The sequence below is a fragment of the Georgenia satyanarayanai genome (assembly GCF_009193135.1).
Classification (GTDB): Bacteria; Actinomycetota; Actinomycetes; order Actinomycetales; family Actinomycetaceae; genus Oceanitalea; species Oceanitalea satyanarayanai.
Genome location: NZ_VUKC01000002.1, coordinates 277070 through 392048 on the forward strand (window position 1 = coordinate 277070; position 114979 = coordinate 392048).

The 114979-nt window shown below is 71.9% G+C and carries 103 protein-coding genes, 3 tRNA genes and 1 riboswitch (1 of these 107 only partly in view); of the genes, 56 read left to right on the plus strand and 50 right to left on the minus strand.

Translation table 11 applies throughout. The annotated features are described in order from the left end of the window. Nucleotides 1-5, minus strand: partial view of a single-stranded DNA-binding protein gene (locus GD632_RS03890; RefSeq protein ID WP_152188918.1) — the beginning only. 544 nt of this gene lie to the left of the window's left edge; only the first 5 of its 549 coding nucleotides appear in the window; it begins with the start codon at nt 3-5; the stop codon falls past the left edge of the window. A 38-nt stretch (nt 6-43) separates the two neighbouring features. Next, nucleotides 44-334: a 30S ribosomal protein S6 gene (gene rpsF / locus GD632_RS03895; RefSeq protein ID WP_152188920.1), complete on the minus strand. Its 291-nt coding sequence runs from the start codon at nt 332-334 to the stop codon at nt 44-46. Nucleotides 335-517: 183 nt separating this feature from the next. Between rpsF and GD632_RS03900 the strand changes: the two genes are divergently transcribed. Next, nucleotides 518-1549, plus strand: coding sequence for a threonine aldolase family protein (locus GD632_RS03900; RefSeq protein ID WP_226924526.1), 1032 nt, complete (start codon nt 518-520; stop codon nt 1547-1549). A gap of 68 nt (nt 1550-1617) precedes the next feature. Here the strand turns inward: GD632_RS03900 and GD632_RS03905 are convergent, their stop codons facing one another. From GD632_RS03905 to GD632_RS03915, 3 genes are all read right to left on the minus strand, one after another. Beyond that, nucleotides 1618-3867, minus strand: a complete 2250-nt coding sequence (locus GD632_RS03905) for a transglycosylase domain-containing protein (protein WP_152188925.1) — start codon at nt 3865-3867, stop codon at nt 1618-1620. A gap of 194 nt (nt 3868-4061) precedes the next feature. Further along, entirely contained in the window at nt 4062-5141 is a 1080-nt protein-coding gene (locus GD632_RS03910) for an inositol-3-phosphate synthase (protein WP_152188927.1), read from the minus strand. Continuing rightward, on the minus strand, nt 5138-5758 hold the full coding sequence (locus GD632_RS03915; protein ID WP_152188930.1) for a PadR family transcriptional regulator: 621 nt from the start codon (nt 5756-5758) through the stop codon (nt 5138-5140). Before GD632_RS03915 ends, GD632_RS03910 begins: the two co-directional genes overlap by 4 nt. Before the next feature lie 114 nt (nt 5759-5872). Here GD632_RS03915 and GD632_RS03920 point away from each other — a divergent pair, with 114 nt between their 5' ends. Further along, nucleotides 5873-7192, plus strand: coding sequence for an MFS transporter (locus GD632_RS03920; protein WP_193311328.1), 1320 nt, complete (start codon nt 5873-5875; stop codon nt 7190-7192). Between the two features lie 44 nt (nt 7193-7236). Further along, the gene (locus GD632_RS03925) at nt 7237-7740 is read left to right on the plus strand and encodes a beta-class carbonic anhydrase (protein ID WP_152188932.1); all 504 of its coding nucleotides are present in this window, start codon (nt 7237-7239) and stop codon (nt 7738-7740) included. Nucleotides 7741-7783: 43 nt separating this feature from the next. On the opposite strand, the gene GD632_RS03930 is transcribed toward GD632_RS03925, so the two are convergent. Then, the gene (locus GD632_RS03930) at nt 7784-9235 is read right to left on the minus strand and encodes a CCA tRNA nucleotidyltransferase (RefSeq protein WP_226924528.1); all 1452 of its coding nucleotides are present in this window, start codon (nt 9233-9235) and stop codon (nt 7784-7786) included. A gap of 138 nt (nt 9236-9373) precedes the next feature. On the opposite strand from GD632_RS03930, the gene GD632_RS03935 reads away from it, so the two are divergent. The 7 genes from GD632_RS03935 to GD632_RS03965 all read left to right on the plus strand — a co-directional run bounded on the left by GD632_RS03935 (nt 9374) and on the right by GD632_RS03965 (nt 19894). Continuing rightward, entirely contained in the window at nt 9374-9895 is a 522-nt protein-coding gene (locus GD632_RS03935; protein ID WP_152188937.1) for an NUDIX hydrolase, read from the plus strand. Further along, nucleotides 9892-12084: a DUF6049 family protein gene (locus GD632_RS03940; protein WP_152188939.1), complete on the plus strand. Its 2193-nt coding sequence runs from the start codon at nt 9892-9894 to the stop codon at nt 12082-12084. Before GD632_RS03935 ends, GD632_RS03940 begins: the two co-directional genes overlap by 4 nt. Beyond that, the gene (murJ, locus tag GD632_RS03945; protein ID WP_152188941.1) at nt 12081-16082 is read left to right on the plus strand and encodes a murein biosynthesis integral membrane protein MurJ; all 4002 of its coding nucleotides are present in this window, start codon (nt 12081-12083) and stop codon (nt 16080-16082) included. The genes GD632_RS03940 and murJ overlap by 4 nt, the downstream gene beginning before the upstream one ends. Nucleotides 16083-16148: 66 nt before the next feature. Beyond that, nucleotides 16149-17153: a thioredoxin-disulfide reductase gene (gene trxB, locus GD632_RS03950; protein WP_152188943.1), complete on the plus strand. Its 1005-nt coding sequence runs from the start codon at nt 16149-16151 to the stop codon at nt 17151-17153. A gap of 26 nt (nt 17154-17179) precedes the next feature. Beyond that, nucleotides 17180-17488: a thioredoxin gene (trxA, locus tag GD632_RS03955; protein ID WP_319633100.1), complete on the plus strand. Its 309-nt coding sequence runs from the start codon at nt 17180-17182 to the stop codon at nt 17486-17488. A gap of 76 nt (nt 17489-17564) precedes the next feature. Further along, entirely contained in the window at nt 17565-18899 is a 1335-nt protein-coding gene (locus GD632_RS03960; protein ID WP_152188945.1) for an aminotransferase-like domain-containing protein, read from the plus strand. Between the two features lie 17 nt (nt 18900-18916). Beyond that, entirely contained in the window at nt 18917-19894 is a 978-nt protein-coding gene (locus GD632_RS03965; protein WP_193311329.1) for a D-alanine--D-alanine ligase family protein, read from the plus strand. A gap of 42 nt (nt 19895-19936) precedes the next feature. On the opposite strand, the gene GD632_RS03970 is transcribed toward GD632_RS03965, so the two are convergent. From GD632_RS03970 to rpmH, 8 genes are all read right to left on the minus strand, one after another. After that, a complete protein-coding gene (locus GD632_RS03970; protein WP_152188948.1) occupies nt 19937-21163 on the minus strand; it encodes a ParB/RepB/Spo0J family partition protein in 1227 nt (408 codons plus the stop codon). Continuing rightward, nucleotides 21156-22196, minus strand: a complete 1041-nt coding sequence (locus GD632_RS03975; protein WP_226924530.1) for a ParA family protein — start codon at nt 22194-22196, stop codon at nt 21156-21158. Before GD632_RS03975 ends, GD632_RS03970 begins: the two co-directional genes overlap by 8 nt. A gap of 1933 nt (nt 22197-24129) precedes the next feature. Next, on the minus strand, nt 24130-24774 hold the full coding sequence (gene rsmG / locus GD632_RS03980; protein WP_152188950.1) for a 16S rRNA (guanine(527)-N(7))-methyltransferase RsmG: 645 nt from the start codon (nt 24772-24774) through the stop codon (nt 24130-24132). Nucleotides 24775-24787: 13 nt separating this feature from the next. Further along, nucleotides 24788-25270: a Jag family protein gene (locus GD632_RS03985; protein ID WP_193311349.1), complete on the minus strand. Its 483-nt coding sequence runs from the start codon at nt 25268-25270 to the stop codon at nt 24788-24790. Nucleotides 25271-25406: 136 nt separating this feature from the next. Next, nucleotides 25407-26612, minus strand: coding sequence for a membrane protein insertase YidC (gene yidC, locus GD632_RS03990; RefSeq protein ID WP_152188955.1), 1206 nt, complete (start codon nt 26610-26612; stop codon nt 25407-25409). 12 nt (nt 26613-26624) lie between these two features. Then, nucleotides 26625-26960: a membrane protein insertion efficiency factor YidD gene (yidD, locus tag GD632_RS03995; RefSeq protein ID WP_152188957.1), complete on the minus strand. Its 336-nt coding sequence runs from the start codon at nt 26958-26960 to the stop codon at nt 26625-26627. After that, entirely contained in the window at nt 26957-27313 is a 357-nt protein-coding gene (gene rnpA, locus GD632_RS04000) for a ribonuclease P protein component (RefSeq protein WP_152188959.1), read from the minus strand. Before rnpA ends, yidD begins: the two co-directional genes overlap by 4 nt. 3 nt (nt 27314-27316) lie before the next feature. Further along, nucleotides 27317-27454, minus strand: coding sequence for a 50S ribosomal protein L34 (rpmH, locus tag GD632_RS04005; RefSeq protein WP_110853377.1), 138 nt, complete (start codon nt 27452-27454; stop codon nt 27317-27319). 280 nt (nt 27455-27734) lie between these two features. Here rpmH and dnaA point away from each other — a divergent pair, with 280 nt between their 5' ends. The 11 genes from dnaA (at nt 27735) to GD632_RS04055 (ending at nt 39410) form a co-directional block, all read left to right on the plus strand. After that, nucleotides 27735-29156: a chromosomal replication initiator protein DnaA gene (dnaA, locus tag GD632_RS04010; protein WP_152188961.1), complete on the plus strand. Its 1422-nt coding sequence runs from the start codon at nt 27735-27737 to the stop codon at nt 29154-29156. Nucleotides 29157-29577: 421 nt separating this feature from the next. Next, complete coding sequence (dnaN, locus tag GD632_RS04015) at nt 29578-30705, plus strand: DNA polymerase III subunit beta (protein WP_152188963.1); 1128 nt, start codon at nt 29578-29580, stop codon at nt 30703-30705. A gap of 47 nt (nt 30706-30752) precedes the next feature. Beyond that, complete coding sequence (gnd, locus tag GD632_RS04020) at nt 30753-31649, plus strand: phosphogluconate dehydrogenase (NAD(+)-dependent, decarboxylating) (protein ID WP_152188966.1); 897 nt, start codon at nt 30753-30755, stop codon at nt 31647-31649. 2 nt (nt 31650-31651) lie between these two features. Further along, a complete protein-coding gene (recF, locus tag GD632_RS04025; protein WP_152188968.1) occupies nt 31652-32812 on the plus strand; it encodes a DNA replication/repair protein RecF in 1161 nt (386 codons plus the stop codon). Further along, nucleotides 32805-33356, plus strand: coding sequence for a DUF721 domain-containing protein (locus tag GD632_RS04030; RefSeq protein WP_152188970.1), 552 nt, complete (start codon nt 32805-32807; stop codon nt 33354-33356). The genes recF and GD632_RS04030 overlap by 8 nt, the downstream gene beginning before the upstream one ends. Before the next feature lie 231 nt (nt 33357-33587). After that, the gene (gyrB, locus tag GD632_RS04035) at nt 33588-35612 is read left to right on the plus strand and encodes a DNA topoisomerase (ATP-hydrolyzing) subunit B (RefSeq protein ID WP_152189338.1); all 2025 of its coding nucleotides are present in this window, start codon (nt 33588-33590) and stop codon (nt 35610-35612) included. A gap of 92 nt (nt 35613-35704) precedes the next feature. Beyond that, nucleotides 35705-38194: a DNA gyrase subunit A gene (gyrA, locus tag GD632_RS04040; RefSeq protein ID WP_152189341.1), complete on the plus strand. Its 2490-nt coding sequence runs from the start codon at nt 35705-35707 to the stop codon at nt 38192-38194. Further along, entirely contained in the window at nt 38191-38928 is a 738-nt protein-coding gene (locus tag GD632_RS04045) for a DUF3566 domain-containing protein (protein WP_226924532.1), read from the plus strand. Before gyrA ends, GD632_RS04045 begins: the two co-directional genes overlap by 4 nt. 103 nt (nt 38929-39031) lie before the next feature. Then, nucleotides 39032-39105: transfer RNA gene (locus GD632_RS04050), tRNA-Ile, on the plus strand. Nucleotides 39106-39134: 29 nt separating this feature from the next. Beyond that, nucleotides 39135-39296 (plus strand): DLW-39 family protein, encoded by a 162-nt coding sequence (locus tag GD632_RS15890; RefSeq protein WP_193311330.1) that lies wholly within the window; start codon nt 39135-39137, stop codon nt 39294-39296. A gap of 41 nt (nt 39297-39337) precedes the next feature. Beyond that, a tRNA-Ala gene (locus GD632_RS04055) sits at nt 39338-39410 on the plus strand. Nucleotides 39411-39460: 50 nt separating this feature from the next. Here the strand turns inward: GD632_RS04055 and GD632_RS04060 are convergent. After that, nucleotides 39461-40195 (minus strand): hypothetical protein, encoded by a 735-nt coding sequence (locus GD632_RS04060; RefSeq protein ID WP_152188973.1) that lies wholly within the window; start codon nt 40193-40195, stop codon nt 39461-39463. 196 nt (nt 40196-40391) lie between these two features. Here GD632_RS04060 and GD632_RS04065 point away from each other — a divergent pair, with 196 nt between their 5' ends. Together GD632_RS04065 and GD632_RS04070 are read left to right on the plus strand one after the other, a co-directional pair. Beyond that, entirely contained in the window at nt 40392-40913 is a 522-nt protein-coding gene (locus GD632_RS04065) for a peptidylprolyl isomerase (protein ID WP_152188976.1), read from the plus strand. 4 nt (nt 40914-40917) lie between these two features. Next, on the plus strand, nt 40918-41763 hold the full coding sequence (locus GD632_RS04070) for a rhomboid family intramembrane serine protease (protein WP_152188978.1): 846 nt from the start codon (nt 40918-40920) through the stop codon (nt 41761-41763). Between the two features lie 164 nt (nt 41764-41927). Here the strand turns inward: GD632_RS04070 and GD632_RS04075 are convergent, their stop codons facing one another. Next, nucleotides 41928-42176 carry a cell division protein CrgA gene (locus GD632_RS04075; protein ID WP_152188981.1) on the minus strand — a complete coding sequence of 83 codons (249 nt, stop codon included), beginning with the start codon at nt 42174-42176 and terminating at the stop codon, nt 41928-41930. A 146-nt stretch (nt 42177-42322) separates the two neighbouring features. Here GD632_RS04075 and GD632_RS04080 point away from each other — a divergent pair, with 146 nt between their 5' ends. From GD632_RS04080 to GD632_RS04090, 4 genes are read left to right on the plus strand one after another with little or no spacing between them, the layout of a single operon-like run. Then, nucleotides 42323-43048: a DUF881 domain-containing protein gene (locus GD632_RS04080; RefSeq protein ID WP_226924536.1), complete on the plus strand. Its 726-nt coding sequence runs from the start codon at nt 42323-42325 to the stop codon at nt 43046-43048. A gap of 43 nt (nt 43049-43091) precedes the next feature. Continuing rightward, nucleotides 43092-43886 (plus strand): class E sortase, encoded by a 795-nt coding sequence (locus GD632_RS04085; protein WP_152188985.1) that lies wholly within the window; start codon nt 43092-43094, stop codon nt 43884-43886. Continuing rightward, the gene (locus GD632_RS15895) at nt 43886-44050 is read left to right on the plus strand and encodes a hypothetical protein (RefSeq protein ID WP_193311331.1); all 165 of its coding nucleotides are present in this window, start codon (nt 43886-43888) and stop codon (nt 44048-44050) included. Before GD632_RS04085 ends, GD632_RS15895 begins: the two co-directional genes overlap by 1 nt. After that, on the plus strand, nt 44047-44667 hold the full coding sequence (locus GD632_RS04090) for an aminodeoxychorismate/anthranilate synthase component II (protein ID WP_152188987.1): 621 nt from the start codon (nt 44047-44049) through the stop codon (nt 44665-44667). The genes GD632_RS15895 and GD632_RS04090 overlap by 4 nt, the downstream gene beginning before the upstream one ends. Before the next feature lie 103 nt (nt 44668-44770). On the opposite strand, the gene pknB is transcribed toward GD632_RS04090, so the two are convergent. The 7 genes from pknB to GD632_RS04125 are packed head-to-tail and all read right to left on the minus strand — an operon-like array spanning nt 44771 to nt 53106. Continuing rightward, nucleotides 44771-46648 carry a Stk1 family PASTA domain-containing Ser/Thr kinase gene (gene pknB, locus GD632_RS04095; protein WP_152188989.1) on the minus strand — a complete coding sequence of 626 codons (1878 nt, stop codon included), beginning with the start codon at nt 46646-46648 and terminating at the stop codon, nt 44771-44773. A 2-nt stretch (nt 46649-46650) separates the two neighbouring features. Then, entirely contained in the window at nt 46651-47730 is a 1080-nt protein-coding gene (locus tag GD632_RS04100; RefSeq protein WP_152188991.1) for a serine/threonine-protein kinase, read from the minus strand. 2 nt (nt 47731-47732) lie between these two features. Continuing rightward, nucleotides 47733-49190, minus strand: coding sequence for a peptidoglycan D,D-transpeptidase FtsI family protein (locus GD632_RS04105; RefSeq protein ID WP_152188993.1), 1458 nt, complete (start codon nt 49188-49190; stop codon nt 47733-47735). Continuing rightward, nucleotides 49187-50623, minus strand: a complete 1437-nt coding sequence (locus GD632_RS04110) for an FtsW/RodA/SpoVE family cell cycle protein (RefSeq protein WP_152188995.1) — start codon at nt 50621-50623, stop codon at nt 49187-49189. Before GD632_RS04110 ends, GD632_RS04105 begins: the two co-directional genes overlap by 4 nt. Beyond that, entirely contained in the window at nt 50623-51909 is a 1287-nt protein-coding gene (locus GD632_RS04115; protein ID WP_152188997.1) for a PP2C family protein-serine/threonine phosphatase, read from the minus strand. Before GD632_RS04115 ends, GD632_RS04110 begins: the two co-directional genes overlap by 1 nt. A gap of 4 nt (nt 51910-51913) precedes the next feature. Further along, nucleotides 51914-52390, minus strand: coding sequence for an FHA domain-containing protein FhaB/FipA (locus GD632_RS04120; protein WP_152188999.1), 477 nt, complete (start codon nt 52388-52390; stop codon nt 51914-51916). Between the two features lie 2 nt (nt 52391-52392). Next, on the minus strand, nt 52393-53106 hold the full coding sequence (locus GD632_RS04125; RefSeq protein ID WP_152189002.1) for an FhaA domain-containing protein: 714 nt from the start codon (nt 53104-53106) through the stop codon (nt 52393-52395). A 172-nt stretch (nt 53107-53278) separates the two neighbouring features. On the opposite strand from GD632_RS04125, the gene GD632_RS04130 reads away from it, so the two are divergent. Beyond that, a tRNA-Leu gene (locus GD632_RS04130) sits at nt 53279-53362 on the plus strand. 176 nt (nt 53363-53538) lie between these two features. On the opposite strand, the gene GD632_RS04135 is transcribed toward GD632_RS04130, so the two are convergent. Further along, a complete protein-coding gene (locus tag GD632_RS04135) occupies nt 53539-54648 on the minus strand; it encodes a calcium/sodium antiporter (RefSeq protein ID WP_152189345.1) in 1110 nt (369 codons plus the stop codon). A gap of 476 nt (nt 54649-55124) precedes the next feature. On the opposite strand from GD632_RS04135, the gene GD632_RS04140 reads away from it, so the two are divergent. The 4 genes from GD632_RS04140 to GD632_RS16170 all read left to right on the plus strand — a co-directional run bounded on the left by GD632_RS04140 (nt 55125) and on the right by GD632_RS16170 (nt 58997). Next, a complete protein-coding gene (locus tag GD632_RS04140; RefSeq protein ID WP_152189004.1) occupies nt 55125-56339 on the plus strand; it encodes a hypothetical protein in 1215 nt (404 codons plus the stop codon). A 37-nt stretch (nt 56340-56376) separates the two neighbouring features. Beyond that, entirely contained in the window at nt 56377-56847 is a 471-nt protein-coding gene (locus GD632_RS04145) for a PPOX class F420-dependent oxidoreductase (RefSeq protein WP_152189006.1), read from the plus strand. Nucleotides 56848-57183: 336 nt separating this feature from the next. Continuing rightward, nucleotides 57184-58866 (plus strand): sodium:solute symporter family protein, encoded by a 1683-nt coding sequence (locus tag GD632_RS04150; RefSeq protein ID WP_152189008.1) that lies wholly within the window; start codon nt 57184-57186, stop codon nt 58864-58866. An 11-nt stretch (nt 58867-58877) separates the two neighbouring features. Then, entirely contained in the window at nt 58878-58997 is a 120-nt protein-coding gene (locus tag GD632_RS16170; protein ID WP_226924538.1) for a putative transporter small subunit, read from the plus strand. Here GD632_RS16170 and GD632_RS04155 read toward each other — a convergent pair. Genes GD632_RS04155 through GD632_RS04165 form a run of 3 tightly spaced genes read right to left on the minus strand, consistent with a single transcriptional unit; the run spans nt 58990 to nt 61862 of the window. Further along, nucleotides 58990-60492 carry a peptide MFS transporter gene (locus GD632_RS04155; RefSeq protein ID WP_226924539.1) on the minus strand — a complete coding sequence of 501 codons (1503 nt, stop codon included), beginning with the start codon at nt 60490-60492 and terminating at the stop codon, nt 58990-58992. The two genes, GD632_RS16170 and GD632_RS04155, sit on opposite strands and share 8 nt — an antisense overlap. A 41-nt stretch (nt 60493-60533) precedes the next feature. Beyond that, nucleotides 60534-61202 carry a signal peptidase I gene (locus GD632_RS04160; RefSeq protein WP_152189013.1) on the minus strand — a complete coding sequence of 223 codons (669 nt, stop codon included), beginning with the start codon at nt 61200-61202 and terminating at the stop codon, nt 60534-60536. Nucleotides 61203-61229: 27 nt separating this feature from the next. Continuing rightward, on the minus strand, nt 61230-61862 hold the full coding sequence (locus GD632_RS04165) for a hypothetical protein (RefSeq protein WP_152189015.1): 633 nt from the start codon (nt 61860-61862) through the stop codon (nt 61230-61232). Between the two features lie 347 nt (nt 61863-62209). On the opposite strand from GD632_RS04165, the gene GD632_RS04170 reads away from it, so the two are divergent. Both GD632_RS04170 and GD632_RS04175 read left to right on the plus strand, forming a co-directional pair. Then, entirely contained in the window at nt 62210-63196 is a 987-nt protein-coding gene (locus GD632_RS04170; RefSeq protein WP_152189017.1) for an ABC transporter ATP-binding protein, read from the plus strand. After that, entirely contained in the window at nt 63193-64182 is a 990-nt protein-coding gene (locus GD632_RS04175) for an ABC transporter permease subunit (RefSeq protein WP_152189019.1), read from the plus strand. Before GD632_RS04170 ends, GD632_RS04175 begins: the two co-directional genes overlap by 4 nt. Nucleotides 64183-64192: 10 nt before the next feature. On the opposite strand, the gene GD632_RS04180 is transcribed toward GD632_RS04175, so the two are convergent. From GD632_RS04180 to GD632_RS04210, 7 genes are all read right to left on the minus strand, one after another. Next, a complete protein-coding gene (locus tag GD632_RS04180; protein ID WP_152189021.1) occupies nt 64193-65179 on the minus strand; it encodes an ArsA family ATPase in 987 nt (328 codons plus the stop codon). Beyond that, the gene (locus GD632_RS04185) at nt 65170-65445 is read right to left on the minus strand and encodes a cory-CC-star protein (RefSeq protein ID WP_152189023.1); all 276 of its coding nucleotides are present in this window, start codon (nt 65443-65445) and stop codon (nt 65170-65172) included. The genes GD632_RS04180 and GD632_RS04185 overlap by 10 nt, the downstream gene beginning before the upstream one ends. Next, the gene (locus GD632_RS04190; RefSeq protein WP_152189025.1) at nt 65442-67139 is read right to left on the minus strand and encodes a carbon starvation CstA family protein; all 1698 of its coding nucleotides are present in this window, start codon (nt 67137-67139) and stop codon (nt 65442-65444) included. Before GD632_RS04190 ends, GD632_RS04185 begins: the two co-directional genes overlap by 4 nt. Before the next feature lie 119 nt (nt 67140-67258). Further along, nucleotides 67259-68980 carry a BCCT family transporter gene (locus GD632_RS04195; protein ID WP_226924541.1) on the minus strand — a complete coding sequence of 574 codons (1722 nt, stop codon included), beginning with the start codon at nt 68978-68980 and terminating at the stop codon, nt 67259-67261. Nucleotides 68981-69055: 75 nt separating this feature from the next. Further along, a complete protein-coding gene (locus tag GD632_RS04200) occupies nt 69056-69523 on the minus strand; it encodes a hypothetical protein (RefSeq protein ID WP_152189027.1) in 468 nt (155 codons plus the stop codon). Nucleotides 69524-69607: 84 nt separating this feature from the next. After that, nucleotides 69608-70363 carry a 5'-methylthioadenosine/S-adenosylhomocysteine nucleosidase gene (gene mtnN / locus GD632_RS04205; RefSeq protein ID WP_152189029.1) on the minus strand — a complete coding sequence of 252 codons (756 nt, stop codon included), beginning with the start codon at nt 70361-70363 and terminating at the stop codon, nt 69608-69610. Next, entirely contained in the window at nt 70360-70809 is a 450-nt protein-coding gene (locus GD632_RS04210) for an S-ribosylhomocysteine lyase (protein WP_193311351.1), read from the minus strand. Before GD632_RS04210 ends, mtnN begins: the two co-directional genes overlap by 4 nt. A gap of 446 nt (nt 70810-71255) precedes the next feature. On the opposite strand from GD632_RS04210, the gene nrdH reads away from it, so the two are divergent. From nrdH to GD632_RS04255, 9 genes are all read left to right on the plus strand, one after another. Next, nucleotides 71256-71501, plus strand: a complete 246-nt coding sequence (nrdH, locus tag GD632_RS04215) for a glutaredoxin-like protein NrdH (protein WP_152189033.1) — start codon at nt 71256-71258, stop codon at nt 71499-71501. 95 nt (nt 71502-71596) lie between these two features. Then, entirely contained in the window at nt 71597-72013 is a 417-nt protein-coding gene (gene nrdI / locus GD632_RS04220) for a class Ib ribonucleoside-diphosphate reductase assembly flavoprotein NrdI (RefSeq protein ID WP_152189035.1), read from the plus strand. Then, complete coding sequence (gene nrdE, locus GD632_RS04225; RefSeq protein ID WP_152189038.1) at nt 72010-74133, plus strand: class 1b ribonucleoside-diphosphate reductase subunit alpha; 2124 nt, start codon at nt 72010-72012, stop codon at nt 74131-74133. Before nrdI ends, nrdE begins: the two co-directional genes overlap by 4 nt. Before the next feature lie 52 nt (nt 74134-74185). Continuing rightward, nucleotides 74186-75157: a class 1b ribonucleoside-diphosphate reductase subunit beta gene (gene nrdF / locus GD632_RS04230; protein ID WP_152189040.1), complete on the plus strand. Its 972-nt coding sequence runs from the start codon at nt 74186-74188 to the stop codon at nt 75155-75157. A gap of 147 nt (nt 75158-75304) precedes the next feature. Next, nucleotides 75305-76144 carry an SDR family oxidoreductase gene (locus GD632_RS04235; RefSeq protein WP_152189042.1) on the plus strand — a complete coding sequence of 280 codons (840 nt, stop codon included), beginning with the start codon at nt 75305-75307 and terminating at the stop codon, nt 76142-76144. A gap of 27 nt (nt 76145-76171) precedes the next feature. Continuing rightward, a complete protein-coding gene (locus GD632_RS04240; RefSeq protein ID WP_152189044.1) occupies nt 76172-76750 on the plus strand; it encodes a P-loop NTPase family protein in 579 nt (192 codons plus the stop codon). A 122-nt stretch (nt 76751-76872) separates the two neighbouring features. Beyond that, on the plus strand, nt 76873-77790 hold the full coding sequence (locus tag GD632_RS04245) for an ABC transporter ATP-binding protein (protein ID WP_152189046.1): 918 nt from the start codon (nt 76873-76875) through the stop codon (nt 77788-77790). Further along, nucleotides 77787-78623: an ABC transporter permease gene (locus GD632_RS04250; RefSeq protein WP_152189048.1), complete on the plus strand. Its 837-nt coding sequence runs from the start codon at nt 77787-77789 to the stop codon at nt 78621-78623. Before GD632_RS04245 ends, GD632_RS04250 begins: the two co-directional genes overlap by 4 nt. 47 nt (nt 78624-78670) lie before the next feature. Then, nucleotides 78671-79561 (plus strand): macrolide 2'-phosphotransferase, encoded by an 891-nt coding sequence (locus GD632_RS04255; RefSeq protein ID WP_152189051.1) that lies wholly within the window; start codon nt 78671-78673, stop codon nt 79559-79561. A 1-nt stretch (nt 79562) separates the two neighbouring features. Here GD632_RS04255 and GD632_RS04260 read toward each other — a convergent pair whose 3' ends face one another. The 5 genes from GD632_RS04260 to GD632_RS04280 form a co-directional block, all read right to left on the minus strand. Next, a complete protein-coding gene (locus tag GD632_RS04260) occupies nt 79563-80906 on the minus strand; it encodes an MFS transporter (protein WP_152189053.1) in 1344 nt (447 codons plus the stop codon). Nucleotides 80907-80982: 76 nt separating this feature from the next. Continuing rightward, nucleotides 80983-81432: a hypothetical protein gene (locus tag GD632_RS04265; RefSeq protein ID WP_152189055.1), complete on the minus strand. Its 450-nt coding sequence runs from the start codon at nt 81430-81432 to the stop codon at nt 80983-80985. A 40-nt stretch (nt 81433-81472) separates the two neighbouring features. After that, a complete protein-coding gene (locus GD632_RS04270) occupies nt 81473-82540 on the minus strand; it encodes an LLM class F420-dependent oxidoreductase (protein WP_152189057.1) in 1068 nt (355 codons plus the stop codon). Next, the gene (locus tag GD632_RS04275) at nt 82537-83469 is read right to left on the minus strand and encodes an LLM class F420-dependent oxidoreductase (protein ID WP_152189059.1); all 933 of its coding nucleotides are present in this window, start codon (nt 83467-83469) and stop codon (nt 82537-82539) included. The genes GD632_RS04270 and GD632_RS04275 overlap by 4 nt, the downstream gene beginning before the upstream one ends. Nucleotides 83470-83734: 265 nt before the next feature. Then, nucleotides 83735-85069 (minus strand): extracellular solute-binding protein, encoded by a 1335-nt coding sequence (locus tag GD632_RS04280; RefSeq protein ID WP_152189061.1) that lies wholly within the window; start codon nt 85067-85069, stop codon nt 83735-83737. A gap of 399 nt (nt 85070-85468) precedes the next feature. Between GD632_RS04280 and GD632_RS04285 the strand changes: the two genes are divergently transcribed. The 9 genes from GD632_RS04285 to GD632_RS04325 all read left to right on the plus strand — a co-directional run bounded on the left by GD632_RS04285 (nt 85469) and on the right by GD632_RS04325 (nt 96630). Then, a complete protein-coding gene (locus GD632_RS04285; RefSeq protein WP_152189063.1) occupies nt 85469-87082 on the plus strand; it encodes an exo-beta-N-acetylmuramidase NamZ family protein in 1614 nt (537 codons plus the stop codon). A 174-nt stretch (nt 87083-87256) separates the two neighbouring features. Continuing rightward, the gene (locus GD632_RS04290; protein ID WP_152189066.1) at nt 87257-90139 is read left to right on the plus strand and encodes an FAD-binding and (Fe-S)-binding domain-containing protein; all 2883 of its coding nucleotides are present in this window, start codon (nt 87257-87259) and stop codon (nt 90137-90139) included. Between the two features lie 81 nt (nt 90140-90220). Continuing rightward, nucleotides 90221-91537, plus strand: coding sequence for a copper amine oxidase (locus GD632_RS15900; protein ID WP_193311333.1), 1317 nt, complete (start codon nt 90221-90223; stop codon nt 91535-91537). Between the two features lie 67 nt (nt 91538-91604). Then, nucleotides 91605-92204, plus strand: a complete 600-nt coding sequence (sigK, locus tag GD632_RS04300; RefSeq protein WP_152189069.1) for an ECF RNA polymerase sigma factor SigK — start codon at nt 91605-91607, stop codon at nt 92202-92204. Then, nucleotides 92197-92931, plus strand: a complete 735-nt coding sequence (locus GD632_RS04305; protein WP_152189071.1) for an anti-sigma factor — start codon at nt 92197-92199, stop codon at nt 92929-92931. Before sigK ends, GD632_RS04305 begins: the two co-directional genes overlap by 8 nt. Nucleotides 92932-93005: 74 nt before the next feature. Beyond that, nucleotides 93006-93839: a siderophore-interacting protein gene (locus GD632_RS04310; protein ID WP_152189073.1), complete on the plus strand. Its 834-nt coding sequence runs from the start codon at nt 93006-93008 to the stop codon at nt 93837-93839. A 267-nt stretch (nt 93840-94106) separates the two neighbouring features. After that, nucleotides 94107-94661 (plus strand): M15 family metallopeptidase, encoded by a 555-nt coding sequence (locus tag GD632_RS04315; protein WP_226924543.1) that lies wholly within the window; start codon nt 94107-94109, stop codon nt 94659-94661. 107 nt (nt 94662-94768) lie between these two features. Continuing rightward, nucleotides 94769-95491 carry a response regulator transcription factor gene (locus GD632_RS04320; RefSeq protein ID WP_152189077.1) on the plus strand — a complete coding sequence of 241 codons (723 nt, stop codon included), beginning with the start codon at nt 94769-94771 and terminating at the stop codon, nt 95489-95491. Beyond that, nucleotides 95488-96630 carry a HAMP domain-containing sensor histidine kinase gene (locus GD632_RS04325; RefSeq protein WP_152189080.1) on the plus strand — a complete coding sequence of 381 codons (1143 nt, stop codon included), beginning with the start codon at nt 95488-95490 and terminating at the stop codon, nt 96628-96630. The genes GD632_RS04320 and GD632_RS04325 overlap by 4 nt, the downstream gene beginning before the upstream one ends. 50 nt (nt 96631-96680) lie before the next feature. Here GD632_RS04325 and GD632_RS04330 read toward each other — a convergent pair whose 3' ends face one another. From GD632_RS04330 to murQ, 9 genes are all read right to left on the minus strand, one after another. Next, complete coding sequence (locus GD632_RS04330) at nt 96681-99038, minus strand: heavy metal translocating P-type ATPase (RefSeq protein WP_405002517.1); 2358 nt, start codon at nt 99036-99038, stop codon at nt 96681-96683. 526 nt (nt 99039-99564) lie between these two features. Next, nucleotides 99565-100098, minus strand: coding sequence for a DUF305 domain-containing protein (locus GD632_RS04340; protein WP_193311352.1), 534 nt, complete (start codon nt 100096-100098; stop codon nt 99565-99567). Between the two features lie 189 nt (nt 100099-100287). Further along, the gene (locus GD632_RS04345; protein WP_226924550.1) at nt 100288-100914 is read right to left on the minus strand and encodes a DUF305 domain-containing protein; all 627 of its coding nucleotides are present in this window, start codon (nt 100912-100914) and stop codon (nt 100288-100290) included. Nucleotides 100915-101226: 312 nt separating this feature from the next. Next, complete coding sequence (locus GD632_RS04350) at nt 101227-101919, minus strand: C40 family peptidase (RefSeq protein ID WP_226924552.1); 693 nt, start codon at nt 101917-101919, stop codon at nt 101227-101229. A gap of 144 nt (nt 101920-102063) precedes the next feature. Next, a riboswitch (cyclic di-AMP (ydaO/yuaA leader) is annotated at nt 102064-102237 on the minus strand. A gap of 630 nt (nt 102238-102867) precedes the next feature. Next, the gene (locus GD632_RS04355) at nt 102868-103830 is read right to left on the minus strand and encodes an N-acetylglucosamine kinase (protein ID WP_152189087.1); all 963 of its coding nucleotides are present in this window, start codon (nt 103828-103830) and stop codon (nt 102868-102870) included. Nucleotides 103831-103834: 4 nt separating this feature from the next. After that, nucleotides 103835-104740, minus strand: a complete 906-nt coding sequence (locus GD632_RS04360) for a carbohydrate ABC transporter permease (RefSeq protein WP_226924554.1) — start codon at nt 104738-104740, stop codon at nt 103835-103837. Then, nucleotides 104737-105711 (minus strand): carbohydrate ABC transporter permease, encoded by a 975-nt coding sequence (locus GD632_RS04365; protein ID WP_226924555.1) that lies wholly within the window; start codon nt 105709-105711, stop codon nt 104737-104739. The genes GD632_RS04360 and GD632_RS04365 overlap by 4 nt, the downstream gene beginning before the upstream one ends. Then, nucleotides 105708-107027 carry an ABC transporter substrate-binding protein gene (locus tag GD632_RS04370; RefSeq protein WP_152189089.1) on the minus strand — a complete coding sequence of 440 codons (1320 nt, stop codon included), beginning with the start codon at nt 107025-107027 and terminating at the stop codon, nt 105708-105710. The genes GD632_RS04365 and GD632_RS04370 overlap by 4 nt, the downstream gene beginning before the upstream one ends. After that, complete coding sequence (gene murQ, locus GD632_RS04375) at nt 107027-107983, minus strand: N-acetylmuramic acid 6-phosphate etherase (protein ID WP_152189091.1); 957 nt, start codon at nt 107981-107983, stop codon at nt 107027-107029. The genes GD632_RS04370 and murQ overlap by 1 nt, the downstream gene beginning before the upstream one ends. 146 nt (nt 107984-108129) lie before the next feature. Here murQ and GD632_RS04380 point away from each other — a divergent pair, with 146 nt between their 5' ends. From GD632_RS04380 to GD632_RS04390, 3 genes are read left to right on the plus strand one after another with little or no spacing between them, the layout of a single operon-like run. Beyond that, a complete protein-coding gene (locus tag GD632_RS04380) occupies nt 108130-109005 on the plus strand; it encodes a MurR/RpiR family transcriptional regulator (protein ID WP_152189093.1) in 876 nt (291 codons plus the stop codon). Between the two features lie 25 nt (nt 109006-109030). Continuing rightward, nucleotides 109031-109861: an endo alpha-1,4 polygalactosaminidase gene (locus GD632_RS04385; protein WP_152189095.1), complete on the plus strand. Its 831-nt coding sequence runs from the start codon at nt 109031-109033 to the stop codon at nt 109859-109861. Between the two features lie 23 nt (nt 109862-109884). Then, nucleotides 109885-110880, plus strand: a complete 996-nt coding sequence (locus GD632_RS04390) for a Gfo/Idh/MocA family protein (RefSeq protein WP_152189099.1) — start codon at nt 109885-109887, stop codon at nt 110878-110880. A gap of 127 nt (nt 110881-111007) precedes the next feature. On the opposite strand, the gene GD632_RS04395 is transcribed toward GD632_RS04390, so the two are convergent. Beyond that, on the minus strand, nt 111008-111607 hold the full coding sequence (locus GD632_RS04395; protein ID WP_152189101.1) for a GNAT family N-acetyltransferase: 600 nt from the start codon (nt 111605-111607) through the stop codon (nt 111008-111010). 153 nt (nt 111608-111760) lie between these two features. On the opposite strand from GD632_RS04395, the gene GD632_RS04400 reads away from it, so the two are divergent. Then, nucleotides 111761-112891 carry an NAD(P)-binding domain-containing protein gene (locus GD632_RS04400; protein WP_152189104.1) on the plus strand — a complete coding sequence of 377 codons (1131 nt, stop codon included), beginning with the start codon at nt 111761-111763 and terminating at the stop codon, nt 112889-112891. An 86-nt stretch (nt 112892-112977) separates the two neighbouring features. Here GD632_RS04400 and GD632_RS04405 read toward each other — a convergent pair whose 3' ends face one another. Continuing rightward, on the minus strand, nt 112978-114897 hold the full coding sequence (locus tag GD632_RS04405) for a SpoIID/LytB domain-containing protein (protein ID WP_193311334.1): 1920 nt from the start codon (nt 114895-114897) through the stop codon (nt 112978-112980). Nucleotides 114898-114979: the final 82 nt, after the last annotated feature.

Below are 114979 nucleotides of genomic sequence, written 5' to 3' on the forward strand. Positions count from 1 at the left end.
GCCATGTCGGTCTCCTCTAGGGGTCAGGGGGTGGTCGGGAGGCTCAGTGAGCGTCCGGACGGATGAGCTTGGTGCGCAGGACGGACTCGTTGAGCCCGAGCTGGCGGTCGAGCTCCTGGGCGAGCTCCGGCGTCGTCGTCATGTCGACGACGGCGTAGATGCCCTCGGAACGCTTGTTGATGTCGTAGGCAAGACGACGCTTACCCCAGATGTCGACCTTGTCGACCTGGCCCCCACCGGTCGTGATGACCGAGAGCAGCTTGTCGAGCGACGGGGCGACGGTGCGCTCGTCGACCTCCGGGTCGAGGATGATCATCAGCTCGTACTGGCGCATGCTTATACCCACCTCCTCTGGACTTGGCGGTCACGGACGGTCCGTGACAGGAGGGTGATGCGATTCGCGGCTGCGGACGGGTACGCAGGTACGCACCGGCCGCGGCCAACGCACCACTCTAGCGCACCGTGACACGCCCCCGGAGCGTCATCCACATCACGTCCCGGGCGCACAATGGCGCCCATGACCACCCGCGGCTTCACCTCCGACAACGCCTCCGGCGCCCACCCCGCCGTCCTCGCGGCCCTCGCGGCGGCCGCCGAGGGGCACGCGCCGTCCTACGGCGCCGACCCCGTCACCGCGGAGCTCGACGCCCGCACCCGTGAGGTCTTCGGCCCGGACGCGACGATCATGCCGGTCTTCAACGGGACGGGGGCCAACGTCGTCGCGCTCGGGGCGGTGCTCCAGAAGTGGGACGCCGTCCTCACCTCGGCGCTCGCCCACCTCGCCACCGACGAGTCGACCGCTCCCCAGCTCGTCGCGGGAGCAGCCGTCCGCACCCTGCCCGCGGCGGCGGGGAAGGTCGCCGTCGCCGACGTCGCGGCGGTCCTCGCCGCCGACGACGGCAGCGTCCACCACGCCCGCCCGGCCGCGCTGTCCCTCACCCAGAGCACCGAGCTCGGCACGGTCTACCGGCCCGACGAGCTCACCGACCTCGTCGCGACCGCCCACGGCCACGGCGCAGCCGTCCACGTCGACGGCGCCCGGCTGGCCAACGCGGCCGCCCGGCTGGACACCTCGCTCGCCGCGCTCACCACGGCGGCCGGGGTGGACGTCGTGTCCTTCGGGGCGACCAAGAACGGGGCGCTCTTCGGTGACGCGATCGTCGTCCTGGACCCGGCTCTCGTGGAGCCGGTCGCGCGGCTGCGCAAGGCCTCCACCCAGCTCGCCTCGAAGATGCGCTTCGTCTCCGCCCAGCTCCTCGCCCTGCTCACCGACGAGCTGTGGCGCACGACGGCCCGGCACGCGAACGACGCCGCGGACCACCTCGCCGCGCTCCTGCGCTCCGAGCTCGGCATCGAGCCGATCCACCCGGTGGAGGCCAACGCCGTCTTCGTGCCGGTCCCCCCGGCCGCCGTCGCGGCGGTCACCGCGCAGCTGCCGGTCCTCGCGTGGGACCGCCCGGCGGGCGTGCTGCGGGCGGTGTGCTCCTTCGACACGACCGAGGAGGACGTCCGCACGCTCGTCGGCGGCCTCGCCCGCATCCTCGGCTGACCTCCGAGCCGGGAGACGCCGAGAGCACAGCTCCGGCAGGAGCTGTGCTCTCGGACGTACGGGCCGGCTCAGCCGCCCGGTGGGCGCTGGCCGCCCTCGCCACCCGGACGGCCGGGCACGCTGCCGGTGTCCCCGTCACCGCCCGCGGGTGGGCGGGTGCCGGTGGGTGAGGGCGACGGGGTGGGCTCGGGGGTCGTCGGCTCCGGCTCCGGCTCGGGCTCCTCGGTCGTCGGCTCCGGCTCGGGCTCCGGCTCCTCGGTCGTCGGCTCCTCGGTGGGCTCCTCGGTCGTGGGCTCCTCCGTCGGCTCCTCCGTCGTCGGCTCCGGCTCCGGCGCCGGTGCCGGCGCGGGGGCCGGCGGCGGCGGCACGTAGGTCGGCTCCGGCGGGGCCGGGCGCTCGGGGAACTCCTCGACCGGCTCGTCCTCGAGGGCGGCGGACATGAAGTCGCGCCACATCGTCGTCGGGTACGTCGAGCCGGTGATCGACGCGTACTCCCCGAAGGGCGTGAGAGACTCCTCGGTGCCGTCCTCGCCCACCTGGTACATCGCCACGACGGTGGCCAGCTGCGGGACGTAGCCGGCGAACCACGCCGAGCGCCCGTCGTTCGAGGTGCCCGTCTTGCCGGCCGCGGGCCGGCCGAGGTCGTTCGCCCGCACGCCGGTGCCCTCCTCGACGACGGAGGTCATCGCGTAGGTCGCCTCCGCCATGACGTCCGGCTCGAAGACCTCCGAGCCATTGGAGTGCCCCGCGTAGATGACGTTGCCGTCCGCGTCGGTCACCTCGGCGACGATGTACGGGTTGTGCCGCACTCCCTGCGCGGCGAAGGTCGCGTAGGCACGGGCGACGTCGATCGGGTGCGGCGACGCCGGGCCGAGGACGTTGGACGGGACGGCCTCGAGGCCGGCGGTGTCCTCCGGCAGACCCGCGGCGACGGCGGCCTCCACCGAGCGCTCCGGCCCGATCTCCATGTTGAGCTGTGCGTACGTCGTGTTGACCGACTGCTCGGTGGCCTCGACGAGGTCGATGTAGCCGCGGTTGAAGTCGTCGTAGTTGTTGACCGGACGGTCGAAACCCTCGATCTCCATCGGGGTGTAGCTCGGGTAGGTCTGGCTCAGCGGGATCCCGTCCTCCAGCGCCGCGACGAGCGTGAAGGGCTTGAAGGTCGATCCCGCCTGGGCGACGTCCTGGGTGGCCGCGTTGCGCGGCTGGGACACGAAGTCCGGCCCGCCGTAGAGCGCGACGATCTCACCGGACCCCGGGTCGATCGACACGAGGGCCACCCGGTTGTCCTCCGGGCGGTCCTCCGGCAGTGCGTCGACGACCTCGACCGCCGCCTCCTGGGCCTGCGGGTCGATCGTCGTCGTCACCCGCAGCCCGAGGGTGTCGATCTCCTCGTCGGTGAGCCCGGCCTTCGCCACCAGCTCGCGGCGCGTCATGTCGAGGAGGTAGCCGTTGGGTCCGGCGTAGGTGTCGGAGCGGACGTGCTCGACGGTCTCGGGGAAGGTCTGCTCGTCGGCCTCCTCCTGCGTGATCCAGCCGTCGCGGACCATGAACTCCAGGGTGCGTGCCCACCGCTGCTCGGCACGCTCCGGGTCGACGGCCGGGTCCCACGCGCTCGGCGCCGGGATGACCCCGGCGAGCATGGCGGACTCGGAGAGGGTGAGCTCGGCGGCCGGCTTGTCGAAGTAGGCCTGCGCCGCGGTCTCGATGCCGTAGGCGTTGCGGCCGAAGTAGATGGTGTTGAGGTAGTCGCCGAGGATCTCGTCCTTGGACAGCTCGCGGTCGATCTTCAGCGCGAGGATCGCCTCGCGGAACTTGCCGACGTAGCTCGTCGTCGTGCCGATGTAGTAGCGCTCGACGTACTGCTGGGTCAGCGTCGACCCGCCCTGGGTGGGGTTCCCGCGCAGGTTGTTGACCAGGGCGCGCCCGATGGCGATCGGGTCGATGCCCACGTTCTCGTAGAAGCGCCGGTCCTCGGAGGCGACGACGGCGTGGCCCACGTGGGCGGGCAGCGTGCTCGGGTCGATGATCTCGCGGTTGAACTCCGCGAAGCTGCCCATCTGCGTCTCGTCGTCGGCGAAGTAGACGTGCGTGCCCTGGGCCTGGGCGAAGTCACCCGGCTCGGGGATGTCGGTCGACACGTACGCGGCGGCGAAGACGCCGACGACGACGGCGATCCCGGTCACCACCGTGCCCAGCACCACCCGCCAGCTCGGCAGCCAGCGCCGGATCGGTCCCTTGCCCGAGCGTGGGTAGTCGAATCGCCGCTTGCGACCCTTCGCCGTGCTCCGGCGTCCCGGCTCCTGTGTGGCCGCCACGCGTCTCCTCCTCGGCTGCGATGTGCGGACAGGCCTGCCCGACGACCCCCAAGTATGCGGTACCGACCCTGCCGCACCGCGGGACGGGGCGCCCGTCGGGGGCAGCCTTCACACGATCCGCCCAGCCTCTCCGCAGCACGCGGAGACGACGAGGACGCACCTCCCGTCCGGAGGTGCGTCCTCGTCGCGGCGCGTCAGCGCTCGAGCTGGCCCGCGATGAAGGCCTCGACGTCGGCGCGTGCGGTGTCGTCGTTCCGCTGCTCCGGCGGCGACTTCATGAAGTAGCTCGACGCGGACAGGAGGGGCCCGCCGATGCCCCGGTCCAGGGCGATCTTCGCGGCGCGGATCGCGTCGATGATGATGCCTGCGGAGTTCGGGGAGTCCCAGACCTCGAGCTTGTACTCGAGGTTGAGCGGCACCTCGCCGAAGGCCTTGCCCTCGAGGCGCACGTAGGCCCACTTGCGGTCGTCGAGCCACTGGACGTAGTCGCTGGGACCGATGTGGACGTTGCGGGCGCTGAGCTCGCCGGTCATGTTCGAGGTGACGGCCTGCGTCTTGGAGATCTTCTTCGACTCGAGACGGTCGCGCTCGAGCATGTTCTTGAAGTCCATGTTGCCGCCGACGTTGAGCTGGTAGGTACGCTCCAGGCGCACGCCACGGTCCTCGAAGAGCTTGGCGAGCACGCGGTGGGTGATCGTGGCGCCCACCTGGGACTTGATGTCGTCACCGACGATCGGCACGCCCGCGGCGGTGAACTTCTCGGCCCACTCCGTGGTCCCGGCGATGAAGACGGGCAGGGCGTTGACGAAGGCGACACCCGCGTCGATGGCGCACTGGGCGTAGAACCGGGCGGCCTCCTCCGAGCCCACCGGCAGGTAGCAGACGAGGACGTCGACCTGGGCGTCCTTGAGCGCCGCGACGACGTCGACGGGCTCGGCGTCGGACTCATCGACCATCTCCTGGTAGTACTTGCCCAGGCCGTCGAGGGTGTGGCCGCGCTGGACGGTGACGCCGGTGGCCGGGACGTCGCAGAGCTTGACGGTGTTGTTCTCGCTCGCGTTGATCGCCTCGGCGAGGTCGAGGCCGACCTTCTTCGCGTCGACGTCGAAGGCGGCGACGAACTCGACGTCACGCACGTGGTAGTCCCCGAAGGTCACGTGCATGAGGCCCGGGACGGTGGTCTCCGGGGTGGCGTCGGCGTAGAAGCGCACGCCCTGGACCAGGGAGGACGCACAGTTGCCGACGCCGACGATGGCGACGCGGATGGAACTCATTCTTGCTCCTTGTGGGTGGGAGGTGCGGGCGGACCCGCGGGTCCGGGTGTTCTCATGTCGAGGGCACCGGGGGTGCCCCGTTCGGTGTCGATGAGGTTCTCCAGCCACTCGACCTCGCGCTCGACCTGCTCCAGGCCGTGGCGGGCGAGCTCGGCGGTGTAGGCGTCCATCCGCTCCCGGGTGCGCTGGCTCGACTCGCGCAGGAGGGACAGCCGCTCGACCATCCGCGTGTGCCGGCCCTCGAGGATCCGCAGGCGGGTACGCGCGTCGGTGGTGGCGAAGAGGGTGAAGCGGACGTCGAAGGCCTCGTCCTCCCAGGCGGCGGGGTCCGCCGTCGCGAGGGTCGCGGCCAGGCGTTCGCGGCCGGCGTCGGTGAGCTCGTAGACGATGCGGCCGCGGCGCCCGGCGAGCGGGTGCGGCAGGGAGCCGGTGGGCGCCTCGGCGATGAGCCCGGCCTCGGTGAGCCGGCGCAGCGCGGGGTAGAGCGACCCGTAGGAGAGCGTGCGGAACGCGCCGAGCTGGGCGCTCAGCTGTCGGCGCAGCTCGTAGCCGTGCATCGGTGAGGAGCCGAGCTGGCCGAGGATGGCGAGCTCGAGAACCTCCGCACGGGTGCTCATGCGCGCTCGTCCCTGTCGACCGGTCGCCGCGATGTATCGCTGCGATATAACTCGCCGAGAGTAGCGCATCGGTGGGAGGGCGAGGGCCGGTGGGGCGAGGGATAGCCTGCACCGGTGAGCATCCCCGCCGACCTGCGCACCCTCGCCGTCCACCCCGGCTTCCGGAAGCTCTTCACCGTCCGTCTCGTGTCGCAGTGCGGTGACGGCATGTTCCAGGTCGGCCTCGCCACCCTGTTCTTCTTCAACCCGGCCACCATGGCCACCGCCTCCGGGGTCGCGGCGGCCTTCGCCGTCCTGCTCCTGCCGTTCACGGTGGTCGGCCCGTTCGCCGGGCCCCTCCTCGACAGGTGGAGCCGGCGCCAGGTGCTCCTCGTGGGCAACGCGGTGCGGGTCGTGCTCGCCCTGATCCTCGCCGTGCTCATCGGCACGGTGGGCGTGTCCGTCCTCGTCTACGTCCTTGCCCTCGTCACCCTCGGCGTCAACCGCTTCCTCCTCGCGGCCCTCTCCGCCGGCCTGCCGCGCGTCGTCCCGCGCGAGCAGCTGCTCATGGCCAACACCCTCACCCCCACGCTGGGCGCCGTCTCCGCCGTCGCGGGGGGTGCCATCGGTTTCGTCACCGGGCTGCTCGTCCCCGCCGCCGCGAAGGACTCCGCCGCCCTCGTCTCCGCGGCGCTCCTCTTCGCCGCCGCCTCCGCCCTGGCCCTGCGGCTGCGCCGCGGCGAGCTCGGCCCCACGGTCCGGCCCCGCACGGGTGTCGCCGTCGCCGTGCGGCGGACCGTCTCGGACCTCGTCGACGGCGCGCGCTACCTCGTCCGCCGCGGCACCCCGGGTCTGGGCCTGGGCGTCATGGCGGTCCACCGCTTCCTCTACGGCGTCAACTTCATGGCGCTCATCCTCATCTCCCGCAACCTCCTGTCCGACCCGGCGGACGCCCGCGCCGGACTGGCCACCTTTGCGCTCCTCGGTGGCATCTCCTTCGCCGGCAACGGCCTGGCGATCGTCCTCACGCCGCTCGCGCACGAGCGGATGCCCCCCTCGCGGTGGATCGTCCTGTGCCTCGCGATCGGCGGCGTGAGCCAGGCGCTGCTCGCCACGACGCCGCAGCTCGTCGTCGTCGCCGTCTCCGCGGTGCTGCTCGGCCTCAGCGTCCAGGGCGCGAAGATCGCGGTGGACACGATCGTCCACCGCGACACCCACGACGACTACCGGGGCCGCGCCTTCTCGCTCTACGACGTCCTGTACAACGCGGCCTTCGTCGCGGCCGCCGCGCTCGGCGCGTGGGCGCTGCCGGACACCGGCTGGTCACGCGTCGTCTTCGCCGCGCTCGCGGTCGTCTACCTCGCCGTCTCCCTCGGCTACGGCGCCGGCACGCACCGGCTCGCCGACACGCCGCGTCCCGTCCACGCCGGCGAGCGCGACGGGTCCGCACCCTGAGCCGAGGGGCGGTGACGCGGGACAGCGGAGTAGCGTCGTCGCCCATGAGCTCCGCTGAACCCTTTGCCGACCTGCTCGCCGCGAACGCGCGCTACGCCGAGGACTTCTCCCTCGCGGGCTTCGACGGCGTCGCCCGGGCGGGCGTCGCCGTCGTCACCTGCATGGACTCCCGGATCGACCCGATCGGGATGATCGGCCTCCAGCCGGGCGACGCGAAGATCCTGCGCAACCCCGGTGGCCGGGTCACCGACCAGGTGCTCGTCGCCCTGGTGCTGGGGACGAACCTCCTGGGCGTGAACCGGGTCCTCGTCGTCCACCACACCCGCTGCGCGATGGCCTCCCGCTCCGAGGAGGAGCTGCAGGCCGAGATCGGCCGCCTCCAGGGCCAGGACGCCACGTGGATGTCCCTCGGCGTCATCACCGACCAGGTCCAGTCGATCCGCGCGGAGGTCGCCAAGGTGCGCTCCCACCCGCTGATCCCGGACACCGTGGCCGCCGGCGGCTTCCTCTACGACGTCGACACCGGCCTCCTCCAGCCCGTCGAGTGACCGCCCCGTCCACGTCTCCGCCGACAGCACTCGGGGGCGGGGGTCAGGGCCGGTTGGCCGCCCACCAGGCCTCGAGGGCCTCGCGGGCGGCGTCCTCCCCGAGCGGCCCGCGCTCCATGCGCAGGTCGAGGAGGAAGCGGTAGGCGCGGCCCACCACGGGGCCCGGCGGCACGCCGAGGACCGCCATGATCTGCTCCCCGTCGAGGTCGGGGCGGATCTTGGCGAGCTCCTCCTCCTCGGCGAGCGCCGCGATGCGCTCCTCGAGGTCGTCGTAGGCCGCCGCCAGGCGCAGGGCCTTGCGCCGGTTGCGGGTGGTGCAGTCGGCGCGGGTGAGGCGGTGGAGGCGCTCGAGGAGCGGGCCGGCGTCGGTGACGTAACGGCGCACCGCGGAGTCCGTCCACTGGCTCTCCCCGTACCCGTGGAAGCGCAGGTGGAGCTCGACGAGCCGGGAGACGTCCTTGATCGTCTGCTTGTCGAAGCGCAGCGCCTTGAGCCGCTTGGCCGTCATGCGGGCACCGACGAGCTCGTGGTGGTGGAAGCTCACCCCACCACCGGGCTCGAAGCGCCGCGTCGCCGGCTTGCCGATGTCGTGGAGCACCGCCGCGAGGCGCAGCACGAGGTCGGGGGCGGGCACGGCGCCGTCGGGGCCGGTCTCCAGCTCGACCGCCTGGTCGAGGACGACGAGCGTGTGCTCGTAGACGTCCTTGTGGCGGCGGTGCTCGTCGACGGTGCGCTGGAGCTCGTCGAGCTCGGGCAGCACGACGGCGGCGACGCCCGTGTAGACCATGAGCTCCAGGCCGCGGCGGGGCCGCTCGGACAGGAGCATCCGCTGGAGCTCGGCGCTGATGCGCTCGGGGGAGACGATCGCGAGGCGGTCCGCCATCGCTGCCATCGCCGCCATCGTCCCGGCCTCGACCTCGAACCCGAGCTGAGCGGTGAAGCGCACGGCCCGCATGATGCGCAGCGGGTCGTCGTCGAAGGACTGCTCGGGGTCGACCGGGGTGCGCAGCACCCCGGCCTCGAGGTCCTCCAGGCCGCCGTGCGGGTCGACGAAGGTGAGGCTGGGCAGGCGCACCGCCATCGCGTTGACGGTGAAGTCGCGGCGGGTGAGGTCGCCCTCGAGGGTGTCGCCGTACACGACGACGGGCTTGCGGGAGTCGGTCTCGTAGGCCTCGGTCCGGTAGGTCGTCACCTCGACGACGACGTCCCCCTTGCGGGCCCCGATCGTCCCGAACTCCCTGCCCACGTCCCAGTGGGTGTCCGCCCAGCGCGCGAGGAGACGCTCGGTCTCGTCGGGGTGTGCGGACGTCGCGAAGTCGAGGTCGTGGCTGACCGAGCCGAGAAAGGCGTCACGGACGGGCCCGCCGACGAGCGCGAGCTCGTGCCCGGCGTCGGCGAAGACGGTGCCCAGGTCGAGCACGGCGGGGGGCAGCGCGGTCAGCGCGGCGGCGGCCGTGCGGGCGAGCGAGGACGTCGAGTCGTTGGCGGGCGGCACTTGCCACAGCCTGCCACGTCGACGACGCCCGGGGCCACGCCGCCGCGGCGGGCGTCCGTCACGTCCCGGCCCCACCGATGTGGCGCCCACGTACGCGGGACGGCAGCATCCCCCAGGTCAGTTGATTATGGTGACCTCATGTCCGCCGTCCCTTCGCCGCGTCGGCGCGTCCCTGCGCCACCGCACCCGCGCGCCGTGCCGCCCCGGTCGACGCTGCTGCCGGTGGTGGACGAGACGTCGGCCGGCGGCCTCGTCGTGCGGGTGGAGGACCGGCAGGCGTTCACCGCCGTCATCGCGCGCCGCAACCGCGGGGGACGCCTCGAGTGGTGCCTCCCCAAGGGGCATCTCGAGGGCGAGGAGACCCCGGAGGAGGCGGCCGTCCGCGAGATCGCGGAGGAGACCGGCATCACCGGGCGCGTGCTGCGCCACCTCGCGACCATCGACTACTGGTTCTCCGGCGACGACCGGCGTGTGCACAAGGTCGTCCACCACTACCTCCTCGAGGCCACAGGTGGGGAGCTGACCATCGAGAACGACCCCGACTGCGAGGCGGAGGACGTCGCGTGGGTCAGTCTCGCCGAGGTCGCCTCGCGCCTCGCGTACCCGAACGAGCGGCGCGTGGTCGCCACCGCGAGGGACGTGCTGGCCGGACGCGCATGAACATCACTCGGACACCGTCCGGGGCCGGCCCGCGAGCCGTCGTCCTCCTCGTGCTCGCGGCGCTCCTCTGCCTCGTGCCCGCCCCGCTGGCCACCGCGACCACGACCCCCGGGCCGGACGACACCCCCGTCCCCGCGACGGAGGACCCGACCGCCGGTGTCACCACCGCCGAGGTGACCGTCTCCCTCACCGACATCGCCCCGGCAGTCCTCACCCCCGGTGAGGACCTCGTCGTGCGCGGCACCGTCACGAACGGCACGAGCACGGAGATCACCGTGCCGGAGCTGCGTCTGCGCGCCCAGCAGAGCGCCCCGATCAGCCGGTCCCTGCTCGAGCGGTGGCTCGACCCGGCGTCCCTGTCGGCCACGACGCTCCTCCACGCCGAACGGCTGGAGGACCCGGTCGCGGCCGGCGCGACGGTCGACTTCACCCTCACCGTCCCGGCGGACGCCGTCCCCTTCGCGCCGAGCTACAGCGGCTGGGGACCCCGCGGCATCGAGGTGACCGCCCACGACGCCGACGCCCCCGTCCTCGTCGACGTCCCCTCCGCTCGCAGCTTCCTCCTGTGGTGGCCGGACATCGAGGTCGAGACGATGCCGCTGGCCGTCCTGGCCGCCGCCGCCCCCACCGCTCCGGAGCGCGCCGCCGCGCAGGAGACCGGCACCCGCCTGGACGCGGTGGCCGCCGAGCGCCTCGAGCCGCTCCTCGCGGCGCTGGACCGCCCGGCCGTCGACCTCGCCGTCGACCCCTCCCTCCTCGTCGACGTGCCCGCCGTCGTCGACCTCACCGCCGGCGAGCCGGCCGACGAGGAGCCCACCGAGGAGCCCTCGGCCCCCACGACCGCCCCCAAGACGGCCCTGCGCGGCGCCCTCGGCGACTTCGCCGAGGCCCCCGGCCGTGCCGTCCACGCCCTCCTGTGGGCGGACGCCGACGCCGCGGCCCTCACCCACGCCCGCCGCACCGACCTCCTCGCCGACGTCGCGGCCGCCCGCGACACCGCGCTCGAGGACGCCGGACTCACCGTCGGCACGGGCCTGGCCTGGCCCGCCGCCGAGACGCCCGACGCCGACACCGTGACGGCGCTCTCCGCGGCCGGTGCCACCGCCGCCGTCCTGCCGAGCAGCGGCCTCGCGCTGACCTCCCAGCTCACCTACACCCCGTCCGCGCGCGCCGACGTCGCCGTCGACGGCGCGACGCTCCCCGCCGTCCTCACCGACGAGCGGCTCTCCGCGCTGCTCTCCGGGACGCTGCTGCCGGTCGACCCGGACCAAGCCCCGGTGGAGCTCGATCCCGTCACCGCGCGTCAGTACCTCCTCGCCGAGACGGCGGTCGTCACCCGCGAGCGCCCGGCGGACCGTCGCGACCTCCTTCTCACCGTGCCCCGCGACTTCTCCGGCGATCCCGGGCTCCTCGCCGACCAGCTCACCGTCCTCGCCCAGGCCCCCTGGCTGGAGCGGGTGGGGCTGGCGGAGATGCTCGAGCACGAGGCGCCGGAGATCGAGCGCGAGAACCTGCCCGAGCGGGTCGTCGAGGACGGCGAGGTCGACGCCGGCGAGCTCGACCGCGTGTCCGAGGTGCTCGAGCGGACCGCCGCCTTCGCCGGGGTCCTCGACGAGCCGGAGGCGCTCGTCGACCCCGTCCGCACCTCCCTGCTCGGGGTGACGTCGGCGGCGTGGCGGGAGCTGCCCGCCGCTCGGGCCGGTCTCGTCGACGCCGCCGAGGAGGCCTCCGCCGCCCGCCGCGGCCTCGTCGCCGCCCGCCCCGGCAGCACCCTCAACCTCATCAACGAGGAGGCGCACATCCCGGTCGCCGTGACGAACGCGATGTCACGCCCGGCGAGCGTCGTCGTCCGCCTCAACCCGCGCGACCCGCGGCTCGTCGCCGACGACGAGGTCACCCTCGAGATCCCCGCCGAGCAGTCGGCGACGGCGCAGGTGCCGGTCCACGCCGTCGGCAGCGGCGACGTCGTCGTCGACGTCGTCCTCGCGGCACCCGACGGCACCCCGATCGACGAGCCCACCGAGATCCGGGTGCGGGTGCGCGCCGACTGGGAGACCGTGGGCACCGCCGTCGTGGCCGGCCTCCTCGTCGTCATGCTCGTCGCCGGGCTCGTGCGGACGGTGCGCCGGGCGCGCCGCCGCGCCCGGCTCGGCGAACCCACCACCCTCCCGGAGGAGACCACCACGTGAGCGAGGAACGTCGCGGCCTGGCCGGGTCGGCAGCGGTCATGTTCACCGGCACGCTCGTCTCGCGGGTGCTCGGGCTGCTGCGCAACATCGCCCTCATCGGCGCCATCGGCCTCACCGGCGCCGCGAACTCCTTCTCCGTCGCGAACAAGCTCCCCAACGTCGTCTACATGCTCGTCGCGGGCGGCGTCCTCAACGCGATCCTCGTCCCGCAGATCGTCCGCGCGATGAAGCAGCGCGACGGCGGCGACGAGTACGTCAACCGGCTCCTCACCATGGCGGGGGCGGCGCTGCTCGCCCTCACCGTCGCACTCACTGCCGGGGCGGGCGTCCTCGTCACCGTCTACGCCTCCGAGCTCGACCCCGCGTGGTTCGACATCGCCGTCGCCTTCGCGCTGTGGTGCGTGCCCCAGCTGTTCTTCTACGGCATGTACACGCTGCTGGGCCAGGTGCTCAACGCGCGCGGCAACTTCGGCCCGTACATGTGGGCGCCGGCCCTCAACAACGTCATCGCGCTCGTCGGCCTCCTCGCCTACATCGTCGTCTTCGGCGGCCGCGCCACCGGCGCCCACGAGGACCCGACGGCGTGGAGCGGCCTGCGCATCGGCGTCATCGGCGGGACCGCGACGCTCGGCGTCGCCCTCCAGGCCCTGATCCTCATCGTGCCGCTGTACCGCTCGGGCTTCCGCTTCCGCCCGAGGTGGGGGCTGCGGGGCTCGGGCCTGGGACGCGCGAGCAAGGTGGCGACGTGGGCCTTCGCGAGCCTTCTCGTCGCCCAGCTCGGCTTCATCGCGATCTCCAACGTCGCGGCCGCCGCGGCCGACCGGGGCGAGGGCTTCGCCCCGGGCAACGCCGCCTGGGACAACGCCAACTTCCTCTACCTGCTGCCGCAGTCCCTCATCACCGTCTCGCTCGTGACGGCGCTGTTCACCCGCGTCTCGGGGTACGCCGCCTCGGGCGACACCGCCAAGGTGCGCGACGACCTGTCCCTCGGGCTGCGGACCATCGCGGTGTTCACGGTCTTCGCCGGCGGGGCCCTCGCCGTCCTCGCCCTCCCGCTCGTCCAGGCCGCCTACCCGACGACGACGATCCCCGAGGCCCAGGGCATCGCGCGGGTCGTCGTGGCGCTCCTCGGCGGGATCGCCGCGCTCGGCGCGTTCACGATGATCCAGCGGGTGTACTACGCCTTCGAGGACACGAAGTCGCTGTTCAAGCTGCAGGTGCCGCTGACCGCGCTCGTCATCGTCGGCTGCCTCGTGTCGATGCTCCTGCCCCCGGAGTGGTGGCTGGTGGGGGCCGCGGTCGCGACGGCGGCGTCCAACGTCGTCGGCTCCGTCGTCGCCTACCTCGCGCTGCGCCTCAAGCTGCCGAGCCTCGACGGCGGACGGGTGCTGCGCAGCCACCTGCGGATCGTCCTCGCCGCCGCACCTCCGCTCCTCGCCGGCTGGTTGCTCCTCCACCTCATCGGGCCGGTCTCGACGGCGCAGGCCGACATCGCGCGGGCGGTCCAGTCGCTGCTCAAGGTGACGCTCGTCGGTGGCCTCATGGGCGCGGGGTACCTCCTCCTCCTGCGCCTGCTCAAGGTCTCCGAGCTCGACGTCATCCTCGACCCCGCCCTGCGGGTGCTGCGGCCGCTGGCCGCCCGGGTGCCGGGGCTGCGCCGCTGGGCAGGGGAGGGCGCGACACCCGCCAGTACGATGGGGCGCGACGACAGGGGCCCGGGACCGGGACCGGACAGAGGGAGCAGGACGCTGGACGACGACGGACCGGGCACCGCCCCGACGCTGGACCCCGGCACGCTGCTGTCCGGGCGCTACCTCCTCGACCACGAGCTCACGCCCGTCCTGCCCGCCACCGCGCTGTGGCACGGCCGCGACGAGATCCTCGAGCGGGAGGTCCGCGCCCTCGTGCTGCCCTCGACCACCGGCGCCTCCGCCGAGACGCTCGACGCCGCCCGTCGTGCCGCTCTCGTCGACGACCCCCGCCTCGAGCGCGTGCTCGACGTCGGCGCCCACGAGGGCCACGCGTTCGTCGTCACCGACGTCGCCGGCGGGCCCTCGCTCGCGGAGCTCGCGACGAGCGGCCCGATGGCCCCCGAGCAGGCCCGCGCCGTCGTCGGCGAGGTCGCCAGCGCCCTGGAGGCGGCCCGCCGCCACGGGGTCCACCACCTCGTCCTGCTGCCCTCCGCGGTCCACGTGACCGCCGACGGCCAGGTCCGGCTCGGTGGTCTCGGTGTCGCCGCCGCCTACCTCGGTGTCGACCACGACCCGCTCGCCGCCGCCCGCGTCGACACCCTCGGCCTGGTCCGGCTGCTCTACCTCGCGCTCACCGGCACCTGGCCCGAGCCCGACGACGGACCCGAGCTGGCCCGTCAGGTGCCGCCCGCGGCGACCGTGGGCGGTGTCCTGGTGGCACCGCGCAGCCTGCGCGACGACGTCCCCGCGGACCTCGACGCGCTGTGCACCCGGACCTTCGGCGGTGAGGGGCCGCGCACCCCGAGCGAGCTGATCCGCGAGCTGGCCCCGTGGCGTGACATCAACGTCGAGGCGCTCACCAGCGACCACCCGGTGTGGCCGCTGGCCGGATCCCTCGGTGCGGGCGTCGGGGCCGCCGCGGCCGCCGCGCCGGCCGTGCCCGTGCCCATGTCCGCCGCGGGGCTGCGGCCCGAGGCGGCCGCGGAACCCGAGCCGGCGACGGAGGAGCCCGAGCCCACCCCGGCCGACGAGACGCCCGCCCCGGAGCCGGTCGCCGCGGAGCCCGCCGGCCCGGCCACCCCCACCGACCCGACCGCTGCCGGGGGTGCTGCCGCGCCGGCGCCCCCCTCCTTCGACGAGGTCGTCGCCGCCACCCCCGACCAGGCCCCCCAGTCGCTGGACACCACGGACTGGCAGCCCCGCCCCGTGCCGGCCGGGGCCGCCGCTCCCACGGACTTCACCGCCGTCGTCGCCCCCGAGGACGCCGACGCCACGGCCCCCCACTCCGCCCGCCACCCCCGCGGCTCGGTCGTCACCGCCGCCATCGGCGCCGGCGTGGGCGGGGCGGCCGCAACCGTCGCGGACAGCACCCGCAGGGGCGTGGACGCCGTCCGCCGGCGGCTGGCCGCCGGCGCCGGCAAGGTCTCCGCCGCCGCGGCCGCCCGCGCCGCCGAGCGCGACGCCCGCGCCGAGGAGGAGCTCGCCCAGACCCGTGAGGCGGACGTGCGCGCCGCCCTCGAGCACGGCCGCGTCCCGGCCGACCCGCAGCCCGTCGAGCAGCGTCCGCACCCCGTCCCCGCGGCGCCGCAGCCGGAGCAGGACCGCTCGTGGGAGTCGGTCGTCGCGGAGGAGCCCGAGCGTGAGCCCGGCGCGCCCGTCCCGTTCCGCGACCGACGTCTCGACCCGACGCCGATCGTCCTCGCCGTCGCGCTCGTCGCCCTCCTCGTCGGCGGGATCATCGCCTTCCGCACCCTCACCGCGGAGCCGGAGGGCTACATCGCCCCGCCCACGGCCACCCAGGCCCCGGTGAGCCCGGAGGCGACCGAGCCGGCCGCCGAGCCCGAGACCACCCCCGCACCGGAGGAGACGACCCCGCCGCAGCCGCCCGCCGTCGCCTCCCTCGCCCCTCTCGACCCCGAGGGCGACGGCGCGGAGAACCCTGAGCTGACCCCGCAGGCGCTCGACGGCGACGACTCGACCTACTGGCGGTCGCGCTCCTACGTCGACCCCCAGTACGGGATGAAGTCCGGCATCGGCCTCCATGTCGAGCTCGAGGAGGCCACGCTCGTCTCCTCGGTGACCATGGACCTCATGGGCGAGGGCGGCAACGTCGAGATCCGTGCGACGAGCCCGGACGAGCCCACCGAGGGTGATGTCCTCGCCTCCGGCGAGATGGGCCCGGACACGACCTTCACCTTCGACGAGCCGGTCGAGACCGACAGCATCGTCCTGTGGTTCACCTCCCTGCCCGTGGCCGACTCCGACGGCCGCAACCGCATCGAGCTCGCCGAGCTCACCGTCGACTGAGTCCGGAACAAATCCGGGCCCTCGCGCCTTGACCCGAGCAGCACCCCCGAGCGACGAAGGACTCCCATGACGAGCACCACCCCGACCGCCCTGCACGAGGTTGTCATCGTCGGTTCCGGCCCTGCCGGGTACACGGCCGCGATCTACGCCGCGCGCGCGAACCTCGCCCCGGTCGTCATCGCCGGCGCGGTCACCGCCGGCGGCGCGCTGATGAACACCACCGAGGTGGAGAACTTCCCCGGCTTCCCCCAGGGCGTCATGGGCCCCGAGCTCATGGACAAGATGCAGACCCAGGCCGAGAAGTTCGGCGCCACCGTCATCTACGACGACGCCACCTCCGTCGACCTCACCGGCGAGGTCAAGACCGTGACAACGGCCGAGGGCGAGACCTACCGGGCCCGGGCCGTCATCCTCGCCAACGGCTCGGCGTACAAGGAGCTCGGCCTGGAAGGGGAGAAGACCCTCGGCGGACGCGGGGTGTCCTACTGCGCCACCTGCGACGGCTTCTTCTTCCGCGACCAGCACATCGTCGTCGCCGGCGGCGGGGACTCCGCCATGGAGGAAGCCACCTTCCTCACCAAGTTCGCCTCACGGGTGACGGTCGTCCACCGCCGCGACGAGCTGCGCGCCTCCAAGATCATGGCCGACCGCGCCATGGCCAACCCCAAGATCGACTTCGCGTGGAACAGCGAGATCACCGCCATCCACGGCACCGACAAGGTCACCGGCCTCACCCTGCGCGACACCCTCACCGGCGCCGAGCGCGAGATGGACGCCACCGGCCTGTTCGTCGCCATCGGCCACGTCCCGCGCACCGACATCCTCACCGGCCAGGTCGACCTCGACGACAACGGCTACATCATCGTCACCCACCCCTCCACCGCCACCAACATCCCCGGCGTCTTCGCCTGCGGCGACGCCGTGGACCACACCTACCGCCAAGCCATCACCGCCGCCGGCACCGGCTGCGCCGCCGCCCTGGACGCCGAACGCTACCTCGCCGCCCTCGGCGAAGCCGCCGAACCCGCCACCGACGCCTCCCAAACCCCCCAGGGCGCCGTCTCCCTGTGAACGGGTCCTCCCCCTCGGTGGCGACGGTGACGGACGACACCTTCGCCACCGAGGTCCTGGACACGCCCGGCCCGGTCCTCGTCGACTTCTGGGCGCCGTGGTGCCAGCCCTGCCTCAAGCTCGCGCCGGTGCTCTCCGAGCTCGCCGCCGAGTACGGGGACCGGCTGCGCGTCGTCGCCCTCGACGTCGACGAGAACCCGGACACCACGCAGGCCTACGGCGTCGTCTCCATCCCCACCATGATCCTCTTCCAGGACGGGGCGGCGGTGTCGTCGATCGTCGGGGCGCGGCCCAAGCCGGCCCTCGCGGCCCAGCTCGCCACGCTCGTTCCCTGACACGGTGCACGGGTCCGGCCCGCGGGCGGCGTAGCCTGGCAGACGCGCCGACGAGCGCGCAGGAGGAGGCACCCACATGACGACGCCCGAGCCCCGGACCCCCGGAGGCGACCGTGCTGCCGCCGGCACACGGCTCGACCCGTGGTTCGACTCCTACGCCGAGCGCGCCCACGGGATGCGCTCCTCGGAGATCCGGGCGCTCTTCGCCGTCGCGAGCCGCCCCGAGGTCGTGTCACTGGCCGGGGGCATGCCGAACATCTCCGGACTGCCGATCGACTTCCTCGCCGACATGACCGCCAAGCTGCTCCGCGACCGCGGCCCGGAGGCGCTGCAGTACGGCAGCGGCCAGGGTGAGGTCGCGATGCGAGAGCAGATCGTCGAGGTCATGCGCTACGACCACGTCCACGCCCACCCGGACGACGTCGTCGTCACCACCGGGTCGCAGCAGGCACTGGACCTCGTGACCGAGATCTTCATCGACCCGGGCGACGTCATCGTCGCCGAGGCCCCGAGCTACGTGGGGGCGCTCGGCGTGTTCCGCGCCTACCAGGCCGACATCGTCCACGTCCCGATGGACGAGGCCGGGCTGGTCCCCGACGCGCTCGAGGCCACCCTGCGCCGCCTGGCGGGCGAGGGGCGCCGGGTCAAGATGCTCTACACGGTCCCGAACTTCCACAACCCTGGCGGAGTCACGCTCGCCGAGGCGCGGCGCCCGCAGGTCGTCGAGATCTGCCGCCGGCACGGCGTCCTCATCCTCGAGGACAACCCCTACGGCTTGCTCGGCTTCGACGGCGACCCGCTGCCCTCCCTCAAGAGCTACAACCCCGACGGTGTGGTCTACCTCGGCTCCTTCTCCAAGACGTTCGCCCCGGGCTACCGGGTGGGCTGGGCGGCCGCGCCGCACGCCGTGCGCGAGAAGCTCGTCCTGGCCAGCGAGGCGGCCATCCTGTCCCCCTCGCGCTTCAGCCAGCTCTCGATCACCTCCTACCTCGAGGGCTACGACTGGTACGGGCAGGTCAAACAGTTCCGCGAGGAGTACCGCTCCCGTCGGGACGCCATGATGTCCGCGCTCACGGAGTACCTGCCCGAGGCCCGCTGGACGGTGCCCGCGGGCGGCTTCTACACGTGGGTGACCCTGCCTCCGGGCCTGGACGCCAAGGCGATGCTGCCCCGCGCCGTCACCAACCTCGTCGCGTACGTCTCCGGCACCGCCTTCTACGCGGACGGCCAGGGCGCGGACCACATGCGCCTGTCCTTCTGCTACCCGACGCCCGAGCGCATCCGCGAGGGCGTACGACGCCTCGCCGGTGTCGTACGCACCGAGCTCGAGCTCACCGAGATGTTCGGCACGGCCGGGTCCCGCGCCCAGGGCGAGCACCTCGTCGACACCCCGAGCCCCGACCAGGCCTGAGACAGAGCGGAGCCCTCATGACCCCTGCCGAGACCGTGCCCGACGACCTGCGCGTCCTCGTCCTCGCCGGTGGCCTCTCGCACGAGCGTGACGTGTCGCTGCGCTCGGGACGCCGCGTCGCCCAGCTCCTGCGCGACGCCGGCCTGACCGTGGAGGTCCGGGACCTCGACGCCGAGCTGCTGCCCGCCCTGCGCGAGAACCGCCCCGACGTCGTCCTGCCGCTCGTCCACGGCTCCACCGGTGAGGACGGCTCGATCCGGGGCCTGCTCGAACTTCTCGACATCCCCTACGTCGGCAGCACCTCCGGACCGTGCCGGCTGGCCTCGCGCAAGCCGGTGGCCAAGGCCATCGTCGCGGCGGCCGGTGTCGCCACGCCCGCCTTCGTCACGCTGCCCCGCGGCCTCTTCCACGAGATCGGCTCCGCGCCGGTGCTGTCGACCGCCCTCGCCGGGCTGGGGCTCCCGCTCGTCGTCAAGCCGGAGGACGGCGGCTCCGCCCTCGGCGTGACCGTCGTCGAGCGCGCCGAGGACCTGCCCGACGCCATGGTCACGTGCTTCTCCTACGGCAACGCCGCGCTCGTCGAGCGGGCCGTGGTGGGGACCGAGGTGGCCGTCTCCGTCGCCGAGACGGCGAACGGCCCCGTCGCGCTGCCGCCCGTCGAGATCGTCACCGATGGCCCCTACGACTACGACGCGCGCTACAACGCCGGCCGGACCGAGTACTTCGTCCCGGCCCGCCTGGACGCCGCGACGACGCAGGCCGCCTGTGACGCCGCGGTCGCCGCCCACCGGGCACTTGGCCTGCGGGACCTGTCCCGCACCGACCTCATCGTCGACGCCGAGGGCACGCCCTGGTTCCTCGACATGAACGTCGCCCCGGGGATGACGGAAACCTCCCTGTACCCGCAGTCGGCACAGGCCTGGGCCACGCAGGGCGGTCCGAGCTTCACCGAGCTCCTCGTCGAGCTCGTGCGTACCGCCGCCGCGCGCGTCTGACGTCCCTGTGCCCCCTCCCAGGACGGGAGGGGGCACAGCAGGTCAGGAGCCGGCGTCGTCCAGGCGCGGGCGCTCGACGGTAGGGGCGAGCACGTCCAGGATCCGGTTGAGGTCCTCGATGCTGGCGAACTCGATGTTGATCTTTCCCTTGCGCTGGCCCATGCCGATCTTCACCCGGGTGTCGAAGCGGTCCGACAGCCGGGTGGCGATCTCGTTGAGCTCGGCGGTGTAGGTGCCCGTCCGCGGGCGACGGCGCATCTCCGGTGCCGTGGGCTCGTCGCCGAGGGCGACGATCTCCTCGGTCGTACGGACGCTCAGCCCCTCGGCGACGATGCGCTGGGCCAGCCGCTCCATCGGCGCCGGGTCCGACAGGCCCAGGAGGGCACGCGCGTGCCCGGCCGAGAGGATCCCCGCGGCCACGCGACGCTGGACGAGCGGGGGCAGCTTGAGCAGACGCAGCGTGTTCGAGATCTGCGGCCGCGACCGGGCGATCCGGGATGCGAGCTCCTCGTGGGTGCAGGAGAAGTCCTCGAGGAGCTGCTGGTAGGCGGCCGCCTCCTCGAGGGGGTTGAGCTGCGCGCGGTGCAGGTTCTCGAGAAGCGCGTCGCGCAGAAGGTCGTCGTCCTCGACCTCGCGGACGATGGCCGGAACGGTGTCATTGCCCGCGAGCTGGGAGGCGCGCCACCGCCGCTCGCCCATGATGAGCTCGTAGCGTGCCTCCTCCCCCTCGGCGAGCGCGCGCACGACGATGGGCTGGAGCACCCCGACCTCGCGGATCGACGACGCGAGCTCCTCCAGCTCCTCCTCGTCGAAGACCTGCCGCGGCTGGCGGCGGTTCGCGACGACGTCGTCGACCGCGATCTCGGCGAAGGTGGCGCCCGGGACGGGGACGAGCGAGGTGTCGTCCGTCGCCTCGGCACGTGGTTGCGGTTCGGGCGGCTCGGGGGCCGGCGGAGCCGCTGCGGCCGGCGTGGGGGCGCTGGGCACGTCCGCGGCCGGCCTCCGCCGCGGTGTGACGGTGTCCTTGGGAATCGAGGCCCGCTTGCGGGTCTTCGACGCGGTCTGGGTCGCGGGACCGCTCGTCGCGCGGGTCCTCGCGGCCGGCGCGGAGGACGCTCCGGGCGCCTCGGCGGCCACCTGCTGCGTCGGTCGCGGGCTGCGTTCGGTCCGCTGGTCGGGGAAGAAGACGTCCACCGGCCTGCCCTCTGCGGGCGCGGTCGGAATCAGCGCTCCGAGGCCCTTGCCCAGGCCACGTCGCTTCTCACTCATGGACATCCTCCGTACGGTGCGCCTCGCTGGGCTCTGGCATTGCTGGGCTGGTCTGGGTGGTCTCGGCGCGCGACGCGATCTCCTGCGCTGCCGCACGGTAGGCGAGCGCGCCCGTGGAGCCGGGGTCGTAGGTGAGGACCGTCTGCCCGTACGACGGCGCCTCGGAGATCCTCACCGACCTGGGGATCGGGACCTCGAGAGTCTGGTCCGGGAAGTGGGTATGCACCTCGTCGGCGACCTGGCGCGAGAGGTTCGTCCGCTTGTCGAACATCGTGAGCAATATTGTCGACACGTGTAGTGTAGGGTTGAGGTGTCCACGGATGAGCTCGATGTTGCGCAGGAGCTGGCTCAGGCCCTCGAGCGCGTAGTACTCCGACTGGATGGGGATGAGCACCTCACGGGCGGCCACAAAGGCGTTGACGGTGAGCAGCCCGAGGCTCGGCGGACAGTCGATGAAGACGTAGTCGTACCGTTCCTCGTCGCTCTGACTCGAGAGCAGCGCGGAGATTGCGTTGCGCAGCCGGTTCTCGCGCGCCACCATCGAGACGAGCTCGATCTCCGCACCCGAGAGGTCGATCGTCGCCGGCGCACAGAAGAGGCCGTCAACGTCGGGGCAGGGCTGCACCACGTCGGCGAGCGGGACGTCGTCGATGAGGACGTCGTAGGTCGACGGCGTTCCGGCGTGGTGGTCGATACCGAGCGCGGTAGAGGCGTTGCCCTGCGGATCGTTGTCGATGACAAGCACCTGCAGGCCACCGGTTGCCAGCGCCGCGGCGAGGTTCACGGTGGTCGTCGTCTTGCCGACTCCGCCCTTCTGGTTCGCGACCGTGAGGATACGAGTCTCACGTGGCCGCGGGAACCGCGTGCCCTCGAGGGCGATCCGCCTCCGTGCGTCCTCTGCGAGCTGCGCCGCAAGCGGCGTGGAGTCGTCGAAGTGGTCGAGCCCTCCGAGGATGCTCCGTGCTGCGTTGCCTTGTTGATCGCTCGCCACGGCGCCGTCCGCCATGCCGGCCGTGTCGTCCGACTCCGTCACACGTACCCCTCGAATCGCAGTTGTTGCGCGCCCTCCGTAGCCTATCCCGGGTCGGTGCCACCTCCGCGCACCGACTCGCTCGGCTGTGGATCGGCACCGCTCGGCAGTTTCACGTGAAACACGGGGTCCGGCTGTCCGAGCCGCGGTTGGGGCCGGCACCCTGCCGGGATACCTGACGGACGCCGGAGCGTACTCGTAGCAACTGAGTTGACTGCACGGGGCTGTCGTCGATGCCCGTTCCACGTGAAACAAGGTGCCAGCACCTGACAACAGGGGGTCCTCCGCGTCGATGACCAGAACGAGGTCAGGCGGGAGGGCCCCGTCCTCGCCATCAGAGCGACGCCGATCGCCGTGGGGTGTTGACGTGGCCCCTCACGAGGTGCCCCGGTCGGCGCCGCTGGGTCGCCGTGGACAGGATGGACGACGTCGCTGCGCGCTGGCTGCGGACCCTGGGGTGCACTACACCGAGCTCGGACGTGACGGTCCCCGGTCGGCTGCGCCATCTGAGCACCGCTGGGGGACGGAGAGACATCGCGTCGGTGGCCGGTTGGCCGCCTCTAGCGGCACAGCCGCACAGCCGCACAGCCGCGAAGCCGCAATGCCGCAATGCCGCAATGCCGGACTGTTTCACGTGAAACGCTTTGCGCGCGGCGCATCTCTCAGATCGCCCGGTGCGAGCCGAGCCGCTTAACCGATCGACCTGGTTCGCGAGATGTCGAAACTCAGCCAGCTCGGAACGATGTCCAACACGCGATGGCCAGGAGCGCAGGTTTCACGTGAAACGCCACGGTCGGCATCGCCACTCGATTACGTGCCTCGCCTTCTTCTCTATCGTGCGGCATGACACGGTCTCGTTCCGGCTCCCTGTGCACGAGGTCGCCGCTTCCATGGCAGAGACGATGCTTGCTCCGGCCAGCCGATACGACACGGAGAACGCTGGCGGCTTCGGGCATCGAGCGTGCTGTGAGCCCCATGCCCGCACCTTCGCTTCAGCTGAAGGCCACGGCCGAGGTTTTCGCCGCCGGCTGTCGTTGCCTCGGTACGCCGTTGCAGCCGTTTCACGTGAAACCTCCGAGGCTTCTCACTAGTCGACCCCGGGGCCGACGGTGGGGCCATGCGAGTCGAGGTACCGCGACGGCCACAGCCATAGTGTTGAGCGCGTCGGTTCGATGGTCCCCAGGCGCGACTCTCTCCAGCCGTCGCTCGTCAGTTGGCCATGGAACGCGCCCACCTATGTGGGCGATCAGTGACACGCGACGTGCGCGAGCCGCCCGCCTCGTCCCATCAGCGATTCGCGCGAGTATCGAGGTTGCATACTTGCGGGGCGGACGTTTCACGTGAAACGGACCGATCGGCGCATACCGTGACGGGCGGCTCGACCCGCGCGTGGGCGGCAAAGGCGGACAAGGTCAGTGGCTCGCATCACGATGCCCGCTCCCGAGTGAGTAGATACCGACTCGGCGCGTCCCCCTGAGATAGAACCACCACAGTTCACAAGCCGGCAGGGGTTGCGACACACGGTTGTTTCACGTGGAACCGCGACAGGGGTTCTCGAAACGCCGAGCGCGGTGGGTGCTGGTAGGCCTCATCGGCACGGCGCACGCGGGTGGATGGCGCCGCGAGGCGACGACCGGTTGGCAAGGAGCGAGACGAGCCGGTTCCGTTGGCCGGAGCCGACTCCCGTACACCCCGGAGCAGCGCGCAGCGGGAATCCTCGTAGACAGATGCACCCGTCGCTCGAGGGGAGCAGAGCGTCCTGAAACCCCCGTTTCACGTGAAACACATGCCGAGCTCCACGGCTACGCCCGGCGCGGCCGTTGCCACCGCAGTCGGGGCCTGTGGGCCGCCGTGGGGCAATCGGGGTGCGCGCTAAGCTCGCAATGAACTCCGCGCACTCGGATCAGCCGGGGCCACGAGGCCCGCACGCGCCAAGTCAGGAGACGCGGTGGGCCGTCACGACGCGGGTGGTCTCATCAGTGCCCGCGACGAGGACCTCATGCACGGCCGGGTCGGCCAATCTGTACTGACGCAGCACTTTCGCTGCCTCCTCGACCTCCGCCGCAGCACGCTCACCCTTGAGCGCAACGAGCCGACCACTTGGCGCGATGAGCGGCGCCACCCATGGGACAAGCTTCTTGAGAGCGGCAACCGCCCGCGCTCCGACGACGTCGAAGGTCACCGACCCGTGCAACTCCTCGGCACGCGCACGCACGACAGTGACGTTCGTGAGCGCGAGCTCACGTGTGACGTCCTCGAGCCACGTGGTGCGACGCTCCATCGGCTCGATCAGATGGACGTCGAGGTCGGGTCGCATGATGGCCACCACGACTCCGGGAAAGCCGGCGCCGGAACCGACGTCCGCGAACCGGGCGTCGCGGGGCACGAAGGGGGCCACGGCGCTCGAGTTGAGCAGGTGTCGTGACCACAACCGAGGGAGCTCCCGTGGTCCGATGAGACCGCGCAGCTCACCTTCCGCGACCAGCAACGACGCGAACATCTCGACCTGCGGCCAGGCCTCTCCGAAGACCCGGGCCGCCGACTGGGGGGCCGGCTCGACGGCGTCTCCGGGAGCATTCATCTACAGGTGTCGCCTACCGCTTGGTGATGACGACGTACCGGTTCGGCTCAACACCCTCGGAGTCGCTGGCAAGGCCGGCCGCGGCAACAGCGTCGTGCACGACCTTCCGCTCGAATGGGTTCATCGGCTCGAGGGACACGGTCTCGGCACCCGCCTTGACCTTGGTGATCGCCTCCTCCGCCACCGCGGTCAGCTCTGCTCGTCGTCCGCGACGGTGCCCGGCGATGTCGAGCATGAGCCGGCTGCGCTCGCCCGTACGGGCCTGCACCGCCAGCCGCGTCAGCTCCTGGAGCGCGTCGAGCACCTCCCCGTCCTTGCCGACCAGACGCCGGAGCTCCCGGTCGGACCCACCCTCGTTGACGATCTCGACCGCGGCCCGGCCGTGGTCGATCGACAGGTCGATGTCCCCGTCGAGGTCAGCGATGTCGAGCAGCTCCTCGAGGTAGTCCGCCGCAATCTCGCCCTCCTCCTCGAGGCGCTTGACCGTCGCCGGCACCGCAGTCCGCTCGGAGGTCGTCGCCTCAGACGACGTCTCGTCCTGCGCCGACGTCGTGTCATCGGCCTGCACGTCTTGCTCGCTCACGGGTTGATCCTTCTCTCTCGGCCCGTCGCCCCGGGCACTGAACAGGTCTCTACTTGCCCGGCTTGCCCGAGCCCTTGCCACGACGCTCGATCTCGGCCCGACGCTGGGCCGCTCGCTTCGCGTGGCGCTCGGCTGCGCGCTGCTGCGGGGTCTTGCCGTCCTTGGTGACATCCTGACCCGACGGTGCCGGGGCGGTGGCGTCCGGCTCGGCAGCCTCCTCCGGCGACGCCGCGCTGCCTCCCGTGGGTGCCTGCGCATCGACTCCACCCGGGGTGCCCGGTCGGCGCTGACGGTCCTTGCGCTTGGGCTGCACGCGCTGGCCACGCTGGACGGGACGCTCCGGCTCCGGGGGCTCGGGAAGGAGCTCCTCGACGGGCACACCCTTGCGCGCCGCCTTGCGCTCGAGCTTGGCCCGCTCGCGCTCCTTGAAGCGCTTCTCCGCCTCGGAGCCCGCCGCCGGCATCTTGCGGATCGTGTAGAACTGCTGCGCCATCGTCCACAGGTTCGTCGTGAGCCAGTAGATGAGCACACCGATGGGGAAGTACACGCCGGAGAAGGCGAAGATCAGCGGCATCAGGTACATGAGCATGCGCTGCTGCTTGGCCATCGGGTTGTCCAGCGCGCTCTGCGGCATGTTCTTCATCGTCAGCTGCCGCTGCGTGGTGAACGTCGTCACCGACATGAGGACGATGAGCACCGCGGTGAGGATCCGGACGTTGAGCGTCGCCCCCTCGCCGAGGAAGGACTGCGAGAGCCGCGCGCCGAGCAGCGTCGCGTCGAGGAACTGCGAGGCCGCGGCCTCGTCGATGGGCCCGAGGGGCTGCCCGTCGCGGTAGGTGCCGTCAGCGATCTGCGGCATCGAGTACAGCACCCGGAACAGGGCGAAGAAGATCGGTGACTGCGCGAGGATGGGCAGGCAGGAGGCGAAGGGGTTCGTCCCGTGCTTCTGGTAGAGCGCCATCATCTCGGACTGCATCTGCTGCCGTGACGCGGGGTCGTTCTTGCCCTTGTACTTCTTCTGCAGCTTCTGCAGCTCCGGCTGCAGGACCTGCATGCCGCGGGAAGCCTTGATCTGCTTGAAGAACAGGGGGATGAGCAGGATACGCATGATGACCGTCAGACCGACGATCGACAGCGCCCAGGTCCAGCCGCTGGCCGGGTCCAGACCGACGAAGGTCCACAGCTCGTGGAAGAGGTGGAGAATCCACGCGACGACCCACTTGATGGGGTAGAGGATCGTGTCAAAGGCACCCATGCGGGTCGTCTCCTAGAGGTCTTCCGGCGCGTCGTGTCCACGCGCCCCACCGGCAGCTACACCGAGCGTACGTGCTCGTGCTTCGCTTCTTGACCACGGCATCGGCTCGCCGCGCTGCGGGACGTGGTCGATCCCGCCCCTGCTCCACGGGTTGCAGCGAAGCAGGCGCCACCCGGCCAGCCCGACGCCCCGCACCGCACCGTGCCGCCTCAGCGCCGTCACCGCGTACGCGGAGCACGACGGGTAGTAGCGGCACGTCGGTCCGAACCATGGGGAGACGATCAGCTGGTAGGCACGGACCACCAGCGCGAGGCCGCGGCCCAGCAGACCGCTCAGTCGACCGGTCATCGGCCCGCTGCCCGTCGACGCGCGGTGCGCAGTGCTGCGTCGAGGTCGTCACCGAGCTCGACGCTCGTTGCCGCGCGGGCAGAAGGAAGCGCCCGCACGACGAGCTTGTCGCCGTCGTGCAGGTCGCTGATCCGGGTGGCGAGCAGCCCGCGCAACCGGCGCTTCACCTGGTTGCGCTCCACCGCGTTGCCGACCGCCTTCGACACGACGAGGCCCGCGCGAGGCGGGCTCGATGGCGCTTCCTCGGTCGTGCTGAGGTGGACGACAAGTCGGCGTGCGCCGCTGCGGGCACCGCCGCGCACCGCGTCGGTGAAGTCCTCCGACCGACGCATACGGTGCTGCGGCGGCAGCACGGCTCAGGCCGAGAGCTTCTCGCGGCCCTTGCGACGACGGGCGCCCAGGATGGCGCGCCCGGCGCGCGTGCGCATGCGCAGCCGGAACCCGTGCACCTTGGCACGCTTCCGGTTGTTCGGCTGGTAAGTCCGCTTGCTCACGGCAGTACTCCAAAACGTCGGTTGTCTACGCTGCGGCTGGGCAGCAGATGCGCGGCTGCGCCGCTCCTCCGCACTACAGGACCGGTGCGCAGGCACCACGGAAGAGCCGTCGGGACGGCTTGGCCACGATACGCGAGGCGGAGAAGACCGGTCAATCCGACCTCCGGGCGCCCGAGTATGCCGTCCCTCACGCCTCTTCTGCACATCTGTGGATATCTATGTGGATCGAGGGCCGAGGTGCGACACTCGTGCCTCTGACACCCTGCTGGAGAGGACCGCTGTGCCCGAGAACGACGACATCACCGACGTCTGGGCACGCGCCGTGGACATCCTCACGGAGAGTGGGGACATCGGCGGCGCTCAGCGCGCCTTCATCCGCCTCACGCGTCCGCTCGGTGCCGTCGACGGCACCCTCCTCCTCGCGGTCCCCAGCGACTTCGCCAAGGACTTCCTCGAGACCCGCGCCCGGGTCGCCCTGACAGAGGCACTGACCGAGGCGTCCGGCTCGGCCGTCCGCTTCGCCGTCACCGTCGACCCGACGCTGGAGGAGACGTCGCCGCGCGTGCCCAGCGCCGACACCCCCGACGACGCCCCGGCGCCGCCGACGCCGCAGGAGACCCGCGCGGCTGCCCGCCGCGCCTCCGCCGTCGCCGAGGCCGACGCCGCCCGTCTCAACCCGAAGTACACCTTCGAGACCTTCGTCATCGGCTCGAGCAACCGTTTCGCGCACGCGGCCGCGACCGCCGTCGCCGAGTCGCCGGCCCGCGCGTACAACCCGCTGTTCATCTACGGCGGCTCCGGGCTCGGCAAGACACACCTGCTCCATGCCATCGGGCACTACGCCCGCAGCCTCGACCCCAGCGTCCGGGTGCGGTACGTGAACTCCGAGGAGTTCACCAACGACTTCATCAACTCGATCCGCGATGACAAGGCCGAGGCCTTCCAGCGCCGGTACCGCGAGGTCGACGTCCTCCTCATCGACGACATCCAGTTCCTCCAGGGCAAGGAACAGACGATGGAGGAGTTCTTCCACACCTTCAACACGCTGCACAACGCCAACAAGCAGGTCGTCATCACCTCCGACCTCGCCCCCAAGCAGCTCAACGGCTTCGAGGACCGGATGCGCTCCCGCTTCGAGTGGGGGCTGCTCACCGACGTGCAACCGCCCGACCTCGAGACCCGGATCGCGATCCTCCGGAAGAAGGCGAACAACGAGAACCTCGAGATCGACGACGCCGTCCTCTCCTACATCGCGTCACGGATCTCGACGAACATCCGTGAGCTCGAGGGTGCTCTCATCCGAGTCACGGCCTTCGCCAACCTCAACCGGCAGCCCGTCGACGAGTCGCTCGCCGTCATGGTCCTCAAGGACTTCATCACCGACACCGACGGTGAGGACATCACGCCCACGCTGATCATGGGCCAGACCGCCGACTACTTCTCGATCTCCATCGACCAGCTGTGCAGCGCCGACCGCTCCCGCGTGCTCGTCAACGCCCGACAGATCGCCATGTACCTGTGCCGAGAGCTCACCGAGCTGTCCCTGCCCAAGATCGGGCAGCTCTTCGGCGGGCGCGACCACACGACGGTCATGCACGCCAACCGCAAGATCCGCGAGCAGATGGCCGAGAAGCGCTCGACGTTCAACCAGGTCACCGAGCTCACGAACCGGATCAAGCAGAAGGCCCGCACCGGAGGCTGACCCGCCCGCACGGTGGCGCTCCACGACGGGAATCGGCCCCTCGAGCTCATGCACAGTTGTGGACAACCCTGTGGATTCACGTGGACAGCGGAAACTTGTCAGTGGACAGACCATCCCCTGCCGGTGGACGACGCCGGGAGCGGTGCTGACAATCCCCTGCCCCGGCCCGTCCTCCACAGGCCGGTCAGCACTGCGCCCCACAGCACGGCTCCCGTGGTGACCTGCACGGACGTGCGATGTCCACAGTGTCCACACCACCGACGATGATGACGAGACCCCCATTCCAGATCGCTTGTGAATAACAAGATCTGGCCGGGTCACCGTGCCCGACTCGCGTCCGGAGCCTCGGTGCACTCGCGTAAGGTTTCCCGTGCGCAGCACCATGCGCTGCGCCGTCACGCTCCGAGAGAGGTCAACAATCGTGAAGCTCAGGGTCGAACGGGACGTCCTTGCCGAGGCCGTTGCCTGGACAGCGCGCTCCCTTCCCGCGCGCCCGCCGGTCCCGGTGCTCGCCGGCGTGCGGCTGGAGGCAAGCAGCGAGGGCTCCCTCACCCTGTCGACCTTCGACTACGACGTCTCGGCGCGCTCCGCGGTCCCCGCGGCCGTCGAGGAGGCAGGCGTCGTCCTCGTCTCGGGCCGTCTGCTCGCCGACATCGCCAAGGCGCTGCCCGCGAAGCCCGTCGACCTCACCCTGGACGGCACCAAGGTGGTGCTGCGCTGCGGGGCGAGCCGGTTCACGCTCCTCACCATGCCCGTGGAGGACTACCCGGCCCTCCCTGCCATGCCCGAGCTCTCCGGCACCATCGACGCCGACGTCCTCACCGAGGCGGTCGCCCAGGTGAGCATCGCGGCGAGCCGCGACGAGACCCTGCCGCTGCTCACCGGCGTCCGGGTCGAGATCGAGGGCGAGAAGCTCACGCTCATGGCCACCGACCGCTACCGCCTCGCCATGCGCGAGCTGAGCTGGCACCCGAGCGACCCCTCCATCTCCGCCGTCGCTCTGGTCCGGGCGCGCACCCTGTCCGACGTCGCCAAGTCGCTCACCAGCGCCGGCAGCGTCGACGTCGCCCTGGGTCGGGACGCTGCCTCGCTCGTCGGCTTCGCGGCCGGCGGGCGGCAGACGACGTCGCTGCTCGTCGAGGGCGACTACCCCCCGGTGCGGCGCCTCTTCCCGGACGAGACCACCACCCACGCCGTCGTCGCAACGGCGGCGCTCGTCGAGGCCGCGCGCCGCGTCTCCCTGGTCGCCGAGCGCAACACCCCCATCCGACTGAGCTTCTCCGACGGGCAGGTCGTCCTCGAGGCGGGCCAGGGCGAGGACGCGCAGGCCTCGGAGGTCCTCGAGGCCACCCTCGTCGGCGAGGACATCGTCACCGCCTTCAACCCGCACTACCTTCTCGACGGCCTCGGCGCGCTGAGCACGGACTTCGTGCGGCTGTCCTTCACCCACCCGAGCAAGCCCGCCGTCATGACCGGCCAGGGCAGCGCCGAGGGCGAGAGCGAGGACGAGTTCCGCTACCTCCTCATGCCCATCCGGTTCGCCGGGTAGCCGCGCTCCAGGTACGTTCGCAGCAGCCGTCCACGAGGGGAGCAGACATGCACATCGGCATGGTTGGTCTGGGCAAGATGGGCGGCAACATGCGCCAGCGCATCGAGGCCGCCGGGCACACCGTCACCGGGTACGACACCAACCCGGAGATCAGCGACGTCGCCTCCCTCGCCGAGCTCGCCGCGGCGCTGCCCGCCGGCAACCGTGTCGTGTGGATCATGGTGCCCGCGGGCGCGCCCACGCTGTCCGTGCTCGAGGAGCTCGCCACCCGGCTGGGGGCCGGTGACCTCATCATCGAGGGCGGCAACTCCTACTACCGCGACGACCAGACGAACGCCGCCATGCTCGCCGAGCGGGGCATCGGCTACATCGACGCCGGCATCTCCGGAGGTGTCTGGGGCCGCGAGTACGGCTACGGCACGATGGTCGGCGGCAGCGCCGAGGACGTCGAGCGCGCCATGCCGATCTTCGACGCCCTGCGACCCGACGGGCCGAGCGAGGAGGGCTTCGTCCACGCCGGTGGCGTCGGTGCCGGCCACTTCTCCAAGATGGTCCACAACGGCATCGAGTACGGCCTCATGCAGGCCTATGCCGAGGGCTACGAGATCATCGCCTCGCGCTCCGACCTCGTCCCGGACGTCGCAGCGGTCCTGCGCGCGTGGCAGCGAGGGACCGTCGTGCGCTCGTGGTTGCTCGAGCTCCTCGTCGACGCCCTCGAGGGCGACCCGGGCCTCGCCGGCGTCGACGACTACGCCAACGACTCCGGCGAGGGCCGCTGGACCCTCGAGGAGGCCATCGACAACGCGGTCCCCGCCCCCACCATCGCCGCCGCGCTCTTCGCCCGCTTCGCCTCCCGGCAGGAGCAGTCCCCCGCCATGAAGGCGATCGCCGCCCTCCGCGAGGAGTTCGGGGGACACGCGGTCCGTCGCGCCGACGAGCGCTGAGGATGTACGTCTCCAACCTCTCCCTGCACGACTTCCGCTCCTACACCGAGCTGGTCCTCGCGCTGGACCCCGGCGTCACGGCGTTCGTCGGGCACAACGGCCAGGGCAAGACGAACATCGTCGAGGCCGTCGCGTACCTCGGCACGTTCTCCAGCCACCGGGTGGCCTCCGACGCCGCCCTGGTCAGGCACGGCACCGGCGGCGCCGTCGTCCGCGCCAAGGCGGTCCGCGGGGGGCGCGAGACCCTCGTCGAGCTCGAGATCGTCGCCGGCAAGGCCAACCGGGCCCGGCTCAACCGTGCCGCCGTCAGCCGCACCCGCGACGTCCTCGGCATCGTGCGCAGCGTGGTGTTCGCGCCCGAGGACCTCGAGCTCGTCAAGGGCGACCCCCAGGTCCGCCGCCGCTTCCTCGACGACCTCCTCGTGCTCCTCACCCCCCGCCTGGCGGGGGTGCGCAGCGAGTACGACAAGATCCTGCGCCAGCGCGGCGCCCTCCTCAAGACCGCCGGCGCAGCACGCCGCCGCGGCACCAGCCCCGAGCTGTCCACCCTGGACGTGTGGGACCGCCACCTCGCAGCCGCCGGCGCGGAGATCACCGCCGCGCGCATCGACCTCCTCCACCGGCTGCGTCCGCGGACCGCGCAGGCGTACGAGCAGGTCAGTGGCGGGCAGGGGGAGGCCCACCTCGGTTACCGGTCGGCCCTCCTCGCCCTCGACGGCGAGGGCGAGACGACCCTCGAGGAGGAGCGGGCGCTCACCGACGTGGCCGCCCTCGAGGAGCGGCTCGTCGAGGCGATGGCCCGCGTCCGGAGCAAGGAGCTCGACCGGGGGGTGAGCCTCGTCGGCCCGCACCGCGACGACCTCGTCCTCACCCTCGGCGGGCTGCCCGCGAAGGGCTACGCGAGCCACGGGGAGTCGTGGTCCTACGCCCTGGCACTGCGGCTCGCCTCCTTCGAGGTGCTCTCTGACGACGACGACGGCGGGCCGGTCCTCATCCTCGACGACGTGTTCGCCGAGCTTGACGTCCGCCGCCGCGAGCGGCTGGCCACCATGGTGGGCGGGGCCGAGCAGGTCCTCATCACCGCGGCCGTCGCCGAGGACGTCCCCGAGTCCCTGCGCGGTGCGCGCTTCACCGTCGCGAGGGGCGAGGTCACCCGTGAGTGACGAACAGCCTCCCGAGCCGGAGGAGGAGACGACGTCGTCGGCTGCCAGCCAGGCCCTGGCGCGGGCCCGGGCCGCGGCCGCGGCGAAGGGCCTGCGCCGCAGCGCGCCGGGACGGCCGGTCCCCGGCAAGCGGCGCTTCCGGCCGGGGCCCGGGCTCGGTGACGTCGGCAGCGGCGCGGGCCCCTCCCGCCGCGACCCGCAGATGCTGGGCCCCATCGTCGACAAGATCCTCACCGAACGCGGGTGGAGCGCCCCGGTGAGCATGGGCGGCGTCGTCGGGCGCTGGCGCGAGATCGTCGGTGACCAGCTCGCCGACCACTGTGTCGTGGAGACCTTCGACGAAGCCGTGCTCGTCGTCCGCGCCGACTCGACCACGTGGGCCACCCAGCTGCGCCTCCTCCAGCCGCAGCTCGAGCGCCGCCTCGCCGAGGAGGTCGGGGAGGACGTCGTCGAGAAGATCGTCATCCGGGGGCCGGGCGGGCCGAGCTGGACCCGCGGACCACGGTCGGTCCGTGGCCGCGGACCGCGCGACACCTACGGCTGAGCGGGCCCACCGGCCGCCCACGGGGGACACGTCACACTTGTGGATGAACTTGTGGATATGCGGTGATTCGGGCGCCCACGCAGTAGAATCGGGTGACCCCGCCCGCGGGGTGTCGGCTGGAGTCGCACCCCCGGGCAGTAGTGGTGCCAGGAGCACCGTCCCGAACCAGGCGACGGTGCGGTGCTGCGCCGCGACGAATGACGAGGAGAGCCCCAGACAGTGGCTGACGAGATGCCCCCGAGCCCCGGGACGAGCCAGCAGGACGCCGGCTACGACGCAACGAACATCACGGTTCTCGAGGGCCTGGAGGCCGTCCGCAAGCGGCCGGGCATGTACATCGGCTCCACCGGTGAGCGCGGCCTGCACCACCTCGTCTACGAGGTCGTCGACAACTCCGTGGACGAGGCCCTCGCCGGGCACGCGACGACCATCGACGTGACGATCCTGCCCGACGGCGGTGTACGCGTCGTCGACGACGGTCGCGGCATCCCCGTCGACATCGTCGAGTCCGAGGGCAAGCCCGCCGTCGAGGTCGTCCTCACCGTCCTGCACGCCGGCGGCAAGTTCGGCGGCGGCGGCTACGCCGTCTCCGGCGGCCTGCACGGCGTCGGCGTGTCCGTCGTCAACGCCCTGTCCACGCGGCTGCACGTCGAGGTGCACCGGGCCGGGGACATCTGGCGCCAGAGCTACCAGGACGGCGTCCCCACCGCGCCGCTCGCCCGCGTGGGCAGCACCGAGCGCACCGGCACCACGGTGACGTTCTGGCCCAACGGGGACATCTTCGAGACCACCGATTTCGACTTCGAGACGCTGCGCGCCCGCTTCCAGCAGATGGCGTTCCTCAACAAGGGCCTGCGCATCACCCTGACCGACGAGCGTGCCGGCGTCACCGACGCCGGTGACGAGGTCACCGGAGACGACGAGGGCACCGCCGACGACGCCCACCCCGGCCGTCGCGAGGTGAGCTACCGCTACGAGAACGGGCTGCGTGACTACGTCGCGCACCTCAACTCGGCGAAGAAGGTCGAGCTCGTCAACCCCGAGATCATCGACATCGAGTCCGAGGACACCGACCGGCAGATCTCCCTGGAGATCGCCATGCAGTGGACCAGCGCCTACTCCGAGTCCGTCCACACCTACGCGAACACGATCAACACCTCCGAGGGCGGCACCCACGAGGAGGGCTTCCGCTCCGCGTTGACCTCACTCATCAACCGGTACGCCAAGGACAAGGGCATCCTCAAGGACAAGGACGACAACCTCACCGGTGACGACATCCGTGAGGGACTGACGGCCGTCATCTCGATCAAGCTCGGCGAGCCGCAGTTCGAGGGGCAGACGAAGACCAAGCTCGGCAACACCGAGGCGCGGACCTTCGTCCAGCAGGTCGTCTACAGCCACCTCGGTGACTGGCTCGACGCCCACCCGAACGAGGCCAAGGACGTCATCCGCAAGGCCCTGCAGGCCGCGGCGGCCCGCATGGCCGCCCGCAAGGCCCGGGAGGCGACGCGCCGCAAGGGTGCCCTCGAGTCGGCGTCGATGCCCGGCAAGCTCAAGGACTGCTCCAGCCGCGACGCCTCGAAGTCCGAGATCTTCATCGTCGAGGGCGACTCGGCCGGCGGGTCGGCGGTCCAGGGCCGCGACCCCGAGCACCAGGCGATCCTCCCGCTGCGCGGAAAGATCCTCAACGTCGAGAAGGCGCGCCTCGACCGTGCCCTGGGCAACCAGGAGATCCAGGCGCTCATCACCGCCTTCGGGACGGGCATCGGTGAGGACTTCGACATCGCCAAGCTGCGCTACCACAAGATCGTGCTCATGGCCGACGCCGACGTCGACGGCCAGCACATCACCACGCTGCTCCTCACCATGCTGTTCCGGTACATGCGCCCCCTCATCGAGGGCGGGCACGTCTACCTCGCCCAGCCGCCGCTGTACCGGCTCAAGTGGTCGAACGCGGCGCACGAGTACGTGTACACCGACCGCGAGAAGGACGCGCTCCTCGCCGAGGGCGCTGCCGCCGGCAAGCGACTGCCCAAGGACAGCGGGATCCAGCGCTACAAGGGTCTGGGCGAGATGAACGAGCAGGAGCTGTGGGACACGACGATGGACCCCGACACCCGCACGTTGCGGCAGGTCACGGTGGGAGAGGCCGCGGCCGCGGACGAGGTCTTCTCCGTGCTCATGGGCGAGGACGTCGAGTCCCGTCGTGAGTTCATCCAGCGCAACGCGCACGACGTGCGCTTCCTGGACATCTAGACCGCCCTGCCTGCCTGCCTGCCGAAGGATAGAAGGACGAAGTGACCCAGCCCCCCACCGACCACGTCGAGCAGGTCGACCTCAAGCTCGAGATGCAGCGCTCGTACCTCGACTACGCGATGAGCGTCATCGTCGGCCGTGCGCTGCCCGACGTCCGCGACGGGCTCAAGCCGGTCCACCGCCGTGTGCTCTATGCGATGTACGACGGCGGGTACCGTCCCGACGCGTCGTTCAACAAGTGCTCGCGCGTCGTCGGCGAGGTCATGGGTCAGTACCACCCCCACGGTGACACCTCGATCTACGACGCCCTCGTCCGCCTCGTGCAGCCGTGGTCGATGCGCTACCCGCTCATCGCCGGGCAGGGCAACTTCGGCTCCGCGGGCAACCTCGGCGCGGCAGCCCCCCGGTACACCGAATGCAAGATGGCGCCGCTGGCCATGGAGATGGTCCGCGACATCGACCACGCCACCGTCGACTTCCACGACAACTACGACGGGAAGAACCAGGAGCCGGACGTCCTGCCGGCCCGGTTCCCCAACCTCCTGGTCAACGGCTCCGAGGGCATCGCCGTCGGCATGGCCACCCGCATCCCGCCCCACAACCTGCGCGAGGTCGCCTCCGGCGTCCAGTGGTTCCTCGAGAACCCGGACGCGACCAAGGAGGAGCTGCTCGAGGCGCTTCTCGAGCGCATCAAGGGCCCCGACTTCCCCACCGGCGCGACGATCCTCGGGCGCCGCGGCATCGAGGACGCCTACCGCACCGGCCGCGGGTCCATCACCCAGCGCGCCGTCGTCAACGTCGAGGAGATCCAGGGCCGTCAGTGCCTCGTGGTCACCGAACTGCCCTACCAGGTCAACCCCGACAACCTCGTCACGAAGATTGCCTCGCTCGTCCACGACGGGCGTCTCCAGGGCATCGCCGACATGCGTGACGAGTCCTCCGGCCGCGCCGGCCAGCGTCTGGTCATCGTGCTCAAGCGTGACGCCGTCGCCAAGGTCGTCCTCAACAACCTCTACAAGCACACCCAGCTGCAGGACAACTTCCCGGCGAACATGCTCGCCCTCGTCGACGGCGTGCCCCGCACGCTCAGCCTCGACGCCTTCATCCGCCACTGGGTGACCCACCAGATCGACGTCGTCGTCCGTCGCACGCGCTTCCTCCTCAACCGGGCCGAGGAGCGCATCCACATCCTGCGCGGCCAGCTCAAGGCCCTCGACATGCTCGACGAGGTCATCGCGCTCATCCGTGCCTCCGAGAGCGGGGACGCCGCGCGCGTGGGCCTCATGGACCTCCTCGACATCGACGAGGTCCAGGCCGACGCGATCCTCGCGATGCAGCTGCGCCGCCTCGCGGCCCTCGAGCGTCAGAAGATCATCGACGAGCACGACAAGATCGAGGCGGAGATCCGGGAGTACAAGGACATCCTCGCCTCCCCGCAGCGCCAGCGGACCATCGTCGCCGAGGAGCTCGGCTCCATCGTCGCCAAGTACGGCGACGAGCGCCGCACGACGGTCGTGCCCTACGAGGGCGACATGTCGATGGAGGACCTCATCCCCGAGGAGGACGTGGTCGTCACGATCACCCGGGGCGGGTACGCCAAGCGCACACGGACGGACAGCTACCGCTCCCAGCGCCGCGGCGGCAAGGGCGTGCGCGGCGCGCAGCTGCGCGAGGACGACATCGTCGAGCACTTCTTCGTCACCACCACCCACCAGTGGCTCCTGTTCTTCACCAACATGGGCCGCGTCTACCGCGCGAAGGGCTACGAGCTGCCCGAGGGCGGGCGAGACTCCAAGGGCCAGCACGTGGCCAACCTCCTCGCCTTCCAGCCCGACGAGCGCATCGCGCAGGTCGTGGCGCTGCGCAGCTACGAGGACGCCGACTACCTCGTCCTCGCCACCCGCTCGGGCCTGGTGAAGAAGACCCGCCTGCAGGAGTACGACACCAACCGCACCGGCGGCATCATCGCGATCAACCTCCGCGAGGACGGCGACGGCGAGCGTGACCGGCTCGTCTCGGCGCAGCTCGTCAACAGCGAGGACGACCTCCTCCTCGTCTCCCGCAAGGGCCAGTCGATCCGCTTCACCGCGACCGACGAGGCGCTGCGTCCCATGGGTCGCTCGACCTCCGGCGTCACCGGCATGAAGTTCCGCGAGGACGACGAGCTGCTCGCGATGGACGTCGTGCGTCCCTGGTACGAGAACGCGGCCCTGTTCGTCGTCACCGAGGGTGGGTACGCCAAGCGCACCGCCGTCGAGGAGTACCGCGTCCAGGGCCGCGGCGGGCTGGGCGTCAAGGTGGCCAACCTCGTCGAGGCGCGCGGTGACCTCGTCAGCGCGCTCCTCACCAGTCCGGAGGCCGAGGTGCTCGTCATCATGGAGCGCGGCAAGATCGTGCGGTCCGCGGTGGCCGAGGTCAGCCTCACCGGCCGGAACACGCAGGGCGTCATCTTCGCCAAGCCTGACAAGGGCGACCGGATCATCGCCGTCGCCCGCAACGCCGAGCGCGACGCTGATGGCGTAGCGTCGTCCCCTGACGAGACCGAGGAGCCCGCCGAGGGCGACGATGGAGGAGACGCATGAGCAGCACCACGCCCGGTCAGGGCGGCGCGGGGGACGTGACACCGCCGGAGGGTGAGTCGCCCCGGCCGGCCCAGCAGGACCGTGCCGCAATGCGGACCAGCCTCGCCGAGCGCTTCGCTGCCGCGCGCGGCGTGGAGGAGCACCCCGTCGTGCCGCGCCCCGACGACACCGCGCCGGTGAGCCAGACCGCCACCAGCCAGGTCCGCCCCGGGTCCTCCGGGGTCGCCGGCGGCTCGGCCGCGGCCCCGCGCTACGGCGCCACGGCCACGAGCACCTCCGGCCCGGCCACCGCCCCCCAGCCGGCGGCCCAGCCTGCGCGGGGCGAGACGTCGGCCGCGACGGGCGAGCCGCGTCCCGCGGCGCGCCCCGCGTCCGGGCCCCGCCGCGTGCGCCTGTCGGTCGCGCGGGTGGACCCGTGGTCGGTGATGAAGCTGTCGTTCCTCCTGTCGATCGCCGTCGGTATCGGGATCGTCGTCGCCGCCGCCGCGATGTGGTTCGTCCTCGACTCCATGCACGTCTTCGCCGACGTCGAGGAGCTGCTCGTCACGCTCGACTCGGAGAACTTCCTCCGGCTCATGGACTACGTGCAGTTCGACCGGGTCATCTCGATGGCGGCCATCATCGCCGTCGTCGATGTCCTTCTGCTCACGGCGCTGTCGACTCTCGGAGCGTTCCTCTACAACATCGTCGCCGCGCTCGTCGGTGGTGTGCACCTGACGCTGACCGACGACTGAACTGTGGCGTACGCGACGCCGTCGAGGACCCTCACGGGTTTGGGAACGGCCAGCGCGCTGGGGTAGTCTGCTGCGGCACCCCCCGGCCACGCCGCGGTGCACCGGGCCTATAGCTCAGACGGTTAGAGCGCTTCCCTGATAAGGAAGAGGTCGCTGGTTCGAGTCCAGCTAGGCCCACCCGATCATCACCCGAGGAGGAGACCCGCATGAAGAAGATCCTCGGACTGGCCGCGCTGGCAGGCGCCGGCTACGCCGTCTGGTCGAAGGTCAAGGCCGACCGCGAGGAGCGCGAGCTCTGGGCCGAGGTCACCGACAGCTTCGGCGGGAACACCTTCCCCGACGCTCCCGCGGACCCCGCCAAGGCCTGAGCGCGGGTAGCATTCCCCTGCCGGCCCCGCGCCGGCGTGACGGGGCCATGGCGCAATTGGTAGCGCACCTGCTTTGCAAGCAGGGGGTTGCGGGTTCGAGTCCCGCTGGCTCCACCGCATGACGAAGGCCCGGGACCAGAGGGTCCCGGGCCTTCGTGCGTGTCTCAGGCGTTCCGCGTGGTGTCCACGTCCGTCTCGCCGCGACCGGCATCGATGGGCGTCGTCTCGGTGTTGACCGCACCGGCGGACGTCTCGGTCTCCTCGGCCACGGTGGCGGCGTCACCCGCGGGCTCGCCGTCGTCGAGGGCGTTGGGGACGGCGGTGACCTGACCGCCGCTCGAGGCGTCGTCGTTCGGTGTCGTCACGGTGGTGTCCTCCCAGTACTCCTCGGCCCACGGGTCGTCCACGGGCTGCGTCCGGCGCCACAGCAGGTAGCCGGTGCCGGCGGCGGCGGTCCCGACGAGGATCCAGCCCACCTTCTTGCCGGCGCTCTTCTTCTTGGGCTTGGTGGTGATGGCCTTCTGGGCGGCCTTGCCGGCCTTGGTGGCCTTCTCCGTCACGGTGCCCTTGCCACCGGCCGCCTCGGCGGCGTCGTGCATCGCCTTCTGCACGCGGGGCAGGTAGTCGTCCACGATCCTGTCGCGGGTGGTGTCGACAACCGGACGGGCCTTCTCGGCCGCCGCCTCGATCTTGGGAGCCGCGACCTTGACGCCGTCACGCAGCGCCTTGTCGATCTTGGGGGCCGCGACGTCGGTGGCCCAGACCTTGCCGTGGCCGGCGAGGGAAGCGGCCAGCTCGCCGGCCTTGCCGGCCTGCTCACCGAGGACGTGCCCGAGCTCGACGGCCTGCTGGCGGACCTTGTCCGTGTCGACCTCGCGGATCTTCTGCTTGCGCGACATGTGCTCTCCCTCGTGACTGACAGGTAGTTGTGGCTCATCGTCCCACCGCGGGCAGACGAGCGCACCATTCCGAGGGCCGACTTCTCGCCGTGCGGCGCGTCGGCGACCCCGTCCTGCCCCCACCCTGCCACGTCCGCGCGCCGAGGGCACGGGCCGCACCTGCGCACACCGAGTCGAGCGTGAAAGGATCGGTGCCATGGAAGCAACTGTGCACACGAACCTCGGCGACATCGTCATCGAGCTGTTCCCCAACCACGCCCCCAAGACCGTCGACAACTTCGTCTCCCTCGCCAAGGGCGAGCGGACCTGGACCCACCCGGCGACGGGCGAGGAGACGAACGAGCCGCTGTACAACGGCGTCGTCTTCCACCGCGTCATCCCGAATTTCATGATCCAGGGCGGTGACCCGCTGGGCACCGGCACCGGTGGCCCGGGCTACACCTTCGACGACGAGATCCACCCAGAGCTCGACTTCACCCAGCCCTACGTCCTGGCCATGGCCAACGCGGGCAAGATCGGTGGCCGGGGCACCAACGGCTCCCAGTTCTTCATCACGACGGCGCCGACCACCTGGCTCCAGGGCAAGCACACGATCTTCGGTCGGGTCGCCGACGGCGCCAGCCGCGCGGTGGTCGACCAGATCGGGACGACGCCCACCGGACGCGGTGACCGCCCCGTCGAGGACGTCGTCATCACCTCGATCACCGTCACCGACTGACCGGATGACCGCGAGTCCGTACGGGCAGACCGGCGCCGCCGAGGCGCCGGTCTGTCCTCGGCACCCTGACCGCCCCTCCTACGTCAGGTGCCAGCGCTGCAACCGTCCCGTCTGCCCCGAGTGCCAGCGGCCCGCGCCGGTCGGGGTGCAGTGCGTGGACTGCGTCGCGCGCGCCCAGGCCGCGCTGCCCACCCGGCGGACGGTCTTCGGCGGGCGGGCCCGCGAGGGGCGCCCGGTCGTGACGATCTCGATCATCGCGCTGTGCCTCCTCGCGTACGTCGTGCTGCGGGCCGCCGACGCGCGAGTGCCGCTGGTCTTCGTACCGTTCGCCGGGGAGAGCGAGCCCTACCGGTTCCTGTCCGCCGCGTTCCTCCACGGTGGCTTCCTCCACCTGGCCGTCAACATGTACGCCCTGTGGATCGTCGGCTCCGTGCTCGAACCGGCCCTGGGACGCTGGCGCTTCGCGGCCCTCTACCTCGTCAGTGCAGTCGGGGGATCGGTCGGGGTGCTGCTCTTCGCCTCCCCCTACGAGATCGAGTGGATCACCCCGGTGGTCGGTGCCTCGGGAGCGGTGTTCGGCCTCTTCGGTGCCGTGGGGCTGGCGCTGCGCCGCCTGGGCCGTGACACGACGCAGATCCTTGTCCTCATCGTCATCAACACCGTCATCGGGTTCACCATCCCCAACATCGCGTGGCAGGCCCACCTCGGGGGGCTGGTGACCGGTGCGCTGCTCGCGGCGGCGTACGTCTACGCGCCGCGCAGCCGGCAGACCGCCACGAGCGTGGCCGCGACGGTCCTTGTCGCCGCCGTCGTCGTCGCCCTCGCCGTCGCGAAGTACGCGATCACGTAGCGACTTACACAGGTGTAGTTCTCCACAGGCTTGTGCACACTTGTGGACTTACACCCGTGTAGTTCTCCACAGGATGCTCCACAGCTGTGGGCAACCGGACGCGCCCAGAGACGACCGAGCGCCGGCTCCCCGGGCGGGGAACCGGCGCCTCGTCGCGGCTGGCGTCAGCGCCAGCGCAGGGTCATGAGGAACCCGACGAGCAGGACGACGAAGCCGACCCCGAGGTTGAGGTTCCCGATTCCCGGGATGGGACCGGCGGCCTGCACGATGTAGGTGACCACCACCCACAGCATCCCCACCACCATGAGGACGACGGCGGTGGGCACCCACCAGCGGGGGCTCTCCTTGACGGCGGTGGGCTCGGTCGGGGGCGTGTACGTCGCCTTCTTCTTGCGGCGCTTGGACTCCGGCACTGTCAGCTCTCCTTCGGGTGTTCCGCCCGGCTGGCGGTACCTCGGTTCTGTACGAGGCGTCGCTGCCCTTCCGAGGCGGCGGCACCTCCCCTAGCGTAGTGGTCGGGAACGTCTGTGGGGGCCAACGCGTTGAGGGGGTGATGAGGATGTCCGAGACAAGGTCCACCGACCGCCGCCGCGGCTCCGTCGCCGTCGGCGTCGTCGCGGCCCTCGCCGGCCTCCTCTTCGCGACCAGCGCGACCCTCCTCAAGGACGACGCGGACCGGTCCCCGACCAACCTCGTCGACCTCGCCCGGGTCGAGACGGCGCGCCTGGAGGACAACGAGGCCGAGGTCGCCGCCCTGCGCAAGCAGCGCGACGCGCTGGTCGCCGCGCAGCAGCCGCAGGTCGAGCCGGACGACACGGGCGCCGATCTCACCGCCCTCGCGGCGGGACGCACGCCGGTGACGGGGCCGGGCGTCATCGTCGAGCTGTGGGACGCACCCGCCCCTCCCGACCTCGCTGCCGGCGGCCTGCACCCCGACGACCTCGTCGTCCACCAGCAGGACCTCGAGGCCGTCATCAACGCGCTGTGGACCGGTGGGGCGGAGGCGATGATGATCCAGGACCAGCGCATCACCGCGACGTCGTCGGTGCGCTGCGTCGGGAACGTCCTGCTCCTCCACGGACGGCACTACTCCCCGCCCTACCGCATCTCCGCCATCGGTGACCCGCAGGCCCTGCGGGAGGCTGTCGACACCTCCCCGGACGTCGCGGTCTACCGTCAGTACGTCGACGCGGTCGGGCTGGGCTGGGCCTTCGAGGAGAGCGACGAGATCGACATGCCCGCCTACACCGGTTCGCTGCGTCTGGAACACGCCCAGGCCGGGTGAACTACCCTCGACCTGGACACTCCGACCGACAAAGGACCCCCTGATGGCCACGCTCGACCAGCTCGAGGAGCTGCCCTGGCAGCGGGACGGCGACGAGCCGCCGCGCCGCACCCGGCCGCGCCGCCAGAAGCGGGGGTTCTTCTCCACGCTCGTCGGTGTCGTCGGCGAGCTCATGATCACCGCCGGCGTGCTCCTCGGACTGTTCGTCGTGTGGCAGCTGTGGTGGACCGACGTCGAGGCCCACAGCTACCAGGCAGGCGTGCTCGAGGAGTGGGACCAGCGGGAGGACCTCGTCCAGGCTCCCGCCCAGGAAGGTGAGCGGCGCACCGACCCGCCGCCGATCCCCGACGCCGTCGCGGAGGGTGAGCTGCTCGGGACGATGTACATCCCCCGGCTCGGCGACGACTACCGCGTCACCATCGCTCACGGCGTCGGCCTGGGCGACGTCCTCAACAGGGGTTACATCGGGCACTACCCCGACACCCAGCTGCCGGGCGAGACCGGCAACTTCGCGACGGCGGCCCACCGACAGTCCTACGGGGCGCCGTACCGCGAGATCGAGCAGGTCGTCGTCGGTGACTCCCTCATCGTCGAGACCGCCGACGCCTACCTCGTCTACGCGGTGACGGAGACGGAGATCGTCCACCCCTCGCAGGTGGAGGTCATCGCGCCCGTGCCGAACGAGCCCGGCGTGGCGCCGACCGAGCGGATGATCACCCTGACCACCTGCCACCCGCTGTTCTCCGCGGCCGAGCGGTGGATCACCTACGGCGAGTTCCAGTACTGGATCGACAAGAGCGACGGCAAGCCGGCCGAGCTGCTCGAGGAGGGACGCTGATGTACGGCGCACTGTGGCGGATCCTGCCGGGACCGGTGTGGTTCCGGGTCATCCTCGCGCTCCTCCTCGCGGCGGCGGTCGTCTACGCCTGCTTCACCTGGCTCTTCCCGGAGATCGCCCCCTACATGCCCTTCAACGAGACGACGATCGAGGACGGCGCATGACCCGGCTCCTCGTCGTGGACAACTACGACAGCTTCGTGTGGACGATCGTCGGCTACCTCGAGCAGCTCGGGGCCAGCACCGTCGTCCAGCGCAACGACGACGTGACGGCGGACCCGCGCGACTTCGACGGCGTCCTCGTCTCGCCGGGCCCCGGCACGCCCAAGGAGGCCGGCGCCAGCCTCGAGGTCATCGAGCGCTGCGCCGAGCACCGGGTGCCGATGCTCGGGGTGTGCCTGGGCCACCAGGCCCTCGGGGAGCTCTACGGCGGGACGGTCACCCACGCCGCCGAGCTCATGCACGGCAAGACCTCGCCGGTGGAGCACGACGGCTCCGGCGTCTTCGCCGGGCTCCCCACCCCCTTCACGGCCACCCGCTACCACTCCCTCGCCGTCGACGCCGCGACCGTGCCCGAGGAGCTGGACGTCACCGCGACCACGGCCGGTGGCATCGTCATGGGCCTGCAGCACCGTGAGCTGCCGCTCCACGGCGTGCAGTTCCACCCGGAGTCGGTGCTCACCGAGCACGGGCACCGGTTGCTGGCCAACTGGCTGGCGGTCACCGGGGACGCCGAGGCGCCCGCCCGCAGCGCGGGCCTGGCCCCCCTCGTCCGCGCGTAGGCGCCCCACCCGACCCACCCGGGGCGAGTACGCACAGACGGTCGCACCGGCCCCCTCCTGGGGGGGCGCGGCGTGACCGTCTGTGCGTACTCGAGCCGGTCGGTTACGGGCGGTTGCCCTGGCTGCGGCCGAAGCTGCTGTTGCCGGGGCCGTCCGCGGACGTGTCCTCGTCGCTCGGCTCGTCCTCCGGGGGTGGCTCCTCGTCACTCGTCGGCTCCTCCGGGGTGGGCTCGGGAGTCGTCGGCTCGGGCTCGGGGACCTCGACGGCGACGGTGAGCTCGATCGTGCTCAGGCGCGGCACCGGGCCGGTGCGGTTCTGGCCGATGACCGTGCCCGGCTCGACGTCCCCGGAGGGCTGCTCGACCTGGCTGACGGAGAGGTTGAGCTCGCGCAGGGCCTCGGTGGCCGCCTCGAGCGTCTCGCCGGTGAGGTCGGGGACCTCGACGTTGCCGGTGGCGATGTGGAGGACCACCTCGGACTCGGGCTCGATGGCCGTGCCGGCCTCCGGCTCGGTCCGCGCGACGCGGTCCTTCTCGTAGTCGGGGCTGTCGATCGGGGCGTAGGTGATGCGGACGCGGATCCCGAGCTCCTGCTCGGAGAGCTGGTCCTGTGCCTGGCGCTGGCTCAGGCCGGTGACGTCGGGCATCTCCACCGCCTCCGGGCCGGCGGAGAAGCTGACGGTGACGGTCTCGCCCTCCTCGAGCGTCGTGCCCACCTCCGGGTCGGAGCTGACGAAGAGCCCGGCCTCGATCTCCGCGGAGAACTCGGGGTCGCCGATGGCAAAGGTGAGCCCTTCCTCCTCCACGGCCAGCCGGGCCTCGGTCTGGTCCATGCCCTCGAGCTCGGGCACGGTGACGGTGGCCGGCGCCGCGGGCTCCTCCGCGTCGTCGTTCGTGAGGAGCAGGTAGATCACCCCGGCCGCGGCGACGAGGCCGACGAGCACGAGCAGCCACACCCACCACGGGGAGCGCTTGTTCTCCTCCTCGTCCTCCTCGGGCGCGACGGCGGTGCGGGTGGCCGGCATCGCCTGCGTGGCGGTGGAGGTGGTCCCCATGACGGTGGTGGGCTGGCTGGCCGCGGCCGCGGCGGCCGCCCAGGTGCTCGTGGCCGGCGCGGTCACGGCGCCACCCCGGAGCGCGGCCTCGAGGTCGCTGCGCATCGCGGCGGCGTCCGGGTAGCGGTCCTCGCGGTCCTTGGCCAACGCCTTGAGGACGATGCGGTCCAGCGCCTCGGGGATGTCGGAGGCCACCTCGCTCGGCGGCTTGGGGATCTCCCGGACGTGCTGGTAGGCGACCGCGACGGCGGAGTCGCCGCTGAAGGGCGGCTGGCCGGTGAGGAGCTCGTACAGGAGACAGCCGGTGGAGTAGATGTCCGAGCGGGCGTCGACGACCTCCCCGCGCGCCTGCTCCGGGGAGAGGTACTGCGCCGTGCCGACGACGGCGTGGGTCTGGGTCATCGTGGCCGCGGAGTCGGCCATCGCACGCGCGATGCCGAAGTCCATGACCTTGACCTGGCCGGTGGGCGTGAGCATGACGTTCCCGGGCTTGATGTCCCGGTGGACGATGCCCTCGCGGTGCGAGTAGGCCAGCGCGGACAGCACCCCGATGACGATCTCGCTCGCCTCGTCGATCGGGACGGCGGACCCGTCGGTGAGCAGCGAGCGGACGGTGTGGCCCTCGACGTACTCCATGACGATGTACGGCACGTGGGCGCGCTCGCCCGCGGAGGTGACGACGTCGTCCTCACCGGTGTCGTAGACGGACACGATCGCGGGGTGGTTGAGCGACGCGGCGGACTGCGCCTCACGCCGGAAGCGCGCCTGGAAGGTGGGGTCGCGAGCGAGGTCGGAGCGGAGCACCTTGATCGCGACCGTGCGCGAGAGCCGGTTGTCGTAGCCGAGGTAGACCTCGGCCATGCCGCCGCGACCGATGAGCTCGCGGACCTCGTAACGTCCGGCGAGCACCTTGGGTACTTCGTCCACCACTAGCGGTTCCTCACTGTCAGTCGATCGGCTCGGGACTCCGGGCTGCCGCCCGCCGGCTGGTCCCCGCCCAGGGCAAGGGTACCGAGGGTCAGCGCGAGGACCGCGGCAAGCGCCAGGCCGGCGCCGACGACGGTGAGCCAGACCCGGTCGGCGGCCAGCTCGGACCACGTGGGGCGGCGCCACCGTCGCTCGCGCCGCCGGCGGGGGGCGGGCGTGGCGACGTCGGGGTCGTCGGGGTCGCGGGGGCCGGGCGCGGCGTCAGCGCCGGCGACGAGCTCCCGCATGCGCCGGGCGACGACCGCGGCGGAGGCGGGGCGCTCGGCCGGGTCCTTGGCGAGCATCGCGGTGACGAGCTCGCGGACGGGCGCGGGCACGTCGTCGGGCAGGGGCGGGAGCGGCGTCGTCACGTGCGCCATCGCGATGTCGACCTGGTTGGTGCCGGTGAACGGACGCCGGCCGGTGAGGGCCTCGTAGGCGATGACGCCGAGGGCGTAGACGTCGCCGGCGGGCCGGGCGGGGCGGCCCATCGCGAGCTCGGGCGGCAGGTACTGGGCGGTGCCCATGACCATGCCGGCAGCGGTGAGCGCGGCCTGGCCGGTGCCCAGGGAGATGCCGAAGTCGGTGAGCTTGGCGGTGCCGTCGGCCGTGACGAGGATGTTGGAGGGCTTGACGTCGCGGTGGACGACGCCGGCCCGGTGGGCGGCGTGCAGGCCCTCGGCGCACTGGGCGAGGACGGGCAGCAGGCGCTCGGGGGACAGGCGGCGGTCCCGCTCGAGCACCTCCGACAGCGGCTCCCCGGGCACGTACTCCATGACGAGGAAGCCGCCGCCGTCCTGCTCCCCGTAGTCGAGGAGCACGGCGACGTTGGGGTGGACGACCCCGCTCGCGTTGCGCGCCTCGGCGCGCAGCCGCGCCAGGGAGGCGGCGTCCCCGAGGAGGTCCTCGCGCAGCACCTTGGCGGCGACGGTGCGACCGAGGAGGAGGTCGCGGGCGAGCCACACCTCGCCCATGCCGCCGACGGCGATGCGCTCGGTGAGCTCGTAGCGCTCACGGAGGAGGTGGCCGGGACGGATCGCCATGGTCAGCCCGTGAGGAGCGCGGCGAGCACCTCGCGCGCGATCGGCGCCGCGGTCGTGCCGCCGGAGGCGACGTCACCCTCGATGCCGCCGTTCTCGACGACGGCGGCGACCGCCACCTGCGGGTCGTCGGCCGGCGCGAAGGAGGTGAACCAGGCGTGCGGGGGTGCGTCGGTGCCGCTCTGTGCCGTGCCGGTCTTGCCGGCCACGGCGATGCCCGGCAGCTGCGCGGCGCTGCCGGTGCCGTTGGCGACGACGCTCGTCATGAGCTCGGTGAGCACCTGCGCCGTCTCCTCGGTGACGGACCGGCGCAGCACGGTGGGCTCGGTGGTGGCGACGACCTCGAGGTCGGCGTTGCGCTCGGTCGCCACCAGGTAGGGCTGCAGCTGCTCCCCGTCGTTGGCGATCGCCTGGGACACCATCGCCATCTGGAGCGGGGTCACCCGGACGCTGTACTGGCCGATCGCGGACATGGCGGTCTGCGCGCCGTCCATCTCGGCGGGGAACGTCGACGGCGTGACGCGCAGCGGGATCCGCAGCTCCTGGCCGAAGCCGAAGGCCTCGGCCTGCTCGGCGAGCCGCTCCGCGCCCAGGTCCATCCCCAGCTGGGCGAAGGTCGTGTTGCAGGACTGCTCCATCGTGTAGCGGAGCGGGGCGGTGTCCTCGGCGGTGCAGGCGATGCCGCCGGGGTTGTTGACCACCTGGGTCGACAGCGGCAGCTGCAGCTGGGCGGGAGAGGGCACCGGGCTGTCCGCCTCCAGGCCCTGCTCCTCGATCGCAGCGGCGGCCGTGACGACCTTGAAGGAGGAGCCCGGCGCGTACAGGTCACCGGCGATGGCGCGGTTGACGAGCGGGTCGCGCTCGTCGGCGAGCAGGGCGTCGTAGGCCTGCTGCGCGGCGGCGGCGTCGTGGGTGGCGAGGTCGTTGGGGTCGAAGCTCGGCTTGGAGACCGAGGCGAGGATCGCCCCGGTGCGGGTGTCGAGGGCGACGACGGCGCCGCGCTGGTCGCCCAGGGCGTCCCAGGCGGCCTGCTGGGCGGCGGCGTCGATGGTGAGCTCGATCGAGCCGCCCTGGGGCTGGCGGCCGGTGACGAGGTCCTGGATGCGCTGGACGGCGAGGGAGTCGGCGGTGCCGCCGAGGACGTCGTTGGCGGCCTGCTCCATGCCGGTCATCGAGCTGAGGCCGGCGGCGAAGTAGCCCGTCGTGTGGGCGTACAGGAACGGCGCGGCGTAGCCCCGCTGGTAGCCGTAGGCCGTGTCGACCGGCGTGGAGGAGGCGATGGCCTCGTTGGCGACGATGATCGGACCGCGGTCCTGGCCGAACTCCCGGTAGATCGTGCGGACGTTGCGGCCGTCGGCGTTGAGGGAGGGGGCCTGGACGAACTGGACGGACGTCGCCGCGACCATGAGCGCGAGGAACATGAGCGCGACGATGGTCGTCAGCCGCCGGACGGGGGTGTTCACGAGAGCCTCACCACCTCGGTCGGGTTCGCGTCGTCACCGGTGGGGCGGAAGCTCACCTCGGCGACGTCGCCGCTCGTGTCCAGCGGCCCGATGGGCAGGTCACCGCTCATCGCGGCCGGGCGTCGCGCGGCGTCGGAGATGCGCAGCAGGAGCGCGACGATGACCCAGTTGACGACGAGGGAGGACCCGCCCTGCGCGAGGAAGGGCATCGTGAGCCCGGTGAGCGGGATGAGCCGGGTGACGCCACCGACGACGACGAAGCACTGGAAGGCGACGACGAAGGACAGCCCCGAGGCGAGGAGGGTCCCGAAGCCGTCACGGACCCCGATGGCCGCCCGCATGCCGCGCTGGGCGAGGACGAGGTACATGAGGAGGATGGCCAGCAGCCCGGTGAGCCCGAGCTCCTCGCCGAGCGAGGCGATGATGAAGTCGGACTGGGCGTAGGGCACGATGTCGGGCCGGCCCTGGCCCCAGCCGGTGCCCATGAGCCCGCCCGACGCCATCCCGAACAGGCCCTGGACCACCTGGTAGGAGCCGCCGAACTGGCGGGAGTAGATGTCGGGGTCCAGGGCGTTGAGCCACACGTCGAAGCGGTCGCTCACGTGGCCGAGGGTGGTCGCGGCCAGCGCCGCGGCGCCACCGAAGAGGAGCAGGCCGATGAGGACCCAGCTCACCCGCTCCGTGGCGACGTAGAGCATGGCGACGAAGAGCGCGAAGAACAGCAGCGCGGTGCCGAGGTCCCGCTGGAAGACGAGGACGACCAGCGCCACCCCCCACGCCAGGAGGATCGGGCCGAGGTCGCGCACCCGGGGCAGCTGCAGGCCCAGCACCCGCCGGCCGGCCAGCGCCAGGGTGTCGCGGTTGGTCACCAGGTAACCGGCGAAGAAGACGGCGAGGAGAACCTTGGCGAGCTCGGCCGGCTGGAAGGACATCGAGCCGATGGAGATCCAGATCCGGGCGCCGTTGATCGTGCGGCCCAGCCCGGGCAGGAGCGGCAGGAGCAGCATGACCAGGCCGAGGATCATCGAGAGGTACGTGTAGCGCCGCAGCAGCCGGTGGTCGCGCAGCGCGATGACGACGGCGATCGCGGCCGCGACCCCGAGCATCGTCCACAGCACCTGACGGGAGGCGAAGGCGCTGCCGTCGGCGATGTCGATGCGGTGGATCATCGCCAGGCCGAGCCCGTTGAGAGCGACCGCGACCGGGAGGATGACCGGGTCGGCGTAGGGCGCGCGCCAGCGCAGGACGACGTGGGTGGCGAGAGCCAGGACGGCCAGCACCCCCGCCTGGGTGACGATGTCCGCGGGCGGGGCCCCCTCCGTCGCCAGTCCCACCTGGAGGTAGGCGTACAGGCCGATGGCCAGGCCGAGGAGGAGCAGGACGAGCTCCACGCCGCGTCCCCGGCGTCCGGGCTGCTGGCTGACGATGGCCATCAGTCGGCCCCCGCCGTCGGCGCCGGAGTGGGGGAGGGGCCGGGGGAGGGAGTGGTGGACGGCGTGGGGTCGGGGTCGGCGGCCCGGACCTCGTCCCGCAGCTCGCTCACGCGGTCCTCGGCCTGGGCGAGGGAGGAGACGGTGATCGTCGCCTCGAGGCGGTCGCGGGCGTAGCCGGGCAGCTCGTCGAGGCGCAGGTCGGTGCGCGAGTGGACGGTGGACAGGGACAGCGGCCCCAGCTCCTGGGGGATGCCGCGGTAGATCGCCACGACCTCTCCCTCGGGCGCGAGGAAGTACTGGGTCTGGGTCCACCGGTAACCCAGCCATCCGCCCGCGCCGAGCAGCGCCAGCACGAGGAGCGTGACGAGAGTGCGCCCGATCCAGCGCCGGCGGCGGGGCGGCTCGGGGTCGTCGTCGTCCGGGGACGGGGCGGCGGGGGAGAGGGCGGCGGCCCGCCCGGCCGCGCCGGAGGTGCCGCGGGTGCCACGCAGCCGGTCGGTGGCGGCCGCGCCGACCACCTGCGGCCCCGAGGCGGGGACGAGGCCGGGGGGCAGGTCGTCGGAGTCGAGGAGGTCGGCGACGACGCAGGTGACGTTGTCGGGCCCACCGCCGCGCAGCGCGAGGTCGATGAGCTCCTCGGCGCAGCGGCCGGGGTCGGGCACGCGCACGAGGGTGTCGAAGATGGTCTCGGTGCTGACGACGCCGGACAGGCCGTCGGAGCACAGCAGCCACCGGTCGCCCACGCGCGCCTCGCGCACCGACTCGTCGAGGATGACGTCGCCGTCGGTGTCACCGAGCACGCGCAGGAGCACCGAGCGTTGCGGGTGCCGCTCGGCCTGCTCGGCGCTCAGCCGCCCGGTGTCGACGAGGTGCTGGACGAAGGTGTGGTCGGTCGTCACCTGCGTGAGCTCGCCGTCGCGCAGCAGGTAGGCGCGGGAGTCACCGATGTGGACCATGGCGATCTTGTTGTCCGAGCGCAGCAGGGCGATGCACGTCGTGCCGAGGCCGGCGAGCTCGGGGTCGGCCTCGGCACGCTCCTCGAGGTCGGCGTGGGCGGCGGAGACGGCATCCCGCAGGCTGGGGAGGAGCTCGTCGGCCGGAGGGTGGTCGTCGTCGAGGTGGACGAGGTGGGCCAGGGCGACGGAGGAGGCGATGTCGCCACCGGCCGGGCCACCCATGCCGTCGGCGAGGACGAGGAGGTAGGGGCCGGCGTAACCCGAGTCCTGGTTGCTCGAGCGCACGAGCCCGACGTCGGAGCGGGCGGCGTAGTTGGCAGTCAGCGGCATGGGCTCAGCGCTGCAGCTCGATGATCGTCTGCCCGACCCGCACGGGGGTGCCGGCGGTCAGCTGCACGGGCTGGGTCAGGCGCTGGTCCCCGACGAAGGTGCCGTTGGTAGAGCCGAGGTCCTCCACCCACCAGGCACCGTCCTGCGGGTAGAAGCGGGCGTGGCGCCCCGAGGAGTAGTCGTCGTCCAGGACGAGGGTCGAGCTCGGTGCGCGGCCGACGACGACGGCGGAGGGGCCCAGCGGCATGGTCGTGCCGGTGAGCGGCCCCTGCGTGACGACGAGACGGGTGGGGGTGGAGCGGGTGGGCCGCTTCGGGGCGGGCGGCGTGGGCCTGCGGCCGCGCTGCGCGTCACCGCGGGAGCGGCGGGTGATCCGCGTGCCGAAGATGTCCCGGCGGAGCACGGCAAGCGCCCCCAGGACGAAGACCCACAGCAGCACGAGGTAGCTCAGGCGCAGCAGGGTCACTGCCAGCTCGGTCATGGTCAGCCGCCTGCCGGGTCGTCGTCGGTGGCACCGTTCCAGAACATGATCCGGGTGCGGCCGATCGTGATGGTGTTGCCGTCCAGCAGGGTGGCGGCCTGGATCCGGTGGCCCTCGACGAAGGTGCCGTTCGTCGAGCCGAGGTCTGTGGCGACGGTGCCCGCCGGCGTGACGCGCAGCTCGAGGTGGCGCCGGGAGACGCCGGTGTCGTCGACGACGACGTCCGCCTCGGTGCCACGGCCCAGCACGGTGACCGGGCCGGTGAGGAGGTAGCGCTGGCCGTCGATGTCGATGATCGGGTGACGGGTGGAGGCCGCCGTCGACGTCGCCGGGGCGGTGGAGCCGCGGCGGGTGGCAGAGGTGACGCTGAGACGGCCGGTGCTCACCGACTCGTCGGTCTCGAAGTGGACCCGGACCGGGCCGACGAAGGCGTAGCGCTGGGAGTCGGCGTGGGCGGTGGCGGCGGCGACCATCTCCTCGGCGAGGGCGTCAGCGCCCCAGTCGTCCACGCGCTCGCGGTCGGCGGGGCTGAGGAGCACCGTGAACTCGTTGGGCACGACCGTGCGGTCGCGCGACACGGCGGCGGCGCGGTCGTCCATGTCCCGGCGGATCGCGCTCGCGATCTCGACGGGCTTGACCTCGCTGCGGAACGCCTTGGCAAAGACGTTGTTCACCGCGTTCTCGACCTTCTTCTCGAAGCGATCGAGTGTTCCCATCGGCACACCTCCTCCCATGATCCCCCTGATCGTAACGATTGTGCATCGCGCCTGACGCATCGACGGCTCGATGCGGCGCCCCGAGGCACCCTGCTGTGAGACGGCTCTCCCTGCGGGTGACGGCGTCGTCGGCCGTCCCGGCCCCGTGCTAATCTCGTCCACGCTGTACAACGCGCGAGTGGCGGAATAGGCAGACGCGCACGGTTCAGGTCCGTGTGCCCGAAAGGGCGTGGGGGTTCAACTCCCCCCTCGCGCACAGCAGAAGGCCCGCAGGATCCCGGCGAGAAGTTGGGGCCCTGCGGGCCTTTCACTTTCCCGAGGTGACGTCATGCGACATGCCCGAAGCACTCTGAGGGCTCACCGACACTCGCGCTCCCATCGTGTCGGCGCATACACCGGACGCCGGTGGCCGTGGCGAAGAAGGCGCTCGCGTCACTCCGCCGGCCCGGCGCGTCGAGCCTCGTCAGCCTCGGCGGCACGGCGTCCTCGGCGCAGGCCGACCTCATAGCTCGTGAGCACCACGAGAGTGAGCACGGTGATCGGGATGACGAAGAGGAGCATGACGCCGCTGAACTGCGGGAGGGCGTCATGACCAGCGGCGTCGAGCAGGAGGTAGACGACGTAGGCGACGTAGTAGGCGACGAACAGCGCCGCCTCCCAGCGCGCCACGCAGAAGCCGGTGAAGGCCACCGGCAGCAGCGCGAGGGCGACGGCGATCATCACCGGGATGTCGAAGCGCACGGCTCCGGGTTCCACCGGGACGCCGTCGGGCGAGACGACAGCCGCGATGCCCATGACGGCGCCGATGTTGAAGATGTTGCTCCCCACCACGTTGCCGACGGCCATCTCCACGTTCCCGCGGAGCGCGGCGATGACCGAGGTCGCCAGCTCGGGCAGGGAGGTGCCGATGGCGATGACCGTCAGGCCGATGACGAGCTCGCTGAGACCCAGGGCGGTGGCGACGTCCGTGGCACCGGCGACGAGCCAGCGCGCCCCGACGACGAGCAGCGCGACACCGACGACGACGAGCAGCGCGTTGAGCCGGGGGCTCCCCGGGGGAGCCGCGGCACCGTCGTCCTCGTCACGGCTGCTGCGCCGGGTGGAGACGACCCGCCACACCACGTAGCCGACGAGGAGGGCCAGCAGCACGAGGCCGTCGAGCCGGCTCACCGAGCCGCTGAGGCTGACGAGGAGGAGCAGCACCGACAGCCCGATCATCACCGGCACGTCCTGTCGGATGACCGGCCGGTGGACAGCGATCGGCAGGATGATGCCGGCCACGCCGACGACGAGCAGGACGTTGGTGATGTTGCTGCCCACGACGTTGCCGACAGCCAGGCCGGGACTGCCGGACAGGCTCGCGTCCACCGTGACGGCAAGCTCGGGCGCGGAGGTGGCGAAGGAGACCACCGTCAGTCCGACGACGAGGGGGGACATCCCGAACGAGCGGGCCAGCGCCCCCGCGCCGCGCACGAGCAGCTCGCCACCGATGACGAGGACGACGAGTCCTCCGAGCAGAAGCACGACAGTCACGCAGGCCAGCCTGCCGCAAGGCGACGGGAGTGACACGCCGGACGGTGCGCGCCGCCTCGTGCCGGCGCGACGACGCGTGTCGACGTTCCTCAACTCCGGAGCCCGTCGACCGATGGGCTGGGTACGGGAGCGGACCAGCCACTTCCTGACAGAGCCGCTGAGGGAGACGGTCGATGAGGCGAGCGCGTCTGTACCTGACGCTGATCGCCGCCGACCCGGAGCTCGAGGCGGCTCCGCCCGGCCGCGAGGTCGCCGCGGACAGCGCTGCCCCCGCCGTCCGCGACTGCGTGACCGGCTCCGTTCTCCCGGCACCTGTGCCTCCACCCCCAGGCGCAGGTCCGGGACGACGCGACGCCGCAGGGCGGGGTGCCCGCGAGCTCCCCGCCCAGCTCCTCGCTGCGACCTCTTGAACGCGCGCCCGGTCTGCCGATAGGTCCGGTGGGCGCGTGTGCGCCCCTTCTGCCTGACGTCCCTGGGAGCACGCCGTGATCAGCGCCAGCGCGTGGCCGAGCCGATGGGCTGCGGGCACGGCCGCCCTCCTTCTCGCCGGTGGCAGCGCCCTGCCCGGTGAGCACCTCGAGATGCCCGGACCGGAGCCGGCTCCCGTCCTTGAGGTTCCCGCCGTCGAGACTCCGGAGCCGGTCGAGGACCCCACCGAGGAGCCGGCCCCGGTCGACCCGGCGGACGAGGTCCCCACTCCTCCTCCTGCCGACGAGCCTGCCGCCGAGCCGCCGATCGAGGAGCCGGCCGTCGAGACGCCCACCGAGGGCGCCCCGGCCGAGGAGGGGGAGGAGCCCGTGGAGGCCGGCCCGGTGCTCGTCATCGTGCCCGAGCCGGTCCGCACCGTCGTCGACGGCGCCCCCGGCTACGTGCTTCCGCTGGGCGACGGCGGCTTCACCTGGCTGGTCGACGGCGTCGCGGTCGGCGACCTCGGTGCCGCCGCCCGCCTGGTCGAGTCGCCCGACGGCAGCTGGTTCGAGCTCAGCGCCGTTGCCCTCGGCACGGACGTCGACCGGCTCGTGCTCGCCGTCGTCGCGGCACCGGGCCACGCCCTGCTCGCTCCGGACGGCACGACGTCACTGGTCCGCGCCGTCGTCGACCCGCGGGCGGCGGCCGAGCTCGTCGCCCCGACCGCGCTCGACGGCGAGGGCCGCGCGGACGCCGTCGTCGTCCCCGACGTGCCCGGTCAGGTGGTCCGCGACGCCGAGGGCGGTGTTCTCGACGCCGGCTCCCACCCGGTGACGGCCGAGTACGTCGACGGCGCCGCCGCCGTCACGCTCACCGTCACCGCGGCCGAGGGGCACCGCCTCGAGGTCGACGGCTCCCCGGTCGAGACGCTCCCGGGCGCGGGAGGTGCCTCGGAGGTGAGTCTCGTGCTCACCGACCTGGCGCCGGTCGCGGTCGAGCCGGCTCCCTCCCCAGAGAGGACACCGCCCCCGACGGTGTCGGCGCCCCCCGTCGACACCCCGGCCCGTGGACAGGCGGAGGAGCAGGACACGCGGCTCGAGCTCGCCGCTCCGCTCGTCACGGTCCCCGCAGCGGTCCCCGAGCAGGCCGTCGCCGTTGCCGAGGGACCGACGGAGGTGCGCGACCGGGAGGAGCTGCCGGAGTCCGGGCCGGAGGGTCTGGGCCTCATGGTCATGCTCGCCGGCCTTCTGCTCGGCGGTTCGTGGCTCATTCTCGGGATGCGCGGGGAGTGACCCGGCGCGGCTCCGGCTCCGCCCCTACGATGGCCGCATGCCTCGCATCGCCACCGCCGACCGCGTGACCCGCGAGGAGCTCCTCGCCTTCGTGCGGGACCGGCACCACCTCGTCCTGCTCACCACGCGGGCGGACGGCCGCCCTCAGCTCTCCCCGGTCTCCGGCGGCGTCGACGCCGAGGGCAGGATCGTCATCTCGACCTACCCGGACCGCGCGAAGGCGGTCAACCTCCGCCGCAACCCGGCCGCCTCCGTCCTCGTCCTCTCCGACGACTGGGACGACGCGTGGGTCCAGGTGGACGGCACCACCGAGGTCCTCGACATGCCCTCGCCCGAGGCGGAGGACGCGCTCGTCGAGTACTACCGGTGCATCGCGGGGGAGCACCCGGACTGGGAGGAGTACCGCGAGGCGATGCGCCGTCAGGGCAAGTCGCTGCTGCGGATCACCCTCACGGGGTGGGGGCCGGTCGCGACCGGCGGCTTCCCGCCCGATCGCGCCCCCGCCTGACACGCCCGCCGTCGTCCTCCGTTCGCGCGCATCCTTCCCCGTGACCATGCGGAAAACGGGAGATCCCATGCCCAAGTCCGCGACGGCCGTTTAGATAAGTTTGACCAACTTTGCTAACGTCCCTCGGGTTGGTCGGCGCCCGCGCCTCCCGCTCGTAGATGGCGGAAGAGCTTGCCTGGGCGCGCTGACCGGGCTTCCTGGCCCGACGTCGGGAGGCCGCGCGCATGGCGTGCACGGATGCCCGGACGCCCCCGCGGGGCAGGTCCGGCAGGCCGTCGCGCCCGCGTGCCCGGAGAACCGCGTGGCTGCCCGGGGCCCGCCGAGGAGAGGAAGTCCATGAGTCCCGAGGGAACCGCAGGCCAGCTGGGTGCTCCCCTCATCATCGCGCTGCTCGTCGTGTTCTACGGCGGCACGCTGCTCATCTCGATGGCGATCAGCAAGAAGAAGGAGAACGCCGACGACTACATGACGGCCGGCTCGCGGATCGGCTTCGGCGTCTCCGCCGCGTCGATGACGGCGACGTGGATCTGGGCGTCCTCGATGTACGCCTCCGCCACCGCCGGCTACACCTACGGTGTCTCCGGCCCCATCCACTACGGGCTGTGGGGCGCGCTGATGATCCTGTTCATCTACCCCTTCGGGCGGCGCATCCGGAAGGTCGCCCCTCGCGCCCACACGCTCGCCGAGGTCATGTACGCCCGGCACGGCCGCTCGAGCCAGCTCATGCTGGCGGGCTCCAACGTCCTGGGCAGCGTCATCAGCCTCACCTCGAACTTCATCGCCGGCGGCGCGCTCGTCGCGATGCTGTCCCCGTTCAGCTTCCAGCAGGGCATCGTCACCATCGCCGGCGGTGTCCTCCTCTACACGCTGTGGTCCGGGTTCCGCGCCTCGGTGCTCACCGACTTCACGCAGGTCATGGCGATGCTCGGCGCCGTCGTCGTCATCATCCCCGTCGTCTTCTTCGCGGCGGGTGGCCCCGAGCTCTTCACCGCGGGCGCCGTGAACGTCACGCCGCAGCAGCAGAGCTTCTTCTCCTCCGATGCCTTCCTCAACCAGGGCGCGCCCTACATCGCCGCCGTCCTCGCCTACGCGATCGGCAACCAGACGATCGCCCAGCGGCTCTTCGCCGTCCGGGAGGACCTCATCAAGCCGACCTTCGTCACGGCGACCGTCGGCTACGGCGCCACGATCATCGGGGTCGGGATGCTCGGCGTCATCGCGCTCTACCTCGGGATCGAGCCGGCGGGCGGCGACGTCAACAACCTCATCCCGCAGCTGGCCATCACCTACCTGGGGCCGGTGCTGCTCGCCGTCTTCTTCGTCATGATCATCGGCGCGCTGTCCTCCACGGCGGACTCCGACCTCTCGGCCCTCAGCTCGATCATGATGGCCGACGTCTACGGTCAGAACGTCGCCGGCCGGAGGAAGGCCGACCCGCGCACCATGCTGCTCGTCGGGCGGGCGACGATGATCGTCGCGACGGGAGCGGGCCTGTACTTCGCCAGCGGCCAGCTCAACATCCTCGAGCTGCTCGTGTTCGTCGGTGCGCTGTGGGGTGCCCTCGTCTTCCCGGTCATCGCCAGCTTCTACTGGGGCCGGGTGACGAACGTGGCGTTCACCGCGGCGACGCTGAGTGCGATCGCCCTCTTCGTCCCGGTGCGCTTCGAGCTCATCCCGATGACCGGGCCCGTCGGCCTCCTCGTCGACGTGCTCGCGGTGATCGGCGTCGGCGTCGTGCTGGGGCTCATGTGCTTCGGCTTCTTCGGGACCCGGGTGGCGCTCGTCGTCGGGGTGCTCGCGACCGTCGTCGTGGCGCCCTTCGGCATCGGCTTCCTCCACGACTACACGGTCCTCAGTGCCTCGCTCGTCGCGTACTCGGTGAGCACCCTCGTGTGTGTCGCGCTGACCCTGCGCAACCGGGAGAGCTTCGACTTCTCGCTCATCGCCCGCCGGACGGGTGACTTCGACGAGGAGGACGACGCCGTCCCCGGCCCCATCGTCCAGAACCCCACCCGCTGAGAGAGGCAGACATGCTCACCTTCTACGTGCTGATGTGGCCCGTCATCGTGGCCGCCGTGCTCCTCCACATCGCCCGCGGCTTCGTCCGTGACTGGCGTGAGGCGCGCCGCGAGGGCCGCCGGCTCATCTGATGCCGCGCATGGCCCGCGTGATGCGTGGGGCGAGCACGAGCAGGACCAGCCCGACCCCGATCGTCACGGCGCCCAGGGTGCCGAAGTAGGCCACCTCGTTGTCCTCGCTGTAGAAGCCGGCGAGCGAGCCGGACAGCGCGGTGCCGAGCGCCACGGACAGGTAGAACAGCGACACCATGAGCACCGGGTAGGCCCGGGGGGCGAGCTTCGTCGACAGGGACAGGCCCACCGGGGAGAGCAGGAGCTCACCACACGTGGCGATGAGCATGATGAGCGCGATCCACAGCACGGGCACCGCGACCGTCCCGGCCATGGGCAGGAAGACGAGGAAGGCCGCACCCATGAGCATGACGCCGAGGCTGAACTTCACCGGCGTCGTCGGCTGCCGGCGCCCGAGCCGGGTCCACAGGGCCGCGAAGACGGGGGCGAGGACGATGATGAAGAAGGGGTTGAACGACTGGGCCCACGGGATCGGCATCGTCCAGTCCCCGATGAACGGCAGCGAGAGCTCGCGGTCCAGGCGCGCCTCGGAGTAGATCGTGATGACGGTGAACTGCTGCTGGAAGAGCGCCCAGAAGGCGACCGACCCGATGAACATCGGGATGAAGGAGACCACCCGGGAGTGCTCGTCGCCCTGGACCTTGGGGCTGGTGAGGAGGATGGCGAAGAGGACGACGGCGGCGATGGCGGTGGCGACGACGACGACGTCGGCCAGGTTGCCGGGGGTGAGGAGACCGGTGAGGACGGCGACGACGATGACGACGACGACGCCGACGGCGACCGCGCCGTACCGCCCGTACTGCTTGCGGGGCAGCGGGTCGGGCACCCGACGGGTGGGGTGGGGCAGGTGGCGGCGCGCGAGGGAGTACTGGGTGAGCCCGATGGCCATGCCGACGGCGGCGAGGCCGAAGCCCAGGTGGAACCCCCAGGTCTCCTGGACGAGCCCGGTGAGGAGCGGTCCGAGCAGGCCGCCGATGTTGATCCCCATGTAGAAGATGGAGAACCCCGCGTCGCGGCGCGGGTCGTCGGCGGTGTACAGGGCGCCGACGAGGTTGGTGATCGTCGCCTTGAGCCCGCCGGAACCGATCGCGACGAGGATGAGCCCGGCGCCGAGACCGACGACGGCGGGGACGACCGCCAGCGCGATGTGGCCGAGCATGATGAGGACGGCGCTGGCGAACATCGTGCGCTCGGAGCCGAGGAGACGGTCGGCCACCCAGCCGCCGAGGATCGAGAAGAGGTAGACGGACCCGCCGTAGGCACCGACGATCCCGGCGGCGACCGTCCGGTCGATCCCCAGACCGCCCTCGGTGACCTCGAAGTACATGTAGAGCAGGACGATGCCCTGCATGCCGTAGAAGGAGAACCGCTCCCACAGCTCGACCGAGAAGAGGTTGGCCAGGCCGCGCGGCTGCCCGAGGAAGCCGCCCACCTCGCCGGTGCTCCCCGGTGCTGCAGGTGACGTGCTTGCGGTTGCCGGGTCCTCGGAAGCCATGGAGGCCATGCTCCGCCCGGGTTCGCGGCGACGCAATCGGCTCAGGGTGCGCCGGGGGCCTGCGTGGTGAAGGTCACCGGGTAGGTGAGGGTGGAGCCGAAGCTCGCGTCGACGCCGCTCGTCGACGGGACGGCCACCGCGAGGAGTGCCGCCGCGGCCAGGGGCCCCCAGGTGCGCCGCGGGGCCGCGTGGGCGGGGGACCGGCGGAGGCCGAGCTCGCGGACCCGACCGAGCAGGAGGCAGACCCCCAGGCCGAGCGCCGTGAGCACGACGGGCACGTAGCGGCCCTGCACCGACCACGCGTACGGCAGCCCGACCCACGGCACGCGCAGGACGCCGACGCCGTGGACGGCGTCGGTCGTGACGGGCAGGGTGTCCGCCGTCTCGTTCGCGTCCCCACGCAGGACGATGCCGCCGTCGTCGTCGGTGCTGTCGAAGCGGTGGAGGAGCCGGCTGCCCTCCTCGCCGGGGGCATCGGCGAGGAGGACCTGGCCCGGGCGCAAGCGGCTCGCGGGGATCTCGCGGGTGACGACGACGTCACCCGTGCGGATCGCCGGCTCCATCGAGCCGCTGAGGACCACGGAGGGCTGCCAGCCGATGAGGACCGGCAGCACCGTCCAGACAAGGAGGCCGGCTAGTGTGGCCAGCACCGTCCGTGCGCACAGCGCGACGGTGTGCCTGACCCACCGGTTCGGGGGCGCGTCGCTCACGGCGTGCTCCTTCCCGGGGCCGGAGGATCAGCTGGTGCTCGTGGACTCGGCGACGAAGTTGAGGCGCACCTGCTGACCCTGGACGGAGGACGGTGCGTCGTCCTTCAGCTTGTAGGTGAAGCGGAACGTGCCCGCCATGTTGCTCTTCCCGGCGACGGGGTAGCGCATCGGGGTGTTGGCCTCACCGCGGTTCGTCGCGAAGTCGGCCAGCGTCCCCGAGTAGAGCGTCCCGATCGTGCCGGCACCGAACGTGCCACCCTCGTTGCCGTCGATGGTGAGCTCGATGTGGTTCGCCAGGGTGTCGCCGGTGGTGCTCACCGGTTCCAGGGACTGGCCGTCACCCGTCGGGGCGAGCACCTGGAGGCCGGCTCCGTAGACCTTGACCACGGCGTTGAGCGTGCCCTCGTAGGTGACGGTGATCTCCTCGGAGCCACCCGATCCCGGGGCGAGGTTCGCGGCGGCGAACATCGCCCGGCCCTCGTCGTCGTCGGTGATCGTCACGGTCCCCGCAGACCACGAGTTGCCGGAGTTGTCCGTCTTGTCCGTGAAGGCGGCGTAGGACGCCTGCCAGATGAGCAGCGCACTGACGACAAGACCGACCGGGACTGCCAGCCACCGTGCGTAGCGTGCCGAGCGGGACATCGAAGCGGTCGAAGCCATTGGGGTTCCCTCCATGGGAGTCACCGAGCCGAGGCCCGGGGGTCGCAGATCCATGCGAACGGATGAAGTCTGCGACGCTCACCGTGGGGGGACAAGCGGGATCGGCTGTGACGTTCCTCATACTTTTGGAGGAGCGTCTCAGCCTGTTAGCACAACGTTAGTAGGAGCGTTGCGACTTTAGCACTGGTTGGGGGAAGGTCGCGGTCGGCCCAAGACCCCGGTGCGGGCGCCGGTCGCGCGCCCCGCAGGGTCGCACGCGAAAGCGGCGTCCGGGCGGCCCGGGAGCCGGTAGCCTCCCCGGAGGCTGGCCCTCGTCGGCCGCCTCCGTCTTCCCCTGGAGCCCCGACATGAGCGACCTCGCGGTCGACACCTCCGCGCTGCGCAAGACCTACCGCCGGCGCGGCGGCGGCAGTGTCGGTGTCGAGAACCTCGACCTCCACGTGCCGGTCGGGGGCGTCCACGGCTTCCTCGGCCCCAACGGATCGGGCAAGACGACGACGATCCGGATGCTGCTCGGCCTCATCCGTCCCGACTCCGGGAGCATGCGGATCTTCGGCGAGGAGGTGCCCGAGCGGCTGCCGGAGGTCATCGGCAGGGTGGGCGCCATCGTCGAGTCCCCGAAGTTCTTCCCCACCTTCTCCGGACGCCGCAACCTCGAGCTCCTCGCCGGCGCGATCGGCGCCCCGCGCGGCCGGGTGGACGAGGTGCTCGAGTCGACGGCGCTCGCCGAACGGGCCGGGGACCGGTACCGGACCTACTCCCTGGGCATGAAGCAGCGTCTGGCGATCGCCGCGACGCTCCTCAAGTCCCCGGACCTCCTCATCTTCGACGAGCCGACCAACGGCCTGGATCCCGGCGGCATCCGGGAGATCCGCGAAACGATGCGCCGCCTCGGTGAGGAGGGCCGGACCGTCCTCGTCTCCAGCCACATCCTCGCCGAGGTCGAGCAGGTCGCCGACACCGTCTCCATCATCGGGCGCGGCCGTCTGCTCGCAGAGGGCCGGGTGGCCGACGTCATCGGCGCACGCTCCGAGTCGGGTGCGGTCAAGGTCGGCGTCGCGGACCTCGCGGCGGCCGAGCAGGTCCTCACCCACGCCGGCCTGCGGGTCCGCGTCGACGGTGGCCTGCTGCGGGTGCGGGGGGTGCAGGACCCGGCGCAGGTGACCGAGCTGCTCGCCCAGCGGGGCCTGTACGTCAGCGAGCTCACCGCCGAGCGGGTCGACCTCGAGCGGGTCTTCCTCGACCTCACCGCCGGGCAGGGCCTGGACGAGCGCTCCGGCGGTCGCCACGGCCGCGCGCCCGGCCTGCCGACGAACGGCGGTGACCTCGCATGATGCGCCTGCTGCGCGTCGAGCTCCGTCGACTCTTCTCCCGGCGCCTCGTCGTCCTCACGATGCTCGGTGCGCTCGCGGCGTCCTTGCTCGTCCTGTGGGCCGCCTGGGAGTCCTCACAGCCGATGTCCGACGAGGACCTCGCCCTGGCGGAGGAGATGTACCAGCAGGACCTCGCGTACTGGGAGGAGCACGGCGAGGAGGACAAGGCTCAGTGCCTGGAGGACGAGGCTGCGGAGGCCGATCGTCTCGGCGAGGAGGTGAACTACTCCTGCGAGGACATGACGGCACCGGAGCGTGAGTGGTACGTCGTCACCGCTCCACCGCTGGAGGAGTCGTTGCCCTCCTGGCTCAGCGCCGCGTCGACCTTTCTCCTGTTCGCCGTCGGCCTCGTCGGGGCGACCTTCACGGCGGCGGAGATCAGCACCGGGGCGATGGGCACCTGGCTGAGCTTCGAGCCCCGGCGCCTGCGGGTGTACGCCTCGAAGGTGGTCGCGGCCGCGCTGGGCGTGATCCCCGCCGCCGTCCTCGCCGTCGCCCTCGTCACCGGCGGCTCCTGGCTCATCGCCGACCACTTCGACCTCACCGCGGGGATGGGCGCCGCGCAGTGGACCGACACCGGCTGGATGGCGCTGCGCATCCTCGGCCTCGCCGTGACCGGCGCGCTCGTGGGCGCCGCGCTCGGCTTCCTGCTGCGCCACACCGCCGCCGTCCTCGGTCTCGTCGTCGTCGGTTTCATCGCCAGCCAGATGGTCCAGGGGCTCGTGCCCCGCACGGCCCCCTGGCTGCCGACCACCAACGTGAGCGGCTGGGTCCAGCACGGGACGACGTACTACGTCGAGGAGTGCACGACCGACGCGAGCGGCACGATGTGCGACTACACGGAGCGCGCCCTGTCCTTCGGCCACAGCGTGGCCTACCTCCTCGTCCTCACCGCCGTCGTCGTGGCGCTGGGTGCCGTCGTCTTCCGTCGGCGGGACGCCGTCTGAGGCGGGCGGGTCAGCGTGCGCGGGCGATCTCGGCGGCGAAGCGCTCCAGCGCCGACTCACCGACGATGTCCTCGGCGAGCAGCGGCAGCTCGATGAGCGGCACGTGCGGCAGGGCCTCGCGCACCGTGTCGAGGTGCACCTGCTCCTGGGCGCGGCGTCGGGCGAGGAACTCCCCGCGGTCCGCAGGGGAGCGCTTGTTGACCACGAGCGCGCCGACGCTCACCCCCGATCGCAGCAGCTGTCCGTAGAGCTCGATCGACTCGAGTGCGGGGAGGCGCTCCGCGGCGAGGACGATGACGAAGGCGGTGCGGGCGTCGTCGCCCAGGAGGTCCCGCAGCTCGGCGAAGCGGGTGCGACGGCGCAGGAGGACCTGGCGGATCTCCTGGTCGCGGTCCGCCCGCAGGTCCCGCCGCCCTGTGCCGACGATGTTTCGCGCCGCGGCGTCGTCCTCGAGGCCTCGTAACGCGGCCCCGAACCGCGCGGAGCGGTCCTGCCGCCGGAGCAGGCCCTCGGTCCATGCCGCCATCGTCTCCGGCAGCGACATGAGCCGCGCCGTGTGGCCGGAGGGAGCCGTGTCGAGGACGACGAGGTCGTGGTCGGAGGACTCGAGCACCTCGGCGATGCGCTCGAGCACCGCGGCCTCGTGCGTGCCGGGGGCGTCCCGTGCCAGCTCGAGGTGCTTGTCGACCTCCCGGGAGAGGTGCTCGGGCATGAGCCGTCGGAGGGTGTGGCCGACCGTCCGCAGGTGCTCGTCGGTGGTGCGCGCCGGGTCGATCTCCAGACCGTCCAGCCCAGGAGCGAGGGAGACCCCTCGGTCACCGACCGGTCGGTCCCACAGGTGGCCGAGGTTGTGAGCGGGGTCCGTCGAGACCACGAGCACCCGTCGTCCCGCGCGGGCCTGCGCGAGCGCGACGGCGGAGGCCACGGCCGTCTTCCCGACCCCGCCCTTGCCGCCGACGAACAGCACCCGCCGCTGAGCGGCCAGCCTCAGCAGCACGAGAGGTGGTCCAGGGGCGAGTGGTCCATGCCCATGCGACGGTGCCAGTCGTGGAAGCGGTCGTACATCAGGGGGAGCAGCTCCACGGTGTAGTAGCTGACCGGGTTGGGGACGCCGAGCATGTCGGAGAGCACGATCATCATGAAGAGGTCGTCCTCGTCACGCCGCGCCCGGGCGAAGGTGCGGCGGTAGGGGGCGACGTAGAACTCGCGCAGGCCCGCGGCGATCCGTGCCGCGTGGCCGTGGTCGTCGCCCCCTCCGCTCATCGCTCGACGGCCGCCTCGGAGCCGACCGGGTCCTCCTCGTCGGCGGGCTCCCGGCGAGCCTTGGCCATGGCATTGACGGCCTCGACGATCACCCACAGGGCGGCGACGAGGATGACGAGGTCGATGGCCAGCAGCAGCCAGTCCCCGTCGGCGTAGAACTGTCCGACCTGAACGATCGCGGCGGCCACCGACATGGAGAAGACGAAGACGAGCGGGACGAGCGCCGGCAGTGCGCTGCGCCGCTTGCGCATGAGCATGACCGCGACGATCGACAGCGTGAGGCCGGCGAGGATCTGGTTGGTGGTGCCGAACAGCGGCCAGATCCGCATGCCACCGGCGCCGTCGGCGCTGATGCTGAAGGACAGGCCCAGCCCGAAGGCGAGCACGATGACCGTCGCGAGGATCGTGCCGACCCGCCTGCCGGCGAGGTCCACCGCCTCCTGGACGACGTAGCGCTGCAGGCGCACCCCGGTGTCCATCGTGGTCGCGGCGAAGAGCACCGCCATCGTCGCGAGGATGGTGGCGCTGAGTGACGTCGGGATGCCCAGTCCGGCGTTGACGATGGCGCCACCGCCCTCGACGAAGGCCGCCACACCGCCCTGGTTGAAGGCCGAGTAGACCGCCTCCCAGTCCGCGAGCGTCCGGTACCCGGCGGTGGCGGCGATGATCGCGCCGAGGGCGAGGAGCCCCTCGCCGACGGACCCGAAGTAGCCGACGAACCGGGCGTCGGTCTCCTTGTCGAGCTGCTTGGCGCTCGTGCCGGAGGAGACGATGCCGTGGAAGCCGGAGATCGCGCCGCAGGCGATGGTGACGAAGAGGAGCGGCACGAGGCTCGGGGTGCCCTCGGGGACGTCGGAGTTCACCGCGGGGGCGACGATCTCCGGCGAGGCGATGAGCACGGAGACGTAGAGGATGCCCAGGCCGATGAACAGCTGGAGGCCGTTGATGTAGTCACGCGGCTGGAGGAGCATCCACACGGGCAGCATCGAGGCGACGCCGGCGTAGAGGAAGAGGATGAGCACCCAGAAGGCCTCCGCCGACAGGCCCATGACGGTCTCTGGAAGGACGACCGGGGCGTTGTCACCGACGATGATCAGCGAGTAGAGCGCGACGACGCCGATGACGGAGACGGCGATGAGGTTGAGCTTCCACCGGTAGATGGCCTGGCCGATGATGAGCGCGACGAGGATCGCGCCCCAGACCGGGATGACGGCCGTGGGCGTGTTGACGAGCAGGCCGCCGATGACGACGGCGAAGGCCGTGTTGACCATGAGGAGCAGCAGGAAGATGACGACGAGGAACAGGTTGCGTCCACGCGCCCCGATGTAGCGGCCGGACAACGTCCCGATGGACTGCCCCCTGTTGCGGACCGAGGCCCACAGCGCCCCGAGGTCGTGCATGCCGGCGAAGAAGACGGTGCCGAGGGTGACCCACAGGAAGGCCGGCAGCCAGCCCCAGATGACCGCGACGGCCGGCCCGACGATGGGCGCGGCGCCGGCGACCGACGTGAAGTGGTGGCCCCAGAGGACGTACTTGTTGGTCGGGACGAAGTCGACGCCGTCCTGAAGCTCGTGGGCCGGTGTCCGGAACTGGGCGTTGAGCCGGTAGACGCGGGTGCCGAGGTACCTCGAGTAGAGGAAGTACCCGGCGAGCACCATGGCGATGCCGATGGCGGCGAGCAGCAGTGAGTTCACGTCACTCCGATCTTCGTCGTTGACGACCGGTCGGGCCTGCGGGTACCCCGCCGCCGGCCGTGATGGAGATCACCATAGCCTGTGCGGAAGGGGCGGGCGGGCACTGCCCGAGCGTGGCGTCAGGTTCGCCGGCGCCGTCGCGGACGGCGACCCTCGGGCGGGGCAGCATCCCCCTCGAGGAGACCGTCCTGCTGCAGCGTCTCTGCGACGTGGGCGGTGAGCTGCTCACGCCTGAGGCGCAGCTCCGCCTGCAGGGTCTTGTGCCGCTCCGTCCGGAACTGCCGGACCAGCGCGAGGCACATGACGATCATGACGATGCTGAAGGGCAGGGCGATCGAGATGGCGACACCGCGCAGGGCGGTCAGCCCGCCGGCGAGCACGAGCGCCACCGCCACCGCGCCCTCGAGGACCGCCCACAGCACCCTGCTCCACACCGGCGGATCGACGTCGCCGCCCGAGGCGAGCATGTCGACGACGAGGGAGCCGGAGTCGGAGGAGGTGACGAAGAAGAGGATGACGATGAGGATCGCGACACCGATGACGAGCCCGGACGCGGGCAGGTTCTCGAGGAGGACGAACAGCGTGTTCGTCTCGTCGACGGTGGCGTTGCCCTCGGCGTCGGTCCCCACGAGCCCCCCGTCACCGAACAGCTCGCGGTACAGGCCGCTGCCTCCGAGGACGGTGAACCACACGAAGCTGAAGGCGGTCGGGACGAAGAGGACGCCGAGGACGAACTCCCGGACGGTGCGTCCCTTGGAGATCCGTGCGATGAACACGCCGACGAAGGGCGCCCAGGAGATCCACCAGCCCCAGTAGAAGGCCGTCCACCAGCCCTGCCACTCGATGCCCTGCTCCCCGGCGAGGGCCGAGGTGCGGAAGCTCAGCGCGATGAGGTTCTGGAAGTAGGCGCCCGAGGCCTGGATGAGCTCGCGGAGCAGGAACATCGTCGGGCCGGTGATCGCGATGAAGAGCATGAGGGCGACGGCCATCGACATGTTGATGTTCGACAACCACTTGATCCCCTTCGACACCCCGCTGACGACGGAGAAGAGGGCGAGACCGGTGACGATGCCGATGATGACGACGAGGACCATGTTGCTCGGCGTCGAGATGACGTCGAGGAACTCCAGGCCGCCCGCGATCTGCGTGACACCCAGCCCGAGGGAGGTCGCGATCCCGAAGACGGTACCGACGACGGCGATGATGTCGACGACGTCGCCCAGCCAGCCCTTGGCCGACTTCCCGAGGACCGGTTCCACCGTCCACCGGATGGAGATCGGCCGGTTGCGGACGTGGACGGCGTAGGCGATGGCGAGGCCGACGACGACGTAGATCGCCCACGGGTGCAGGCCCCAGTGGAGGAAGGTGATGACGAGGGAGTCCTGCGCCCCTTCCGCGTCCCCCGCGACGATCCGGGACGCGCGGTTGGGGATGCCGGCGAAGTGGTGGAGCGGCTCGGCGACCCCCCAGAACACCAGGCCGATGCCCATGCCGGCGCCGAACAGCATGGTGAGCCAGGAGCCGATGCTGAACTCGGGTCCCTCGTCGTCGTTGCTCAGCGTGATGTCCCCGAAGTGGCTCAGGCCCATCCACACCGCGAAGACGACGAAGGCCGAGATGAGGGCGGTGTAGTACCAGCCGAAGTAGCTGACGATCCCGGTCTGCACCGTCCCGATGGCCTCCCCCACCGCGTCTCCGCCGACGACCGCCAGGGCGACGAAGGCGAGGATGAGGACGAGTGACGGCCAGAACACCCGAGGGTGGATCGACTGGTACCAGCGACCCTCCCGCGCGGTCCCCTCGGGCCCGGTCGTGGGAGGGGTCTCGGGCGGCGTGGCCACGGCAGCGTCCTTCCGTCGTCGTTGTCCTGCGGTGACAGTACCGACGGGCCGCGGCAGGGGCGCGCGGGGAGCGGCTCAGCGGAGCCCGCGCGTCTCCTCGTCCACCCGGGCCGCTGCGGCGGTGAGGCGCTCGCGGGCCGCCTGTGCGCGGCCGAGCGCGGTGGTGAGCCGCCCCGCGACCTCCGTGCCGGCGGGCCCCTGCCCGGCGCCGTCGCGGGTGACGGCCAGCGTGGCGGCGAGGGCGGCCGAGCTCGCCCGCGCCTCCTCCACGGCGGCGGCGAGCTGCTCCGGCGCGTCGGAGGAGAGCTGGAGGCGGGCGAAGTGGAGCGAGGTGGTGGCCCGGGCGACGCCGTCGTCGAGCTCGTGGACGAGGCGGCCGGCGGACGCGTTGCGCTCGGCCTGGCCCGGTGCCGCGACCGGCGCGCGGTGCGCGGTGCGGCGGTTGCTGCGGCGCACGAGGAGGAGGACGACCACCGTCACGCCCGCCGCGAGCACGACGATGACGCCGATGACCGGCAGCAGCGCGGACCAGGAGGTGAGCACGTCCCGATCCTAGGACCCCCGCGACAGACGCCGAGCGCTCAGCTGGTCCGGCAGGAGCTCAGCCGTCGGCGGGCGCGGGGCGTGTCAGCCGTTGAGGGCCGGGGCGGGGACGTCGAGGAGGTCGAGGACGACGTCCGCGGCGAGGGCGGCGACGTCGTCGACCGCGAGACGGAAGTCGTCACCGGCGGTCGGCCCGCACAGGTCGGACACGCCCCGCACCGCGAGGTAGGGGATGCCGAAGGAGTAGCAGACCTGGGCGATCGCCGTGGTCTCCATGTCCGCCGTCAACGCCCGCGGGAAGGTGGCCCGGTGCGCCTCGACGGTGCGGCCGTCGACGAAGGAGTCTCCGGAGACCATCGCGCCGACGAGCACGCCGGGGCGGTGCTGCGCACGAGCGACGAGCGCGGGGTTGCCGGGGTAGGTGGGGGGCATGCCGGGCATCTGGCCCAGGGCGTAGCCGAAGGCGGTGGCGTCGGCGCCGGCGTAGGCGTGCTCGTCGCCGACGACGACGTCACCGACGCGCACGCCGTCGGCGAGCCCGCCGGCCGAGCCGGTCGAGACGACGAGCGGGGTGCGCACGGCGTGGACGGCCAGCGCGGTGGCCGTCGCGGCGTTGACGGCGCCGATGCCCGAGCGGATGAGGAGGAGCTGGCGTCCGCCGATGGTCGCGATGACCGAGCGGGCCATACCGACGTGCCGCTGGTGCGCGACGTGCTCCGCGCGCTGCTCGTAGGGCGCGATCTCCTCGTCCATGGCGGCGACGACGACGGCGTCCACGGTTGCGAGGGGCGCCGTGAGCGGGGCACCGGGGGCGACCGGGACACCGAAGATCTCGCTCATGCCTGGACCTGCTCCCACTCGTCGCGGCGGTCGAGGAACTCCCGGGCCGCCCCCTGCGCGCCGCCGAGGTCGTGGCTGGCGCCCCAGCCGCACTGGACCTCGTTGGCGGCGGGCACCTCCGCGGCACCGAGGACGTCGCGGAGCGTCGCCTCGAGCAGCGGGAGGAACGCGGGAAGGTCGGTCTCCAGCAGAAGGGCGTAGAAACCGGTCTGGCAGCCCATCGGGGAGATGTCGACGACGGCGTCGGTGTGGCTGCGCATGTGCTCGGCCATGAGGTGCTCGAGGGAGTGGACGACCGGCATCTCGAGGTGGTCGACGTTCGGCTGGCAGAAGCGGATGTCGAACTTGGTGAGTGTGTCGCCGCCCGGCAGGGTCTTGGCGTCCGCCACGCGCACGTAGGGCGCCTTCACGGCTCGGTGGTCGAGGTTGAAGCTCTCGACGTTCATCTTCCTCACAATTCCCATGATGGGCGATGGCTCCGGGCCTGTCTCCGGCAGATGCCTGTGCGTTACACCACCCACCCGGCCGCGGACAGGGATCTCGACGGCTGTCCTCAACCTTGTCCACCGCCTGTGGACGACACGCCGGTGGAGGGTGTGCACAAGGGTCGGCACGGGCGATGTCGCTGGTCGGTGGGATCGTGGGGAGAGGACGGGTCGGAGCGGTACGGCGGCTTCCACAGGCCGTCCCCAGAGGGAGGTGTCCGATGCACAAGAACCGCGGCAGGCTGTGGATGACACGCCGAAAACACGACTCGCCGACACAACACCTTGGGGTTGTTCCTAAGCCGGACCACTAGGTGTAGTGTCGTGCCCAGTCGTCCAGTGAACTACACGCCTGTTGTTCCACCGCCCTCACCGGCGGGGAGTCACAACCGAGGGGAGATCCTCCGATGAGCATCACCGTCTTCAGCAAGCCGTCCTGCGTGCAGTGCGACGCCACCTACCGCGCGCTGAACAAGCAGGGGCTGGAGTACGAGGTCGTCGACATCTCCACCGACGCGGAGGCGCTCGAGACCGTCAAGGCGCTCGGTTACCAGCAGGCTCCCGTGGTCTTCGCCGACGCCGACCACTGGTCGGGCTTCCGCCCCGACAAGATCAAGGCGCTGGCGGCGCAGGCCGCCTCCGTCGCGGTCTGACCCACAGACTTCGGTCGGGTCGCCCTCACCCGGCGACCCGGCCGAGACCAACCGGGCCCCGGCCCGGCGCACGCAACGGACTTCGAGGGGGTGGCATGGGAAACCTCGTCTACTTCTCGTCGGCCTCCGAGAACACGCACCGCTTCGTGGAGCGGCTGGGTCTCGCAGCACACCGCATCCCCTTGCGGCCGACGGAGCCCTTCCTCACCGTGGACGAGGAGTACGTGCTCATCGTGCCGACCTACGGGGGCGGCAACCAGCGCGGGGCCGTGCCCCGCCAGGTCATCAAGTTCCTCAACGACGCCGGCAACCGCGGGCTGTGCCGCGCGGTCATCGCGGCGGGGAACACGAACTTCGGCACCGCCTACTGCATCGCCGGCGACATCATCGCCAAGAAGCTCGCGGTGCCCTACCTGTACAGGTTCGAACTACTCGGAACAGCAGAGGACGTCTCGCGCGTCCACGAGGGATTGGGACAGTTTTGGCAGCAACGGTCACTGATATCGGCATGACGCAGGGCGCGGCTCCGGAGCTCGACTACCACGCCCTCAACGCGATGCTCAACCTGTACGACGCCGACGGGAACATCCAGTTCGACGCCGACGGGCAGGCCGTCGACGCCTACTTCCGTCAGCACGTCGTGCCGAGCACCGTCACCTTCCCCAGCGTCGCGGAGCGTCTGCGCTACCTCGTCGAGGAGGGCTACTACGAGAAGGAGGTGCTCGCGCAGTACTCCCCGGAGTTCCTCGAGCGGGTCTGGCAGTTCGCCGACTCCCTCGACTTCCGCTTCGAGTCCTTCCTCGGCGCCTTCAAGTACTACACGTCCTACACGCTCAAGAGCTTCGACGGCACGAAGTACCTCGAGCGCTTCGAGGACCGCGTCGTCATGGTGGCCCTTGCTCTCGCGGCCGGGGACGAGCAGTTCGTCCTCAACATGGTCGAGGAGGTCATCACCGGCCGGTTCCAGCCGGCCACGCCCACCTTCCTCAACGCCGGCAAGGCCTCGCGCGGCGAGCTCGTCTCCTGCTTCCTCCTGCGCACCGAGGACAACATGGAGTCGATCGCGCGTGGCATCAACTCCGCGCTCCAGCTGTCCAAGCGCGGTGGTGGGGTGGCGCTGTCGCTGACCAACCTCCGCGAGGCGGGCGCGCCCATCAAGCGCATCCAGAACCAGTCCTCGGGCGTCATCCCGGTGATGAAGCTCCTCGAGGACTCCTTCTCCTACGCCAACCAGCTCGGGGCACGTCAGGGCGCCGGCGCGGTGTACCTCAACGCCCACCACCCCGACATCATGAAGTTCCTCGACACCAAGCGGGAGAACGCGGACGAGAAGATCCGCATCAAGACGCTCTCGCTCGGCGTCGTCGTCCCCGACGTCACCTTCGAGCTCGCGAAGACGAACGCGGACATGTACCTGTTCTCGCCCTACGACGTCGAGCGGGTCTACGGGGTGCCCTTCTCCGAGATCAGCGTGACGGAGAAGTACGACGAGATGGTCGCCGACGACCGGATCAAGAAGACCTCGATCAAGGCGCGCGACTTCTTCCAGACGATCGCCGAGATCCAGTTCGAGTCCGGCTACCCGTACGTGATGTTCGAGGACACGGTCAACGCCGCGAACCCGATCGACGGTCGGATCAGCATGTCGAACCTCTGCTCGGAGATCCTCCAGGTGTCCACGCCGTCGTCGTACAACGACGACCTCTCCTACGCGGAGGTCGGCAAGGACATCTCGTGCAACCTCGGCTCGCTCAACATCGCCAAGGCGATGGACTCCCCGGACCTCGGCAGGACCATCGGCACGGCTGTCCGCGCCCTCACGGCGGTCTCCGACCAGACGCACATCACCTCGGTGCCCTCGATCGAGAAGGGCAACAACGAGTCCCACGCCATCGGCCTGGGCCAGATGAACCTCCACGGCTACCTCGCCCGCGAGCGGGTGTACTACGGCTCGGCGGAGGGCATCGACTTCACCAACATCTACTTCTACACGGTGGCCTTCCACGCGATCACCGAGTCGAACAAGCTGGCGATCGAGCGGGGCCGGTCCTTCGCGGGCTTCGAGCGCTCGAAGTACGCCACGGGTGAGTTCTTCACCAAGTACACCGAGCAGGAGTGGGTGCCGCAGACGGAGCGGGTGCGCGAGCTGTTCGCCGGCGTCCACATCCCCACCCAGGAGGACTGGCGTGCGCTGGCCGCCTCGGTCAAGGAGCACGGCCTGTACAACCAGAACCTCCAGGCCGTCCCGCCGACCGGCTCGATCTCCTACATCAACAACTCGACCTCCTCGATCCACCCGATCGTGTCGAAGATCGAGATCCGCAAGGAGGGCAAGCTCGGGCGGGTCTACTACCCGGCGCCCTACATGACGAACGACAACCTCGAGTACTACGAGGACGCGTACGAGATCGGTCCCGAGAAGATCATCGACACCTACGCCGCGGCCACCCAGCACGTGGACCAGGGCCTGTCGCTGACGCTCTTCTTCAAGGACACCGTCACCACCCGCGACCTCAACAAGGCGCAGATCTACGCCTGGCGCAAGGGCATCAAGACGCTCTACTACATCCGGCTGCGGCAGATGGCGCTCGAGGGCACCGAGGTGGAGGGCTGCGTCAGCTGCACGCTGTGACCCCACAGCGCTGACCGCCCCCCGCAACGAGACACAGAGAGAGACGAAGACCGTGGAGAAGCTCAAGCTCGTCGACCGGGTCCAGGCCATCAACTGGAACCGTGTGCAGGACGAGAAGGACGTCGAGGTCTGGGACCGCCTGACCGGTAACTTCTGGCTGCCCGAGAAGGTGCCGCTGTCCAACGACATCCAGTCGTGGAACACCCTCAACGCGGCCGAGCAGACGATGACCACCCGGGTGTTCACCGGGCTCACCCTGCTCGACACGATCCAGGGCACCGTCGGTGCGGTCAGCCTCATCCCCGACGCCGTCACGCCTCACGAGGAGGCGGTGTACACGAACATCGCCTTCATGGAGTCGGTGCACGCGAAGAGCTACTCCTCGATCTTCTCCACGCTCATCTCGACGCGGGAGATCGACGGCGCCTTCGCCTGGTCGGAGGAGAACGAGCACCTCCAGCGCAAGGCCGCGATCATCATGGAGTACTACCGCGGCGACGACCCCGAGAAGCGCAAGGTCGCCTCGGTGATGCTCGAGTCGTTCCTCTTCTACTCGGGCTTCTACGCCCCGATGTACTGGTCCTCGCGGGCCAAGCTCACCAACACGGCCGACCTCATCCGCCTCATCATCCGCGACGAGGCCGTGCACGGGTACTACATCGGCTACAAGTTCCAGAAGGCCATCGAGACCGCCTCACCGGAGCGCCGCCAGGAGCTCAAGGACTACACCTTCGAGCTCCTGCTGGAGCTGTACGACAACGAGGAGCAGTACACCGAGGACCTCTACGGTCCCCTCGGGCTCACCGACGACGTCAACGCCTTCCTGCGCTACAACGCGAACAAGGCGCTGATGAACCTCGGCTACGAGGGCCTGTTCCCCAAGGACCAGACCAACGTCAACCCGGCCATCCTCTCCTCGCTGAGCCCCAACGCCGACGAGAACCACGACTTCTTCTCCGGCTCCGGGTCCAGCTACGTCATCGGCAAGGCCGTGGACACCGAGGACGAGGACTGGGACTTCTGAGCACCCGCTGACCTCACGCGCGAGAGCTGGATCGTTCCTGGAACGATCCAGCTCTCGGTGCTTCCGGGGATGCGTGGGACCTTCGGCCGTCCCTCGGGCCCGCGTACTGCGCAAGGGTGGGGACCACACCGAACATCGGAGGATCCCATGGCACGCACCTACGTCATCACCGGCGCCGGCTCAGGAATCGGCGCCGCCGCGGCCCGCCTCCTGCGCGAGGCCGGAGCGACCGTCGTCGGGGTGGACCTGCGCGGCTCGGACATCACCGCGGACCTCTCCACGCCCACCGGGCGCGAGGAGGCGGTTGCCGCGGTGCTCGAGACCACCGGCGGGACTGTCGACGCGATCATCGCCTCTGCCGGTGTCTCCCTGCCCAGCGCCCTCACCGTGTCGGTCAACTACTACGGCGTCACCGAGTTCCTCACCGCCCTCCGACCCGCACTGGCGCGGTCGCAGGCGCCGCGCGCCGTCGTCGTGAGCTCGATGTCCTCGCTGCAGCCGAACCACCCACCGCTCGTCGAGGCGCTGCTCGGCGCGGACGAGACCACCGCCCGCGAGATCGCCGAGCAGCTGGCGGCGGACCCGCAGACCGGCAACCTCATCTACGCCTCCACCAAGCGGGCGATCTCCCGCTGGGTCCGCGCCCGGTCGGTGACGGCGGAGTGGGCCGGCGCGGGGATCCCGCTCAACGCAGTCGGGCCGGGGATCGTCACCACGCCGATGACGGCGGAGCTGCTCGCCTCGCCCGAGTCGACCGCCTTCGTCGACGCCGTCGTGCCGATGCCGCTCAACTACCACCAGCCGCCCGAGTCGATCGCCAACCTGTGCATCTGGCTCACCTCGGTGGAGAACAGCCACTGCGCCGGCCAGACGATCTACTGCGACGGTGGCGCCGACGTCGTCCTCCGCGGAGAGGACGCCTGGAGCTGGGCCGACCCCACGGTCGAGGAGTACTTCGGCCAGCTCGTGGCAGGCGCCCAGAAGTAGTCCGCAGCGGGCGGCCCGCCGCGTAGCATGCCGCGCGTGCTGCGCCACGACGACCCCCTCCCTCGCCACCCGCAGCGCGTGCTGGTGGCGGGGGTGTCGGGCGCCGGCAAGACGACGCTCGCGCGACGGGTCGCTGCGGTCACGGGAGCCCCGCACACCGAGATCGACGCGCTCTTCCACGGGCCGGGCTGGGAGCCGCGTGCCGACTTCCTCGCCGACGTCCGCGCCCTCGCCGCCCGGGACGCCTGGACGACGGAGTGGCAGTACGCCGACGCCCGGCCGATCCTCGCCCAGCGTGCCGACCTCCTCGTGTGGCTCGACCTCCCCTTCGGCACCGTCACCCTGCCCCGCCTGGTGCGTCGCACGCTCCGGCGCCGACTGCGGCGCGAGGAGCCGTGGAACGGCAACGTGGAGCCGCCGCTGTGGACCGTCCTCACCGACCGCGAGCACGCGCTGGGCCGTGCCACGCGCGACAAGCTCCGCAGCCGGGTGCCGCGCCTCGAGGAGCAGGCACCCCACCTCGTCGTCGTCCGTCTCCGCTCACCGCGGGAGGTCGACCAGTGGGTCGGCGGGCCGTTGCGGGCCGCGTGTCGGGGTGAACCCTGAGCGTCGCGGGTGTGCGACCCGGGACGGACGAGGGTCGGCCCCCGATCCCGCACGGCCGCCTGGTCGGTTGACTGGCTCCGACACCCCGGGGCACACCCGGGGAGCGATGACGGAGGCTCACCATGATCGAGGCACGGAACCTCACCAAGCGGTACGGCGAGAAGATCGCCGTCGACGGCATCAGCTTCACCATCCCCGGCGGGTCCGTCACCGGGTTCCTCGGACCCAACGGCGCCGGGAAGTCGACGACGATGCGGATGATCGTCGGCCTGGACCGGCCGACCTCCGGGTCCGTCACCGTCAACGGACGGCCCTACCGCCACCACCGCTCGCCACTGCGGGAGGTTGGCGCGCTGCTCGACGCCAAGGCCATGCACCCCGGCCGGACCGCCCGGTCCCACCTGCGTGCGCTCGCGGCCAGCCACCGCATCCCGGCGGCGCGCGTCGACGAGGTGCTCGAGCTGACGGGTCTCGCGGCGGTCGCGCACAAGCGCGTGCGCGGCTTCTCCCTCGGCATGGGGCAGCGGCTGGGCATCGCCGTCGCCCTGCTCGGGGACCCTCGCTGCCTCATCCTCGACGAGCCGGTCAACGGCCTGGACCCCGAGGGGGTCACCTGGGTGCGCACCCTGGTGCGTCGGCTCGCGGCGGAGGGACGGACGGTCCTCATCTCCTCACACCTCATGAGCGAGATGGCGATGACCGCGGACCAGCTGCTCGTCATCGGTCGCGGCCGGATCATCGCGGCCGGACCGGTGCAGGAGGTCATCGACGCCGCGACCGGCGCTGTCGTCGCCGTGCGGTCGCCCCACGCCGGGGAGCTCGCGGCGCACCTCCGCGCCGACGGCCACAGCGTCGACGAGGCGGACCACACCCTCCGGGTGCGGGGGACGACGACGGAGGCCGTCGGGGAGCTCGCCGCCCGCCGCGGGATCGCCCTCCACGAGCTGTGGCTCCACCGCGCCAGCCTCGAGGAGGCCTACCTCAACCTCACCGGATCCGCGGTCGAGTACCGCGCCACGACGACGGAGATGTCCCGATGACCACCATCCTCAGCGATCCCACACAGACCCGCGGCACCGCGACCACGGGCGACCTCAGTCTCCTCGGCGTGCTCCACGGCGAGTGGGTCAAGCTCCTGTCGCTGCGCTCGACGTGGTGGATGGTGGCCGTCACCGCGGTGACCATGACGCTCCTCGCCGTCGGTGTCGCCCCCACGGCCGACGACCTCGTGGGTTCCGCCGCCGGTGCGGGCGTCGAGGCTCACGGAGCAGAGCTCGTCGTCGTCGGCTTCCAGATCGGTATGGTGACCCTCGCCGTCCTCGGAGCCCTCCTCATCACCGGGGAGTTCGGCACGGGCATGGCTCGTTCCACCTTCGCCGCCGTGCCCTCCCGGCTGCCGGTGCTCGCCGCGAAGGGGGCGGCGCTCGTCGCGGTGACCGTCCTCACGACCGTGCTCAGCCTCGTCGCGGCCACCCTGGCCTCGGCTCCGGCCCTGTCCGAGCACGGCCTCGTCCCGCGTCTGGACCAGGCGCACACCTGGCAGGCCTTCGGCGGCGTTGCCTTCTTCTTCGTCGCCGTGGCGCTCCTCGCGCTCGGGCTGGGAGCCGTCGTGCGGCACACCGCGGGGACCATCACCGTTGTTCTCGGTCTCCTGCTGCTCGTGCCGGGGGTGCTCCAGTTCGTCGCCGTCGACTGGGTGCAGGACCTCGTCAGCCTCATGCCCCTGCCCGCCGCCGTCGCCTTCATCGGGACCTCGGGCCTCATGTGGACCAACGAGGTGCTCAGCCCGTGGCAGGGCGTGGCCGTCGTCACCGGGTACGCCGTCCTGGGGCTCGTCGCCGGTGCGGTCTCCCTGCGCCGCCGCGACGTGTGAGCCGGCCCTGGTGTGCGCACAGGTGAGGCCGCTGCCACAGTGGGAGGATGGGTGGTGGTGAGGAGCTCGTCGCGCGAGCGGGCCGTCACGGACTTCGGCTCGACCCGGCGTCACTGAGCTACAACGACGCCGGGCTCGACTTCCGCGTCGCCTACGCGACCGACGTCCACGGCCGCGACTGGGTGCTGCGGATCCCCCGACGGGCCGGCATGCGGGAGGTCCTGTGGCAGGAGGAGGCGGCCCTGGCCCTGGCCTCGCGCTACCTGCGCGACATCGCCGTGCCCGAGTGGCACGTCATGTCCGACGACCTCGTCGCCTATCCCCTGCTGCCGGGCCTCCCAGGCCTCACCCTGGCGGGCGACGACGTGACGTGGCACGTGGACCCGGCGTCCGAGCGCTACGCCGCCGAGCTGGGGTCGCTGCTGGCACACCTCCACGCCGTCCCGCTCGCCGAGGCGGACGAGCTCGGTGTGGAGGTGCGCAGCCCCGAGCACGTGCGCGAGGCATGGCGGGCGGACGTCGCCCGGGTCGAGGGCGAGTACGACGTCCACCCCGAGCTGCTCGACCGGCTGCATGCCTGGCTCGAGGACGACGAGCTGTGGCCGGAGGCCACGGTGTTCACCCACGGTGAGCTCTATCCCGCACACGTCCTCATCGGCGAGAGCGGCGCCATCAGCGGTGTTCTCGACTGGACCACCGCGCGGGGCGACGACCCCGCACGTGACTTCATGTACCAGCACGCCTTCGCCCCGCCGGACGCCTTCGCCGCGACGCTGCGCGCCTACACCGCGGCGGGCGGGCGCGACTGGGGACCGCGGCTCACCGACAGGTGCGAGGCGCTCATGGCCGCCGGTCCCGTCGGCTACGGGATCTACGCGCTGACGACCGGACGGCCCGAGCACCGTGCGGCGGCGCAGGCCCAGCTCGGCGCCCCCTGAGCTACTCCTCCTCGAGCGCCGCGCCACGGAGCTCGGGCAGGAAGAGCGACCCGATCATCGCGACGACGAACGCGACACCGAAGGTGGCGAACGCCAGCCCGGAACCACCCGCCGCGAGGAGCAGCGGGACGGTGAGCGGCGCGGCGATCGACGCGAGCCGCCCGAAGGCGGCCGCACTTCCCGAGCCCGTGCCCCGCAGCGCCGTCGGGTAGATCTCCGGGCTCACCGCGTACAGCGCGCCCCACGCCCCGAGGTTGAAGGCCGACAGCGCCATCCCCGCGGCGATGATCGCCGGGACGGTGGTGGCCTGGCCGAAGAGGACCGCGGCGAGAGCGGAGGCGGCGAGGAAGGAGGCGAGGGTGGAGCGGCGACCCCACCGCTCGATGAGCCAGGCAGCCAGCGCGTACCCGGGCAGCTGGGCCAGGGTGATGATGAGCGTGTACTCGAAGGAGCGCACGAGCGAGAAGCCCTGGTCCACGAGCAGCGACGGCAGCCAGCTGAAGGCGCCGTAGTAGGCGAAGTTGACCCCGAACCACACGACCCACAGGGCGGCGGTGCGGCGCCGGAAACGCGCGGCCCACAGCTCGCGCCAGTGCGGTGCCGCGGTCTCCGGGGCGACGGCGGGGGACGGCACCGGCGCCTGGCCCGCGGCGTCCTCGTAGACCCGCACGGCGGCCTCCGCCTCGGCCACGCGTCCCTTGCGCTCGAGGAAGCGCACCGACTCCGGCAGCCGCAGCCGGACGTAGATCGCGTACACGGCGGGGACCATCCCGATGACGAAGGCCCACCGCCACCCGTTCTCCCCGGGGACGACGAAGTAGCCGATGAGCGCGGCCGCGATCCAGCCGACCGCCCAGAAGGCCTCGAGGATGACGACGACGCGCCCACGGATCCGCTTCGGGGCGTACTCGCTGACGAGGGTCGAGGCGACGGGCAGCTCGGCACCCAGGCCGAGGCCGACGAGGAAGCGCAGCACGATGAGGGCGCCGACGCCGGTGGCGAGCGCAGAGGCGCCGGTGGCCAGCCCGTAGACGAGCAGGGTGAGCGCAAAGACCTGCCGGCGGCCGATCCGGTCGGCGAGGAGCCCGCCGACGCTGGCGCCGATCGCCATCCCGGCGAACCCGACGGACAGGATCCAGGACTTCTCGCCGTCGGTGAGCCCCCACTCCTGGCCGAGCGCGGCGATGACGAAGGAGATGAGGCCGACGTCCATCGCGTCCAGCGCCCAGCCCACCCCGGACCCGCCGAGGAGCTTGCGGTGGGCGCGGGTGAACGGGAGCCGGTCGAGCCGCTGGGCGCGGGTGAGCGACTGCTGGACGGGGGTGTCGGCGGCGGGCCGGACCATGGCGTGCCTTCCCTGGAGGGGCGTGGGTCGGCGCGAGCGTAGCACTTCTACTCAGGGCGAGCACAACCCGTCGCTGTCAGGGGGCGGGCGAGAGCTCCACGGCGAGGGTGTGACGCTCCGCGGCGCCGTCGAGCCGGTAGCCGACGTCGAGCTTGTGCGGCCCCGGACGTGCACCCTGCTCCGCTGCCCACGCCAGCAGGCGGCCGAACGTCTCGGCGATCGTGTGCACGGGTCCGTCGTGGACCATCTGGGCCCAGGCGCCGCCGGGGACGAGGGAGCCGACCGCTCCGGGGACCCGGACCCGTGCCGCGTCCTCGAGGGGGACGAGGACGCCGACGGTCTCGTGGTACCGCCCGTCCCCGAGGTCGACGCTGAGCTCGGCGAGGGGCCGGTCGTCGTCCCCGAGGGAGCGTGACAGGGCCCGCCACGCCGCCGGGACGAGTGTGCCGAGCTCGTGGAAACCGGCGAGAACCGGCATGCCGACGACGAGCACGGGAGCGCGGTCGACGATCTCGATCTCCCTCACGCCGGCACCGTACCGCCCCCTCCCTGGCCGGCGGGACGGATCAGGCCGCGAGGGCCTCGATGAGTGCGGGGACGGCAGCGGGCGGCAGCTGGAGGAGGACGCCGGTCACGACCGTGCCGTGCCAGGCGGCGAGCTGCTCGCGCAGCTGCTCGGGCCGCCCGGCCAGCGCGACGTCGAGGACGAGCTCGGTCGGCACGGCCCGGGCGGCGCCCTCGCGGTCACCGGCCGCCCACAGGCGGGCGACCTCCGCGCAGGCGGCCTCGTGGCCGAGCCGCTCGACAGCGTCGCGGTGGAAGTTCGCGCGCCGGGACCCCATGCCCCCGACGTACAGCGCGATGTGCGGACGCAGCAGGTCCGCCGCCGCCTCGACGTCGCTCCCCGTCGCCACCGGCAGACTGACGTTGACCTCGAACCGGTCCGCGGGCGGAAGGTCGGGGGAGCGGCGGCCGAAGCCCGCGTCCAGCTGCTCCCGTGCCCAGCCATCCAGGCGGGGCGAGTGGAAGGCGGGCAGCCACCCGTCGGCGATCTCGGCCGCGAGGGCGACGTTCTTGGGCCCCTGTGCCGCGAGATGGATGGGCAGGTCCGCCCGGAGCGGGTGGAGGGTCGGGCGCAGCGCCTTGCCCTCGCCCGTCGTGCCCTCACCCTCGAGCGGCAGGTGGTAGTGGCGGCCCTCCACCTCGACCGGTGCCCGACGCCGCAGCACCTGCCGGACGACGTCGACGTACTCGCGGGTCCGCTCGAGCGGCCGCGGGTACGGCTGCCCGTACCAGCCCTCGACGACCTGCGGCCCGGAGGCGCCCAGGCCCAGGACGAAGCGCCCCCCGGACAGGTGGTCCAGGGTGAGCGCGGCCATCGCCGTCGCCGTCGGGGTGCGCGCCGAGATCTGGGCGACGGCGGTTCCCAGCCGCAGCCGCGTCGTGCGCGCGCCCCACCACGCCAGCGGCGTCAGCGCGTCCGACCCGTAGGCCTCGGCGGTCCACACGGAGTCGAGACCGGCGGCCTCGGCGAGCTCGACGGCGCGCTCCGCCCCCGCCGGCGGGCCGGCGGACCAGTAGCCCAGGTGCAGGCCCACCCGTAGCGGCAGGCGGGGCGCGCCGTCGTCGGTCATGCCCCCGCGCCCACGTGGGCCATGACCTCGGAGGCGATGAGGTCGAGGTGCTCGAGGTCGGTCATGTCCAGGCACTGGAGGTACACGCGGGTGATCCCCTGCTCGGCGAGAGCCGCGATCCCGTCGAGGACCTCCTGCGGCGTGCCGGCCAGGCCGTTGCGGCGCAGCTCCTCCGGCTCGCGGCCGATGGTCGCGGCGCGGCGGGTGACCTCCTGCTCGTCGCTGCCGACGCAGGCGATGAGGGCGACGGAGTAGACGAGCTCGTCGGGGTCACGGTCCACGGCCTCGCAGGCGGCGCGGACCCGGTCGCGCTGGGCGGCGATCCCGCTCTTCTCGGGGAAGGACTGGTTGTACTCGGTCCCGAAGCGCGCCGCCAGCGCCGGTGTGCGGCGCGGCCCGTTGCCTCCGACGACGACGGGCACCCGGTCCTGCAGCGGCTTGGGCAGGGCGGGGGAGTCCACGAGGGTGTAGTGCGCGCCGTCGTGGCTGAAGGTCTCACCGACCGGGGTGGACCACAGGCCGGTGACGACCTCGAGCTGCTCGGTGAGGAGACCGAAGCGCTTGTCCGGGAAGGGGATCCCGTAGGCGCGGTGCTCCTCCTCGAACCAGCCCGTGCCCAGGCCGAGCTCGACCCGGCCCCCGGACATCTCGTCGACCTGCGCGACCTGGATGGCCAGCACGCCGGGCAGGCGGAAGGTGGCGGAGGTGACGAGGGTGCCGAGACGGATGGTCGACGTCTCCCGCGCGAGGCCCGCGAGGGTGGTCCAGGCGTCCGTCGGGCCGGGGAGCGGGTCGCCGTCGCCCATACGCAGGTAGTGGTCGGAACGGAAGAAGGCGGAGAAGCCGAGCTGCTCGGCACGCTGCGCCATGGCGAGCTGGTCGGCGTAGGAGGCGCCCTGCTGGGGCTCGGTGAAGATGCGAAGGTCCATGTGCACAGCCTGCCAGGGCATGGGAGCACCCGCGGGCTCCTGGCCTGGCCAGGGTGCCGTGGTGGACGAGCCACGGCTCCCGCGGGTGCCGGTGACTGCCGGGATCTCGCCGCCGTCGGCGGAGGGACCGGCAGGTCCGTCCGTGGACTGCTAGCGGGCAGCCACCTCACGCGTCCAAATAGAGCTCATGTCTCGGACCACCTCCTTTCCCGTGTGGTCATCAGGGTAGGAAGCCGGCACGAGCGCTGTCACGCGATTAACGCGCTCAGGACCCGAGAGCCTGCTCGGCGGTGGCCTGGGCGGCAGACAAGGTCTCGGCCAGCGGTCGTTCCCCCCGGAACATCGGCTCGAGGACCGGGCGGACGGACTCCAGGACCTCCCGGGCGCGGGAGCCGCTCGCGGCGGTGACGACCGCCTCCGGGTCGACCGCGGCGGTCGCGTCCACGCCGCGGTCGGACCAGGAGCTGAGGTAGAGGTCCTGCGCGCCCGTGGCGGCGGGCACGCCGACCCCGTGGCTGGCCAGGGCGGACTGACCGTCGGTGGAGGCGAGCCAGAGCAGGACCTCGGTCGTCGCCTCGGGGTTCTCGGTGGCGGCGTTGGCGGCCGCACCCACGCCGTCGACGACGGTCACCCGCCCGCTCGGGCCGCTCGGCACGGGCGCCACGCCCCAGTCGACCCCGGTGGTCCCCGCGAAGTGCCGCATCTCCGCGGAGGTCGCCTGGAACAGCGCGAGGTCGCCGCTGGCGAAGAGGTCGCGGGCAGGGGTCGCGGTGGGTGGGACGGCGGACAGCTCGGTGAGGTAGCGGAAGGTGTCCCGGGCCTCCGGGCTGGTGAGCGACAGGTCGTCACCCGTCTCCGGGACGCCGCCCAGCTCGGCGAGGTACGGCAGCCAGACGGCGGGGGCGGTGAGGTCGGGGTTGAACCCGTACTGGGCGACGTCGTCCGCGGCGAAGCCGTTCTCGGTGGCTGCCCGGCCGTCCTCGTCGCGGGTGAGGGCCCCGACCGCCTCGCGCAGGGTGTCCGCCCGCGGCGGCGCGGACACCCCACCGGCGGGCATCTTCTCGCGCACGGCGTCGGGGTCCCACGCCAGGGCCGCGGGGTCGACGCCGGCCTCCTCGACGAGGGCAGTGTTGTAGAAGAGCACGGTCGAGTCCCACAGCTGCGGGACCGCCCACAGCCCGTCGTCACGGGTGTAGAGCCCGGTGACGGCCGGCTCCCAGTCGTCGCCGAGCTCCTCCCCCAGCGTCTCGCGCAGCTCGAGGACCTCCCCGGTGTGCGCCAGGGCGGCGACGTTGTCGCTCGTCGTCCAGAAGACGTCCGCCATGGTGCCGTCGGCGAGGTCGGAGGCGGCCCGCTCGGAGTAGTCGGCCTCGGGCACCACCTCCACCTCGACATGGATGTCGCGGTGGACGGCGTTGAAGGCGTCGAAGGACTCGCGGTAGGCGGCCGCCGCGGCGTCGTCCCACAGGCGGAAGGTCAACGTCGACATGCCGGCGGTGGCGTCGGTGCCGACGTCGTCGCCCGCAGGCTCGCCACAGGCCGCCATCACCGCGGCGACCGCGAGTGCGGCACCTGCGCGGGCTCGCGCGCGGCGGTCCATGAGGTCCTCCCAGTGCTTCGACCGTCCCCCAGGCTACCCGTCCGACAGGCCGTCGCATGACCACTCCGATACGCGAACCGGAAAGTCCCATGACGCTACCTAAACCGCCCCAGCCCCCACCCCCCTCCGCCCAAATGGTCGGGTGTGCGACGCGGAGGCCGGCAGTTCCGTCGTCGAACTGCCCATTTGGGGCAATGGCGGGGTGGGGGCGGGGCGGGTGGGGTGGGGTGGTGTGGAAGTTGGTGACCTGGGGGGCGGGTGGGATGACAGTTCTTGACGTCGGAGGGTGTTGTGGGCCACAGTGGCTGCAGGCGGGTGGGGGGACCCGCCGCCAACGAGGCGAGGGGGCGTCGTGAGCAGGGAGCGGTCGCCCCGCCACCCACCGTGAAAGGACACGTGATGCTCGTACGACGTCTCAGGCAGTGGAGCCCGGCGCTGGGCGCCGCCGCCGCCGTCGCCCTCGTCGGCGGCTCGATCGGTGCCGCGACGTCGGCACCGCAGCCCGCCGCCGCACCGGCGGCCACCGAGCAGCCGGCCCAGTCCGGCCCGACGGTCGAGCTCGGTGTCGAGCGGCTGCTCTCGGACCCCGACCAGCTCGCGCTGCTCGACGGCAAGCGGGTCGGTCTCATCACCAACCCCACCGGCGTCGACTCCGAGCTCACCCACTCGATGGACCTCCTCATCGCCGGTGAGGCGGAGGGCAACTACGAGCTCACCGCGCTCTACGCACCCGAGCACGGCATCCTCGGCGGCGCGCCGGCCGGGGCGAGCGTCGAGAGCTACGTCGACCCGCGCACCGGCCTCACCGTGTGGTCGCTCTACGGTGCCACGCAGCGGCCCACGGAGGAGATGCTCGAGGACGTCGACGTCCTCCTCTTCGACATCCAGGACATCGGTGCGCGCTTCTACACCTACATCTGGACGATGTACTACGCGATGGACGCCGCCGCCGAGTTCGACAAGGAGTTCGTCGTCCTCGACCGGCCCAACCCGCTGGGGGACCGCATGGACGGGCCGGTCCTCGACCCCACCCTGTCCTCCTTCGTCGGGCTCCGTGAGATCCCCATGCAGCACGGCCTCACGGTCGGTGAGCTCGCCTCCCTCTTCAACGGGGAGCTCCTGGACGAGCCCGTCGAGGGCTTCCACGTCGTGGAGATGACCGGGTACGACCCCGACGACTTCGTCACCGGCTACGGGCTGGAGTGGGTGCTGCCCTCGCCGAACATCCCGACGATCGAGACGGCGTGGGCGTACGCGGGCACGGGCCTCATCGAGTCCCTCGACGCCTCCGAGGGCCGCGGTACGACGACACCCTTCCTGTGGATCGGGCACGGTGAGATCAACGAGCTCGAGGCCTACGAGCTCGCCGAGGACCTCAACTCCCGCGGACTCGAGGGCGTGCACTTCCGCCCGATGTTCGCCAACCCGACGTCGAGCAAGCAGGCCGGGCGCCTCTCCGGCGGCGTCCAGCTCCACATCACCGACCCGGCCGCCTACGTCCCCGTCCGGACCGGGCTCCACGTGCTCCAGGCCTTCTACGACACCGAGGGCGTGGACTGGCGCGAGGGCACCATCTACCCCGACCAGCGCTGCGAGACGGAGGCCGACACCTGCTGGATCGACCGCCTCACCGGCGACAAGGACGTGCGCCTGCAGCTGGAGGCCGGGGTCGACCCCGACGAGATCATCGCGGGCTGGCAGGACGAGCTCGCCGCCTTCGACGACGTCGCCGACGACTACCGGCTCTACGACGACGCGACCCTCACCCACCTGCGTACCGCGCTCGAGGGCTACGTCGCGGACGGCGCGGTCGCCGGCCCGATCGTCCGCCAGCTCACGACGGCACTCGACCAGGCCGAGCGGCATCTCGACGCCGGCCGCACCGAGCAGGCGGGGCGCTCGCTCGACCGGTTCCTCCAGCACCTCGACGCGCCCAAGCGGCCGGACACGCTGAGCGAGGAGGCGGCCACCGAGCTGCGGGAGCGCGCGGTGGCGCTGCGTGACTCCCTCTGACAGGGGTGGGCGGGCCCGGCACCTCAGCGCAGGTGCCGGGCCCGCCCACGCGCCCCTCGGCCCGCGGGCGCCGACAGCTCACCTGTCACCGAGAGCTGAGTTGTCGCCGAGAGCTGAGTTGTCGCCGACAGTCGAGCTGTCGCCGAGGACGCGGCCGGCGGCGAGGAGCCCGCGGTGGACCTGACCGCGATCGCCGCCGCCGCACGGCCGGACGCCCTGAGCACCCGGGAGGTCGACCGCGCGCGGCTGGCCCACGACGCCTCCCACTACCTCCTCCGCCCGAGCGCGGTCGTCACGGCCACGTCCGTGGAGCAGGTCGCCGCCGTCATGGCCGCGGCCGGTCGTTCCCCGGTCCCCGTGCCGCTCACCTTCCGCGCCGGCGGCACGAGCCTGTCGGGGCAGGCGGTGACCGACGGCGTCCTCGTCGACGTGCGCCGCCACCAGCAGGACGTCGAGGTGCTCGACGACGGCGCCCGCGTGCGGTGCCGCCCCGGCGCGGTCCTGCGGCGGGTCAACACGGCCCTCGCCCGCTTCGGCCGGCGCCTCGGCCCCGACCCGGCGAGCGAGATCGCCTGCACGATCGGCGGGGTCGTCGCCAACAACTCCTCCGGGATGACGTCCGGCACGGCGGCCACCGCCTACCGGACCCTCGACTCGATGGTCCTCGCCCTGCCCAGCGGCACGGTCCTCGACACCGCGGCCCCGGACGCCGACGCCCTCCTCGCCGCCCGCGAGCCCGGGCTGCACGCGGGACTTCTGCGCCTGCGGGACCACGTGCGCTCCCGCCCCGACCTGCGCCGCGCGGTCGAGCACCAGTTCTCGATGAAGAACACGATGGGTTACGGGCTCAACGCGCTGCTCGACCACGACACGGCCGTCGAGATCCTCGCCCACCTCGTCGTCGGCTCCGAGGGCACCCTCGGCTACCTCGCCGAGGTGACCCTGCGGACCGTGCCACTGCTGCCGCACGCCGCGACGGCGCTGCTCGTGCTCGACTCGATCGGGGCGGCGACCGCCGCGCTGCCCGCCGTCGCCGCGACCGGCGCGGTGGCCGTCGAGCTCATGGACGCCGCGGCCCTGCGGGTGGCGCAGCGTGACCCCGGTGCCGACCCGGTGCTGCGGGAGCTGGCGGTGGACGGGCACACCGCACTGCTCGTCGAGCTCCAGCACGCCTCTCCCGACGGCCTCGCCGGCCTGGTGGCCGGCGCCGAGCCGCTCCTGGCCGGGACCGCACCGGTCGTCGCGACGCCGCTGAGCACCGACCCGCGCTCGCGGGCGGCGATGTGGCAGGTGCGCAAGGGCCTGTACGCGGCCGTCGCCGGAGCCCGTCCCACCGGGACGACGGCGATGCTCGAGGACGTCGTCGTGCCCGGCCCCGCGCTGTCGGGGACGGTGCGCTCGCTGGAGGGGCTCCTCACCCGGTACGGCTACGCCGACGCGGTGACCTTCGGGCACGCCAAGGACGCCAACCTCCACTTCATGATCAGCCCGGACCTCGGCGACCCCCGCGCCCGGGACGCCTACGCCGCCTTCAGCGAGGAGCTCGCCGGTCTCGTCCTCGACGCCGGCGGCTCGCTCAAGGCCGAGCACGGCACCGGCCGGATGATGGCCCCGTTCGTCCGGCGCCAGTACGGCGACGAGCTGTACGAGGTGATGCGGGAGATCAAGCGGCTGTGCGACCCGCGCGGCGTCCTCGCGCCCGGCGTCGTCATCAGCGAGGACCCGACCATCCACCTGCGTGACCTCAAGCGCTACCCGCGGGTCCACCCCGAGCTCGACCGCTGCGTCGAGTGCGGCTTCTGCGAGCCCGCCTGCCCGTCGCGGCACACGACGACGACCCCGCGGCAGCGGATCGCGCTGCTCCGCGAGGCCGCCGACTCCGGCCCGGCGCGGCGCGCCGAGCTCGAGCGCGACTACGACTACGCCGCCGTCCAGACCTGTGCGGCCGACTCCCTGTGCCGGGTGGCCTGCCCCGTCGACATCGACACCGGCGCGGTGATGAAGCAGCGGCGGGCCGCGGCGAACGGGCCGGTCGCCCAGGCCGTCGGGCGTCGGCTGGCCCAGGCGTGGGAGCCGGCGACGGCGGCGCTCCGCGGCGCCCTCGCCGTCGCCGACCACGTGCCCGGGCCGGTCCTGGGCACGACGACGCGCGCCGCCCGCGCCGTCGTCGGGCAGCGGGGCCGGGACCTGCTCCCGCAGGTCGACGGCACGCTCCCGGGCCCCGGGCGCCCCCGCAGCACCCTCCCCGTCCCACCCGCCACCCCCTCGCCGACACCCGACATGCCGCCGCGAGCTGAGTTGTCACCGGCGCGGCACGACGCGGTGTTCTTCCCGGCCTGCATCGGCTCGCTCTTCGCGGCGGAGGGCGGCGGGCCGGGAGTGTCGGCCGCGTTCGCGGCGCTGTGCGACCGGGCCGGCATGCGGCTGGCCGTCCCCGAGGGCATCGACGGCCTGTGCTGCGGCACGGTCTGGGAGTCCAAGGGCCTCGTCGACGGTGCGGCCGCGATGGCGGCCCGGGTGGCCGAGTCCGTGTGGTCGCTGACCGACGGTGGTCGCCTGCCCCTCGTGTGCGACGCGACGAGCTGCACCCACGGTCTGGAGTCGATCGGTGCGCGGCTCACGGGGGAGGCGGCCGAGCGGTGGGCGCGGGTCCGCGTCGTGGACGCCGTGACCTTCACCAGGGAGCACCTGCTCGAGCGGCTCGAGGTCCCCACGACGGAGCAGCTCGACCGGCTCGCCGTCCACCCCACGTGCTCGGCCGTCCACCTCGGCGCCGTGGAGGACCTCGCCGCCGTCGCCGGCGCCGTGGCGCGCGAGGTGACGGTCCCCGTCGAGTGGGGCTGCTGCGGCACCGCCGGGGACCGCGGCATGCTGCATCCCGAGCTCCCCGCGGGCGCCACCGAGCGGGAGGCGGCCGAGCTCGCCGCCGTCGAGCGCGTGGACGGACCCTTCGACGCCTACGCGTCGTGCAACCGCACGTGCGAGATGGGCCTGAGCGCAGCGACCGGCCGCTCCTACCGCCACGTCCTGGAGCTCCTCGAGGAGGCCACGCGGTAGTCGCCCGAAAGTCCGACCCATCCGGGTGCCCGAGTGCTCCGAACCCCAGGTGACAGCGCAGGACCACCCTGGAGGAATGACATGAGCACGCTCCGCCCGACCCGCACCTCGGCCGCCGTCGCCGCCGCACTCGCGCTGACCCTGAGCCTTGCTGCCTGTGGCGCCGACACCGACGAGGACACCGGCGCCACGCCCACCCAGCAGGAGACCACGACGATGGCGCCGGAGCCCGACGCCATGGAGGACGGCGAGATGAGCGCCGTCATGCCCATGGGCACCGGCGACCCCTTCGCCGACGCCCGCACGGCCGCGCAGCACATGCCCGAGACCGCGGCGACGCTCGCGGCCGGGTTCGCCGCGGCGCTCGACATCCCCGGTGAGGTCGACTCCGACGCCGCCACGCTGCGAGCCACGATGACCTCCCTGCTGCAGGAGCACGTCTACCTCGCCGGGATCGCGGTCGCCACGGGCTACACGACCGGCCTGGACTCCCCGGAGTTCGAGGCCGCGGCGGCGACGCTCGACGACAACTCCGTCGCGCTCGCCGACGCCGTCGGCTCGCTCGCCGGCGACGAGCAGCGCGAGGCCTTCCTCGCCCTGTGGCGCGAGCACATCGGCTACTTCGTCGACTACGCGGCCGCCGCCGCGGAGGGCGACGACGCCGGGAAGGAGGCCGCCCTCGCGGACCTCCAGGCCTACACGCAGGACGCCGGAGCCTTCTTCGAGGAGGTGAGCGGGGGCGAGCTCCCTGCCGCGGACATCGCCGCCTCGCTCGAGATGCACGTGTCCACGCTCGGCGCCGCCATCGACGACCTCGCCGCGGGCAGCCCCGAGGCCTACGCCTCGCTCCGCGAGGCCGCCGCCCACGTCGGCGAGGGCGCCGCCGTCATCTCCGGTGGCCTGGCCACGGCGACCGACATGTCCGGGGACCCCGCGGACGAGGCAGCGACGCTCCGCGCCGACCTCACCGCCCTGCTCCAGGAGCACGTCTACCTCGCCGGCGTCGCCGTCTTCACCGCGTACACCGCCGAGGGCGGGACCGAGTCGGAGGCGTTCACCGCCGCCGCCGAGGTGCTCGACGCGAACAGCGTCGCCCTGTCCGAGGCGGTCGGCTCGCTCGCCGGCCCCGAGCAGGGAGAGGCCTTCCTCGGCCTGTGGCGCGAGCACATCGGCTACTTCGTCGACTACGCCGTCGCCGTCTCCACGGGTGACACGGAGGCCGCCGACGCCGCGCTCACCGAGCTCGACGCGTACCGCGGCGAGGCCGGCGCCTTCTTCGAGGAGATCTCCGGCGGCGAGCTCCCGGCCGACGCCGTCGCCGAGGGACTGGCGATGCACGTCCAGACCCTCGCCGGCGCCATCGACTCGCTCAACGCCGCGCTCGTCCAGGGCTCCTGACGGCTCCCCGGGCGGTGGGTGGGGCTCCCACCCGCCGCTCGGGACCGCGGTCGGGCACACTTGCCCGATGAGCTCCCTCGGTCCCGGTCGTGCCGGCACGCCGGCACCCCCGGGCACCCCGGACCTCGCCGCCCTCCTGGCGCGGGTGGCGGACGGGGACAGGGAGGCCTTCACCCTCGTGTACGACGCGACCGCTCCGGCCGTCTACGGCACGGCCCGGCGTGTGCTGCGCGACCCCGACCTCGCGGCCGAGGTCACCCAGGACGTCATGGTCGAGGTCTGGCGCACCGCCTCACGCTTCGACCCGGCGCGAGGCAGCGCCCGTGCCTGGGTGACGACCATGGGGCACCGCCGCGCCGTGGACCGCGTCCGGTCCGTGCAGGCCCAGCGCTCCCGCGACGACCTCGCGGCCCGGCGCGAGTACTCACCCCCCTTCGACGACGTCCAGGAGAGCGTGGAGCGCGACGTGGAGCAGACCCGGGTGCGCGAGTGCCTCGAGAGCCTGAGCGACCTCCAGCGCGACGCGGTCGTCCGGGCCTTCTACCGCGGACGCACCTACCGCGAGGTGGCCGACGACCTCAGCGTTGCGCTGCCCACGGTCAAGTCCCGGATCCGGGACGGTCTCACCCGACTTCGCCACTGCCTGGGGGTGGACGACCATGCGTGAGGACGAGGTGCGCGAGCTGCTGCCCGCCTGGGCGCTGGACGCGGTCACCCCCGAGGAGGCCGCCGCCGTCGAGCGTGCCGTGGCCGCGGACCCGGCGCTCGCCGAGGAGGCGCGAGCGCTGCGGGAGGTCGCCGCGCTCCTCGCGTCGGGCGCGAGCGAGGCCCCGCCCGAGGCGCTCCGCGCCGCTGTCCTCGACCGCGTCTCCCGGACTCCCCAGGACGCGGCCGGCACCGACTCCGAGGACGACGGCGTCGTCGTCGACCTCGCGCGGGTCCGTGCGCGACGGCGCGACCGGTGGCTGGTCGCCGCCGTCGTCCTCGCGGCGGCCGCTGTTCCCGGCGTCATCGCGGTCCAGCAGCACGAGCGCGCCACGCAGGCCGAGGAGCAGCTCACGACGGTGGCCGAGGCGCTCGCCGAGCCGGGAGCCCAGCTCCTCGCCGCGGACGTCGCCGGGGGCGGGCGTGCCGTCGCCGTCGTCGGGTCCGGCACGTCGGTGTTCTCCGCCCGCGACCTCCCTCCGCTCACGAGCGAGGAGGTCTACCAGCTGTGGGTCGTCGACGACGCCGGTGCACGGTCCGCCGGGGTGCTCACCGTGGCCTCGGGCCAGGCGAGTGCCGAGCTCGCGGGTCTCCCGGCCGGGGCGACGATCGCGATGACGGTCGAGCCCGAGGGCGGCTCGACCCAGCCCACGAGCGACCCGGTGGTCGCGCTCGCCGCGTCCGGTTGAGAACACCCGCCCGAGGCGGCGAAGAGGCGTGGCGTACAGTGGAAAGTGCCATAGTTTCGCCTCAAAGGAGATCCGTGACCGACCGTCCTGTCCGCCGCCGGAAGCCGCAGACGATCCTTGAGGTGATCCGCCGCGAGCAGCTGACCCCGCACATGGTGCGGCTCTACCTCGGCGGGCCGAACTTCTCCTCCTTCCAGCGCAGCGAGTGCACCGACAGCTACGTCAAGGTCTTCTTCGTCAAGCCCGAGCTCGGGCTCGAGCCGCCCTACGACGTCGCCGCCCTGCGTGAGCAGCTGGCGCCGGAGGACCTGCCGGTGACCCGCACCTACACCGTGCGCGAGGTCAACGAGGCGGAGCAGTGGCTGGCGATCGACTTCGTCGTCCACGGCGCGGAGGGGCTCGCCGGCCCGTGGGCCGAGCGGGTCCAGCCGGGCGAGCGCGTGGTCCTCTCCGGCCCCGGGGGCGCCTACCGGGCGGACCCGACGGCGGACTGGCACCTGTTCCTGGGGGACGAGTCCTCCCTCCCCGCGATCGCCGCGTCCCTCGAGGCACTGCCTGCGGACGCCGTGGGCGACGCGCTCATCGAGGTCGGCGGGCCGGAGGACGAGCTGCCGCTGCTGGCCCCGGCGGGCGTGGAGGTGCGCTGGCTGCACCGCGGCACCGCGCCGGCCGGCACGACGACGATCCTCGCCGACGCCGCAGCGACCCTGCCCTGGCGCGAGGGCCGGGTCTGCGCCTTCGCCCACGGCGAGCGCGAGGCCGTCAAGGCGCTGCGCGACGTCCTCTTCTCCCACCGGGAGCTCGAGCGTTCCCAGGTCTCGATCTCCGGGTACTGGGCCTACGGCCGCACCGAGGACAGGTTCCAGGCCGAGAAGCGCGAGCCGGTGGGCAAGATCTTCACCGACTGACGAATCAGTTGGGCACCAGGTGCGAAGCACCGCGCGTCGGCGTCATCCTACGTCGCGGGGCCCGTCCTCCTCACGGGAACCACGCCTCACACGCCCCCCGTGCGCTGACCCCGCGAGCCGCCGCTGCGCCGCAGTCTCCGCGCGCCTTCGCGCAGTGAGACAGCCTGGGTGGCGTGTCTCGCTAAGGAGGGCTGACTCCGCGCCGATAGGACGTCCTAGACGACGAACGGAGTGTCGGTGGACGGAATTCTCGCCATCTCGCAGCGCATGGCACAGATCGAGGTGACCCTCGGCGCGATCTCGGCCCCGCGCGTGCAGCCGGCCGCAGGCGCTGCCACAGCATTCTCAGAGATCCTCGCCCGCGCGGTCGCCGACACCGCCCCGGCCGGCACCTCCACCGTCGGAGCGTCCTTCGAGCTCAACGGCGACGGTGTGCCGGTCGAGCTCGCGGCGTACGGCAACGGCCGCATCCCGCGTGACGCACTCGAGCCGGTGGGCGCGACCGGCCACAGACTGTGGGCGCCCGCCGCTCAGTCGTTCGAGAAGCTCTTGTCGGCAGCTGCGGCCGACGGCGTCTCCATCGGCGTCACGGACTCCTACCGTTCCTACGACGTGCAGGTCGACGTCGTGCGGCGCAAGGGTCTGTACTCCGAGGGCGGGCTGGGCGCCAAGCCTGGGACCAGCCAGCACGGCTGGGGAATGGCCGTGGACCTCGACCTCGACCCATCGGCGCAGGCATGGATGCGTGCAAACGCCGCTCGGTTCGGGTTCGTCGAGGACACCCCCCGTGAGCCCTGGCACTGGGCGTTCCAGCCCTCCTGACGCTGGAAAAGCACCCAGATGTGAGAGCAGCCGCGACGCTCAACACTCCGTACGGACGCGTCCGACGTCCGGCGAGCTTGGAACGGTCGGCCACGCCGACGGCGAGAATGGGCGGCATGACGACGGTCCCTCCTGACGTGAACCTGCCCCGTGTGCTGGTCGTCGACGACGAAGCCCCGCTGGCGCGGCTGGCCGCCAGCTACCTGGAGCGTCACGGCTTCGAGGTCCAGGTCACCGGCGACGGAAGCGACGCGATCGAGCGGGCCCGTCAGTGGCGCCCGGGCGTCATCGTTCTCGACCTCGGGCTTCCCGGTGCTGATGGCATCGAGGTCTGCCGGACGGTGCGCACGTTCTCCGACTGCTACATCGTCATGCTCACCGCTCGCGTGGAGGAGGTCGACAAACTCATCGGGCTGTCGGTCGGCGCCGATGACTACGTCACCAAACCCTTCAGCCCACGCGAGCTCGTCGCTCGGGTGCGGGCGATGCTGCGCCGCCCACGCCAGGACACCGGGCCGCACGGGGCCGGTGCGTCGTTCGGGCCACTGACCATCGACCTGCTGGGCCGGGAGGCATTCATCGAGGGGAAACCCGTGGCGCTGACCCGCACCGAGTTCGATGTCCTCGCCGCCCTGGCCAGCCGCCCGACCATGGCCCTGTCCCGCCGCCAGCTCATCGAGCTGGTGTGGGGACCGGGCTGGGTGGGCGATGAGCACCTCGTCGACGTTCACATCGCTCACCTGCGGCGCAAGCTCGGGGATGACGCCACCGCGCCGAGGTTCGTCAAGACGGTGCGCGGCGTGGGCTACCGGATGGGCACCGGCCAGTGAGCGCCACACCACGCCGCCCGTGGGGGCTCGGCGCCCGCTTGCTCGCGGCGATCGTCGCGGTCGTCCTCGTCGCGGCCGCCACCGCATGGGCTGTCGCCGCCGCCATTGGCCCGGAGATCTTCCACGACCACATGCTCATGGCCGAGCCCGCGGACTCCTCAGTCGTCTCCCACGCGGAGGAGGCCTTCACCACCGCGTGGACGCTGTCGCTGTCCCTTGCACTGCTCGCCGCCCTCCTCACCTCGGTCGTCGTCAGTGTCTTCCTCACCCGGCGCATCGCCAGGTCGCTGGAAGGCGTACGGCAGGCCGCCGCCAGGGTTGCCAGCGGTGACTACGCCGCACGCGTGCCCGAGGTGCACATGGGCGGTGAGTTCGACGACCTCGCCGGCGCGTTCAACACCATGGCCGCTGACCTCGGAGAGATCGAGCAGACACGTACGCGCATGCTCGGCGACCTCGCCCACGAGATGCGCACCCCGGTCGCCACGCTCGACGGCTACCTCGAGGGCATCCTCGACGGTGTGGTCACGGCCGACGAACCAACGGTGGGGATGCTGCGCGAGCAGGTCGCGCGCCTGGCTCGCCTCGCCCAGGACATCACCCTGGTCACCGCCGCCGGGGAGGGACGCCTGAGCATGCACTGGCAGGCCCTCCAGGTCGGTGCGTTGCTCGACGACGCCGCGGCGCAGGCCGCCGCCAGGTTCACCGACAAGGGCGTCGAACTGAGGGTCGAGGCCACCGAGGAGGCCCGCCAGACGGTGCTCACGGCCGACCCCGACCGGCTCGGCCAGGTCCTCACCAACCTGCTGGACAACGCCGTGCGGCACACCCCCCAGGGAGGCCGGGTGCAGCTCGAGGCGCAGCGGGCGGGGTCCACGCTGCGCCTGTCGGTGCGCGACAGTGGCAGCGGGATCGCCGCCGAGCACCTGCCGCACCTCTTCGAGCGCTTCTACCGCGCCGACGCCGCCCGGGACCGCGCCCACGGCGGATCGGGCATCGGACTGGCCATCGTCAACTCCATCGTGCACGGCCATGGCGGCGCCGTGACCGCGACCAGCCCCGGTCCCGGCCACGGTGCCCTGTTCACCGTCGATCTGCCCGTGGTCGCCGACCCCCGGCCCGGTCACCGTTCACCCTGACCGGCCCCCGCCACGGATCCGCCTCGCGGAACCCGGTGGTGGCAACGTCCCTATTGGTGGTGCGTGGTCGCGGGCTCGTCGCGTCGGTCGACTGCCAGCGCCGTGCGGGCGGGATTGACCTGCGGAGCGCCGCGGGCCGCGGCGGTGCTGGCCTCGGGGCTGAGGTCCAGGCGGCGCAGCAGCTGGGCGTTGAGCGCGACGACGATGGTCGACAGCGACATGAGGATCGCGCCGACCGACATGGGCAGGACGAACCCGACCGGTGCCAGCACGCCCGCGGCCAGTGGCACGGCGGCGATGTTGTAGCCGGCGGCCCACCACAGGTTCTGCTTCATCTTGCGGTACCCGGCGCGGGAGAGCTGGATGACCGACAGCACCGAGCGTGGGTCGTCCGAGGCGAGGATGACGCCGGCGGAGGCGATCGCCACGTCGGTGCCCGCGCCGATCGCGATTCCGACGTCGGCCTGGGCCAGGGCGGGAGCGTCGTTGACGCCGTCACCGACCATGGCCACGATGCGGCCCTCGTGCTGCAGCTGGGCGACCTTCGCGCTCTTGTCCTCCGGGCGCACCTGGGCGAAGACTTGGTCGATGCCCAGCTCGGCGGCCACAGCCCGGGCCACCGGTTCGGCGTCACCGGTGATCATGACGACCAGGATGCCCAGCTGGTGCAGGGCCTCGACCGCCTGCCGCGATTCCTCGCGGACCTCGTCGGCCAGCGCGACAGCTCCGGCCACCTGCCCGTCGATCATCACATGCAGGACGGTGGCACCCGCCTGTGCCCACGACGCGGTCGCTGCCAGCGGCTCGGCGCCGTGCTGGGACAGCAGGGCAGGCCCGCCCACCTGGACCTCGCGGCCCTCGACGGTGGCGTGCACCCCCACGGCCGTCGCGGCACGGAAGTTCACAGCCGGGGGCGCCTGTATTCCGCGGTGATCGGCGGCTGCGACGATCGCCCGGGCCAGGGGGTGCTCGCTCTCGGCCTCGGCGGCCGCGGCCAACCGCAACAGCTCCTCGTTCTCATACCCGCCGGTCCCCGTGACACCGGTCAGCGCGGGCTCACCCTTGGTGAGGGTGCCGGTCTTGTCGAACAGCACCGTGTCGACCACCCGCATCCGCTCCAGGGCGCCACGGTCCTTGACGAGGACCCCGCCGCGGGCGGCGCGCTCGGTCGAGATCGACACCACAAGCGGGATCGCCAGGCCCAGGGCATGGGGGCAGGCAATGACCAGGACGGTGATCGCCCGCACCAGTCCGCTCTCCGGGACGCCGAGGGACACCCACACCACCGCGGTGATCGCCGCGGCGATGACCGCGTACCAGAACAGCCAGCCGGCGGCCTTGTCCGCCAGCAGCTGGGCGCGGCTGCTGGAGGCCTGCGCCTCGGCCACCAGCCGCTGGATCCCGGCCAGGGCGGTGTCCTGCCCCACGGCCGCGACCCGAACCCGCAGCGCGTTGTCGGTGGCCACCGTGCCGGCCACGACCTGGTCCCCCACTGCGCGCGGCACCGGCCGCGACTCCCCGGTGATCATCGACTCATCGACATCCGCGCCGCCGTCGATGACCTCACCGTCGGCCGGCACCCGCCCGCCCGGGCGAACGATGACGACGTCACCGAGACGAAGGTCGGCGGGGGTAACCGTGACGACCAGATTCCCCTCTACCCGCTCGGCCTCATCGGGCAGCAACGCGGCGAGTGAGTCCAGTGCGGAGGACGTCTGAGCCAGGGAGCGCATCTCCAGCCAGTGCCCCAGCAGCATGATGACGACGAGCAGCGCCAGCTCCCACCAGAAGTCCAGCTCGTGGGCGAACAGCCCCAGGCTGGCCCCCAGGGACGCGACGAAGGCGACGGTGATCGCCATCCCGATGAGCAACATCATCCCCGGCTTGCGGGAACGGAGCTCACCGACCGCGCCGGTGAGGAACGGGCGCCCACCCCACAAATAGATCACCGTGCCCAGCACCGGGGACACCCACTCCACCCCTGGCACGGCAGGCAGCGTGTAGCCGAGCAGGTCGGCGAACATCCCGTTCACCAGCACCGTGGGCACCGCCAGGGCCAGCATGATCCAGAACAGGCGACGGAACATGCCCACGTGGTCGCCGGGACCGCCGTGACCCGCGTGAGCGCCGTGAGCGTCGTGACCGCCGTGATGCGTGTGGACGTCGGGACCGCTGTCGTGACCGGGCTGCTCCGCGTGCTCATCGCGCACGGCCGAGTCATGTCCTGCGGCGGTCAGCGGGTCGGTGACACCCATGCCGGCAGTGGGCATCGCTTGCCCGTGCGTGGCTTCCCCTTCCCCATGCCCGCCTGCGCCACCCTGCGCGGAGTCATGGCGGACGTGTGCGCTGTGGTCCTCACCCTCCCGTGGCCGGTGCCCTGCGTGATCGTGGCCTGGTGGCGTACTCATGGCAACCCTCATTCCATCGTTCCGCATACCCCTGGAGGGTATATGCGCCTGTCATAAGGAGCCCGAGCAGCGATCCATTCCGACTCACCCGCACGAGGCAGAGATGTTCATCGACTCTTCATGAAAGGTCGATCGACTGCCCCACTCGGTCGATGCCTCTTCGGACCGCGGCAACTAATGGAAGAGGCTTCGTGTCAGCCACCATGGCACCTGCCGTCGCGCTGGACGGTGGCACCGTCTCCGAGGCCTACGGCACCCTTGGGGCTGGCATGCATTCCGGACTCACCGGACACGGCCTCGTCCTCATCGACGCCGACGGCAACCAGGTCTGGCCGGGCGACGACCCCTCGTTGGGGCCGGCCCCCGAGGACCTCCTGACGAGGCCCCGCTCCAAGACGCCGCTGACTGCCCCACGGGACGCGGTCCGCGCGCTGACGACCCCCCCAGAGCTGTGCATCCGCGAGGCGTCAGCGGCACGGGCTGACAGCGGGTGCCGTCGACGGGGCGAAGGCCGGCTGGACACACCTCAGTCCGTGTCGCACTGACGCTCTGCAGGTTCCTCGAAGGCCGGCACCGGGCGCGCCTGCGCTTCCTCCGGTGTCGCAGCCACCCCGTTCTCCGCGATGTCCTCGATGAGCCAGTCCATCTCAAAGATCTCGCGCCGCTGCGCCTCGCTGATCTCCACGGCAAGCTCACAGACCCGGACGTCCTCGAGCCCGGCTCGCTCCGACCGCGTAATGGCCAGGGAGTGGTGAGGAATCATCGCGCGCATGAAGGCGGAGTCGTCCACCGTTGCCTGGCTGCGGTCCAGCGCGATCCCGCCCGCCAGCAACCCGAGACTCACCACCACGACGACGACGTTCGCCTTGGCGTTCTTGTACATATCGAGCATCCAGGCGAGCATGACCAGCCCCATCGCGCCCCCCATGGTCACCGCCATGAAGACACGGCTCTGGCTGAAGCGGACGTGGCCCCACTCCCACGACCCGGCGAACATCACCCAGTACATAACGACCATCGCCGTCAGGAGCATCGCAGCGAACCGCAGGTACATCTTCATGCTCGGAGTCCGCGAGTGGCTGTCGTGGTTGTCATCGTTCGCGTGTTCGTGCTCGGCCATGGGAAACACCCTCCTTCTCATTCAGCGCTGGGGTCCTCATCGTTGCCTCGCTCGCGGGTGCCGTCCTGCTATTGAGGCCGACATGGACCGGCAGGCGAGCCTGCGCTCGCCCGCCGGCGGATCAGAACCTCACAGGCCCTGGAGGAGTTCCTCCATCTCGTTGATCTCGGCCTGCTGGTCATCGATGATCTTCTGGGCGAGTGCCAGCGCCTGGGGGTTCTCCCCACTGTCGAGCTCGTCCTGAGCCATGTCGACCGCGCCGCGGTGGTGGGCGATCATCAGCTCGAGGAACCGCTGGTCGAACCCGGCGCCGGACAGCGACTCAAGCTCGGCCATGGCCTCGTCCTGGCTCATCCCCTCCATGTCCATGCCGCCGTGGTCCATGCCCTCGTGGCCCATCGGGGAGGTCTCCTCACCCCAGCTCTCGAGCCAGGACGTCATCTGCTCGATCTCCGGGCCCTGCGCCGCGGAGATCCGCTCCGCGAGGGAGCGCACCTCCTCGCTGCCGGCCTTCTCCACGGCCAGGTCGGCCATCTCGACGGCGCCATCGTGGTGGACGAGCATCATCTGGGCGAACATCGTGTCCGCGTCGTTGTGCACGTCCTCGACCTGCGTCGCGCTGTCGGTCGTCTCCTCCGTGGCGGTGCCCGCAGCCGGCTCCTCCGGTGTGGTCTGTTCGCCGTTACCGCACGCGGCCAAGGCGAGAGTCAGCGCAACCCCGCCGGCAACGGCGCAGAGTCGGGTCCTGAGTGTCACGAGCGTCTCCATCTGCTCAAAGTGACCGACGGGGCGAGAAGGCACGGCCGCAGCCGGCGAGCCCATCGGTGAGGCGTGAAGGAGGCTAACCACGCGCCGGGTGGAGGCACCACGCCGGGCAGCCGCTCACGGGTATTCTTCATCGAGTCTTCATCCCGGTGCTCCTGGCACGGGGACCCGGAGCGTCCGGTCGGGGTCATCTGCCCCCAGCACCGACCCCAACCCATGTGGCCGCGCCCAACGCCAACGCCAGGATCAGGGCCGAACAGTTGGTGGGTGGCCCGCAGTCACCTGCGGGCCACCCACCGTCGCTCAGCCCACTCGGATGAACGTTGGGTTCGCCTTGTAGATGTCACGCACCGACAGTGGGTTACCCGGGCTGTAGGCCGCGATGTACTGCCCACTCCCGACGTAGATGCCTACGTGACCGGGCCACCACACGAGGTCACCGGGCTGGGCCTGGGAGGCGGAGATCTGCGTGCCCGCGTTGCGCTGCGCCGAGGAGGACCGTGGGATGGAGGTGCCCGCCTGGGCGTAGACGTACTGGGTGAACCCCGAGCAGTCGAAGCCCGCCGGGGTCGACCCGCCCCACACGTAGGGGGTGCCGATGTACTGGTAGGCGATGTCCAGGACCGCGTTGCCCGACGTGTTGGCCGGGGCGGCCTCGCTGCGGGCCGCCGAGCGTGAGGCAGAAGCGCTCTCCCGCTCGATGCCGTTCGCCGACGAGGTGGCCGTGGTGGGGGCCGCTCCGCTGGCCTGGCCCTGGGGGATGGTCAGCACCTCTCCGACGATGATCAGGGCCTGCGCGTTCAGGCCGTTCGCCGCGATGATCGCCGAGATCGGGCTGTCGTAGCGCTGCGCCAGCTTCCCCACGGTGTCTCCCGACACGACGGTGTGGGTGACCTGCGCCGCGTCACCGGTCTGCGTGCTCGCCGTCGCCTGGGTGTCGACGACCGGGGGGTCGGGGTGGACCGGTTCCATCGCGGTGGCGGTGGTGGTGGCCATGGTCAGCACCAGGCCGGAGGACGCCGCGGCAAGCGCGGCACGGCGGGCGGCCGGACCCGTCAGGCACGGGCCCAGGGATGAGAATGCGGTGACGGGACGGCCCTCGGCGCGGTGCCGTCCACGGGTGTGGCTAGATGTCACGGGTAAACCTCTCCAGGTCGCCTACGAGGTCAGCTGTCGGGTTCGGGTAGGAGCACACCCGGCTCGGTCATCGAGCTTCACCCCAAGGACCTGCACGCAGGCCCACATTGGGTTCCCCGTCCCTGCCACGGACGATCGAGGACCACGGTGCGGTGGCAGGGCTCGGCGTCCGCACGTGGGCTTCCCGGTGAAGGGGGCGGGAAGCAGGAGCGACGCTACACACCCCGACCTCGAGGATCACGGTTCGATAACGGCCTCGGGGAAGACTTCATCAAACCTTCATCACCACCACGTCTCCTGCCCAGGCACTTTCACGGCCTCTCCCATGACGTCGCGAGCCCCGACCGAACACGGGGCAAGCGAGCGGCGACGGAGCACGAGCAGTGAGAACTGCGGAGACGATCACCACTCACCCCGGCGAGATCGGCCTCGACCGCGATCTGCTGGCCCGGGCGGTCGATGCCCCCGTGGCGCGTGCGCCGCCTGTACCGCCAGGAGGGGCATCTCGCTCAGCGGCAGCCTGCCGCACACGATGAACCCGGCGCGCTCGATGAAGCCCATGGTCTCTGCCGGTCCTCCTCCAGCGCAGGGGCCGCAGGTCCTCCATGGTGCGGGTGATCATCGCCAGCCCTACCCCCACCGTACGGTTGGGGCGAGTGAGGTGCTCGACCCGGTCCACCGGCCCGGCACCGGCCCTGAGCGCCTGGTGGAGCTCACCGAGGACGACGACGTCGTGCCGCCGCGTCTCCAGGCCAGGGTCGAAGGCGACCCGGACGGCCTTGACTGGCCATCACGTGCATTCTCCGGTCAGTCAGGGGAGCCGGGCGGTGAGCTCCCGTCATCTGACCGGCGGACGGTGAGCAGCGGCTCGGCCGGCTGGAGGTCACCGGTCAGGGCGCGGCGGGCGAGGAGCTCGGCGCCGTCAAGCGACGTGCCGCGCGGCGGTTCGAGGACGACGTCGGGCCGCAGGCGCGTCAGCTCCTCCAGCATCGTCTCGAGCACCAGCGCGGCGCCGAAGACTCCGCCCGTCCACGACGCGACCGGGGGGACCGGCGCCCGCAGCGCGGCCACGAGGCTGCGGGCGAGCTCGCGACCGGCACGCCGCAGGATCTCCCGGGCCACGCCGTCGTCGTCCGCCGCGAGGGCGACGACGTCGGGGACGACGGAGGCGAGCACCCCCGCCCGGTCCTCGCGCGTGTAGATCTGCCGCGGCCACGACTCCGGCACCCCGAGCCGGGCGACCGTGGCGGCGAGGAGGCCCGCGGCGTCGGTGCGTCGGCCGTCGTGCTGCTCGAGCGCCGTCTGCAGCGCCTGCATCCCGATCCACGCGCCCGAGCCGGCGTCGCCGAGGACGTGGCCCCAGCCGTCGACCTTGCGCCAGCAGCCGGCGAGGTCGGTGCCCACCGCCGTCGAGCCGGTGCCGGTGAGGACGACGGCGCCCGCCCGGCCGTCGAGCGCACCGACGGCGGAGGTGACGGCGTCGGAAGCGACGACGGTCGGCAGGTCGCCGAGGACCGAGCGGACGGCGTCGAGCACCACCTGCGGCCCGTCCGAGAGGGTGAGGATGCCGCTGGAGCCGACGCACACGGCGTCGACGTCCCCGGCCCGGGCACCGAGTCGCTCCACGAGCGCGGTGACGAGCGGCGCCGCGACGAGGCCGCCCGCGCTCACCCGCAGGCGCTCACCGCTCGCCTCCCGCGCGCCACCCGGGCCGGCCAGGCGCGCGCGGGAGCCGGAGCCGCCGAGGTCGACGGCGAGGACCGTGCTCACGCCGCTACTTTCCCATCCCCGCCGTCAGGCCGGCGATGATCTGCCGGGTTGCGACGAGGAACAGGAAGATGAGCGGCACGGTGGCGATGACGAGCCCGGCGAAGAGGGTGGACCAGTCGGTCTGGTACTCCCCGAAGAAGCTCGTCAGGCCCACCGGCAGCGTGTACTTGTCCTGGTTGCGGATGAGGATGAGCGGGTAGAAGAAGTCGTTCCAGATCGGTACGAAGCGGAAGACGACCACCGTCGCGATCGCCGGGCGCACGAGCGGGGCCATGACGCTCCAGAACATCCGGAACGGTCCGGCGCCGTCCAGGCGCGCCGCCTCCTCCAGCTCACCGGGCAGCTGCCGGAAGAAGGTGGTGAGCACGAAGACCGAGAACGGCACGCTCACCGCCGCGTAGACCATGACGAGCCCGGTCCGGGTCGAGACGAGCCCGAAGGAGTCGAGCAGGTAGAAGATCGGGACGATCATGAGGAAGACCGGCATCATGAGGCCCGAGACGAAGACCGCCTCGATGACCGACATGAGCCGCCCCTTGGCGCGGGCCAGGGCGTAGGCCGCGAGCAGCGACACCGCCGTCGCGATGACCACCGAGGAGACGGTGACGACGATCGAGTTGAGGAAGTACGTCGAGAACGACGCCTCGACCCACGCCCGCTGGTAGCTGGTGAAGTCCGGCTGCAGGGGCAGGCCGAGCGGCTGGGTGGCCAGGTCCCGGTTCGTCCGCAGCGAGTTGAGCAGCATGATGAGCAGCGGCACGACGGCGACGGCGGCGTAGAGCCACAGCGCCGTCGTCGTCACCGCCGCGGCCCAGCCCCGGTCCCGGCGCCCGCGGCGCGGACGCTCGGTGGGGTCGGCGACGACGGGCGGCAGACCGTCGGGACGGCGCGTCGCGGGGGCAGCGGTCACTGGCCCAGCCTCCTCTCGGTGCGACGGAACCACCGGGTGAAGACCGTCGAGAGCACGAAGATGAACAGGAAGAGCAGGATCGCGATCGCCGAGGACGTGCCGATGGCGTTGGACGAGCCGGACTCGAAGGCCGTCCGGTAGAAGACGAGCGACAGGACGTCGGTCGCCCCCGCCGGCGCGCCGGTGGACCCACCCAGGGCGTAGGGGATCGGGAAGGCCTCCATCGAGAAGATGAAGGTGAGGACGCTGACCGTCCCGATGACCGGCGTCATGAGCGGCAGCGTGATCGCGAAGAAGCGCTGCGGGCCGGAGGCGCCGTCGAGCTCGGCGGCCTCGTCCAGCTCGGGCGCGAGCCCGCCGAGGGCAGCCCCGTACAGGAGGAGCGGGAAGCCCACCCACTGCCACGCGGTCACGAGCACGACGACCCACAGCGCGGTGCCCGGCGTCCCGAGCCAGGGCAGGGCGAGGGAGTCCAGGCCCACCGCCTTGAGGGCGGCATTGACCGGGCCGAACAACGGGGAGAGCAGCAGCGACCACAGGTAGCCGACGACGAGGGGGCTCACGAGGTAGGGCATCGTGAAGAGCACCTGGAAGAAGCGCCGGAAGCGGGCGCGGCGGTGGAGGATCACGGCGAAGAGCAGGCCCACGGAGTTCTGCACGACCATCGCGCCGCCGAACAGCAGGAGGTTGTGCCCGAAGGCCCGCGGCAGCGTCGAGCGGTACGGCTCGGAGGTGAAGAGGTTGACGAAGTTCGCCAGCCCCACGAACTCCTCCTGACTGGTGCCGCGCCACGAGTACATCGAGTAGGTCACCGCGGTGACCATCGGGTAGAGCACGAAGATGGCGAACAGCACCGCCGCGGGGGCGATGAACAGGAGCGCGACCCGGGTGGGCAGCGCCGCCGTCGTCAGCCGACGACGACGGCGCTGCCCCGGCTCCACGGCAGCCGTCTGTGCGGGGGTGGTCGTCACTGGCCCGGGGTGAACCACTCTGCGAGGCCGTCGTTGACGTCCTGCGCGACCTGCGCCGGGTCCTTGTCACCGAGGAACAGCTCCTGGACGCCGGCGCCGAGGAGATCGGTGCCGCTCGGGTCGCCGTACCGGAAGTTGACGAGCTGGAGGTAGGGGGCGGGGTTCTCCTGGTACAGGTCCCACATCTCCTGCATGAGCGGGTCCTCGAAGGTGACGCCGGGGACGGGGGAGAACTGCTTGAGGTCGTTGGCGACCATCTGCCCGAACTCCTGGGTGGCGAGCCACTGGATGAGCGTCTCGGCCTCCTCCGGGTGGGCGCTGTTGGCGCTCAGGCCCCAGTTGCCGTCGGCGTAGGCCGGGGTGACGGGGTGGTCGAGCGCCGCGCCCGGGGGCGGGGGAACCTGGAAGACGCCGAGCTCCATGTCGGGGTTCTCCGCCTGGAAGAAGGCGAGCTCGAAGGAGCCGCCGGGGAACATCGCGGCCTGCTCGGTCGTGAAGAGCACCTGGGACTCGGTGTAGCTGACGCCGACGACGTTCTCGGGCATGTACTCCTGCACGTCGACCACGGTCTGCAGGGAGTCGACGTAGGCCTGGTCGGTGAGGTCGGTGTCCCCGGCGAGGACGGCCTCCTCGAACTCCGCACCGCCGTACTGTGCCGAGCCGAGGATGTCGTGGACGATCGGCATCATCCACGCGTCCAGCCCACCGACCGACATCGGGGTGACGCCCGCCTCGGTGAGAGTCTCGTTGACCTCGAGGAACTCCTCCCAGGTGGTCGGCTCCTCCAGGCCGTGCTCCTCAAAGATCGCGGTGTTGTAGTACATCTGCAGCGTCTGGGAGGCGAAGGGCACGCCGTAGGTCTGCCCGTCCTCACGGCCGAGCGCGCCGGCGAGGATCGTCCCGTCGAACTCGCTCACCTCGGGGACGATGTCGTCCAGCGCCACGAGGTTGCCGCCCTCGACGAGCGGCTGGAGCAGGCCGTAGCTGCGGACCTGCGCGACGTCGGGGCCGTCGCTGCCGGTGAGCCCGGTCTGGAGGATCTGGTTGTACTCGGTGTTGACGAAGGCCTGGAAGTTGACGGTGATGCAGGGGTTCTGCTCCTCGAAGACGTCGAAGATCGTCTCGTAGGCGTCGGCGTCCTCGGTGCGCCAGGACCACACCCGCAGGCTGACGTCCTCGGCGCACTCCCCGCCGTCGGCCGTCTGCTCCGAGCCGGCGTCCTGGTCGTCGGGGTCGGGGGCGTCCGACGACGGCGCGCACGCGGCGAGGAGGAGGAGGCTGGAGACCGCTGTCGCGGCGAAAATGCGGCGTTGCATCATGGTTCCCTTCGTGACGGGCTGCTGGGGGTCGGTGCGGGCAGGGACTGCACGGCGGTGCGGACGACACCGTCGGCGGCGGTGAGCGCGGTGCGTGCGGCAATGGGGTCGGTGCCGGCGAGGATCATGACGAGCGCGACCTTGAGGTCGCCGTCCGCCTCCTCCAGCGCGGCCTCGCAGGCGGGGCGCCCGAGCCCGGTGGCCTGGGTGAGGATCGTGACGGTTCGCGCCCGGAGCTTCTCGTTGGTCGCGACCATCGACACCATGAGGTTGGACCAGGTGCGCCCGAGGCGGACCATGAGCGCGGTCGAGAAGCTGTGCAGGACGAGCTTCTGCGCGGTGGCCGACTTCATCCGGGTGGATCCGGTCAGCGCCTCGGGGCCGGTCTCGAGGACGATCGGGACGTCGACGTCGTCGAGCAGCCGGGCGCGCGGGTTGGACGTGACGAGGGCGGTGAGGGCGCCGCGCTCGCGGGCGTGGGCGAGCGCGCCGGCCACGTACGGGGTGCGGCCGGACGCCGCGAGGCCGACGACGACGTCGTGCTCGCGCACGTCCGCGACGGCGTCGGCTCCCGCGGCGCGGTCGTCCTCGACGTTCTCGGCGGCACGCACGATGGCGGGCGGCCCGCCGGCGAGGTGGGCGGTGACGACGCCCTCCTCCAGGTGGAAGGTCGGCAGCAGCTCGGCGGCGTCGACGACACCGAGGCGCCCGCTCGTGCCGGCGCCGACGTAGTGGACGGTGCCACCGGCCCGGACCCGCTCGGTCGCGCCGTCGACGAGGCGGGCGAGGTCGGGGAGGCTGGCGGCGACGGCGTCCGGGACGAGCCGGTCCTCGGCGTTGATGAGGGTGAGCAGCTCGAGGGTGTCCACGACGTCGAGGTCGACGGTGGCGAGGTTGCGCTCCTCGGTGGGCGAGTCGACGGTGACACCCCAGCGGGTGCCCTCTCCTGGCGACATCGCGACTCCTGTTCGGTGGTGCTCCCGGCGCTGGGCCCGTGACAGTCTTGCTCCCGAGGACGATGCCGCCTCATCCGGGGGATGTCAAGGACTTACCTCCTTGTAGGCTAGATGCAAACTTAGTTTCACGACGAAGGATGGACCTCATGGCCGAGTCAGCCCCGCCGGACGGCGCCGCGCTCGTGAGCCGGATCGGCGCGCTGCTGCCCGAGCTGCGCCCTGCCGAGCGACGCGTGGGGGAGGCGGTCGTCGCCGACCCGACCTCCGTGGCACGTGAGTCCATCACGGCGCTCGCCGAGCGCTGCCGCACGTCGGCGCCGACGGTCGTGCGCTTCGCCAAGCGGATGGGCTTCTCCGGCTACCCGCAGCTGCGGCTGGCGCTGGCGAAGGCGGCCGGCATCGAGGAGGGGCGCACCGCCCGCGGGCCCATCTCGGGAACGCTCGACGCGGGGGACACCCTCGAGCAGGTGGTCGCGAAGATCGGCTACGCCGACGCGCGCGCCGTCGAGGACACGACCGCCATGCTCGACATCCCCGCCCTCGAGGCGGCGGTCGACGCGCTCGTCCGAGCACGCCGGATCGACATCATCGGCGTCGGGGCGAGCGGCGTCACCGCGATGGACCTGTGCCAGAAGCTCGCGCGCCTCGGGCTCAGCGCCGTCGACCACCACGACCGTCACGCCGCCCTCACCGCCGTGTCGCTGCGCGGGCCGGGCGACGTCGTCATCGCCGTCTCGCACTCCGGCAGCACCCCGGACGCCATCGCCCCCGCGCGCCTGGCTGCCGAGCAGGGCGCGACGACGATCGCCATCACCAACCACCCCGGCTCGAAGCTCGCGCAGACCGCCGACATCTCCCTCGTGACGACCACAAGGGAGACGACCTTCCGCTCGGGTGCGATGGCGAGCCGGATCGCCCAGCTCGTCGTCGTCGACTGTGTGTTCGTCGGGGTCGCGATGCGCGACATGACCGCCACCCGCTCGGCGCTGGACGCCAGCTTCAAGGCCGTCGCCGACCTGTAGCGCCGCGCCGGTCTAGCATCCACAGATGCGCATCGTGCCGGCCGCCGCCGGCCTCGCGGTCGGACTCGTCCTGGCGGCGTGCGCGGGGTGCGTGTCGCCCGGCGACGTCGTGCGCGGGACCTCACCGGCCCTCCCACCCACCTCGGGCGCCTTCGACTACCAGCTCGGGGCGGCGTACGGCGCGCCGGGAGAGCTCGACGTCGTGGTGCGCGACGCCGCGGCCGATCCCCTCGAGGGCGCCTACAACGTCTGCTACGTCAACGGCTTCCAGACGCAGCCCGGCACGTTGCCCGCCTGGGAGCGCCACCACCCCGAGGCGCTCCTGCGCGCGGACGACGGCGCACCGGTCGTCGATCCCGACTGGCCGGACGAGGCCGTGCTCGACCCGTCCACACCCGCGCAGCGTGAGGAGATCGTCGCCGTCGTGGCCCCGCTGATCGACGGGTGCGCGGAGGCAGGTTTCGACGCCGTCGAGATCGACAACCTCGACACCTTCCTCCGCTTCGACCGCGTGGACCGCGCCGGTGCGCTCGCTCTCGCCCGGGCCTACGCGGACCGGGCGCACACCGCCGGGCTCGCGATCGCGCAGAAGAACGCGGCGGAGCTCGGCGCCGTCGGCCGCGACGAGGTCGGGTTCGACCTCGCGGTCGTCGAGGAGTGCGCGGCGTTCGAGGAGTGCGGTGCCTACCGGGCGGTCTACGGCGCCCACGTCCTGCAGGTCGAGTACGACGGCGGCCGCTCGTTCGACGAGCTGTGCGCGACGCCCGGGCGTGCGCCGCTCACGGTCCTGCGCGACCGGCTCCTCGTCGGTCCGGCGGCCGAGGGGTACGTCCGCCTGCAGTGCCCGACGACGTAGCCCTCCACCGCTACCATCACGCGGTGGACACAGTGCGGTGGGGCATCATCGGCGTCGGGAACGTCACCGAGGTCAAGAGCGGACCGGGCTTCCAGCAGGCCGAGCGGTCCTCCCTCGTCGCGGTCATGCGCCGCGACGGGGAGAAGGCTGCCGACTACGCCCGCCGCCACGGCGTCCCGCGCTGGTACGCCGACGCCGACGCCCTCATCCACGACGAGGAGGTCGACGCCGTCTACGTCGCCACCCCGCCCGACTCCCACCGCGACTACGCCGTCCGCGTCCTCGAGGCCGGCAAGCCCGTCTACGTCGAGAAGCCGATGGCGCGGACCACCGCCGAGTGCGAGGACATGATCGCCGCGTCCGAGCGCACGGGGCTGCCGCTCTTCGTTGCCTACTACCGCCGCGCCATGCCGCGCTTCGTCACCGTCAGGGAGATGCTCGACGACGGCGTCATCGGTACCGTCCACGCCGTCGCCGTCCACGCCTCCAAGCCGGCCGTCATCGACGACGGCGCCGACGCGCCCTGGCGGGTGCGGCCGGAGGTCAGCGGGGGCGGGCACTTCGTCGACCTCGCCTCCCACACCCTCGACCTCCTCGACCACCTCCTCGGCCCGGTCGCCTCGGTGACGGGGCACGCGACGCGCTTCGGCCGGGCGACGCTCGCCGAGGACGTCGTCAGCACGTCCTTCGAGCTGGAGTCCGGGGCGCTCGGCAGCGGCCTGTGGAGCTACGGCACCCAGGAGCAGCGCGACGAGATCCGGATCCTCGGCAGTGCCGGCTCGCTGCAGTTCTCCACCTTCGGCCAGGAGCCGATCCTGCTCACCACCGCCGAGGGTGAGCGCCGCATCGAGGCCCCCTACCCCGCTACCGTCCAGCTGCCGCTCATCCAGACCGTGGTGGACGAGCTCACCGGCCACGGGACGTGCCCGAGCACGGGGCACAGCGCCGTCCGCACCGCCCGGGTCGTCGACGCCCTGCTCGCCGACTACCGCGCCGCGAACGCCATCACCCTTCCCTGACCACGCCCCCCAAACCTTCGCAATTGGTGACCTGACTGACGGTTATGGCCGGCGAACCGTCAGTAAGGCGACCAATTGCGACGTGGGGCGACCGAGTGCGACGTGGGGCGACGGGGGTGTGTGGCGGTCAGCGCGCGGCGCGGGCACGCAGCTTCTCCGTGAGGCCGAGCCGCACGGTGGGCCACTCGCGGTCGATGATCGAGAAGACGACGACGTCCCGGACGGTGCCGTCGCGCCACACGTCGTGGTGGCGCAGCACCCCGTCCTGCTTCGCGCCGAGGCTCGCGATCGCCCGCCGGGAGCGGTGGTTGTGCCAGTGGGTGCGCAGCTCGACGGCGATGCACCCGAGGGTCTCGAAGGCGTGGGTGAGCTGGAGCAGCTTGGCCTCGGTGTTGACGCCGGTTCCTTGGGCGCTCGCGGCGACCCACGTCGAGCCGATCTCGAGGCGGCGGTTGTCCTCGCGGATGTTGAGGAAGGTCGTCACGCCGAGGGCGGCGCCGTCGGCGTTGCGTCGCAGCACCCACGGGACCACGCGGCCGGCGGCGTGCTGGGCCAGGCGGGCCGCGACGTCGTCGTGCATGGCCTCGGGGGAGGGGACGCGGGTGTACCAGAGCTCGTGGAGGCGCCCGTCCTGGACGGCCGTGCCCAGCTCATCCGCGTGGTCCTGCCGGAGCGGCTCGAGCGTGACGAGGGTGCCGGTGAGGGTGGGGGCCGCCGTGAAGCTCACCCAACGAATCCTAGAGCCCCCCGAACGTCGCAATTGGTCACCTGACTGACGGTTATGGCCGGCGAACCGTCACGGAGGCGACCAATTGCGAAGGTGTGGGGGCGGCGGGGTGGCCGGTGGAAGGAAGTGGCACCGGGTCGTGTTGACCACGACATGCCCCCTGTTCTCCTCGACCAGCCGCTGCGCGCCCCGGGCCACGCCGACGCCGCGCGCACGGCCGACGTCGTCGTCATCGGCGCCGGGCAAGCGGGGCTGTCGGCGGCCTACCACCTGCAGCGGCGCGGCTACCGGTCCGCGCTGGAGGAGCACCCGCGCAGCTTCGTCGTCCTCGACGGCGAGGAGGGTCCGGGCGGGGCGTGGCGCCACCGCTGGGACTCGCTGCGCATGGCGACGGTCAACGGTATCCACGACCTGCCCGGCATGGAGCAGGACCCGCCGGACGACTGCGAGCCGTCGAACGCCGCCTTGCCGCGGTACTTCGCGCAGTACGAGGAGCGCTTCGACCTGCCCGTGGAACGACCGGTACGTGTGGAGTCGGTCGACCGCGCCGACGACGATCCGCGCGGCGCGCTGCGCGTGCGCACCGACCGTGGCACCTGGGTCGCCCGCGCGGTCATCAACGCCACCGGCACGTGGCAGCGCCCCTACTGGCCCTACTACCCGGGTCGAGAGACCTTCCTCGGCCGTCAGCTCCACACCGCCGACTACGTCAGTGCCGACGAGCTCGGCGGCCGGCACGTCGTTGTCGTGGGGGGCGGGATCTCGGCGGTCCAGTTCCTCGCCGAGCTCTCCCAGGTGACGTCGACGACGTGGGTCACCCGCCGCGAGCCCGTCTGGCGCGACGGCCCGTTCGGACCCGACGAGGGACGCGAGGCGGTCGCCATGGTCGAGGAGCGGGTCCGGGCAGGGCTGCCCCCGCGCTCGGTGGTCTCGGTGACCGGGCTGCTGTGGACACCGTCGCTCCGGGCGGCGGCGGAGCGCGGCGCCCTGGACCGCCGGCCCATGTTCGAGCGGATCGTTCCCGACGGCGTGCGCTGGGCGGACGGCACCGAGCAGGCTGCCGACGTCATCCTGTGGGCGACCGGGTTCCGCGCCCAGCTCGACCACCTCGCGCCGCTGCGGCTGCGCGGCCACGGGGGTGGGATCGTCATGGACGGCACCCGGGTGGCCGAGGAGCCGCGCGTGCACCTCGTCGGGTACGGGCCGTCGTCGTCGACGATCGGCGCGAACCGGGCCGGTCGGGACGCCGTCCGGGAGATCGACACCCTCCTCGCCCAGGACTAGACGGAGGAGTCCGGCTGTCGGCGGAACGGGCCCCCGACGCCGAGAGCCGGACTCCTCGGGAGGAGTCCGGCTCTCGGTGGGGTGCCTCAGCCGAGGCGGCGCAGGCCGAGGGTGTCGCGGCGGTCGCCGTTCCAGTCGCCGACGAGCACCTCGTCGGTGTCCCGGCCAAAGGTGACGACGCGGTCGGCGTCGCCGCCGCTGATCGAGTTCTTCAGGTGGTAGACGTTGCCGCGGCGCACCCCGAAGGTGTCGCGCCCGTTGCCGTCCCAGTCCCCGACGATGACGTCGTCGTCCGCGCGGCCGTAGGTGATGACGGCGTCGGCGTCGCCACCGGAGAGCGAGTTCTTCACGTGGTAGACGTTGCCGCGGCGCACGGCGAGGGTGTCGCGCCCGTCGCCGTTCCAGTCACCCACGAGGACGTCGTCGTCCGCGTGCCCGTAGGTGACGACGCGCTGCGCCGGGCCCGAGCGGTTGTCGTTGCGGATGTGGTACTCGCGGCCGCGGCGCACGGCGATGGAGTCGCGCCCGTCCCCGTCCCAGTCACCGATGAGGATGACGTCGTTCTCCCGCCCGTAGGGGAAGGAGTAGTCGGCGTTGCCGCCGCGCAGGGTGTTGCTCACGTAGAAGGTCTTGCCGCGGCGGAGCGTGATGGTGTCGGTGCGGTTGCCGTCCCAGTCACCGATGAGGACCTCGTCGCCGTCCCGGCCGTACTGGAAGACGATCTCGGCCTCGCCGCCGAGCGTGTTGGACAGGAAGAACCCGGTGGGCGGCGGGGTGACGCGCCACCACTCGCTGAACTGGTCGAAGCGGAAGTTGGTCAGCGTGCGGTCCCCCGTGCTGCACTCGACCCGGCCCTCGGTGATGCGGCCGCCGAAGGCGCCGTTGCCGTCCCGCTTGGTGATGACGAGGTTCTGCAGGCGCCCCCCGCTCGGGCAGTAGGCCTCGACGGTGCTCACGCTCAGCCGGCCGGTCCACGTGGTGCGGGTGTCCCCGGGGGCGGTGCCGGTGTAGGGGTCGGCCTTGGCGACGAGGTAGGGGCGGGTGCTCGCCTTGGACCACCCGCCGTTCGTCGCGGAGAACTGCGTGAACGCCACCGCGCCGCCGTAGGTGCGCACCTCGCCCGCGGTCTCGGCGACCGCGGTGTTCGTGCTGGCGAACTCCTGGGGGGTGACGACGGCGCCGCCGGCGCGGTCGACGACCGCGCGGCCGCGGTACACCTGGCAGCTCGTCGTGTCACAGGTGAGTCCGGCGCTGTTGCCGGCGATCTCGGCGAGGACGTAGCTCCGGGCGGCGACCGCCTGGGCCTTGAGGGCGTCCATCTCCCAGTACGACGGGCTCTCGTGCGGGACGACGCCGCGCAGGTACTGCTCGAGCGCGACGTGGTTGCGCACGTCGAACAGCGTGCTGTTCTCGCGGACCAGCTGGATCGTCCCGCGGTACCAGGTGCCGCGTGAGGAGCTCGAGCCGACCACCGCTCCGACGTTGTCGTTGTTGGTGTCGCGGGCGGTGACGGTGAGCTCGGTCGCGGTGAAGGCATGGACCGGGCCGGCGCTGCCGTCGGCCGTCGTGTGACGGACCCAGAAGCGGTCGTTCTCCCTGCGGTCGACGGTGACGTACCCGCCCGCGTAGGAGCGGGTGGTGTTGCCCGCGCCCGCGACCTGGAGGCGGGCCGCCCCCTGCGGGGCCCACAGGGTCACCGACCCCGTGTCCTGATGGGCCATGAGGCGCACCCGCAGCGTGCTGTTGCCCACCGAGCCGACGGAGGTCCCCGGGTAGTAGAACCCGAGGATCTGCCGGTAGGTCAGCCCCTGGAGGGCCGCACCCTGCGCGCCCCACTGGGACATGCCGATGCCGTGGCCCCAGCCGCGCCCCTGGATCTCCCACGAGCCGGAGCTCGGGCGGGGGTAGCTCTCCTCGGCGGAGGCCGCGCCGGGCAGGCCGACGACCACCCCGAGGGCGAGGACCGCCGCCAGGGCGGAGGAGAGAAGACGACGGACGGAACGCATGGCGGCCTCGGCAGGTTCAGGAGTCGGAGTGTCTCCGATCGAGGATAAGCGCCGGCACCGACGCCCGTCTGCCCCTCGGCGA

Bases quoted from the DNA above. Each gene is read 5' to 3' on its own strand.
- GD632_RS04060 (WP_152188973.1), bottom strand. From the start codon at position 40,195: ATGTCGCGCAAGCAGAAGATCCGCGAGGTCGACACGGACAAGGTCCGC.
- GD632_RS04110 (WP_152188995.1), bottom strand. From the start codon at position 50,623: ATGGCCATCGTCAGCCAGCAGCCCGGACGCCGGGGACGCGGCGTGGAG.
- yidD (WP_152188957.1), bottom strand. From the start codon at position 26,960: ATGACCGGTCGACTGAGCGGTCTGCTGGGCCGCGGCCTCGCGCTGGTG.
- GD632_RS04125 (WP_152189002.1), bottom strand. From the start codon at position 53,106: ATGGGAACACTCGATCGCTTCGAGAAGAAGGTCGAGAACGCGGTGAAC.
- gyrA (WP_152189341.1), top strand. From the start codon at position 35,705: ATGCAGCGCTCGTACCTCGACTACGCGATGAGCGTCATCGTCGGCCGT.
- mtnN (WP_152189029.1), bottom strand. From the start codon at position 70,363: ATGAGCGAGATCTTCGGTGTCCCGGTCGCCCCCGGTGCCCCGCTCACG.
- GD632_RS15900 (WP_193311333.1), top strand. From the start codon at position 90,221: ATGAGCACGCTCCGCCCGACCCGCACCTCGGCCGCCGTCGCCGCCGCA.
- GD632_RS04240 (WP_152189044.1), top strand. From the start codon at position 76,172: ATGCCGCGCGTGCTGCGCCACGACGACCCCCTCCCTCGCCACCCGCAG.
- recF (WP_152188968.1), top strand. From the start codon at position 31,652: ATGTACGTCTCCAACCTCTCCCTGCACGACTTCCGCTCCTACACCGAG.
- GD632_RS04115 (WP_152188997.1), bottom strand. From the start codon at position 51,909: ATGCCGCTGACTGCCAACTACGCCGCCCGCTCCGACGTCGGGCTCGTG.
- GD632_RS04350 (WP_226924552.1), bottom strand. From the start codon at position 101,919: ATGGCCACCACCACCGCCACCGCGATGGAACCGGTCCACCCCGACCCC.
- GD632_RS04185 (WP_152189023.1), bottom strand. From the start codon at position 65,445: ATGAGCGGAGGGGGCGACGACCACGGCCACGCGGCACGGATCGCCGCG.
- GD632_RS04305 (WP_152189071.1), top strand. From the start codon at position 92,197: ATGCGTGAGGACGAGGTGCGCGAGCTGCTGCCCGCCTGGGCGCTGGAC.
- GD632_RS03935 (WP_152188937.1), top strand. From the start codon at position 9,374: ATGTCCGCCGTCCCTTCGCCGCGTCGGCGCGTCCCTGCGCCACCGCAC.
- GD632_RS04045 (WP_226924532.1), top strand. From the start codon at position 38,191: ATGAGCAGCACCACGCCCGGTCAGGGCGGCGCGGGGGACGTGACACCG.
- GD632_RS16170 (WP_226924538.1), top strand. From the start codon at position 58,878: ATGCTCACCTTCTACGTGCTGATGTGGCCCGTCATCGTGGCCGCCGTG.
- GD632_RS03940 (WP_152188939.1), top strand. From the start codon at position 9,892: ATGAACATCACTCGGACACCGTCCGGGGCCGGCCCGCGAGCCGTCGTC.
- GD632_RS04170 (WP_152189017.1), top strand. From the start codon at position 62,210: ATGAGCGACCTCGCGGTCGACACCTCCGCGCTGCGCAAGACCTACCGC.
- GD632_RS04120 (WP_152188999.1), bottom strand. From the start codon at position 52,390: ATGACCGAGCTGGCAGTGACCCTGCTGCGCCTGAGCTACCTCGTGCTG.
- rpsF (WP_152188920.1), bottom strand. From the start codon at position 334: ATGCGCCAGTACGAGCTGATGATCATCCTCGACCCGGAGGTCGACGAG.
- GD632_RS03970 (WP_152188948.1), bottom strand. From the start codon at position 21,163: ATGAGTGAGAAGCGACGTGGCCTGGGCAAGGGCCTCGGAGCGCTGATT.
- GD632_RS04275 (WP_152189059.1), bottom strand. From the start codon at position 83,469: ATGGACCTTCGCATCTTCACCGAGCCCCAGCAGGGCGCCTCCTACGCC.
- trxB (WP_152188943.1), top strand. From the start codon at position 16,149: ATGACGAGCACCACCCCGACCGCCCTGCACGAGGTTGTCATCGTCGGT.
- GD632_RS04065 (WP_152188976.1), top strand. From the start codon at position 40,392: ATGGAAGCAACTGTGCACACGAACCTCGGCGACATCGTCATCGAGCTG.
- GD632_RS03915 (WP_152188930.1), bottom strand. From the start codon at position 5,758: ATGAGCACCCGTGCGGAGGTTCTCGAGCTCGCCATCCTCGGCCAGCTC.
- GD632_RS04145 (WP_152189006.1), top strand. From the start codon at position 56,377: ATGCCTCGCATCGCCACCGCCGACCGCGTGACCCGCGAGGAGCTCCTC.
- GD632_RS04405 (WP_193311334.1), bottom strand. From the start codon at position 114,897: ATGCGTTCCGTCCGTCGTCTTCTCTCCTCCGCCCTGGCGGCGGTCCTC.
- GD632_RS04370 (WP_152189089.1), bottom strand. From the start codon at position 107,027: ATGCAACGCCGCATTTTCGCCGCGACAGCGGTCTCCAGCCTCCTCCTC.
- GD632_RS04165 (WP_152189015.1), bottom strand. From the start codon at position 61,862: ATGGCTTCGACCGCTTCGATGTCCCGCTCGGCACGCTACGCACGGTGG.
- GD632_RS04245 (WP_152189046.1), top strand. From the start codon at position 76,873: ATGATCGAGGCACGGAACCTCACCAAGCGGTACGGCGAGAAGATCGCC.
- GD632_RS04235 (WP_152189042.1), top strand. From the start codon at position 75,305: ATGGCACGCACCTACGTCATCACCGGCGCCGGCTCAGGAATCGGCGCC.
- yidC (WP_152188955.1), bottom strand. From the start codon at position 26,612: ATGGGTGCCTTTGACACGATCCTCTACCCCATCAAGTGGGTCGTCGCG.
- sigK (WP_152189069.1), top strand. From the start codon at position 91,605: ATGAGCTCCCTCGGTCCCGGTCGTGCCGGCACGCCGGCACCCCCGGGC.
- nrdH (WP_152189033.1), top strand. From the start codon at position 71,256: ATGAGCATCACCGTCTTCAGCAAGCCGTCCTGCGTGCAGTGCGACGCC.
- nrdE (WP_152189038.1), top strand. From the start codon at position 72,010: ATGACGCAGGGCGCGGCTCCGGAGCTCGACTACCACGCCCTCAACGCG.
- nrdI (WP_152189035.1), top strand. From the start codon at position 71,597: ATGGGAAACCTCGTCTACTTCTCGTCGGCCTCCGAGAACACGCACCGC.
- gyrB (WP_152189338.1), top strand. From the start codon at position 33,588: ATGCCCCCGAGCCCCGGGACGAGCCAGCAGGACGCCGGCTACGACGCA.
- GD632_RS04210 (WP_193311351.1), bottom strand. From the start codon at position 70,809: ATGAACGTCGAGAGCTTCAACCTCGACCACCGAGCCGTGAAGGCGCCC.
- GD632_RS04340 (WP_193311352.1), bottom strand. From the start codon at position 100,098: ATGAAGATGTACCTGCGGTTCGCTGCGATGCTCCTGACGGCGATGGTC.
- GD632_RS04320 (WP_152189077.1), top strand. From the start codon at position 94,769: ATGGGCGGCATGACGACGGTCCCTCCTGACGTGAACCTGCCCCGTGTG.
- GD632_RS04100 (WP_152188991.1), bottom strand. From the start codon at position 47,730: ATGGCGATCCGTCCCGGCCACCTCCTCCGTGAGCGCTACGAGCTCACC.
- GD632_RS04175 (WP_152189019.1), top strand. From the start codon at position 63,193: ATGATGCGCCTGCTGCGCGTCGAGCTCCGTCGACTCTTCTCCCGGCGC.
- GD632_RS04255 (WP_152189051.1), top strand. From the start codon at position 78,671: ATGGGTGGTGGTGAGGAGCTCGTCGCGCGAGCGGGCCGTCACGGACTT.
- murQ (WP_152189091.1), bottom strand. From the start codon at position 107,983: ATGTCGCCAGGAGAGGGCACCCGCTGGGGTGTCACCGTCGACTCGCCC.
- GD632_RS04070 (WP_152188978.1), top strand. From the start codon at position 40,918: ATGACCGCGAGTCCGTACGGGCAGACCGGCGCCGCCGAGGCGCCGGTC.
- GD632_RS04315 (WP_226924543.1), top strand. From the start codon at position 94,107: ATGGCACAGATCGAGGTGACCCTCGGCGCGATCTCGGCCCCGCGCGTG.
- GD632_RS03925 (WP_152188932.1), top strand. From the start codon at position 7,237: ATGAGCTCCGCTGAACCCTTTGCCGACCTGCTCGCCGCGAACGCGCGC.
- GD632_RS04150 (WP_152189008.1), top strand. From the start codon at position 57,184: ATGAGTCCCGAGGGAACCGCAGGCCAGCTGGGTGCTCCCCTCATCATC.
- GD632_RS03900 (WP_226924526.1), top strand. From the start codon at position 518: ATGACCACCCGCGGCTTCACCTCCGACAACGCCTCCGGCGCCCACCCC.
- GD632_RS04280 (WP_152189061.1), bottom strand. From the start codon at position 85,069: ATGGACCGCCGCGCGCGAGCCCGCGCAGGTGCCGCACTCGCGGTCGCC.
- GD632_RS03960 (WP_152188945.1), top strand. From the start codon at position 17,565: ATGACGACGCCCGAGCCCCGGACCCCCGGAGGCGACCGTGCTGCCGCC.
- GD632_RS04250 (WP_152189048.1), top strand. From the start codon at position 77,787: ATGACCACCATCCTCAGCGATCCCACACAGACCCGCGGCACCGCGACC.
- GD632_RS04155 (WP_226924539.1), bottom strand. From the start codon at position 60,492: ATGGCTTCCGAGGACCCGGCAACCGCAAGCACGTCACCTGCAGCACCG.
- rsmG (WP_152188950.1), bottom strand. From the start codon at position 24,774: ATGAATGCTCCCGGAGACGCCGTCGAGCCGGCCCCCCAGTCGGCGGCC.
- GD632_RS04285 (WP_152189063.1), top strand. From the start codon at position 85,469: ATGCTCGTACGACGTCTCAGGCAGTGGAGCCCGGCGCTGGGCGCCGCC.
- GD632_RS04385 (WP_152189095.1), top strand. From the start codon at position 109,031: ATGCGCATCGTGCCGGCCGCCGCCGGCCTCGCGGTCGGACTCGTCCTG.
- GD632_RS04400 (WP_152189104.1), top strand. From the start codon at position 111,761: ATGCCCCCTGTTCTCCTCGACCAGCCGCTGCGCGCCCCGGGCCACGCC.
- GD632_RS04260 (WP_152189053.1), bottom strand. From the start codon at position 80,906: ATGGTCCGGCCCGCCGCCGACACCCCCGTCCAGCAGTCGCTCACCCGC.
- GD632_RS04380 (WP_152189093.1), top strand. From the start codon at position 108,130: ATGGCCGAGTCAGCCCCGCCGGACGGCGCCGCGCTCGTGAGCCGGATC.
- GD632_RS15895 (WP_193311331.1), top strand. From the start codon at position 43,886: ATGTACGGCGCACTGTGGCGGATCCTGCCGGGACCGGTGTGGTTCCGG.
- gnd (WP_152188966.1), top strand. From the start codon at position 30,753: ATGCACATCGGCATGGTTGGTCTGGGCAAGATGGGCGGCAACATGCGC.
- GD632_RS15890 (WP_193311330.1), top strand. From the start codon at position 39,135: ATGAAGAAGATCCTCGGACTGGCCGCGCTGGCAGGCGCCGGCTACGCC.
- GD632_RS04330 (WP_405002517.1), bottom strand. From the start codon at position 99,038: ATGAGTACGCCACCAGGCCACGATCACGCAGGGCACCGGCCACGGGAG.
- GD632_RS04090 (WP_152188987.1), top strand. From the start codon at position 44,047: ATGACCCGGCTCCTCGTCGTGGACAACTACGACAGCTTCGTGTGGACG.
- GD632_RS04270 (WP_152189057.1), bottom strand. From the start codon at position 82,540: ATGACCGACGACGGCGCGCCCCGCCTGCCGCTACGGGTGGGCCTGCAC.
- GD632_RS04085 (WP_152188985.1), top strand. From the start codon at position 43,092: ATGGCCACGCTCGACCAGCTCGAGGAGCTGCCCTGGCAGCGGGACGGC.
- GD632_RS04080 (WP_226924536.1), top strand. From the start codon at position 42,323: ATGTCCGAGACAAGGTCCACCGACCGCCGCCGCGGCTCCGTCGCCGTC.
- GD632_RS03965 (WP_193311329.1), top strand. From the start codon at position 18,917: ATGACCCCTGCCGAGACCGTGCCCGACGACCTGCGCGTCCTCGTCCTC.
- GD632_RS03910 (WP_152188927.1), bottom strand. From the start codon at position 5,141: ATGAGTTCCATCCGCGTCGCCATCGTCGGCGTCGGCAACTGTGCGTCC.